General features: G+C 44.8%; 76 protein-coding genes. 36 read left to right on the forward strand and 40 right to left on the reverse strand.

The window, feature by feature from the left end:
- The 14 genes from NNC77_RS08810 to NNC77_RS08880 all read right to left on the reverse strand — a co-directional run.
- The coding region (locus NNC77_RS08810) for an IS1380 family transposase (RefSeq protein WP_254970656.1) at positions 1 to 929 on the reverse strand (929 nt) is incomplete at its 3' end.
- A gap of 218 nt (positions 930 to 1,147) precedes the next feature.
- The gene (locus NNC77_RS08815) at positions 1,148 to 1,564 is read right to left on the reverse strand and encodes a hypothetical protein (RefSeq protein WP_254970658.1); all 417 of its coding nucleotides are present in this window, start codon (positions 1,562 to 1,564) and stop codon (positions 1,148 to 1,150) included.
- A gap of 7 nt (positions 1,565 to 1,571) precedes the next feature.
- Entirely contained in the window at positions 1,572 to 2,129 is a 558-nt protein-coding gene (locus NNC77_RS08820) for a phage virion morphogenesis protein (RefSeq protein ID WP_254970660.1), read from the reverse strand.
- A 305-nt stretch (positions 2,130 to 2,434) separates the two neighbouring features.
- Positions 2,435 to 3,136 carry a DUF3164 family protein gene (locus NNC77_RS08830; protein WP_119235710.1) on the reverse strand — a complete coding sequence of 234 codons (702 nt, stop codon included), beginning with the start codon at positions 3,134 to 3,136 and terminating at the stop codon, positions 2,435 to 2,437.
- Entirely contained in the window at positions 3,075 to 3,578 is a 504-nt protein-coding gene (locus tag NNC77_RS08835) for a hypothetical protein (protein ID WP_254970662.1), read from the reverse strand. Before NNC77_RS08835 ends, NNC77_RS08830 begins: the two co-directional genes overlap by 62 nt.
- A 34-nt stretch (positions 3,579 to 3,612) precedes the next feature.
- Positions 3,613 to 3,876, reverse strand: a complete 264-nt coding sequence (locus NNC77_RS08840; protein ID WP_254970664.1) for a hypothetical protein — start codon at positions 3,874 to 3,876, stop codon at positions 3,613 to 3,615.
- A gap of 50 nt (positions 3,877 to 3,926) precedes the next feature.
- The gene (locus NNC77_RS08845; protein WP_234564137.1) at positions 3,927 to 4,103 is read right to left on the reverse strand and encodes a hypothetical protein; all 177 of its coding nucleotides are present in this window, start codon (positions 4,101 to 4,103) and stop codon (positions 3,927 to 3,929) included.
- A complete protein-coding gene (locus NNC77_RS08850) occupies positions 4,096 to 4,353 on the reverse strand; it encodes a hypothetical protein (RefSeq protein WP_254970666.1) in 258 nt (85 codons plus the stop codon). The genes NNC77_RS08845 and NNC77_RS08850 overlap by 8 nt, the downstream gene beginning before the upstream one ends.
- Before the next feature lie 11 nt (positions 4,354 to 4,364).
- A complete protein-coding gene (locus NNC77_RS08855; RefSeq protein ID WP_254970668.1) occupies positions 4,365 to 4,988 on the reverse strand; it encodes an AAA family ATPase in 624 nt (207 codons plus the stop codon).
- Positions 4,981 to 5,895 carry an AAA family ATPase gene (locus tag NNC77_RS08860; protein ID WP_153137023.1) on the reverse strand — a complete coding sequence of 305 codons (915 nt, stop codon included), beginning with the start codon at positions 5,893 to 5,895 and terminating at the stop codon, positions 4,981 to 4,983. Before NNC77_RS08860 ends, NNC77_RS08855 begins: the two co-directional genes overlap by 8 nt.
- Positions 5,896 to 5,932: 37 nt before the next feature.
- The gene (locus tag NNC77_RS08865; RefSeq protein ID WP_254970670.1) at positions 5,933 to 8,011 is read right to left on the reverse strand and encodes a hypothetical protein; all 2,079 of its coding nucleotides are present in this window, start codon (positions 8,009 to 8,011) and stop codon (positions 5,933 to 5,935) included.
- A gap of 115 nt (positions 8,012 to 8,126) precedes the next feature.
- Positions 8,127 to 8,573 (reverse strand): hypothetical protein, encoded by a 447-nt coding sequence (locus tag NNC77_RS08870; RefSeq protein WP_119235705.1) that lies wholly within the window; start codon positions 8,571 to 8,573, stop codon positions 8,127 to 8,129.
- 223 nt (positions 8,574 to 8,796) lie between these two features.
- Positions 8,797 to 9,144: a hypothetical protein gene (locus NNC77_RS08875; RefSeq protein ID WP_254970673.1), complete on the reverse strand. Its 348-nt coding sequence runs from the start codon at positions 9,142 to 9,144 to the stop codon at positions 8,797 to 8,799.
- A gap of 58 nt (positions 9,145 to 9,202) precedes the next feature.
- Positions 9,203 to 9,409: a hypothetical protein gene (locus NNC77_RS08880; RefSeq protein WP_228114861.1), complete on the reverse strand. Its 207-nt coding sequence runs from the start codon at positions 9,407 to 9,409 to the stop codon at positions 9,203 to 9,205.
- 353 nt (positions 9,410 to 9,762) lie between these two features.
- Between NNC77_RS08880 and NNC77_RS08890 the strand changes: the two genes are divergently transcribed.
- Entirely contained in the window at positions 9,763 to 10,305 is a 543-nt protein-coding gene (locus tag NNC77_RS08890; RefSeq protein WP_254986872.1) for a S24 family peptidase, read from the forward strand.
- 456 nt (positions 10,306 to 10,761) lie between these two features.
- Here NNC77_RS08890 and NNC77_RS08895 read toward each other — a convergent pair whose 3' ends face one another.
- The 7 genes from NNC77_RS08895 to NNC77_RS08925 all read right to left on the reverse strand — a co-directional run bounded on the left by NNC77_RS08895 (position 10,762) and on the right by NNC77_RS08925 (position 16,701).
- On the reverse strand, positions 10,762 to 11,007 hold the full coding sequence (locus NNC77_RS08895; RefSeq protein ID WP_254970677.1) for a hypothetical protein: 246 nt from the start codon (positions 11,005 to 11,007) through the stop codon (positions 10,762 to 10,764).
- A gap of 382 nt (positions 11,008 to 11,389) precedes the next feature.
- Positions 11,390 to 12,244, reverse strand: a complete 855-nt coding sequence (locus NNC77_RS08900; protein ID WP_254970679.1) for a CRISPR-associated endonuclease Cas3'' — start codon at positions 12,242 to 12,244, stop codon at positions 11,390 to 11,392.
- Between the two features lie 12 nt (positions 12,245 to 12,256).
- Entirely contained in the window at positions 12,257 to 12,811 is a 555-nt protein-coding gene (locus NNC77_RS08905; RefSeq protein WP_118255152.1) for a hypothetical protein, read from the reverse strand.
- An 18-nt stretch (positions 12,812 to 12,829) separates the two neighbouring features.
- Positions 12,830 to 13,492: a CRISPR-associated endoribonuclease Cas6 gene (gene cas6, locus NNC77_RS08910; RefSeq protein ID WP_118255151.1), complete on the reverse strand. Its 663-nt coding sequence runs from the start codon at positions 13,490 to 13,492 to the stop codon at positions 12,830 to 12,832.
- A 287-nt stretch (positions 13,493 to 13,779) separates the two neighbouring features.
- Entirely contained in the window at positions 13,780 to 14,763 is a 984-nt protein-coding gene (locus NNC77_RS08915; RefSeq protein ID WP_254970681.1) for a helix-turn-helix domain-containing protein, read from the reverse strand.
- Between the two features lie 211 nt (positions 14,764 to 14,974).
- Positions 14,975 to 16,243 carry an ammonium transporter gene (locus NNC77_RS08920; RefSeq protein ID WP_254970682.1) on the reverse strand — a complete coding sequence of 423 codons (1,269 nt, stop codon included), beginning with the start codon at positions 16,241 to 16,243 and terminating at the stop codon, positions 14,975 to 14,977.
- A gap of 101 nt (positions 16,244 to 16,344) precedes the next feature.
- Positions 16,345 to 16,701 carry a P-II family nitrogen regulator gene (locus NNC77_RS08925; protein WP_006849503.1) on the reverse strand — a complete coding sequence of 119 codons (357 nt, stop codon included), beginning with the start codon at positions 16,699 to 16,701 and terminating at the stop codon, positions 16,345 to 16,347.
- 454 nt (positions 16,702 to 17,155) lie between these two features.
- On the opposite strand from NNC77_RS08925, the gene dapF reads away from it, so the two are divergent.
- The 3 genes from dapF to NNC77_RS08940 all read left to right on the forward strand — a co-directional run bounded on the left by dapF (position 17,156) and on the right by NNC77_RS08940 (position 21,657).
- Complete coding sequence (gene dapF, locus NNC77_RS08930; protein ID WP_254970683.1) at positions 17,156 to 18,001, forward strand: diaminopimelate epimerase; 846 nt, start codon at positions 17,156 to 17,158, stop codon at positions 17,999 to 18,001.
- Between the two features lie 177 nt (positions 18,002 to 18,178).
- Positions 18,179 to 19,411 (forward strand): LL-diaminopimelate aminotransferase, encoded by a 1,233-nt coding sequence (locus tag NNC77_RS08935; protein WP_022120371.1) that lies wholly within the window; start codon positions 18,179 to 18,181, stop codon positions 19,409 to 19,411.
- 56 nt (positions 19,412 to 19,467) lie between these two features.
- Positions 19,468 to 21,657: a glutamine synthetase III family protein gene (locus NNC77_RS08940; RefSeq protein ID WP_006849499.1), complete on the forward strand. Its 2,190-nt coding sequence runs from the start codon at positions 19,468 to 19,470 to the stop codon at positions 21,655 to 21,657.
- 243 nt (positions 21,658 to 21,900) lie between these two features.
- Here the strand turns inward: NNC77_RS08940 and NNC77_RS08945 are convergent, their stop codons facing one another.
- The 4 genes from NNC77_RS08945 to NNC77_RS08960 all read right to left on the reverse strand — a co-directional run bounded on the left by NNC77_RS08945 (position 21,901) and on the right by NNC77_RS08960 (position 25,606).
- Positions 21,901 to 22,647, reverse strand: a complete 747-nt coding sequence (locus NNC77_RS08945) for a ZIP family metal transporter (RefSeq protein WP_254970685.1) — start codon at positions 22,645 to 22,647, stop codon at positions 21,901 to 21,903.
- A 189-nt stretch (positions 22,648 to 22,836) separates the two neighbouring features.
- Entirely contained in the window at positions 22,837 to 24,144 is a 1,308-nt protein-coding gene (gene eno, locus NNC77_RS08950) for a phosphopyruvate hydratase (protein WP_254970686.1), read from the reverse strand.
- A 165-nt stretch (positions 24,145 to 24,309) separates the two neighbouring features.
- The gene (gene trxA / locus NNC77_RS08955) at positions 24,310 to 24,792 is read right to left on the reverse strand and encodes a thioredoxin (protein WP_153114417.1); all 483 of its coding nucleotides are present in this window, start codon (positions 24,790 to 24,792) and stop codon (positions 24,310 to 24,312) included.
- Positions 24,793 to 24,898: 106 nt separating this feature from the next.
- Positions 24,899 to 25,606 (reverse strand): SIMPL domain-containing protein, encoded by a 708-nt coding sequence (locus NNC77_RS08960; protein WP_118154522.1) that lies wholly within the window; start codon positions 25,604 to 25,606, stop codon positions 24,899 to 24,901.
- A 222-nt stretch (positions 25,607 to 25,828) separates the two neighbouring features.
- Between NNC77_RS08960 and NNC77_RS08965 the strand changes: the two genes are divergently transcribed.
- Complete coding sequence (locus NNC77_RS08965; RefSeq protein ID WP_254970687.1) at positions 25,829 to 27,457, forward strand: Na+/H+ antiporter NhaC family protein; 1,629 nt, start codon at positions 25,829 to 25,831, stop codon at positions 27,455 to 27,457.
- 92 nt (positions 27,458 to 27,549) lie between these two features.
- Positions 27,550 to 28,092: a rubrerythrin gene (rbr, locus tag NNC77_RS08970; RefSeq protein WP_117728384.1), complete on the forward strand. Its 543-nt coding sequence runs from the start codon at positions 27,550 to 27,552 to the stop codon at positions 28,090 to 28,092.
- 81 nt (positions 28,093 to 28,173) lie between these two features.
- Here rbr and mutY read toward each other — a convergent pair whose 3' ends face one another.
- The 4 genes from mutY to NNC77_RS08990 are packed head-to-tail and all read right to left on the reverse strand — an operon-like array spanning position 28,174 to position 32,258.
- A complete protein-coding gene (gene mutY, locus NNC77_RS08975; RefSeq protein ID WP_254970688.1) occupies positions 28,174 to 29,214 on the reverse strand; it encodes an A/G-specific adenine glycosylase in 1,041 nt (346 codons plus the stop codon).
- Between the two features lie 35 nt (positions 29,215 to 29,249).
- Complete coding sequence (locus NNC77_RS08980) at positions 29,250 to 30,503, reverse strand: mechanosensitive ion channel family protein (protein WP_254970689.1); 1,254 nt, start codon at positions 30,501 to 30,503, stop codon at positions 29,250 to 29,252.
- A gap of 39 nt (positions 30,504 to 30,542) precedes the next feature.
- Positions 30,543 to 31,823 (reverse strand): D-alanyl-D-alanine carboxypeptidase/D-alanyl-D-alanine endopeptidase, encoded by a 1,281-nt coding sequence (dacB, locus tag NNC77_RS08985; RefSeq protein ID WP_254970690.1) that lies wholly within the window; start codon positions 31,821 to 31,823, stop codon positions 30,543 to 30,545.
- Between the two features lie 30 nt (positions 31,824 to 31,853).
- Positions 31,854 to 32,258 (reverse strand): hypothetical protein, encoded by a 405-nt coding sequence (locus NNC77_RS08990; protein WP_006849370.1) that lies wholly within the window; start codon positions 32,256 to 32,258, stop codon positions 31,854 to 31,856.
- A gap of 233 nt (positions 32,259 to 32,491) precedes the next feature.
- Here NNC77_RS08990 and nadB point away from each other — a divergent pair, with 233 nt between their 5' ends.
- Positions 32,492 to 34,081 carry an L-aspartate oxidase gene (nadB, locus tag NNC77_RS08995; protein WP_118065827.1) on the forward strand — a complete coding sequence of 530 codons (1,590 nt, stop codon included), beginning with the start codon at positions 32,492 to 32,494 and terminating at the stop codon, positions 34,079 to 34,081.
- Between the two features lie 124 nt (positions 34,082 to 34,205).
- Here nadB and sprA read toward each other — a convergent pair whose 3' ends face one another.
- Positions 34,206 to 41,744: a cell surface protein SprA gene (sprA, locus tag NNC77_RS09000; protein WP_254970691.1), complete on the reverse strand. Its 7,539-nt coding sequence runs from the start codon at positions 41,742 to 41,744 to the stop codon at positions 34,206 to 34,208.
- A gap of 18 nt (positions 41,745 to 41,762) precedes the next feature.
- Positions 41,763 to 42,377: a Holliday junction branch migration protein RuvA gene (gene ruvA / locus NNC77_RS09005; protein ID WP_022121046.1), complete on the reverse strand. Its 615-nt coding sequence runs from the start codon at positions 42,375 to 42,377 to the stop codon at positions 41,763 to 41,765.
- 534 nt (positions 42,378 to 42,911) lie between these two features.
- Here ruvA and NNC77_RS09010 point away from each other — a divergent pair.
- From NNC77_RS09010 to NNC77_RS09030, 5 genes are all read left to right on the forward strand, one after another.
- Positions 42,912 to 43,244 (forward strand): T9SS type A sorting domain-containing protein, encoded by a 333-nt coding sequence (locus NNC77_RS09010; RefSeq protein ID WP_181976445.1) that lies wholly within the window; start codon positions 42,912 to 42,914, stop codon positions 43,242 to 43,244.
- Between the two features lie 9 nt (positions 43,245 to 43,253).
- Positions 43,254 to 49,268, forward strand: a complete 6,015-nt coding sequence (locus NNC77_RS09015; protein WP_254970692.1) for a T6SS effector amidase Tae4 family protein — start codon at positions 43,254 to 43,256, stop codon at positions 49,266 to 49,268.
- A 155-nt stretch (positions 49,269 to 49,423) separates the two neighbouring features.
- On the forward strand, positions 49,424 to 49,927 hold the full coding sequence (locus tag NNC77_RS09020; RefSeq protein ID WP_147347191.1) for a hypothetical protein: 504 nt from the start codon (positions 49,424 to 49,426) through the stop codon (positions 49,925 to 49,927).
- A 2-nt stretch (positions 49,928 to 49,929) separates the two neighbouring features.
- On the forward strand, positions 49,930 to 50,271 hold the full coding sequence (locus NNC77_RS09025) for a HEAT repeat domain-containing protein (RefSeq protein WP_118139657.1): 342 nt from the start codon (positions 49,930 to 49,932) through the stop codon (positions 50,269 to 50,271).
- Positions 50,272 to 50,707: 436 nt separating this feature from the next.
- Positions 50,708 to 51,607: a diaminopimelate dehydrogenase gene (locus NNC77_RS09030; RefSeq protein ID WP_006849374.1), complete on the forward strand. Its 900-nt coding sequence runs from the start codon at positions 50,708 to 50,710 to the stop codon at positions 51,605 to 51,607.
- A gap of 114 nt (positions 51,608 to 51,721) precedes the next feature.
- Here the strand turns inward: NNC77_RS09030 and NNC77_RS09035 are convergent, their stop codons facing one another.
- The 3 genes from NNC77_RS09035 to NNC77_RS09045 form a co-directional block, all read right to left on the reverse strand.
- Entirely contained in the window at positions 51,722 to 53,074 is a 1,353-nt protein-coding gene (locus tag NNC77_RS09035; protein WP_254970694.1) for an ATP-binding protein, read from the reverse strand.
- A 435-nt stretch (positions 53,075 to 53,509) separates the two neighbouring features.
- On the reverse strand, positions 53,510 to 54,793 hold the full coding sequence (locus NNC77_RS09040; RefSeq protein ID WP_254970696.1) for an L-cysteine desulfidase family protein: 1,284 nt from the start codon (positions 54,791 to 54,793) through the stop codon (positions 53,510 to 53,512).
- A 125-nt stretch (positions 54,794 to 54,918) separates the two neighbouring features.
- Positions 54,919 to 56,325 (reverse strand): aminopeptidase C, encoded by a 1,407-nt coding sequence (locus NNC77_RS09045; protein ID WP_254970697.1) that lies wholly within the window; start codon positions 56,323 to 56,325, stop codon positions 54,919 to 54,921.
- A gap of 178 nt (positions 56,326 to 56,503) precedes the next feature.
- On the opposite strand from NNC77_RS09045, the gene dxs reads away from it, so the two are divergent.
- The 4 genes from dxs to NNC77_RS09065 all read left to right on the forward strand — a co-directional run bounded on the left by dxs (position 56,504) and on the right by NNC77_RS09065 (position 62,374).
- Positions 56,504 to 58,396, forward strand: a complete 1,893-nt coding sequence (gene dxs / locus NNC77_RS09050) for a 1-deoxy-D-xylulose-5-phosphate synthase (RefSeq protein WP_153084963.1) — start codon at positions 56,504 to 56,506, stop codon at positions 58,394 to 58,396.
- Complete coding sequence (gene trkA / locus NNC77_RS09055; protein WP_118154795.1) at positions 58,393 to 59,736, forward strand: Trk system potassium transporter TrkA; 1,344 nt, start codon at positions 58,393 to 58,395, stop codon at positions 59,734 to 59,736. The genes dxs and trkA overlap by 4 nt, the downstream gene beginning before the upstream one ends.
- Positions 59,737 to 59,766: 30 nt before the next feature.
- Positions 59,767 to 61,224 carry a TrkH family potassium uptake protein gene (locus NNC77_RS09060; protein WP_254970700.1) on the forward strand — a complete coding sequence of 486 codons (1,458 nt, stop codon included), beginning with the start codon at positions 59,767 to 59,769 and terminating at the stop codon, positions 61,222 to 61,224.
- 187 nt (positions 61,225 to 61,411) lie between these two features.
- The gene (locus NNC77_RS09065; RefSeq protein ID WP_153084966.1) at positions 61,412 to 62,374 is read left to right on the forward strand and encodes a type I phosphomannose isomerase catalytic subunit; all 963 of its coding nucleotides are present in this window, start codon (positions 61,412 to 61,414) and stop codon (positions 62,372 to 62,374) included.
- Positions 62,375 to 62,503: 129 nt separating this feature from the next.
- Here NNC77_RS09065 and NNC77_RS09070 read toward each other — a convergent pair whose 3' ends face one another.
- A complete protein-coding gene (locus NNC77_RS09070; RefSeq protein WP_118255590.1) occupies positions 62,504 to 63,502 on the reverse strand; it encodes a DUF4435 domain-containing protein in 999 nt (332 codons plus the stop codon).
- Positions 63,503 to 63,518: 16 nt separating this feature from the next.
- The gene (locus NNC77_RS09075; protein WP_254970701.1) at positions 63,519 to 64,334 is read right to left on the reverse strand and encodes an AAA family ATPase; all 816 of its coding nucleotides are present in this window, start codon (positions 64,332 to 64,334) and stop codon (positions 63,519 to 63,521) included.
- Positions 64,335 to 64,510: 176 nt separating this feature from the next.
- On the opposite strand from NNC77_RS09075, the gene NNC77_RS09080 reads away from it, so the two are divergent.
- Entirely contained in the window at positions 64,511 to 65,455 is a 945-nt protein-coding gene (locus tag NNC77_RS09080; protein WP_254970702.1) for a DMT family transporter, read from the forward strand.
- 84 nt (positions 65,456 to 65,539) lie between these two features.
- On the opposite strand, the gene NNC77_RS09085 is transcribed toward NNC77_RS09080, so the two are convergent.
- Entirely contained in the window at positions 65,540 to 67,120 is a 1,581-nt protein-coding gene (locus NNC77_RS09085; RefSeq protein WP_254970703.1) for an L-lactate permease, read from the reverse strand.
- Between the two features lie 155 nt (positions 67,121 to 67,275).
- Between NNC77_RS09085 and NNC77_RS09090 the strand changes: the two genes are divergently transcribed.
- From NNC77_RS09090 to cysK, 7 genes are all read left to right on the forward strand, one after another.
- A complete protein-coding gene (locus tag NNC77_RS09090; protein WP_254970704.1) occupies positions 67,276 to 67,404 on the forward strand; it encodes a sigma factor in 129 nt (42 codons plus the stop codon).
- Between the two features lie 3 nt (positions 67,405 to 67,407).
- Positions 67,408 to 67,791 carry an RNA polymerase sigma factor gene (locus NNC77_RS09095; RefSeq protein ID WP_254970705.1) on the forward strand — a complete coding sequence of 128 codons (384 nt, stop codon included), beginning with the start codon at positions 67,408 to 67,410 and terminating at the stop codon, positions 67,789 to 67,791.
- The gene (locus NNC77_RS09100; protein ID WP_254970706.1) at positions 67,788 to 68,306 is read left to right on the forward strand and encodes a hypothetical protein; all 519 of its coding nucleotides are present in this window, start codon (positions 67,788 to 67,790) and stop codon (positions 68,304 to 68,306) included. The genes NNC77_RS09095 and NNC77_RS09100 overlap by 4 nt, the downstream gene beginning before the upstream one ends.
- A 66-nt stretch (positions 68,307 to 68,372) precedes the next feature.
- The gene (locus NNC77_RS09105; protein ID WP_118139644.1) at positions 68,373 to 68,819 is read left to right on the forward strand and encodes a DUF6108 family protein; all 447 of its coding nucleotides are present in this window, start codon (positions 68,373 to 68,375) and stop codon (positions 68,817 to 68,819) included.
- A gap of 63 nt (positions 68,820 to 68,882) precedes the next feature.
- On the forward strand, positions 68,883 to 69,776 hold the full coding sequence (locus NNC77_RS09110) for a hypothetical protein (protein ID WP_254970707.1): 894 nt from the start codon (positions 68,883 to 68,885) through the stop codon (positions 69,774 to 69,776).
- A gap of 250 nt (positions 69,777 to 70,026) precedes the next feature.
- On the forward strand, positions 70,027 to 71,322 hold the full coding sequence (locus tag NNC77_RS09115; RefSeq protein ID WP_006849406.1) for an O-acetylhomoserine aminocarboxypropyltransferase/cysteine synthase family protein: 1,296 nt from the start codon (positions 70,027 to 70,029) through the stop codon (positions 71,320 to 71,322).
- Between the two features lie 133 nt (positions 71,323 to 71,455).
- On the forward strand, positions 71,456 to 72,403 hold the full coding sequence (cysK, locus tag NNC77_RS09120; protein ID WP_118255384.1) for a cysteine synthase A: 948 nt from the start codon (positions 71,456 to 71,458) through the stop codon (positions 72,401 to 72,403).
- A 209-nt stretch (positions 72,404 to 72,612) separates the two neighbouring features.
- On the opposite strand, the gene NNC77_RS09125 is transcribed toward cysK, so the two are convergent.
- Both NNC77_RS09125 and NNC77_RS09130 read right to left on the reverse strand, forming a co-directional pair.
- Positions 72,613 to 73,011, reverse strand: coding sequence for a type II toxin-antitoxin system VapC family toxin (locus NNC77_RS09125; protein WP_117728507.1), 399 nt, complete (start codon positions 73,009 to 73,011; stop codon positions 72,613 to 72,615).
- 1 nt (position 73,012) lies between these two features.
- The gene (locus NNC77_RS09130; RefSeq protein WP_118067395.1) at positions 73,013 to 73,285 is read right to left on the reverse strand and encodes a hypothetical protein; all 273 of its coding nucleotides are present in this window, start codon (positions 73,283 to 73,285) and stop codon (positions 73,013 to 73,015) included.
- A 1,708-nt stretch (positions 73,286 to 74,993) separates the two neighbouring features.
- Between NNC77_RS09130 and NNC77_RS09135 the strand changes: the two genes are divergently transcribed.
- Entirely contained in the window at positions 74,994 to 76,220 is a 1,227-nt protein-coding gene (locus NNC77_RS09135; protein ID WP_254970709.1) for a serine/threonine-protein kinase, read from the forward strand.
- Here NNC77_RS09135 and NNC77_RS09140 read toward each other — a convergent pair.
- Positions 76,205 to 76,759, reverse strand: coding sequence for a hypothetical protein (locus NNC77_RS09140; RefSeq protein ID WP_117728500.1), 555 nt, complete (start codon positions 76,757 to 76,759; stop codon positions 76,205 to 76,207). The genes NNC77_RS09135 and NNC77_RS09140 overlap by 16 nt on opposite strands.
- 470 nt (positions 76,760 to 77,229) lie before the next feature.
- Between NNC77_RS09140 and NNC77_RS09145 the strand changes: the two genes are divergently transcribed.
- The 11 genes from NNC77_RS09145 to NNC77_RS09195 all read left to right on the forward strand — a co-directional run bounded on the left by NNC77_RS09145 (position 77,230) and on the right by NNC77_RS09195 (position 88,269).
- On the forward strand, positions 77,230 to 78,126 hold the full coding sequence (locus NNC77_RS09145; RefSeq protein WP_118201818.1) for an AbaSI family restriction endonuclease: 897 nt from the start codon (positions 77,230 to 77,232) through the stop codon (positions 78,124 to 78,126).
- 133 nt (positions 78,127 to 78,259) lie between these two features.
- The gene (locus tag NNC77_RS09150; RefSeq protein WP_153093798.1) at positions 78,260 to 79,429 is read left to right on the forward strand and encodes an IS4 family transposase; all 1,170 of its coding nucleotides are present in this window, start codon (positions 78,260 to 78,262) and stop codon (positions 79,427 to 79,429) included.
- 56 nt (positions 79,430 to 79,485) lie between these two features.
- Positions 79,486 to 80,337, forward strand: a complete 852-nt coding sequence (locus tag NNC77_RS09155; RefSeq protein ID WP_153093799.1) for a hypothetical protein — start codon at positions 79,486 to 79,488, stop codon at positions 80,335 to 80,337.
- A gap of 7 nt (positions 80,338 to 80,344) precedes the next feature.
- Entirely contained in the window at positions 80,345 to 81,868 is a 1,524-nt protein-coding gene (locus NNC77_RS09160) for a hypothetical protein (protein ID WP_153093800.1), read from the forward strand.
- 256 nt (positions 81,869 to 82,124) lie between these two features.
- Positions 82,125 to 82,625, forward strand: a complete 501-nt coding sequence (locus NNC77_RS09165; protein WP_153093801.1) for a hypothetical protein — start codon at positions 82,125 to 82,127, stop codon at positions 82,623 to 82,625.
- 8 nt (positions 82,626 to 82,633) lie between these two features.
- Entirely contained in the window at positions 82,634 to 83,140 is a 507-nt protein-coding gene (locus NNC77_RS09170; RefSeq protein WP_153093802.1) for a hypothetical protein, read from the forward strand.
- 38 nt (positions 83,141 to 83,178) lie between these two features.
- The gene (locus tag NNC77_RS09175; protein ID WP_153093803.1) at positions 83,179 to 83,673 is read left to right on the forward strand and encodes a hypothetical protein; all 495 of its coding nucleotides are present in this window, start codon (positions 83,179 to 83,181) and stop codon (positions 83,671 to 83,673) included.
- 58 nt (positions 83,674 to 83,731) lie between these two features.
- Positions 83,732 to 84,706 carry a DUF6175 family protein gene (locus tag NNC77_RS09180; RefSeq protein WP_153093804.1) on the forward strand — a complete coding sequence of 325 codons (975 nt, stop codon included), beginning with the start codon at positions 83,732 to 83,734 and terminating at the stop codon, positions 84,704 to 84,706.
- A gap of 50 nt (positions 84,707 to 84,756) precedes the next feature.
- Positions 84,757 to 85,713, forward strand: coding sequence for a hypothetical protein (locus tag NNC77_RS09185; protein WP_153093805.1), 957 nt, complete (start codon positions 84,757 to 84,759; stop codon positions 85,711 to 85,713).
- A 57-nt stretch (positions 85,714 to 85,770) separates the two neighbouring features.
- On the forward strand, positions 85,771 to 86,739 hold the full coding sequence (locus tag NNC77_RS09190) for a hypothetical protein (RefSeq protein WP_153082867.1): 969 nt from the start codon (positions 85,771 to 85,773) through the stop codon (positions 86,737 to 86,739).
- A 30-nt stretch (positions 86,740 to 86,769) separates the two neighbouring features.
- Positions 86,770 to 88,269, forward strand: a complete 1,500-nt coding sequence (locus NNC77_RS09195) for an autotransporter outer membrane beta-barrel domain-containing protein (RefSeq protein ID WP_153093806.1) — start codon at positions 86,770 to 86,772, stop codon at positions 88,267 to 88,269.
- Positions 88,270 to 88,527 lie beyond the last annotated feature (258 nt).

Here is an 88,527-nt window from a genome sequence, read left to right on the forward strand (position 1 = left end):
TTAGTCAGTATACATCTGTAGGTATATTCGCCTTCCCAAATGTCAAGGTCTCCATCTATTCGCCTTTGTCTCTGTATGACAAGACGATACGGTTTTCCTTTCCATTTCTCAACAAGGATGGAATTCAGCTCAAATTCAATACCGTTGATTTCAACAGTTTTCCATCCAGTCAAGGCAAACATGGAATCGTAGAAGGAAGAGCATCTGTTGGCACGAATATAAAAATGCCTGCAATGAGCCTCTACCATATCTACGATTTCCTCCGAGCATGAGCCGCAATCCATGCGGGCACGGGATATATATACTTCTGATGCCTCCAGTCGCTTGAAGATTCTTTCCAAAGTCTCTCTTTGGTTGAAGCGCACGTTTGTGTTGCCGTCTCTATTTTCAATACCGACAATCATGTCGTTAATGACTGCCACACCTGGACTATAGCCCAGGAACTTCTTGTAGGTTGGTTTTGCATCATGCTTCTCTGTTTCAATGAACTGATGGTCAAAGTCAAAATCATACTCTTGACCGGATTTCAATTGACCAGTAGCAAGCAGGGCATTGACCAGTAAGCAGTTCATCTTGTCTGCAGTATTGAAATCATAGGATTTGCCAGAAGCAGACTTATAGGTGATGCTCTTAAAAGTCAGTTCTTCGATAGCACGCAATATGGTGTCTGCGCTGCAAGTGCGAAGAGTTGGATGAAGAGACAAATGTTTCATCAAGTGAGTTGTAACATCCTCAATACATGAGCCGCCACAAAGATATACGCACATCAGAGAGCGTAGAATTTCGCTATATTGATAACCAAACATAGTGCATCTCAATCCCAAGGTGGAATCTATGGTTTGAGCTAAAAGAGCATCAAATTGCTCCATAATAGAAAAAATTCCTCCAAAAGGAGTGAGTTTCTCAGATTTTATTTGTATCTTTGCCATGTCATATTAGAGTTTTGCTTGTCTTCTTTTCGCAACACTAAGGTAAGTGAAAATTCTGACATGGCAAAATCCTGGGCAACTTTTTGTTGCTCAGGCACTTATAAATAATGTTAAACTATAGTGTTGCGGAATTAAGGATAATAAAAAAATAAATTAACAACATAATTCCCTATAACTTACAGAACCTAATATAATAGTATATATGAATTGAAAGAAATTTATCTCGCCGTGCTCCAGGACTTGAGATACTTTACCCTGAAAACATCAATGTTCTCGTACAACTCTTCATGGCTCCCATTGGATAGAGTCTGCCTAGGATAATACCCATCAAACGATTTGCTTCTAATACCTTCCAGCGCCTGCCAGATTTTGTCAGTCAACTGCCAAGCCTCTATAGGCGCATTTTCGCTCCAGTCTATCACCGTATGCAGTTTGATATCCCCGTTACCTCGGAGAGCGCCCTGTATCGTTGTCCAGTCTATCACTCCCAACTCTATGAATACTGCCGGGCGCTGCCACGGCTCGTCCTGATCTGCATAAACTACGTTCTCGTTCCACAAATCCACATGTTTCACCTCGGGAATATTTTTCAGCTGCTCCACGAGTGCAGCGTATAATTCTTGTCTTGGATCCATATCTTGTTTATTTAAATTTGAAGTCGTTCTCAAAATAAGAAGTAAGGTTGTCTTCTATAATGCGCCTCACGTCTTCCTCCACCTCGGGGCTCATGCCCAGGAATTGACGTTTAGGAATCTTGATAACCTTTCCTTCCTTCATCAGAGCCATCGCTTTCCAGAACTCTGCTTCCGTTCCAAGCTGTCGGTTCTTCTTATTGTTACGAAGCTCGCCGTTTTTCTTTCTGCCAAAACCGCCTTGTGCTTCATTATATTTAGCCCAGAAGTATCTTTTCATCCTGGCAGTAACCTTTATTTCTCCTCCTTCATTATGGATGGCAGCATAAGGAAGATCGCTATAGAAAGTAATGCTGCTTTCATCGCTTCTACTGCTGATGCTTTTTCTCAGCGCTCCAGTATCAACGAGAATATGACCTCCGGGGCGAAGCGGGCTTCTTCTTCTCGCCCAGGCTTTGGTAAAGAAAGCCTGCCTCTCAAAGTTCTGGTCAAACTCATCACTGATACCGATTCTAATATCCTTCAGAATGCGGTCTATTACCGTCTTCAGTTCTTTCTCTGTTGCCATAGCCGTCGTTATCTATGAAATTCAGGAACAGCTCCTCTTGCTGAGGAATCTTATTGTGAGGGTCGGCGCTCGCATTCAGGACATTGTAGAACTGGCGCTCCGAGATAGCGTACACCGGGTACACGTAACGCCGCCAGATCTCCCTGTTAGGGACTCCCAGCTTGGCGTAGCGATCGAAGATACGGTTAATCTCCGTCACCCGCTTCTGATAACTCAATCCGCGGTTATTCCTGCATTTTCCATTCCTCATCGAGGGCTGTTCCTTTCTTTCAACTTAAAACATTATAACAATAAATAATCTAACTTTAGATGCGGCAGAAGCTTGGCTCTATGCGACGCCAGACACCCGTCTTCTTATCTCGCTTCCAGAAGTAATAGTTGGTTGCATTCTTCTGCACTACATTGCTCTCCTGGAAGAGTTTCATGATTTCCGAGTACTCCGGATCATTGAACTTATCCTCCAGCTCGTAGAGCTTGGAGATGCTCTTGTAATCGAGATCTCCTGCCTGGTTGCGCTCCAGCAGCGTCATTGCCAGCTGATACATCGGATCATCGGTTCCCTTCTCGCTCTTCTTCATGTAGTCCTTCAGAAAAGCCACCAGTCGCTCCGCTGCAAGGTCGGCACGCTCATCAAATCCCTTCACGCTGTTGCAGCTGATCTGCAAGCGAAAATCATCACTAGTGATTGTGTAGTTCTTCTGCTCATCGGTTTTCACCTGACCATACTCTCGCATCAGCTTGATAAAGGCGGAAGACTCATCTCTTAGCCATACCTTAAAACCCTTGACGTCTGCGGTAACGTTAACAAGCATACCTTCCACCTTGTGCATAAACTCGCCTCGCAAGCCCTCGTAGGCATCACGCTTGTTGATGCGCTCGTTTTTTGCTTCGGCATTCAACTGAGCAAGAAGAAATGCCTTCTGCTCTTCTGACAGCTGACTGATGTCAACTGGGGAGCTGCCCTGCTTTGCAGCCGCCTGCTCCTGTTTGTTCTTTTCTTGTTCCATTTTCAATAAATATTAATTTTATATGATTGGTATTAATACCTTCCTGCTGTTTCAGTCCTCCCTTTCGCTTGATGGCTCTCAGCTTCACGCTCAGCTGCTCCAGTTCCGAAATGGTGATCAGGGCAAAATCCTTACCCGCAATCCTCGGATGACGGCAGAGCTCGTTGATGCGGTTCCAGTCCTTGGTGTCTACCCCGAGTTCCTGCATCAGGTGCAGGCAGATGCTTCGCCAGTGCTTGCGCTGGTCACCATAACCAAGCATGTTCTCCAATGCCTTGCAGCATTCCTTATACTCCCGCGCCCTCATCTCATGAAGATGTGTTGTGCGCCCATTCGTGTATTGGCTCACGATAGCCGCCTTAGCCTCTTCGTCATCGCCGTGCTTTGGCAACTTATTAAACGAGGCGTAGAAACGATGGTAGTTTGCAATCGGTCGTGCCATAAACTTCCCTCCTTGTTAATCTGCAATCGGTAGATCATAAGCCGAGACTCAGCTTATAGTCCTGATAATGCTCTCGCGCTTCATGCAGGGCGTTAGGCAACGCTTGCGCAACCTCTATCTCCTTCAATATCGGAATATCATCCAGGCAGAGATATAGCCCGCATTCAAACTCCCTTACCTGTAATCGGTGCATCGCCTCACGTCTTACTTCCTTCTCACGCTTCAGCACCTGCTGGCGATGATACTCCTCAGTGGTCTTTTTCCACCATTTCTTAATCGAATAAATAATCTTTTTCATGTTCTAATGAATTGTTTATGGGTTTATAATTCTGTCGCAGAAGCACCTTTCTATACGCTATCGAGCAGATAATCATCACTGTCCAGATATTCATTCCTCAGTGCATCTGCATTCATATCGCAGAGCTTGGAAGCAAGCTCGTCATACATCATTGCCTGGTCAGGATAACTGAAATCCTTAGTCTTTTTCTTGATGTAGGCGATGATATCTTCTACTGTTTCATCCATGTTTCTTCGGCTTTTTGTAAGTTACATTTTGATACCCATGCCATTTTATGATTCTCGTTGCCCACATCAGACTCTTGGTCGTAACGACATAGCTACCGGGAGTCTTTATTGATCTGCGCACGCTCAAATAGCAGGTGTAGTTACATTCCATCCAGTCATCCAATACCGAGCTGCATTGTTCCTTGCTCAGCAGCAGGTAGATGATGTCACCTTTCTCGTAATCCCCGAGACAATCATTCACTTCACTCATAAGCTTTCAAATTACAGATTATTACTAGCCTGGATAAGTCCGTCCTCCCATACCTTGAAGGTAGCTCCGGCTTCTCTAATGAATCGGCCTTGGCAGACAGCCTCGTAGCCGACGACTCTTACTTTCACGCCCGCCATGTATTTCAGTCTGACGGCAGGCTTGCCCAGTGGCTGACTCTTCGCCTCCTGCGAGATGAAGATGAAACTCTTCTTCGGGAACTCTTCCACCAGGGCTTCCACCTGTGCATATTCCCAATGTGAGTACTGGAACGAATCCACGATAATAAACTTAGGGCCCTTGCGCTGCTTGAGCATCCTCTTCAGATTGTCGATGTCTGAATCGATACAGACTCTGAACTTGCCCTGTTCTTCCTCCATGTGAAAACGCTGGATGCGTTCCTTGAAACTCATGCTTACCTTCTCCTCGAAGGAGCAGTAGAGTACTATTCCGTATTCACAGAGCTTCTTGGTAAGCTGCATCACGAACGAGCTCTTGCCACCAGCCGACGGACCCGAGATAAACCAGGTGTCATACATATCCGGCTGTCCGAAGCACCGTTCCCACTCTCCACCCCAGGGTATCGGCTTATAAGTCATCTTCAGTATCTCCCTGGGGCTGTATGCCCGCTTAACCATGACTGGCCTCCCCGGAAGCTTCAGCAGCGTTCTCTGCTGCTATCTTGAGCTTCTCTATCTCGGTATATACTCGTCTCAGCCCGCCCTGCGTCTTTCTTACGATGGTAGGAATATCTGCATCGGCTGGAGCATTCACCTTGGCAACGATGGAAGCCTGCTTCATCAGGAACTTCTCCCGCTCCTTGCCGTCATCAGGAGTCACCTTGGAGAATCTGCCTCCGTAGCGGCTCAGCATCTCGGTATATCCCACTTTCTTGCAGTCGATGCTGCGGTTTATCTTCTCCTTCAGTCCGTCGGCACCCATCATATACCATCCGCAGCAATGCTCCGTAGCGTTCCACAGCGCCTTCAGCTCCAGGAAGGCTTCATACTGCAAGTCTCCTGCCTCGTCGAGGATGATAAGCGGGTTGTTCAGTGTGCGGAGATAATATACCAGGTCTTCATACACATCGCTGTAGGTTCCCTTGTTGTCAGTACCAAACTCGGTGGCTATCTTGCGGATCAGTCTGCGCTTGGTCTTCACCTGCGAGCAGTCGATATAAACGGCATTCTCATGGCAACCGATGTAGTATTTGGCAGAGTAGGTCTTGCCGATATTCGGCTCGTCACAGAGAATCATACTCAGAGAGGAGAGCTGCGCAAGCTCCAGCTGCTTCTGGATGAACAGGAAGGTGAAGGTATTGGCTGGCTTCCATTCTATCTCGTGACGGAGGTTAACGCCCAGGCGACGGGCGATGCGCACCCAGTTGGCATCAGAAAGGGCCTTGTCCAAGGCGCCCTGCTTCACCATGCTGTACACCGAAGTGGATATTCCGAGGGATGTAGCGTGCTTGGCATCCGAAGGATAATTGGCGCGGTTCTGTGCAATCGCAGCCAGAATCTTTTTCTTTTGTTCTGTTGTAATCATAATCGTTTATTGTTATAAGTTTATTCTAAGTCGATTCTTACGCCTGGTCGAACGCCATCGCTATTGCCAATGCGTTCTCGTCTTCTTCGGATATTGAAGATGTACCTTGTAGTACTTTACCAGCTGTCTGTACTCCGAAATCGCTATCGGGAACATCGGATGTATAAATATCCATCCCAGTCGGCTTCGCAGCGAGCTCTTTAATCTCTTTCTGTTGTTCTTCTTCATAATCCTTACTATTGTGTATTCCCAACCTAGGAACCAGGTTCCTGTTGGTGTAGTTCATAAATTCCTTGACCTTCTTCTGCTGATGATAGAACTTCTTCTTGTCCTCCTCGGTCTGTTCTGCCATCACTCTGTTGTAGGTTTCCACCCGCTCTACCTGGTCGATGAATCTGTCTCCCTGGAAGATGAACACATCCTGCGGCTTTCCGTCCTCATCCGGCAGGTAGTAAGCGGTAACCTTGTAATTATTGGGAGCCAGGCGCTCCAGTACGTCCGGCTTGCTCAGCCACCAGTCTTCATAGGCCACTCTTACCGTAGAATTGCGCCTTACAGAGGTCTCAACCTTCTCGCCGATATATCGGGCAAGTGTGATGGCGTCAAACGGGCGCAGGTTCGGATTGATATGCTCCATCAGAACATCCCATCTTGTCATACCAGGGTATTTCTTCTGATTAGGGTGCAGCGTATGGTTCCACTCGTAGTTGTCACGGCGGTCATCCGCCACAAGCTCATCGAATGAGTAATACTGCTTGTCTTCCCAGGTATCATTTCCTGCGTCGCTTATCTTCTTGGATTCCACTCTGTATTTCCACTTGCCGTAGAATCGGCCAATACCTACGTGGTTGCGATGGATGATACGGCGCTTCTTGGCTCCATTGATATTCTCAGCCTGCTTCTCCTGCGAGTTGAGAGGCGCACAGTAGCGTACATAGCTGAACACCGTTCCTTCCTGGAGCAGGGTGTACTTATATTCCGACATCAGGTGGTTCTCTACCTCAATACCTGCCGGAATACCCCAGCCGTGCTTGGCTATCAGCCTGAACATCTCTCTGAAGCATTCCTTCACAAGGTTCTGGTCCTTATCCCTGGAATAGCTGGCGCCCAGCACGCACTGGCTCACCGAGTCGTAAGCATAGTAGGCTTTCACCCTCAGTTTCGTATCCTTCAACTTACGGGTCAGATCCACGTCATCCATGGTTATCTGGCTCAGCGAGTATTCACCCGAATGGCGGTGCATGTGAGGCATACTCTCGTGCATGAAGGCACTCCAGCTCAACTGACTCTTATCCCAAATAAGCCTGTTCTTCGGCTTATTAAGGATGTTTCTGATGGTACTGTCGCTCAAACTCTTCGGATTTCCATCCTTATCACAGAAATCTTCCGGGTCAAACAGCTCTCCAGTCTGAACATCATACACATCAAGCTCGCCGCATACGAAGGAGTCATACAGTTCCTTTACCTGGGAGTTATAAGGCTTATTAGGAAGGCATTGTAGGCCGATGACCAGCTTCTCCGTCTTCACGTCAACCTTTCTGGTGTTCTGGTTGCCGAACTTGCCACTGATCAGTACGCCGTAGCCGCCAGCCTTATACTCATTCACCTTCTTCCTGAATCTCAGTGTCGATTCGGGTAGGGTATGATGATAGGTCTCCTTCAATACCTTGATGGTACTTGCCATCATTTCCCAGTCGTAGCGTTCGCCCATCAGCTTGCGGTAGGCAGAGGCTCGTTCGTAGAGCTTGATGCAGGTATTGAGCACCGAGGCATTCACCACATACTCCTGGATCTTCTCTGCCGACAGGTCCAAGCCCGTCTGCTGCCTGCTCTGAAAGTAGCACATGGCGTGCTGATCTACCTCATAATTGGAAGTTATCCATCCTCGCAGCCTTACTTCGGGACCTCCGGGGAACTCTACTTCCACCGCCTTGCGGTATTTGGTAGGCAAGCTATCTACGGCAATAAGAGCCGTGCAGCCGCTTGCGCCACCGCCTCGACGTACCACGTTTAATCTCTTGCGATTCACCGCAGAGTCGTAGCAACTCTTGCTCATGATGCCAGTTCCAACAAGTTCTGTCGCAGATATACAAAGTGTATTGCCGTAATATTCCATAACTATAACCTTTCTTTATTCTTTACTGGTGAAATACTTCCAGATTCTACCCACACAGATGCCTGCAAAGAGACATACGATGGATATAATCAGATACCGAGTAATGTCCATAACTCTATCCTCCAACTCTAAATCCACGTTCCAGACGTTCTCTCATACCAGGATTACCGATAATTTCGGCATCCTTCTGTCTCCACCTTGCTGCCATGATCTGAAGCGAAGGCATCTCGCGGACCAAGACATTGTCCGCAGATACCATTTCCTTACCCTTGAAGAAGATGGTAGCATTGCCAGTCTTCTTGTCGAACTCCAGTACCGCTCCGTTGGAGAAGTATTGTCTGAAGCTTCCTTCATGGTCGAAAAGCAAGGTATCACCCTTTTCAGCAACCACCGTCTCTACGCCACCGTTGATTTTGGCGTACTGGCGGATGCGCTTTGCCTTGTCGCTCATGCCCCGCTTAGGGTCGAAGGTGAGAGCAAGCCAGATAGCTTGGTCCGACACCTTGAAGGTCTTGCGTATTCCTTCGCGTACCTCCGTGCTTACGTCTATTGCTCTTTTCATATTCTAACAATATTATAATTTTATTCTAATGGTGGAGGAAGGCGGAGTCGAACCGCCATACATTCCAGCTACCTCCATATTGCCGGGAAACGTTGCCCGGCTCGTTGTTAATCCTGATTCTTTCTACCCTTTGAAAACTAAACTTATGGCAAACATTAAGTCTTTTTCGCTCAAAATGCTTATCTTTGCACCAAAATTCATGTTTCACTTATTAATTTATCACTTATGGCACTTTACGTATTAGAGTTCCAGGCAGAGTTCCAAACGGTACTCCCGGAAGAAGAGTTGAAAAGACAGCTCTATCCTGTGCACTTAATGCTCGACGGTATAACCGAAACATTTTCCCACAACACCGGCATACCAAAGTATTCCTGTTCAGGAGAAGAACTTTGTGTGCCTGGTCTATCGGCATTCCGGTATTCTGCCGTGATGCAAATGGGCAAGTCTCGCCTCGATATCTTAGATCGACTTCTTCTATCTTTCCAGCCTCTTCTAAGAGAGTTATTACCTTCATGCACTCTGAGATGGAATTTAAAAGAATTACACTTTTCGTCTTAGTTTCTTCTTTCATCTTAATCTCTTTTTATCAGGAGGAGAACTCATCATTCTCCTCCAACTTGTTAAACACTCTATTTTTTCTCAACCTTATAGCCCTTACCTCGAAGGTAAGTCGCTACATACTCATCATCACCCACATCTTTGAGTACATCGAAGAGATATCCCTTCACATAGTCTGCTACTGCGCTTGATGATGCAAGCTCGATGTTCTTGGAGATAAACTCCACTTTCTTTGTTCTGCCAAGGCCATTGAAAGCCTTCTCTACATTTTCCATCATTATGACTTTTTAAGTTTATAAATTTGCCCAGCTCGCGCTTTTTTAGTATCTTTGGCGCGGTGTTTATCTTAAACACGGTGCAAAGATAAGCAATTTGCGAATAACTACCAAATTTTTTGGGAATTATTTTCGCGTTTTGAATAAAATAATATCGCAATATGGATAAAAAAGGCATTTTAGAGGCATTAATTGCCCATTATACAGGTGGTAATAAGTCGCAATTTGCGAAAATGCTAGGTGTTAAGCCCCAAACGATTAACACCTGGGATTCTCGCAGTACCTTTGATATTGAGCTGATATACTCAAAGTGCGAACATGTTTCTGCAGATTGGCTCTTAACAGGCAAAGGACCAATGCTCAAGACGAGTACTTCCAGCGCCCATGAAGCACCATGCCCTGACGAAAAGGAGAGAAAAACGCCGAAAAATGGAGAAAAGCAGAGAAAATCAGAGAAAAATAGAGAATATTCTTCTCGAATTCATAAGCTGCCGGAGGGAAGCATTGAGGGAATTCCACTCATACCTACCAGCGCCATGGCGGGCGCATTCACTTCCGATATCTCCTTCATGGAGTACGAATGCGAGCACTATATCATACCAGACTTCAAGGGCGCCGACTTCCTTATCAGGGTAAAAGGCGACTCCATGCAGCCTACATACTACTCTGGCGACCTCGTGGCTTGCCAGAAGATACCGATGAACGATATCTTCTTTCAATGGAACAAGACCTACGTTCTCGACACCAATCAGGGAGCCATCATCAAGCGAGTACTACCGGGCAAGGATAATGATCATATCTGCATCGTCTCCGATAACGAGAAATACCCGCCATTCGAACTGGAGAAATCATATCTCCACGCCATCGCTCTCGTTAGAGGTATCATCCGTCTAGAGTAACCCCGTTCTATACCCACCTCCAGGATGTGTATCATTTTCCCGGCTCCGGGAAGATGATACACCCCCAAAAACACCCCTCAGGTGTTCCCCCTCCCCCTGAAAGGCGTAAAAATAGACCAAAAAGCCCCTATATACTATATATAAAAGGTGTAAGCGCCAAAAATCGAGGTCTGAAAAGGGTATGTTTCCTGCACATAAAGTAGCAAAAGTGGTAGTTTTCCTACCCAAGCTATCGTTATGCGTTTTACCCCACTTTTGCAAGTCCAGTTTTTGAAAAATGCAAGTCCAGTTTGCAAGTCCACTTGCAAGTCCACTACTCAAAATCGACCATTTTGGGCACAAAAAAGGGGAGCCCGAAAGCTCCCCAAATACCCATAAATCACCCCCTAAAAGCATACAGGCTTATAATGTCGTTCCAACACGCCCAAAACGCCCTAAAAATGTCGTTCTAAGCCCTTATTTCTCCTCGGACGATACATTACTCATCCGACCACCCGAAATAAGCGTAGATTGCTTAATTACAGCGCGTTTCGTCATTACCGTACCATTTCCACCAAGCCCTGCGTGCAGCAGATAGCTCCTGGTTGCGCCTACCTCTTCAGCAGTCAATACGGTGTATATCGCCGAGATGGAGCTGAAATAGAAGTCTTTTCGTCCTTCATGCTTGCCCACCATCAGGTGAACGTGTACTACTTTTGCCATATTTCTATCGTTTTAAGTCCTACATCAGGAGCCACACACCGCAAAGCGCATCGCCCTCATTATCGGCTGCAAATATACCAAATAATTGTTATATGGAATAAAATTGCATCTTAATTATTCCTAAAACCCAAATTTTTCTTCGCAACAAGGCACAAAAAAAGCGGCCGTTAAGCCGCTCTAATCCTTCACCGTCTCCATCTATCCATCGCCTTGTAGGTAAGCCCTCCTGCACGCCTCAGAAGCCTCTCTGCCTCTCTGATGTAAAGCAGATGCAATCCGATGTAAACTTTCCCCTCGTTCTATGTAAACCAACCTCTCAGATAATTCAACCTAAATTCAACCAATGTAAACGTTTCGTTTTGCACCCTCACTTTCCCTTCATCTATCTAACTATCTCTATTCTAGGTTCTTCCACCATTTTCGGGTTCTCTCTTAAATATACGCTTCGTTTTGTGCCCTCTAAAACTCTTCCACGACAACGCCTCAACAAAAAATCAGTTTTTCCAGCTCCAGTTGGAGCCGTTACCAACGTATGCATCTTCTTATTATCCGAAGAAATCAATGATAAAGGATAGAGTTCACTTTGCCTATTGTAAAAAGACAAATCAGGTTTGATGAAGAGTTTATCAAGCGGCATTTCAAATGCAGTCTCCATAGCAGAAGCCATGTGATCTGCCGCCATCAACAACCCTCTCCATTCAGAACACCCCTTTTTTCTACCATCACAATAGTCTATGACATATTCGTAATTTTCTTTTGCCTCTTCCAAAGATATCTCATGGGTTTCCATGCCAAGGCTTTCAAGAATATCAATGGCTATATAACTCCATTCCGGGAATAACTTTGAATGTTCCTTGAAGCAATCTGATGTATCATCCAAATCTAAAATACCCAATTCCCGTACATCTTTATACATTGATTTATGATGCGCTACTATCATATCTATCACTGCATCTCTATGTTCCTGACATACTAACGACAGAAAGAACAAAGAGGCTATTTCGTGACGAAAAACAGAACCGGGTTTCTTCTTATTTGGGGAAATCAGCGATTGTTGGAACACAGGACTTACTTTTCCTATGTCATGCAACAAGGCTCCTTCTACAGCAATCTGTTCATCAAATCCTAACTGTTTAGCCATAACCCGAGCTGTATCAGCAACATTCTTTAGATGCTGATATAAACAAACATGTCCATTCTGCTCGCTTTTAGCTAATATTTCTTGATGAATATTCATATAGTTACATCATTAAAGTAAAGATTGACCATTATACTCTATCCAGCCAACCATTGGTTGATTATCGTTAAAACGATTATAGCCAACCAGGAAAGACTGCTCTGAATTTCCAAAGCGCAATTCAAAACCAGGTAATTGATTGAATTGGTCTTCTTCCATCACTCTGATTTCTGATTCTGGCAAGAGTATATCTTCATTTCTACATACACATACATGTTGCTTTGAAGCTATAACAGCGTCTTCTTCGTTTTCAAAAGCAATACATAAAACCGGATGCAAAAGAACAGAACGCTTCAATACAGAACGATTTCTTATGAAAGTTCTGTTTTTATACTCCCAACCTCTAGGCTGTGTCACTTCCTGTTGAGAATCCAGGGAATCATACTTCAATTTGTGCCTCAATATTTTATGGATTCCTGGAACGTTCAATAGTTCAGGAAACAGTTTTTTCTCTATGCCTTCTATTATTGAAGGTGTAAGAAACTGCTGACTGAATGTTTCTCCATCACGAACTGCGGTCCATGGCTTGATGAAACCAAACTGCCCTTTATATGTTACGACATACATAATCAAATCCTTTAATAATTAGTAAATTGCTCCAAATCCGATACCCGTGCAGTTGCCTACACCAACATTCCATATAAATTGTTTCGTCTCAGGCTTACCTTTGATGACAACCGGGCAAAGACTTGCCTTATTGCCAATACCATGATAACGAACCAACTTCAACTTCTTTTTGGTGTAAGAAAGATCAAAACAAATATCCAACGTTTCATCTTCTTCCAATCCTGCCTCTTTCATCTTTGACAAAAGAGTATCCTTAAGATATTGGTTTGCCTCTGCATGATTGAAATTATACTGTTTAATGCTTCCATCATCCAATTTTCTCTTTATAAAAATCGGACTAGCACAATAATACAAATCCCGCTCTGAAAATTGAGGTTCAGCACCAATAGTTATGTCAGTTACAAACATACCACAAAACATCTCAGGATCTTCAAGAATTGTTCTGATGATAACCTTAATGATACTTTCATCATAAAAGCTAATAAACATCGTTGCACCCTGTGAAAACTGGAGTGCATCCTCCACTTTTCTTCCTCCATTTAACCAAGAGAAAGAATACAATGAAATCGTATCATGAATAGAATTGTTTCCAATCCATTTATGAATAGTACCAACCAGTTTCTGTTGATAATCAAAAGGAACTGGTGTAGTATTCGGTGAAGTTTTTAAAAGAATTCTCATATTTAAAAAAAATGTTCGTTTTATAAATATATTTTTTGCTTATCATAAAATTTCTCTCAGATGGTTCCTTGCCTTATCAGCAATCTCTTTCGCCTCCAAATAGCAACCATCTATTTCTTCATAGGTGTATGCATTCCGAGCCTCAGCGATGCTTTGGGTTGCAACCTCTTCGAACATATCGAAGACAATTTGCTCATTTTTTTTTCTTTATATCTAACACTATTAAGAATTAGTATTTCCTATTTTAAATATCATCAAATGCTGACATTTACACCGACATTCAACATTCACGAATCTACTATCGAATTGACTCTCTTCTCCCTTCCCAATGTCTCGGGAAACACATAGTGACCATTACCTATTTCACGGGGATTAGGCTCTATATGTTCGGCATACCATGCACGTTTATACTCGGTGGTAATAATGCCGTAATCTCTGGCGGCAATGATGGAAGCGGCGAGAGATGCGCCATATAGCTCCTTGATATCGATCATCTCCTCCAGCGTTATCTTCTCACGTTTCTTGGAACCCAACTCTTCGATAAGCGCCAATTTGGGAAGAAGGAAGAAACTGGCAAAGAGATCACAACGCTTCTCAAGTCTCAGCGGACTATCTTCCGGGAAGAGGAGAAGCAGATGAGCCAGTTCATGAACTGCCGTAAAACGAAGTTTCTCTACGCTACTCTTTTCCGGATTGAAATCGAGAATCATCAACGGATGCTTCTTATCTGCCCAGGTACTCATTCCGAATACATACTCTGGGAGAGTAGCAGCAAGTATCATGATGCCTTTTCTTTCCAAGAGTCTCAGGATGCTGGCGATGGGACCATCACCGCAATGCCACTTTTCACGAAGAAGGCTGGATGCCTGGATGGCATCTTCCTGCGTTGATACCTTGGTGCCTTTTATCGGATTCTTGAACTGGGTAGGAAAACCCGCTTTTTTCTCCTTGGCAAGATACTGCTCCGCCCAAAACGAAAGCTTTGCTTCAAGGGCTTGCAACTCGTCTTCGGACAACTTGCCATTGGAGGTGGTGCGGAGCATAGGCATATCTATCTTGAGATTGGTTCCTTCGAAATATTCCTCGCTGATATTGAGGGCTTTGGCTATGGCTTGCAGGGCATCACGCTTAGGGCGCATGATGCCTTTCTCATATCGGGAGATGCTCTGCTTGGTGATGGCTCCGTTGGTTCGCTCTACGAGTTTATCCATACTGAGCCCCATCATCAGGCGCGCTTCCCGCAATCTTATAGAAAATGAGTCATTAGTCATAATTGTCAGCTTTTTAATTTGTTGACAAATATAAGAAAAAGAATTGATTTTGTAACTAAGCGTTTATAAGATTTAACATAAAAAAGCAGGCAAATGATAAAATAACAAGAAGAATTTAGGCAAAATCAGGTTTACACATTATTATAATAGAAAACACCTTGACCATACAAAACATACAGTCAAGGTGTTATACATATATTCATTCTCTATCTTAGTTGCTATAAGCACTTTCACCATGCTCGTAGATGTCGAGACCTTCCTCTTCTACTCGCTTGCCAACACGTACACCTACACTCTTATCTACTACCTTGAAGATAATGTAGGTAACTACTACGCTGTAGATGATGCTTACCACGGTGGCTACAACCTGAACCCAAAGCTGATGCCAGTCGCCATAGAGGACTCCCTGTACACCTTCGGCTCCTGTTACATACTGAGTGGCGAAGACACCGGTGAGGATAGATCCCAGAATACCACCCATACCATGCACACCAAAGGCATCGAGGGCATCATCATACTTGAACTTCTCCTTTACTACCGCTACCATGAAGAAGCAGACGATGGTGGAAATGACACCGATGCAGAAAGCTCCGAAAATATCGGTACTGCCGGCTGCAGGAGTGATGGCTACCAGTCCGGCAACAGCACCGGTACAAGCACCTACCGTAGTTGGCTTCTTGTTCACAATCCAGTCGATAAGCATCCAGGTAGTGGCTGCCGCTGCTGTTGCGATATGAGTTACGAGGAAGGCGTTGGCAGCCAGACCATCAGCTGCCAATCCGCTACCGGCATTGAAACCGAACCATCCCAACCAGAGGAATGACATACCCATGAACACGAAGGTGATGTTGTGAGGTGTGATAGGATGCCCCGCACGGTAATCATCTCGCTTGCCTACACAGAGTGCCATGACCAGAGCGGCTACACCGGCATTGATATGAACTACGGTACCACCCGCAAAGTCGATGGCTCCCATCTCCTGCAGGAAACCGCCACCCCATACCCAGTGGGCCATTGGAAGATAAGCGATGATAACCCAAAGGATGGTGAAAAGTACATATCCGCTGAACTTCACACGCTCGGCAAAAGCACCGAGAATCAAGGCTGGAGTAATGAGGGCGAACATGCACTGGAACATTGCAAAGGTGAGTTCCGGAATGCCTGTAGGCATGATGGCATCCAAGCCGATGCCGTGGAGGAAACATTTATCGAAACCACCGATGACGCAAGCCAGAGGATTGCCCGAATCGGCATATTCTGTAGAGAATGCCCAGGAATAACCGAAGGCTACCCATATCAGACTGACTACTGCCACGATGAAAACCGTCTGCATCAGGATGCTGAGAATATTCTTCTGGCGCACCAAACCACCATAAAAAAGTGCTATACCCGGGATTGACATCAAAAGCACCAAGATGGTTGCCATGATCATCCACGCTGTGTTACCCGTATCAAGTGTAGTTAATAATAAACTGCTCATACTTATATCTTATAGTTAAATTAGAATACTAAATAATATTTATTAAAGATAAGTAAGAATGCCTAATTCAACATTCAACACTTAACATTCAACATTTTAAATTATTCCTCTTTCTCAGCGTTATACAATGCAATGTCGCCACGTTCGCCGGTTCTGATTCTTACCGTATCGAGTACAGGAATCACGAAGATTCTGCCGTCTCCTACTTCACCGGTCTGTGCAGCACCCTGGATGGCGGCGATGGTAGGCTCCACATTCTTATCACGAACCACAATATTCAGAAGCACACGTTCGATGCTGCTGGTATCATACATCACACCACGGTAAATGCGAGCCTGGCGCATTTTACCCTCACCTCTTACATTATAATAAGAGAACCACTCGATGTCTGCTGCTAAAAGTGCCTTCTTGACATCCTCGAATCTAGACTTACGGATAATTGCCTCAATCTTCTTCATAATCCTTTAATAATTAATAATGTGTTAATACTTCTATTGATTGTCTCTTTTCGAAAACGGACTCTCATTGGTTGTTACTCAAACTAAGCCTTTCTTTTACACTATGTTCGTTTTCGGCTGCAAAATTAATACATTTTGTCAGCATTTTAAAGAAAATAAAAACATTTCGCTTTTACTTTTTGTCGAACATTTTAAATTTATCGAGGCTTATCCTATTCTCCTTACAATTTGTAAGGCAGAAAGCATTTTTATGATACAAATTGTAAGATAGCGAAAAATAATCAAGATTTCTGCATTTATTTTCTTGCATATTTCAACAAATCGTCGTACCTTTGCAACCGAAATCAAACAAATAGTCATCGAAATATTCGAAAGACTAGCAAAAAGTCAAATCTCAAAAGAGATAAGACATGAGAGATAAAAGAAGAGTATTCAAACATAAAGAACAACGCAGATGAAAGAAACAGTTCATTTTACAAAGATGCAGGGAGCGGGTAACGATTACATATATGTAGATACCCAACAATACGACATCCCTGACCCAGAGAAGGCTGCCATTGCCTGGAGTGCTTATCACACGGGCATAGGAAGCGACGGACTGGTTCTCATCGGAAAGCCGCACGACGGCAGAAGAGCAGATTATTCGATGCGTATCTTCAACGCCGATGGTTCAGAAGCGATGATGTGCGGCAATGCAAGCCGATGCATCGGTAAGTATCTTTACGAAAAAGGATTGACCCGAAAGGACACTATCCGACTGGAAACGCTTTCGGGTATCAAGATATTGAAACTTCATCTTCAGGATAATAAAGAAGTTGTGGAATCGGTAACAGTAGACATGCTGGAACCCAAACTTGAAAATCCCGAGCAATTCATAGGCCCTTCGGTGCTCGAAGCTGACGGCAGAAAATTTGAAGGCACCTATGTTTGCATGGGTAATCCGCATTTCGTTACCTTCGTGGATGACATCGACACCATCGACATCGCCCACTATGGTAAAATCCTGGAAAGAGACAAGGCATTTCCCCAGAGATGCAACATAGAATTTGCACAAGTAACTGACACAGACGCCATAAGGACACGAGTTTGGGAAAGGGGAAGCGGAATAACAATGGCTTGCGGAACAGGAGCCTGTGCCACAGCCGTAGCCGCAGCCCTTACCAAGCGTACCGACAGAAAAAGCAGTATCGTGATGGATGGCGGAACGCTGGAAATTGAATATAGCGAGGCTGATGATCATGTTTACATGACAGGGCCTGCAGCCTTCTCATTCGAAGGAGAAATCCAGTTGGAGTGTTAATATAGGGAGTGTTGAATGTGGAATGTTGAATGTTGAATTTAACTGCACCCACCAAGTCAACACTCAACATTCAACACTCAACATTAAAACAATATGACACTCAACATTTTAAAAAGAGAACGCAAACTTAAATAACAAATGGTCGATAATGACCACAAATAAAAGGAGAAACAAAATATGGCATTAGTTAATGAACATTTCCTGAAGTTGGCCAACAACTACTTGTTTGCCGACATCGCAAAGAAGGTGAACGCCTACAAGATTGCACATCCAAAGCAGCGTGTAATCAGTCTGGGCATCGGTGATGTAACCCAGCCTCTCTGCCCTGCCGTCATCAAGGCGATGCACAAGGCTGTAGACGAGATGGCTGAGCAGGCTTCTTTCAGAGGCTATGGTCCGGAGCGAGGCTACGACTTCCTCCGAGAGGCTATCATCAAGAACGACTTTCTGCCCCGTGGCATTCATCTCGACGCCAACGAGGTATTCGTAAACGATGGAGCCAAGAGTGATACGGGAAATATCCAGGAGATTTTGAGATGGGATAACAACATCGGCGTTACCGACCCGATTTATCCGGTTTATATAGACTCTAACGTGATGATAGGTAGAGCGGGAATCTTCGAGAACGGCAAGTGGAGTAACGTAACCTACATGCCTTGCGATGAGAGCGATGACTTCATCCCTCAGATTCCAGACCACCGTGTGGACATGATTTATCTCTGTTATCCAAACAACCCTACGGGTACGGTCATCTCGAAAGAAGAACTCAGAAAATGGGTAAACTATGCTATCAAGAACGAGAGCATCATCCTCTATGATGCAGCCTACGAGGCATATATCACCGACCCATCAATTCCTCATTCTATCTACGAGATTCGTGGAGCCAGAAAGGTAGCGATAGAATTCCACAGTTATTCAAAGACTGCCGGATTCACCGGTGTGCGTTGTGGTTACACCATCGTTCCTAAGGAGTTGAAGGCAAAGACATTGGCAGGTGAGGAAGTGGCATTGAATCCTATCTGGGACCGCCGCCAGTGCACCAAGTTTAATGGTACAAGCTATATCAGCCAACGTGCTGCCGAAGCCATCTACACCCCAGAGGGTAAGGAACAGGTGAAGGCAACCATCAACTACTATATGGAGAATGCCCACTTCATGAGAGCAGAACTCCAGAAACTCGGCTTGAGAGTATATGGCGGTGAGAATGCACCTTATCTCTGGGTGAAGACGCCAAACAACACGCCAAGCTGGAAATTCTTCGAAGAGATGCTTTATGGTGCCAGCGTAGTCTGCACTCCAGGTGTCGGCTTCGGTCCATCGGGCGAAGGCTACATCCGACTCACCGCCTTCGGCGAGCATGAGGACTGCAAGGAAGCCATGGAGAGAATAGCCAAATGGCTGGGAAAATAAACGTTCCAACAGATTATAAAAACATTGAAAATCAGAAATTTTAAAATATATAAGGTATGAGCAACTTAAGATTTGAAGCTGTTTCAGAGGCTTCCAAGAGAAAGCCTGTTGAGGTAACCGCTCCTAGCGAGCGACCAAGTGAATTCTTCGGAAAGAAGGTATTCAACCGACAGAAGATGTACAAGTATCTCCCTGCAGATGTCTATGAGAAACTGGTAGACGTCATCGACAACGGAGCACGTCTCGACCGTAACATCGCCAACGCCGTAGCCAAAGGCATCAAGCAGTGGGCTGACGAGAATGGCGTAACCCACTACACTCACTGGTTCCAGCCACTGACAGAAGGTACTGCCGAGAAGCACGATGCCTTCATCGAGCATGATGGCAAGGGTGGTATGATCGAGGAATTTTCAGGCAAGTTGCTCGTTCAGCAGGAGCCTGATGCATCATCTTTCCCATCTGGCGGTATCCGCTCTACCTTCGAGGCTCGCGGTTATTCAGCATGGGATCCAACATCTCCTGTATTTATCATCGACGATACACTCTGTATCCCTACCGTCTTCATCTCTTATACAGGTGAGGCTCTCGACTATAAAGCTCCATTGCTCCGTTCATTGCACGCTGTAAACGTAGCAGCAACAGAGGTTTGCCACTACTTCAACCCAGATGTCAAGAAAGTTATTTCCAATCTCGGTTGGGAGCAGGAGTACTTCCTGGTAGATGAAAGCTTGTATGCTGCACGTCCTGACTTGATGCTGACAGGCCGCACCCTGATGGGTCACGATTCTGCAAAGAACCAGCAGATGGACGACCACTACTTCGGCGCCATCCCAGAGCGTGTTCAGGCATTCATGAAGGATTTGGAAATCCAGGCTCTTGAACTCGGTATTCCTTGCAAGACCCGCCACAACGAGGTTGCACCAAACCAGTTTGAGTTGGCACCTATCTTCGAGGAGACCAACCTTGCCGTTGACCACAACATGCTCCTGATGAGCTTGATGAAGAAGGTAGCTCGCCATCACGGTTTCCGCGTACTTCTCCATGAGAAGCCATTCGCAGGCATCAACGGTTCCGGTAAGCACAACAACTGGAGTCTCGCTACAGATACAGGCATTCTGCTTCATGGCCCAGGCAAGACACCAGAGGATAACCTCCGCTTCGTTGTCTTCATCACAGAGACTTTGATGGGTGTATACAAGCACAACGGTTTGCTGAAGGCATCTATCATGAGTGCAACCAATGCGCATCGTCTGGGCGCCAACGAGGCACCTCCAGCAATCATCTCTTCATTCCTCGGCAAGCAGTTGACCGACCTTCTCGAGCACATTGAGAAAGCCGACAAGAAGGATCTCTTCACCGTGGCTGGCAAGCAGGGCATGAAGTTGGATATCCCTGAGATTCCAGAGTTGATGATTGATAACACCGACCGTAACCGTACATCACCATTCGCCTTCACCGGTAACCGTTTCGAGTTCCGTGCCGTAGGTTCTGAGGCTAACTGTGCATCAGCAATGATTGTATTGAACACAGCTGTAGCTGAGGCTTTGACCGACTTCAAGAAGCGTGTGGATGAGTTGATTGCCAAGGGTGAGGACAAGACATCTGCCATCATCGATATCGTTCGTCAGGATTTGAAGACCTGCAAGCCTATCCGTTTCGACGGCAATGGTTACTCAGATGAGTGGGTAGAGGAAGCTGCTAAGCGTGGTCTGGACTGCGAGAAGAGCTGTCCAAAGATTTTCGAGCGTTATCTCGACCCTGCATCTATCAAGATGTTCGAGGATATGGGTGTCATGAAGAAGAACGAGTTGGAAGCTCGTAACGAGGTGAAATGGGAGACCTACACCAAGAAGATTCAGATTGAGGCTCGTGTAATGGGCGACTTGAGCATGAACCACATCATCCCTGTGGCTACTCACTATCAGAGCCAGTTGGCTAAGAATGTGGAGAACATGATTGATATCTTCGGCGACGAGGAAGGCAAGAAATTGACAGCCCGTAACATCAATATCATCAAGAAAATTGCCGAGCGCACTCAGATCATCGAGACCGGTGTTGAGGAGTTGGTAAATGCCCGCAAGGTTGCCAACAAGATTGAGAATGAGCACGACAAGGCTATTGCTTATCATGACACGGTAGCTCCAAAGATGGAGGAAATCCGTTATCAGATTGATAAGTTGGAGTTGACAGTAGCCGATGAGCTCTGGACCTTGCCTAAGTATCGTGAACTCCTGTTCATCCGCTAATCAGCAATGTCTTCAAAATAGATAAGACATATTTCTGACAGATAAAAAAACAAAGCTCTAACAAGAGCTACTCTTCATCAGATATAACAATTGAACGATCAATCTATTTCTTTTATTGGTTGTTTAAGTTTGCGCGGAGTGTGGTTGTGAAATCACGCTCCGCTTTTTTATTTCCCAAAAAAGCCTACACCTAAGTACACTCTGTATTTAGGATATACTACCTGCCTCGGTATCAGAATCTAATCATACACATTTCTCCATCAACACAAAGGTGATGAAACCCAGGAGAAGGGCATAGGTGGCTTGCTTCTGAAAGCCATGGGCATGAGTTTCGGGAATCATCTCATCGCTCGTTACATAAAGCATGGCACCACCGGCAAAACCCAGCATCACGGGGAGGAAGGTGGAAGAGGCTGAACCCAAACCGAAACCCAACAGAATGCCTATCACTTCGAGCAGGGCGATGAAGATGGAAATGAAAAAGGTGCGGACTGCTGTAACACCAGCCATCATCAAAGGAGCAATAATCACCATACCCTCAGGGATGTTCTGCAGGGCGATGCCGAAGGAAACGCCCCACTCCGTTGCTCCCTCTGCCGAACAGACACTCACTCCAGCAGCCATGCCTTCGGGCAGTTTGTGCAGGGCTATCGCCATCACGAAGAGCATCACATGACTGAGCCTGGCATTGTTGCGATGCTCCTCGGGGTCTAGTCCCGTGATGTGATGAAGATGGGGAGTCACCAGGTCTAGCACATTCAGGAACAGGGCTCCTGCCATCACGCCGATTACTACCAGCCACCAAAGACTGGTCTGTTCGAAGGCTGGCACTATCAGTCCCAACGTGGAAGCTGCCAGCATGATTCCGGCACAATATCCCAATACGGCATCATTCCATTTATGGGGCAACTCCTTGACGAAGAATCCCAAAATGGCACCAATAATGGTGGCACCACAAAGTCCGGCAGCACTAATCAATACGTTTGTCATAATCAATAAAATATATCGAAGTTATCCAGTTAAACACATGAAGATGCAGATACATCATAGAAGAAAAAAAAGCATGGACAACCCTCACAGTCATCCATGCCCATCTATTTCGTATCTGATCTATTCAGTTATTACTAATTATGTTTTGTTATGGTGAAATTGGTGTTTTCCAATTTCATATCATCGCTTCTATTTCAACTTCGTATAACCGTAAGCTGCGCTATTGCCCAACTGCTCTTCGATGCGGATAAGCTGGTTGTACTTGGCCATACGGTCGGTACGGCTCATAGAACCCGTCTTAATCTGACCAGAGTTTGTTGCTACGGCAATATCAGCAATTGTTGTATCCTCGGTTTCACCAGAACGATGGGAAGTAACGGTGGTGTAACCATGACGGTGAGCCATCTCGATAGCATCCAGTGTCTCGGTAAGAGAACCAATCTGGTTTACCTTGATGAGGATAGAGTTGGCAGCACCCATCTTGATGCCCTTCTCCAGGAACTTCACGTTGGTAACAAAGAGGTCGTCACCTACCAACTGGCAACGATCGCCGATGGCAGCAGTCAACTTCACCCAGTTGTCCCAATCGTTCTCATCAAGACCATCCTCGATAGAATCGATAGGATATTTGGTAATCAGTTCTTCCAGGAACTTGATCTGCTCAGCAGCAGTCAGTTTTTTACCATTAGGATCCTTCTTCTTACCATCCTTCAACTGGCGATAATCGTAGAACCACTCACCATTCTCCTGAACGGCAAACTCGCTGGCAGCACAGTCCATGGCAATCTTCACGTCCTTACCTGGCTCATAACCGGCATCCTTGATAGCCTGGCAGATACTGTCGAGCGCATCTTCTATACCATCGAGTGCAGGAGCGAAACCGCCCTCATCACCAACGGCAGTAGAAAGGCCGCGGCTCTTCAGAAGCTTAGCCAAGGCATGGAACACCTCAGCACCCATACGGATGGCCTCCTTCTCGGAAGGAGCACCCACAGGACGGATCATAAATTCCTGGAAGGCGATAGGCGCATCAGAGTGAGCACCACCATTGATGATGTTCATCATAGGAACAGGAAGGGTGTAAGTATTGCAACCGCCAATATAGCGATACAATGGGATGTGGAGATACTCAGCAGCAGCATGAGCCACAGCCAAAGAAACACCGAGGATGGCATTGGCACCCAGATTAGACTTGGTCTTGGTACCGTCCAGTTCCAACATTTTATAATCTATGGCACGCTGCTCCAAGGCAGAGAAGCCAACCAAAGCAGGCGCAATTACCTGATTCACATTTTCAACTGCCTTCAAGACACCCTTGCCGCCATAGCGGTTCTTGTCGCCATCACGAAGTTCCAAAGCCTCGTTCTCGCCAGTTGATGCACCAGAAGGAACCGATGCACGACCTACGACACCTGACTTCAATGAAACTTCAACCTCTACTGTAGGATTGCCACGAGAATCCAAGATTTCTCTTGCATGAACATTTTCGATAATCATAATACTATAATACTTTTAATTACGTTAAACATTTTTTCCGAGTGCAAATTTAGGTATTATCTGACAAATCTCCAAATTTCGGGCATCATCAAAAGTAGGTATTCGCCCGAAAATACCTACATATAGGTAAGGAGAGGCATGGAAATTTGAGATGCTACCAAATTGTCATTTTATTTTAATTTTATCAATCAGTCCTTCGAAATCCTCCTTTTGCATAGCACCCATCTGCACAGATGGTTTGCCTTTCACGGGGATGAAGAGGAAGGTAGGGATGCTGCTGATACCGAAAACAGAAGCAAGTTCGGACTCCTGGTCGATATCCACCTTATAGAAATCTATCTTGCCAGCATATTTCCCGGCGAGAGATTCCACTACGGGAGCCATCATCTTGCAAGGACCACACCAGGTGGTATAGAAATCGATGACAGCAGGACGGGAACCGGCGAATACCCATTCATCCGGATGAGCCTCGTAATCCATAATCTTTTTTCTGAAATCAGATGTGGTAAGATATTGCACCTTGGCAGTTTCAGTTTTCTCAGACTTCCCTACAGTCGTTTGAGGAGAAACAGCAGGTGCTTTCCTGTTCTGAGAACAAGAAACAAGAAATGGTAGAAATAAAACAACTGCTAATATAATTTTCTTCATAGTTTTTTCGTTGCTTTAATTTGAGAGGGTATGCCATTAGGCTATAACCCACCCTCTTATTACAATTAATCACTAATAAATAATCACTATTCACTAATCACTACTCCTAATCCTTCAAAGAATAAGTAACGGTAGTTACAACCCTTACCTTTTTAATATATGGGGTATTGGAATCGCGGTCTTCGATAGAGAACTGGCCCTGGTCGGCATTCATAATCTTGTCTATCTTACTCTTGCTGTTCTCAGCAAATTGGGTAGCAGTCTGCTCAGCATTCTCTATCGCCTCCTGCATCATTTTAGGTTTCATCTGACGGAAGGCAACATACTCATACTTCACCGGATTCTCGTAACCACCATCCACAATGGCAACACCTTTCTGAAGCAGATCACCCTGACGGGCAATGATACTGCGGACCAGTTTCACATTCTTCGATGTAACCGTGATGATGGAAGTAATGTTATAACGATACCCCTGGCGGTTTTCGCCATATCGTTCAGCATTGAGGTCGATGACCACAGGCGCATTCACATTGATTTCATTAGCCTTAACGCCATTCTCCACCAGGAAGTTTCTGATGGTTCTCGTGGTGGCATTGATTTTTTGATAGAGTTCAGGCAGGTCATTGCCTATTTCCTTGGAAACGATAGGCCACGTCACCTTATCAGCCTCCACCTCCTTTTCGGCAAGGCCTTTCACTACAACCTTTCGGTCTTTACTAATCACACTTTCAAGTCCCGACTTGATACAAAATCCAAGCATGATGATACCGATGGTTAAAATCACGGCTTGCTTAATACCAGAATTGATGTTCATAATTAGTCCTCCATTATTAAGTTGTTAAAATTGAGTTACCTTTCTATCTCAGATTGAGTTGCAATTTGAGTTTTCAAAGATACAATAAAAATATAGAAAAACGACACTTTATAATGATAAAATATGCTAAAACAGCCCATATCAACCCATAAGCACCATTTTTTCTGCCCAAAAGCTTGCATATATTACCGAAAAAAACTACCTTTGCCAAAAAACAATAAAATGGATTACAACATGATTGGGACCGCATGGTCGTTACTGCCTCCTATCGTCGCCATCGCTCTGGCGCTGAAGACGAAGGAGGTCTATTCTTCTCTTTTTATCGGTATCATACTGGGTGCCGTTCAATATTGCATTTCGATGGGAACAGGTTTCGACGGATTCCTCGTTCACCTGACAAATCACACTGTAGGTGAAGGCGATGATGCCAAGGCATACGGCATGATACATTGCCTTTCCGACCCATGGAACGTGGGCATTCTGGTATTCCTGGTGGTATTAGGCAGCATCGTTTCATTGATGAACAAAGCGGGAGGTTCGGCAGCTTTCGGCCGTTGGGCTTCCAAGCACGTACACTCGAAGATTGGCGTACAGATTGCTACCATTCTGCTCGGCATTCTGATATTCATCGACGATTACTTCAACTGCCTTACCGTGGGTTCGGTGATGCGCCCTATCGCAGTGCGCAACGGTGTTACCAAGGAGAAGCTGGCTTATCTCATCGACTCCACTGCAGCACCGGTCTGCATCATCTCCCCTATCTCAAGTTGGGCAGCTGCGGTATCGGGCTTCGTATCGGGCGGAGAGAACGGACTGGCGCTTTTCTGCAAGGCGATACCTTTTAATTTCTACGCATTCTTTACCATCCTCTTTATGTTTGGCATCGTGATACTGGGCTTCGACTTTAAGGCGATGAGCAAGTATGATGCAAGACTGAAGGAATGGTACGAGCGAACCAATGGCGGAAAACTCGATGAAGTGAGCGATACCAAACTGCAGATTGTTGAGCATGGTGTGGGAGCCAAACAGGAAGAGGATTCCAAGAACAAGGGAACCGTGAGCGACCTGGTGATACCAATCATCATGCTGATTATCTTCTGCATGGCGGGCATGGTATATTCGGGCGGATTCTTCGATGCCGATAATGCCAACTATCTCAACTTTGTGGATTCCTTTGCTGCGAGCAATGCCTCTGTGGGTCTGGTAATCGGTTCTTTGGCAGCCCTGATTCTTACCATCATGATGTTTACCATTCGCAAGACCTTGCCTTTCGATGAGGCGATGAGTAGTCTCATCAAGGGTTTTGAGGCGATGGTACCAGCCATTCTGATTCTTACTTTGGCATGGACGCTGAAGAGTATGACCGACTCGCTGGGTGCGGCAGAATATGTATCATCGGTTGTAGCGAGCAGTGCATCAGAACTTCAGATGCTTCTTCCGGGCATCATCTTCCTGGTAGCAGGCTTCCTGGCATTTGCAACGGGTACCTCCTGGGGAACCTTCGGTATTCTGATACCTATCTGCATCGCCGTATTCCCTGGTGCTGATCCTTTGCGCATCATCTCTATCTCGGCATGTATGGCTGGAGCGGTATGTGGCGATCATATCTCTCCTATCAGCGATACCACCATCATGGCGAGTGCGGGAGCGGAATGCAAGCATGTGCATCATGTATCATCACAGTTGCCATACGCCCTGACTGTAGCCTGTGTGAGTTTCCTCACCTTCGTTGTAGCGGGATTCACTCATACGCTGGGTATGGTAACAAGTGCCATCATTTCGTGGATCTTCGGTGTTGCCATGCTAGGTTTTGCTTTATTTTATTTAAATAAGCGCCAAAAAGTTAAATAGTTCTTAATTTATTTGTATATTTGAAATATTTTCAATATCTTTGCAAAAGAATTTAATAAAGAACATATTAATAACTTAATACAGAATACATTATGAAGGAATTAAAAGGAACAAAGACTGAGAAGAACCTCCAGGAGGCATTCGCTGGTGAGTCACAGGCTCGTAACAAATATACCTATTTTGCAAGCAAGGCAAAGAAGGACGGTTTTGTACAGATAGCCAACATCTTTGAGGAGACAGCTGCTAACGAGAAGGAGCATGCTAAGTTGTGGTTCAAGTATCTGGAGGGCGGTGCTATCCAGGATACAGAGAAGAACCTGGAAGCTGCTGCCAATGGTGAGCACGATGAGTGGACCGATATGTATCCACGCATGGCAAAGGAGGCTCGCGAAGAAGGTTTCGAGGAGATTGCAGCTAAGTTTGAGATGGTTGCTGAAATCGAGAAGCACCACGAGGAGCGTTATCGCAAGCTCTTGAAGAACGTACAGGACAAGCTCGTCTTTTCTCGTGACGGCGACTGCATCTGGCAGTGCTCTAACTGCGGACATATCGTAGTAGGCAAGAAGGCTCCTGAGGTTTGCCCAGTCTGCAACCACCCACAGAGCTACTTCCAGATTGAAGCACAGAATTACTAATTCTTGCTTGAGACGAAATATCTAACAGAAGATATATAAACAAGAGAGGGTGTGTCATGGCCTTATGACACACCCTCTTTTTTATGATTTAGCTTGAACCATTTCCAACAAGATTTCTATCAATCTTGGAACACCATACTGTTCTATCTCGTCCTCTTTCACCCAGATATAATCACCAGGGAGCAGGGGGCGGGTTTCTGTTTCCAGCAGATAGAAGTCGGCAAGGAGGATGCGATGGGTAAGTACATGCTTCACATCCTTAGCCAGGAGAAGAGGATTATGGACAAAGGCAGGCAGTTGCGGAGCATCTGATGCGTTATATGGTTCCCACAATCCTTGCCAGATATCACCCTCGCCGCGACGGTGGATAGCCACATCGCCTTTACACCTTATATATATATAGGAGAGATGGCGCGTTTTCACCTTCAGTGTCTTGTTCTTCACCGGCAACTCCTCTACCCTTCCTGTTCTCAACGCCTCACAGGTTTCGGCAAGCGGACAGACAAGACACTTCGGAGATTGGGGAGTGCACTGGATAGCCCCGAAATCCATCATGCCCTGGTTATAGGCAGCAACAGGCGATAATGCTGTATCAGAAAGTTGCTGAGCAGACGAAGCAGGCAAGAGTGATTGAGCCAACGCAGCAAACTCTTTTTTCCCCTGCGTTGAATTGATAGGAGTATCTATTCCGAAGTAACGTGAAAGAACCCGGTACACATTGCCATCTACTACTGCCGCCGGAATATCAAAGGCAAAAGAACCGATGGCTGCTGCAGTATAATCGCCCACCCCTTTCAGGGCTTTGATACCTTCAAGCGTATCAGGAAAATGACCGAGCACCACAATCTGTTTGGCAGCAGCATGAAGGTTGCGGGCTCGCGAGTAATACCCCAATCCCTGCCAGAGTTTCAAGACATCATCCTCGCTGGCAGCAGCCAAGTCTTCAACCTTGGGATAAGTCTTCATGAACCGCTCCCAATATTCCCATCCCTGTGCGATGCGGGTTTGCTGAAGGATGATTTCGCTCAGCCAGATGGCATAAGGATCCTTGGTTTCGCGCCAAGGCAAATCCCTACCATACTCACGAAACCAACGGATAATGACAGCCGAAAAACTATTCATAAAATTCAATGTTCAAATCTCAATGTTCAAAGTAATTACTGTTCCGGATATTGCTCGTAAATCTTCAGACCGAATTCATTCGCCAAGGCATAGGCATGCTCCATGATATCGGCGAGAATGTGCTCATAATTCACCCATACCTTATCCTTGATGAAGAAATAGAACTCGATAGGGAGACCGCATTGCGTGGCTTCCATGTGGCGCACCATCAATGTGAGATCGGTATTGACCTCCGGACGCTGGCGCAGATACTTCTCCATGAATTTACGGTAAAGCTGGAGATTGGTAGGGGCAAGGGCTGCAGGATTCTTTAAATCCTCAATATCCTTCCCTTCTTGTATATCTTTATCTATCGCCTTCTGCAACGACTCCTTCAACTTAAACGAATCTTCGGTGGCGAAATGCCTGGCAAGCAGATTACGTTTTAATGTCTCATCCACCAGACGGACACTACGGAAATCGAAGTAAACCACGCGCTTCACTCTTCGTCCACCACTCTTCTGCATACCAATCCAGTTCTGGAACGAACCATTCACCAGGGTAGTAGGCGAAATGGTAACGATGGTGTTATCAAAGTTGCGCACCTTCACGGTCGTGAGTGACATATCCTCAACGATACCATTGGCATCCACCGACTTCACCGTAATCCAGTCGCCCTTATGCAACATATCATTACTGGTAAGACGCACACCAGCCGCCAATCCCGTGATGGTATCCTTAAAGACCAGCATCAGGACAGCCGAGGTAGCACCCAAACCGGCAAAGAGGGTCATCGGGTTTTTGCCTAGCAGGATGGCAATCACCACCACAGCAGCCACGAAGAGCATCAATACCCTGAGAACACCGCAGAAAGTATGGAAATACTGCTGAGCCGACGAGCGTCGTTCCTGAGAATTCTCCAGTCCTTTGAAAGACCCGATGAAGACCAGAACCGTACGCACCGACATCACCACGATATAGATGCCCGTAGCCCGCTCCAATATCTCCTTGAATATCGGATACTCCAGATAAATCAGTGGCATGAGCGACCATATCACCACAGCCGGCACAATATGGCAAGCCGAGGTGAGCACCTTCTTGTTCAGCAGCACATCATCCCAAGTGATGTCCGTCTTATCAGTAATCTTACTGATGAGCGGAACCAGTATCTTGCGACACAGGAAATCGCTCAGCATCGCCAAGAGGATGGCAGTAATGGTGAGCAAGATATGGCGTAGCATGGGCACAAAATCGCCGGTGACTCCTGCCCATGTAATCATTTCATCTACAAACTTACGAATTTCCTCCATAAAACTATTAACTATCAACTATAAACTATCAACTAACGCTCACGGTTGGCAGAGCAAAGTACATACTTTATCTGCAAAGTGTCTGGCATTATTGCCATGCATGATACCATTGTTGATGATGGCGAAACAGAGTTCATGACCATTGGCTGCGGTACAGTAACCCGCCAATGAGATGATGCCCGTCAGCGTACCCGTCTTTGCTTTCACATTGCCATGCACAAAACTGTTCTTCATACGCTTCTTCAATGTACCGTCAACCCCACCGATAGGCAGCGAATGCTTCAGATGGTCCATGATGTTGCCGTTGAGATAAGCATAACGCAACAACTTCACCTCCAGTTCGGCACTGAGATAATTATAGAGCGAAAGTCCCGAGCCGTCAGCCAGTTTATATCTTGCCGGATCGAGTCCTATCTTACGGATAAGCTGTCTTTCCACATTCCGGGCACTCTTGGCACTCGCCCATTTATTGCCCGTAGAAGCCGCAATCTGATAATACATGCTCTCGGCATAGAGATTATCACTCTCCTTCATCATCTTGTGCAGAATCTGATCCATCGTATGGAATCGGGTACAGACCGTAAAGGCACTCGCAGGGCAAGTCTTCTCTGAAGCCCCAAAGCAGGAATATTCGATGCCCTCCTCACGGAGCTTGGCAAGAAACTTATCCATAAAGATGTCCTTGCGCTGGAACACCAGTGGCGAAAGCACCGGATTGTCATCATCCCAGCACCAGCCTTCACCCAACAAATCAGCATCCTTCAAAGAGCGGTCGGCATAGATGCTGCCACGGATGGTGTCAACACCCATATCCTTCAGACTATTGACAAATGCCGACATATCATCGCTGTTGAAACGGGGATCCATACCGCCTATACAATAGACATCACCCGTCAACACCCCATTCTCAATGGTACCGGTATATTTCAGAGTGGTTTTAAACTGGTAAGAACCGCCCAACTTATCGAGCGCCGTAATGGCAGTCAGGAGCTTCATCGTACTTGCCGGACGCATCAGTTGTCGTTCATTTCTCTGATAGATACAAGAGTCAGCAGACAGGTCCCAGACCATCAGTCCTACCTGTGATGTTTCGAACATCTTGCTTTCAAGGAGTTTATCAATACCCACCTTCACCGATTCCGGCCAAGGCAATTTCTGCGTCAGCGTATCCGCAGCCAGGGAGTCAACGACTGTAGAGTCGGAAACATCCTCCTCATCAACCGTTTCTATTCCCTCATCTTCAATCACATTCTGGGCCTGCACCGGTACGGATATCCATACCATCATCAGACCCAACATCATATATATTATCTTTTTCATCACAATCAGTTCACCTGAACTTAAAAGAAATTATTTATTTTTGATTCTCTCCATAAATGCCTCTTCATTATCCGGCTGAACGGTCACAATATTATTATGTCCGTATTCGATGACCACACAATGGTCTAATCCGAAGAAAGTCTTGGCGATGTGTACATCAATGACATCACATAGCGGCACATTTCTGTTGGAAGAGAACCTGCCCTCATTGATGATGAGATATTCCATCTCCTCATCCAGGTCTATCGGTTTTACCATCTTGAAGGTATAGGTTGTATTCAGTATGCGCTCTATCATGCCCACGATGATGATAGCCACAAAGATGCCGATGATAGCCAGTTTAACCCAGAAGAAATAGAGAGCCAGGATTGCAAACACCGCCACACCGATACGTGCCGTCAGCGTAAAGCGCTTATGAAAAGTTCTATCTGCCATAACTTTGATTTATTACCTTATATTATTGTCGTTTTTACGACCTTTTGATAGTCTAAAAGACTATATAACCTTAAATTTCGCTGCAAAATTACAAAAAATCCCTCTCTTATTACTCATTTTAAAGATTAATTATTACTTTTGCAACGAATTAAGAATTAATTCTGAGAGAATGGGGCTGTTTTATAGATAAAAACACCCGTTCTTAAAATTGAAATTAGATAAGAATAAACTCAATGGTTTATAAGTATGATTTTCTGATTATCGGCTCAGGAGTTGCCGGTATGAGTTACGCTCTGAAAGTAGCCAGAGCGCATAAAGGTAAGGTGTGTATGATTTGCAAAACCTCGCTCGACGAGGCTAACACGTCATTCGCACAAGGTGGTGTGGCGTCAGTTACCAACTTGGAAGTGGATAACTTCGACAAGCACATACAGGATACAATGATTGCTGGTGATTATATCAGCGATTATAAAGCTGTGAAGCAGGTTGTCACCATGGCACCGGAGCAGATCAAGGAGCTCGTGCAGTGGGGCGTCAACTTCGATAAGCAGCAGGACGGCAAGTTCGACCTACACCGTGAGGGCGGTCACAGCGAGTTCCGCATCCTTCATCATGCAGATGATACGGGTGCAGAAATCCAGCGCGGTCTGATGGAGGCTGTGCGCAACTGTCCGGATATCGATATCAAGGAAAATCATTTCGCCGTGGAGATTATCACTCAGCACCACTTGGGTGCCCGTGTTACCCGCCGCACTCCTTATATCAACTGTTACGGTGCATACGTATTGAATCCTGATACCCAGAAGGTGGATACCTATCTGAGTAAGGTTACCGTGATGTGTACCGGTGGATGTGGTGCCGTTTATCAGACTACCACCAACCCTGTCATCGCTACGGGTGATGGCGAGGCGATGGTTTACCGTGCCAAGGGAACTGTAGCCGACATGGAGTTTGTCCAGTTCCACCCAACCGCTCTCTATCATCCTGGAGAGACCCACCCTGCCTTCCTCATCACCGAGGCGATGCGTGGATACGGTGGCATCTTGCGTCTGCCTAACGGCGAAAGTTTCATGGAGAAATATGATAAGCGATTGAGCCTTGCTCCTCGCGACATCGTGGCTCGTGCCATCGATAAGGAGATGAAGATTCACGGATTGGATCATGTCTGTCTCGATGTAACCCATAAGAATCCAGAGGAGACCAAGCGTCACTTCCCTAATATCTACGCCAAGTGTCTGAGCATCGGCATCGACATTACCAAGGAGTATATCCCGGTTCGTCCTGCCGCTCACTATATGTGTGGTGGTATCAAGGTAGATTTGAACGGCTGTTCAAGCATCAACCGTCTCTATGCCCTGGGCGAGTGTTCATGCACCGGTCTGCATGGCGGTAACCGCCTTGCCAGCAACTCGCTCATCGAGGCTGTGGTTTATGCCGAGACTGCTGCCAAGCACAGTATTGAACATGTAGATGAATACGACTTCAACGAGAAGGTACCAGCATGGAATGATGAAGGTACTTTGACCAACGAAGAGAAGGTGCTGATTACACAGAGCGTGAAAGAAGTGGGCGAATGCATGAGCAACTATGTAGGTATCGTGCGCAGCGATCTCCGTCTGAAGCGAGCATGGGACCGTCTCGATCTTCTCTACGAAGAGACAGAAAACCTCTTCAAGCGTGTAAAGGTAAGCAAGGAACTCTGCGAGCTCCGCAACATGATTAACGTGGGTTATCTCATCACCCGCATGGCGATAGAACGCAAGGAGAGCCGTGGTCTCCACTATACCATCGACTACCCTGTTCATGCTTACGACAAGGAGTAATCAAGAATTATCAGAATATTAAAAAGCTCGGATGCATCACAAGCATCCGAGCTTTTTTTATTTTCAAGAATTTGAGAATTAGAGAATTTTTCTTTCTACCTATTGGTTCTGGTGAATTTTCTTTTTATCTCGTCAGCGAGAACTTGATGCTCAGGCCGAAATCCTGTGTGGTGGTAGGATAACTGCTGCTCGACAGGAGCGGGGTGTTGGTCTGACGGTCATAATAGAAACTCATGGTAAGGAGTTTGCTGAAGGTATAATCGGCAGCGAAACTCAGTTTCAGAGCATTGTTGCCGCTACTGGCACTGCTTACCATTGAGGCAATATCACGAACGATGGCTGCCTGCTTGCGGAAACTGAAGTCAAGACGTAGATTCAGATCATGGTTGGTACCATTCTGAACCGTCTTGGTGGTCGATGCATTCTTATTGGCTGCATTCTTGTTGCCGCCCTTCGACTTGGAACGGGATGCCTTGGCACCCCAGCCGAAAACATCGAAGTTGTTGATGCGGTAACCCATACCGATTACCCAGTCCTTACTCAATGCCTCGTTCAGCTGCACACTCGTCATACTGAGGTTCAACACACGGGTCTGGCGATATTCAGCCTTCACCGTCATATTATTGTTGAATGTGACATCCATACCCAATAATGGCGAGAACGACTCGTTGATACTTACCTGCGAAATGTTGAACATGCTGCTTGGCGACGGATTGCCCGTAGTGGCATCATTCACGAAGCCGAGACCGTTCATATACTCCTGGAAGGTGCTGTAACTGTTGTAGCTGCCAACTGCAAAGACACTTTTGTAAGAGTGGTTGATGTTGACACTCTTGAAGTGCTCGTTGAACCAAGGCAGACGTCCCAGTCCGCTGTAACGGATGGTCCAGTTTGGCAACATCCGGCTCAAAGCTGGGAATACCGAGAGCGAATTGCCACCCATCGAGGTATAAGCCTTGAGGAAGGCAGGAATCATGACATCGCTGCTATACTGGTTGACCGGTGTGCGAGAAGCATCAAACTTGCCGCCAGCCAGAGCCGAACCAGCCGGATAAACAGTTCCGGCATACTGCGCCTCTACCCTATCTCTGAAACCAGCCAGCGAGTTGACAAACTTCTCGAAGGTCTTGCTGCGATAACCCGAATTGGCATTGCCCATTCCCTCGAAAGCCGACCCCAGCGAGATAGTAGTCATCTGGAAGGCTCCACTCTGGGTAGTTGGCGTTCCTTCATACATATACTGTATGCTCTTCTGCGTGGTCTTGGTACGTGTGGCAGAGAGATCAATCTTGAAATCCTTGACAGGCTCCAGGGTGGCACGCAACGTAAGATTATCCGTTCTGCTGGTAGTGGCTGGTGTTGCGATACTGTCGTTGCAGAGCAGCCAGTCGTTGTTTCTTGCCTTCTCGATATAATCGTCGCCAACCATACCGAAGGCGAAGTCAAGACCCGGTGCCATCTGTCCCACCTTCTTCTGTCCGAAGGCATCACCCACACTAGGCAAGAAGCCCGGCAGGGTGAGCTGATAGCTGCTGCGATAGTTGATGCTCACATTGCGCACCATCATTGCCAGACGACTAGCCAACTGCAATCCCTTATACCATTTCTTATCATCAAGCGGTTCCTTAGCCAGTACAGAGAGTTTCACCTTCATGGCAGTATCTACCTTTGAGATGATTCTGATCTGGTTATTATCCACCTTTTTATATTTAAGCGGGAACACTTTGCCGTCTTCCGTCTTGGCATTCACAATCAGTCGCTTGGTATTCTTGCCGTGGCGTATCTTGAATGTGGTATCAGGCAGGAGGGTGATTTCCCGTTCGAAGGCACGCTTGTTCTTAGGCAGCGCCTTCTTCGGATCAGCCGCCTGTTCCTTTGCTTCCTGCTTCTTTTTCTTTTTTTCCTGCTTCTTGCGCTGCATCTGTGCCCTACTCTGGGTACGGTCAAACTTATCGTTTACCTTCTTCAGGAAAGGCACATGGTTGTAGAGTTTCACCAAGTTAAAGTTACCGTTCAATGTCAGTTCGCGCTGGGTATTGATGGTGTTTCCATACGAGTTGCCCTCCTCATCCTCTGTACCGCGCTCCCAAGAATAGTTGGCATTGTAAGAGGCATCGCTGTTCACCCAGTCGAAGACAGGCAGCAGATTGAGAGGCACCTTGTAGGATGCCTGGAAATTCTGACTGTAGTCGAGCGGTGCACCCCAGTGGCGGATGCTGGTCCATACGGAATCCTTCCAGGCATGATACTGGTCGGCATAAAGATCCTTGTTGACCGGTGTATATGGTTCCTCTATCTGTGCATGGGTAGCACTCTGGAAGTTCATGTGCAGGTTCTTGGTCAGATCCCAGTTGATGGAGAACTCACGGTTCCAGAGGAACTGTTCACTGAAGGTGAGCGGCAACTTGGAGTCTACTCCGGCAGCTCCACTCATCAGGGTTTCCATATCGCGCTCCTGCAACTCGTAGTAGTCGCGCGTCATCTCGGTATTGAAGGCTATGTTCTGCGGCAGCCAGTTCAGTCCGAAACGTTTCAGAATGTCGAGCCACTTACTCTTGTTCTTCAGTCCCTTGAATGGTTCCCAAGCCTTATAAACCGGGCTCCATGAATAATCCAAGGCTCCGCGCCAGTTGTCCTTGCGCTCATACATCGTCGTTTCACCCGTTGTATACTGATGCTGATGACTGTAGGTGAATGAGAAGTTGGCAGGATCGTATGGCATCGGATGGCGCTTGGTAGCGATACCCACCCGGGCATTCGAGATGGAGAAGTTGGTCTGCGTAATCTTGGTGGCAGCGATATTCTCGATAGAATCGCGCTCATGCTTGGATCCGGCAGCATCGAGGGCATCCTTCAACTCCATATCGGTATCCAGCGGATTATACTTAGGAGTGGTCTTCTCCTTGGTAACACTATAATATAAAGGTATGCTCACCTTCGCCTTGTCAGGGAAGAACTTACCCATTTCGAGCGATGTGGTCACACTGTAGGTACCATAATTATCGGTAGTGCGACTGGCCACGCCATCTTCCAGACCGCCGAATCCCTCGCTGATGTATCTGCCGGTGGCATTCACGCTACCCAAATCGGAGAGTTGTACGTTGAGGTTGGCATTGGCAGCCCAACCGCCCGAATTATTGTGTTCCTTGAGTCGGAGTTCGTTTATCCATACCTCACCGCTCTTGATGTCGGCAGAATTGTTTCTCACACCCAGCATCATGGTCTTCACTTCGCCCAAACTCGGATTACCCACGATGGTAATCTTGTTCTGCGGATGTTCTGCATCCATCATGGAATAAGGAGCGAGATAAGAAGCCACACCCTGTGCCTTCGCCTTGTTGCGGTTTTTCTTCAATGCCGTAAAGACGCTCAGTGGCACATCGAGCATATTCTCCTCAGGCCATACCGCCTTACAGTCGGCTAGCACATAGCGGTTGTAGTTGGAGCGTGGCTCGGTGAGTTTCAGCGGGATTTCATACTCGTAGTAATTGTTCTTGTAATCACTACCCAGACGGATGAAGACTGAGAGATCACCATCCTGCAGACGGGTGGTATTCTGCTCCAGGGCATTGGCATGGGCAAACATCTGGATGCGCTTGTACTGGCGCAGATCAAGGGTAGAATTCTTGTAAACCGCCTTCGCCTCGCCTGTGCTCATATTCTTGACCACCAGACTCAACGCCTGCTCGTTCGCCTCAACCAACTGAGGCTGACTAGGATCCTGTTCGCGCTTGATACCCGGAGGCAAGACATAGTTGACCGGTGTCTTCTCGCCGTTCTCTTCCAGACTCACGCTGCTTGCGTCGAGGGTTCCGCCACTGGCTGCACTAAGCGGCTGGTCATAGGTACGCCACTTGCCCATCACGAGGTCGAAGGTACCGAAACGCAGCACGATAGGTTTCTTGAAACCGGTGAGGAACATACGCATGAAGCGGATGCTGGAGAAATCGTTGATGTTACCCTGACGGCTCTCAAACTCATCGATAGGTATGCGGAACTGATACCAGGTAACGGTAGACTTGGTATTATCACGCCAGGTCTGGCTGTATTCACGCTTATCTACAATATGATTGTTACCCACCACGAGATCTTCCGGACGGATGCTGACACGGTACTGGAAGTATTTCTCATATTCGTTGAGGGTATAATCCTGGTTGATATCCTCGACATCCGGCGTTGACTTATAAGAAGTATCATAGCTCTCAGAACGGCTGTCGCTGTCAGGCGAGTTGCCCTGAGGATTGTTGATATACTTATATCGCTGCAAGATAGGAGCACGCATCTCATCCCAGTCGGAACCGCGGAAATAGTGGTAGTCATCACGTGCCGGATCGGCAAAGATGCTGTCGAATACCGCCTGGTTCACCTTGCCCTGAATCTGGTCGAGATAAGCACTCTTGTAGAATTCCTGCTCCTCGGCATCAGTCAGTCCGTTGAAACCCACATCCTGCAAGGCTCTGCTGCCACTGGTGGTAGCAAAGGCATAGGTCACGGTGCTCTGGGTAGGAATCTTACCCCACTGGGTATAGGTGTAGCTCTTGCTGCCATCCACCGGCATACCACTCTCATAGAATTTCTTGCCATCACGCAGGATATCCTCGCTCACCTCGCCCAGATTGATGTAGAAATCGCCACCATAATCGGCAGCATCAGCCTCTTCGCGGGAATAGATGAACGGATCGAGCATCCAGAACTCGATGTATTCGATGTTTGCCTGCTCGAAATCGTTGGTATCCAGCTTACGCATCATTCCGCCCCAGTTGCGCTGCGGATTCTGCAGGGTTCCGTCTGCCTGCAAATCTGTTACATTGAAGTTGTATGGTCCCGGCTCGCTTGGATAGTAAGCCAGATTGAGTACATTCAGGGTATTGGTAGCGCCCTGATAACTGCTCTGGTCGCGCAATGGGAAGAGCTCCTTGGTATAGACCTCGCGGACATAATGGTTACTCAACTGCTTGAGGTCGCCCTTGATATGTCCCGGAGTGAGCGAACTTCCACGGCGGGTGAACAGCGGATCGATGGTATACCAGGCTAGGCGCGAACGGTGGAAACCGCTGCTCAGACCGGTCTTATCGCTGTAATCGTCCTTGAAATTGAGCGAAGGCACACTGGATATAAACCAGGAGGTAGGAGTCGTTACATCGATGGTAGTCTTCGTACCCTCGAAGTCATCGATATAAGATGCATTGTCCTGTGTGCCGCCTGCCTCACCGGCAATGAGCTGGGCAAATTCTCCTGTAAAGGATATCTGCGATGGCTGGGTAAGGTGCAGGAATGGTATCTTGTCAAGCACATTGGTGAGCCACTGACTCTCCTTGCGCCAGTTGAGATTAATGCCCCAAAGGGTGTTCTTCAGCGGTTCGGAGCCCATGGATACCTTGGTGGTAAGCGCCTGTTCGGAGAGGTGCTGGATAGTACCGCTCAACTGGAAGTTCTTGGTAAAATCATACTCCCAGTTCAGTCCGAACATCGTTTTTCGGGTTTGTCCGAAATCGGTATTACTCTCCAGAGAAACGTTGACAGCCGTACCGGCATCGATAATGCTCTGGTTCAGGATGGTCACCTCACCGGCACTGTAATCTACCGAATAGTCGGTGCCCTCTTTCAGGGTGATACCGCCTGCCGTAACGACCACCGAGCCCTGTGGCACATTGTAGGCATCGAGCGAGATGACATTGGCTGCAGAGCCCTTGAACTGTCCCACAATCTGATACTTGTTCTTTTCGGCTATCTGCTTGGCTACGGTCTTCGTACTGTCATAGAGTTCGGTAAAGGCATACTTTTCAGCCTTGTCGGCAGCCACGCCCCGCTTGACCAGATAATCACGCATATAACTGCCGAAAGGCTCTACCTTCGGAATGAACACGCGTCCATTAGAGATGGTATAGCCTTCTACATAATCGAAATATCCATTGCTGTGTGCCTTGTTGTTGTTATCCAGACGGTCGGCGCCCAGCACACGGATGATAGGCTGCTCCTTCACCTGCTGCTCAGGGATATAACTGAGATATACGCCGGTGGTATCGCTCTGGTATTTCACATCCAGGCGGAACTTCTCCTTCTCTACGGTAGAAGCCAGATAATAAACGTTCTTCATCATCAGCCCCCAGTTGCCCTGTCGCGGATTGTTACTGGTATTCTTGAGCGATTTCACGAAGAGAGCCTGCTTGGTATCGCTGAGATCGGATGCAAACTCGCCCACCTGATAGGTAACGCCTCCCGATGTATACTCATAGGCTACGGCAAGCACCTGGTCGGTCTGCAGACTGGTTTTCAATGAGATATAACCCAAGGCGGTATTGACTGTATACTCAGAAGAATTGAGCAGACGGGCACTCTCCAGTTTCTCATAATCGGCTCCGCCAACCAGTCCGCCTCCATCGAGAGTGGTTGCAGCCTGGTCGATGTCACGGGCAGCAGCATATTGGCTGTTCATCGCAGCATACTCAGTATTCGCCTGGTTAGAAGGCACCTGTCCGCTCGCTGCCCACATCGGGTTGCTCAGTTTCTGGTTCTCGCCCAGGTCGGTCAGGGCTACGATGTTTCGGGTATTGGTGGTATTGCCGGTTTTGTTGGTAACCCACACCTCCACGCGGTTGATGGTGATGCCCGTGGTGAGATTAGGAAGTTTCTGCATCCAGGCATCATAATGGTTTCTGAAATACTGGGAGAGGAAGAAGTGGCGGTTCTCCTCATAATCGGCTACATTCAGTTCGAAAGGGGTGAGCTGCACACCGCCCCTGGTAGATACGCTCTTCGATGCACTCTTCTTCTGCGAAGCTACCATCTGCAGCTTGAGTTTGCCAAACTGCATATCGGTTCTAACACCAAACAGACTGCTGGCGCCTTTGATGAGCGAAGAGTTGGAAGGGAAGGAGACGTTGCCCGCCTCAACGAGTTTGATGATTTCATCTTCCTTGCCGTCGTACTTCAGTTTCATGTTCTGTGCATCGAAATCGAAGGTGGCATCGGTGTTGTAATTCAGGTTCATGTTCACCTTATCGCCCACCTTTCCGTTGACGTTGAGGTTGATCTTCTCATCAAAATCCATCATCGTCGTCTTTCGGTTGCGGATAGGCAACGAAGGATTGTCGATGTTTTTCTTGTTGATACCGAACTTGAGTTCGGCAGAACCCTGAGTCTTCACTCTGATGCCACCAGGACCGAAGATTTTCTCGGCAGGTCCCAAGTCGAAGTGCATATCTGAGAAATCGAACTTCTCCTTGCCTTTTGCCTGGAAGATTTCATCGTTCTGCTTGCGGAAGTAGCTGTTGCGCTGCTGCTGTTCGGTCCATGCAAGATACTCTTTCGGAGTGAGCATGATAGGAGCCGAAAGCCAGGTTGAGCCCATGCGGTTGCCGATGATATAGCGGTCGATGGTATCGTTGTAGACTACCTGATATTGCAGATTATCAGGACGTTTCAGGTCGAGCGGACTCTGATAGAGGTCGCTCAGGGAGTAAGGTTGGGTGCGCTGAATCTGCCAGCGGGTATGCAACAGCGAATCGGGAATGGTATCTTCATCGAGCTGCACGGGCTGGGCTGTGCTGGTACGGATTTTCTTTTTATCGTCCTGAAGTTGAGGCAAAGCTATCGCATAGCCGAAGGTTGCCACCATCAGCCAAGCCAATAGAAAAGATATGAATCTTTGCTTCTGTTTCATCGACAAAAAACTCCTAACTTATTTGATTTGCTTCAATGCCAGTTTCACAACCTGTTCTACCGGGAGATCAGGCTGTGCCTTGAGGATATCTACTACTACCTTGGCTGATGGTGCCGGCGAGAAGCCGAGCATGGTGAGGGCGCTTACCGCCTCATCCTTTACGTCATTGTTCACCATCACCACATTGCCTCCGCTGGCTGGCAGTTCGTCAGCGATGCCGAGGCTCACGATTTTATCTTTCAGGTCGATGATGATTCGCTGTGCTGTCTTCAGTCCGATACCCTTCACGGTTTTCAGCACCTTGTCGTTACCAGTAGAGATGATTTCACAGAGTTCGCGTGGCGAGAGTGAAGAGAGAATCATACGGGCTGTATTTCCGCCTACTCCTGAAACGGTAATGAGGAGGCGGTAGAGTTCACGTTCCTGTTTGGTAGCAAAGCCGAAAAGGGTGAAAGAGTCATCTCTTCCACCAGCCACCAGCACTTCGTGAACATAGAGTTTCACTTCCTGTTTGCCCTGAATGGCAGTATATGTATTGAGCGATATATTGAGTCCGTAGCCCACCCCCGCAGTCTCAACAACAGCCAGCGCAGGTGTCAACTCTGTCAGATCGCCATGAATATATTCTATCATTTTCTTTTTCTCCTAATTAAATTAATATATTAATAACGTGCGAAGGGCGGGATTATTGTAATAGAGTTCCATAAAATTACGTCCCGACGTAACATTTCATACGTCCCGACGCAGAGCCAGAGACGTCGGGACGCAGCAAAAGCTACGTCAGGACGTAATTCAAAGCACATCGGGAGGTAACGGAAAGAGGATGTATGATGTTTCGCAACAAAATAACGAAACTGTAAGGCTCTTGCAGCAGATACCTTACAAATCTCCGCTTATTCATATCTAAAAAACTATGATTTTACTACTTTAATAAAAAGTGAAGAATTCACTGTAACTCTAACATCGACAAATGCTCGCAAATTCAAGTCTACGATTTTTTCTTTTAAAAAGTTTGTCGATTACAAAAAAAATCCTTATATTTGCAGCCAAATTGCAATTTAACTTCTAATATTAAAGCGTATGATACGACTATTACTGTGCTGTAGTTTCTTACTATCAAATATTGTATACACCCACGCTCAACATACGGTGTACAAATATGACAATATGGGGAATTGTATCTCTAGAACATATGAGAATCTTTCTGTTGAAAGCAAAAAGCTTCAAAAGAAAGACTCCATTTCTACTTTTAATTTAACGAAGATAACAATATTCCCAGTACCTTATGTATCTGATGCTATAAATGTAAACTTTTTACCTAACAAAGCAACGAATCCATTAACATATGCTATCACTAATATGTCAGGACAAGTCGAATTAAAAGGACAAATTCTTGGGTCAACATACTCCATCACAGTATCAGACCTCGCACCAGGCATATATATATTAACTGTTTCAGATTTGAATAAAAGAGTTTCATATAAGATAATCAAAAAATAATTCACAAATATGAAAAAGCATCTACTTACATTACTTTTTCTTATCCTACCCATTATAACTATAGCCCAAGAGCGACTCTTTACAGACAAAGAGACAGGCGGTTCACTAGGTGGCATAGTCGGAAAAATTGATGACGACCTTGCGGTTACACCATTAGGACAACTTGGTTATGAGATTCCCATACCTGTACCCGTGGGAACAGGCGGGATGAAACCAGCTTTATCCATTTGCTATAGCAGTGGAACTAAAGATGGTCTTTTAGGTTATGGTTTTGACTTAAAAGGCCTCTCTGTTATTACTCGTATTCCATCAGACCGCTATCATGACCATCAGCCTTCAGCCGTTGATTTTTCATGGCATGATGCTTTTGCCCTTGACGGCATGCGTTTAATGAAATGTGGTGACGATGTCGATTATTACGAATATCGAACTGAGAATGACATATTCTCTAAGATAATAGCCTATGGTACATTAACAAATCCATCCTCGTTCAAAGTCTACACGAAGTCTGGATTAATCTATGAATACCAATCAAATCTCGCATTACTTAACGTTCCATCAAACAAAACTTTATTTTGGACGGTAACCAAAGTCACGGATACTGTCGGAAATTATTTTACTATAAAATATACAGGAAACGCTGACACAAACGAATTGTGGGCTACCAGAATTGACTATACAGGCAATGAGAAGACTGGACTATCCCCATACGCTTCCATTAGATTATCCTACACATCCAACAGCCTGCCTCCCACTACTTACATTTATGGACAAAAAGTAAGGAGAAGCAAGATAATCACAGATATAGATGTATACTTCGGTGAAAACAAGGTAAGAAATTTCAAAGCGACCTATTCTTCGAAAAATGGAAAGAACTTACTAACTAGTATCACGGAGTCTACAGCCAACGGCATGCATAAAAATCCGACTATTTTCAATTGGGAAACAGTGGAGCAATTCAAAATATCTAATCAGAATTACGATAAGACTGCTTCCATCCACAAGGCAAAACTAATAACAGGAGATTTCAATGGTGACGGGAAAACTGATTTTCTAGCCATCCCAGAGAATAAAGATGCAGGTTGGACTGGACGTAAGTTCTTCGTCAGCCACGGAACATATTTTACCAAAGCATTTGAAGGGCAATGGAAAAACGATGGAGAAGTTAAACAAGTTGTCTGTGGAGATTTCAATGGTGATGGAACTACAGATATTGCCATCAAAAGGTATTGCAACAACATTGCTTACAATTGTGACTTATACCTCTCATTTAGAAAAAGCGATGGTAGTTTTTACTTACAACTAAAAGATATAATTTCACTTCCCAAAGATTACGAATTACAACCTATAGACGTAAATGGTGACGGGGCAATGGATTTATTTCTATGGAATAAAGGAAAGAAAGACTATAGAGTTTTAGCATCTTATCCCAACTCTAATGGAACAATAAAACCACTTGGCGGAACTTCAACAGGACAGTGTGAAGAACAATTCTATCGCGTGGAGTTTGCCGACATAAATGGCGACGGTTTAATTGATGTGCTAAATCTAACAGACACAGGAACCCTAGTGCTCCAAAGCAATGGATTTGGTTCTTTCATCAAAAAAGATAAGATATTATGGCCTACCCAAAAACACGGCATTACCTTTGGCGATTTCAATGGTGATGGCAAGAGCGACATGCTTCTTACTTCTTGGCAAGATGATCCAAACGAAAATGGATGGTCACAATGGTGCATACTATTTTCAAAGGGAGACGGAACCTTTGAAAAAACTTATGTACCTAAGATGGAAGATGCCCGTAAAAAGCAGAAATTTGTTGCTGATTTTAATGGTGATGGGTACGATGACATTCAACTTATTGATTTGGAATCTTCCGGTTCAAACATGACCAAGCCTATGGTCTTTCTTGGTAACGGACGAGGAGGGTTTAACAGACAAGATGCTGGTGCAAATGTCTACGCTCTGGACAAGTGGCACTTCTATACGGGAGATTTCAACGGTGACGGAAAAGAAGATTTCATCTGCACTTCAGATTGGAATAAAAGCAATTGGGATGGATATCAATTATTTTTAATGCCTAATGGACACAACAACTTGTTAAATAAGATTGTCGATGGATTAGGCAACGAGACAAACATAGAATACAAATACCTATCTGACAACGATGTCTTCGAACGTGGGAATTCTTCCAAGTATCCCGTAGCATCGGTAGGTTTGTCTTACCCTGTAGTTAGCACTATCAAGACCCCAAATGGCATCGGTGGAATAAAAAAAAATAGTTATAAATATTCCAATGCCCTTTTTCATATGGATGGCAGGGGATTTTTGGGCTTTGAGACTTTTACCGCTAATGACGAGTCAACCAGTACAAGTTCTATTACAAAATACGAATTTGATTCTTTAACATATGCAGGCGGAATCAAGGAACAGAAGACCTATGTCAATAACCATATTGTGGCAGAGGCTACATATATCAACACTATTAAATATGGTAAAAAAGCAGTCAACCATTATACTTACTTACCAACTAAAATAGTAAAGAAAAATTACGAGTACAATTCATCAAGCGTACTTAAGGACATAACGACAACTATAACATATGATGACTATGGCAACCCTACGAGTATAAACACTAGGGATGGAAATGTAACAACGCAAACATTCAACCAATATGAAAACGACGAGGAACTTTGGCGACTAGGACGTCTCACTATGGCGCATACGTATCACAGCAACCATAATAGCGGAAGTAGCGAAACCGCCTACTTCAAATATGACCAAAACACAAGTTTTCTACAAGAAGAGCATGCCCTTGCCTCCAATAAGGCATTAGGCTATACAAAGACTTACGAACGAGACTCTTTTGGCAACATCATAAAAAGTACGATTAGTCCAGATGATGGTACTGTACCACGTACTACCCAGACGCAATATGACTCGAAGGGTAGACTGATGACAGCCTCCACATCTAGTCTTGACTTTGTAACGAGATATACCCAAGACGAGATATTTGGCAACATACTGTCTTCCACTGATGAAAACGGCATCGTCACCAATAATAGCTATGACGCATTTGGCAGATTACTTCAAAGCAATAATCCTATAGAAAAGGAAGTATATACCATAGGATGGAGCGAAGGAATGACAGATGCGCCATCTCATGCCCTATATTTCACTTACGAGAAAGCAACAGGCAAACCATACAAACTTAATTTTTATGATTGTTTGGGTAGAGTAATCCGAACTATAACGGAATCTTTGGATGCACAGCGTATTTTTCAGGATACAGAATATGATAATAAAGGGCAAGTGACAAGAACCTCTGAACCCTATTTTTATGGCAGCACTATCTATTGGAACAAAAACGAGTATGATTTCGTAGGAAGAACTACCACTCAAACTGCACCAAACGGGGCTTCATATATCTACCAGTATAGTGGATTATACACATTTACGTTCAACCCTAATCATACTCGTACATCTCGTAAGTTAGATACTAACGGCAATTTAGCAGAAAGCCAAGACGCACAAGGTGGCAGCATAAAATATGAATATGACTATCGGGGTAACTGTGTTTACACTACAGGCTTAGCAAAATTGCAAGCTTCTTATGACGCAGCAGGCAACCGCACAAGACTATCAGACCCAGTTCTTGGTGTATCAACCTATAAATACAATGCCTATGGTGAGTTGATATCCCATACAGATGGGCATGGCACGACAAGCTATCAATACGATGATGGAGGACGTTTAATAAAGGAGACTCGCCCAGACATGACCATCATATATGAGTATGATAGAGGTTGGAAAGGAGCCTTAGACAAAAAGCAAGTACAAGGGGGACCTTCTATAAATTACAAATACGACAGTTATGGCAGAGTCGTATCTGAACAAACTGTTGTCAACGGAAACAGCTTTACTATTCAAACGAGTTACAATGCACTCAGTTTACCTGATGTGATTACATATCCAAATGGTCTAAAAATCCAAAACATATATTCATCCTGTGGTATACAAACAGCTGTACAAAACTACAGAACAGGAAAAGTATATTGGAAATTAAAAAAACTTAACGCACGTGGGCAAATAGAAAGTGAAGAACTGGGGAATGGTCTAACCACGACTACTACCTATGACGAAAAAGTAGGAACATTGTCAAGCATCAGTACTCCAGGCATTCAAAACTGGAGTTATACATTTAATGCTATCGGCAATCTCACCTCACGGCATAACTTGTCCAAAAATCTGCACGAAACATTTGAATACGACTATTGCCATCGCTTAACACGGGTTTACAAGAATGGTAGCGAAGCGCAAAGAATCACATATAATGCTGATGGTAGAATTGCTTCTAAGTCAGACGTTGGCAGCTATGTATATGATGACGCAGGTAGACTTTCGGAAATCAAAGACCGCAAATATGAGTTGAGAGATTGGAATAAAATCACATACAATTCTCTCAGCAAAATAAGCTATGCACAAAATGGAAACGCAGAAATGACCATCACCTATGGTCCTGATGGTAATCGTATCATGTCAACGCTTGCAGGAGAAAGCAAGTATTATATTGGCAACCTATTTGAACATTATCAAAAGAATGGAAATAGGCAAGATATCAACTATATTTTTGTACAGGATAAGGCAATCGCAATGGTGAAACAAACATCTACGGATGAAACTACCACAAATTACCTGCATCACGACCACTTAGGCTCAATTCAAGCTTACTCCGATGAAAAAGGAAAACTTTCTCAAGAGCTAAGCTATGACGCTTGGGGATGCCGACGTAATCCAAGCACTTGGCTTCCTTATGCCACTATCCAAAACGCCGATGCCCTATACGATAGAGGCTTTGGAGGGCATGAGCACATTGACCAATTTGAGATGATCAACATGAACGGAAGAATGTATGACCCTGTCGCCGGTATGTTCCTCTCACCTGACCCATTCGTTCAAGCACCCGACAATCCACAAGGATTCTACCGATACAGCTATTGCATGAACAACCCTCTGTCATTGACAGACCCTTCGGGCTATAGTTGGTTCAGTAAGAACTGGAAATCATTAACCGCAGCTGTAGTAGGTATAGGTGTAACGGTATTAACAGCTGGCACAGGGGCATCTTTTGGAGTCGCTGTCGCAGCTGGTGCTGCAGGTGGTGCAGCCAGTGCGTTAACTGTGTCCTTATTGAATGGTTCAAATTTTGGACAAATAGCTAAAAACACTATGGTGGGAGGCTTTTGGGGGGCTGTCTCAGGATGCCTAAACAACATATCTGCAGACGAAGACTTAGTAGCGTCCCTTTTTAAACATACATTTACCGAAGGTGGGTTAGATGCCCTACAAGGTGGTAATGCCGTGCATGGTTTTATGATGGGATTAACATCTTCCGCTGGTGGCTATTTTATAGATAACAATCTTGGATCATTAGGAAAAGCAGGAGAAATCACAGCAAACTCCATGTTGAGCGGTCTTGTAGATGAAATTGGCGGTGGTAAGTTCGCAAATGGAGCCATCACAGGAGCCTTTTCGTTGATTTTAAACGATTGGGCTCACCATCATTTTTCCGACAAAGTTTTAAAAAAAATATACGATGAATATATACAAATTTCCTATGAAAACGAACGTTGGGTAGGAATAGGTAAACTTTGCTCTGAAATTGGAGGTGAGATTGGTGCCATAGCAAGTGAGATTCAAAACGGATGCGCCATAAGATTAAGCTATGCACTTAATAAAAGTGGAATGTACATTCCACATTTAAGAGGGACGTTGAAAGGCTCAGATGGGTATAACTATTTTCTTAATGCTTCAGAAATGGCAAAATATCTATCCAAATACCGATTAGGAACGATAAGCAAAGGTAAATACGCCAGGAATTGTTTAATCTTCCAATACCCTAATAAACAATGGAGCGACCAAGGTGTATCTGGTCATGTTGATATAGTTTATCGTTCAAAATGGGGATCAGGAAGCGGGAACATAACTCCCTACAAAGATTTGAGAACAGAAATATTTCATTAAAATAAAAAAAAATACTCGATATGTATAACAAAATTATCTTCATTATGATGTTATTACTTATGATTTCGTGCAATTCGAAGCAGAAACGAAATCATAAAAACTCAATAGAGATTAAAGAACAATTAGGACAATCATCTTATCCTTTTATAAAAAGTATGGAGTATCATGCCTATATACAAGATAATGAGGCTATCCCTGTTATAGAAATCCAAATCACTGAAAAAGGAAACTTCTCTATCTTTGTAAAATATCAAACTAATAAAAAATATTCGAAACTTAGTTATAAAGAGACTTTGGATTTTTTGTCCACCGTCATAGAAAAACAAAATAAAGAAAATATTCCCCTCTCTAGGCTTCAACAAATATTTATAAGAACAGAAATGTGGAATGAAAATTCCATCTATACTTCTATGGAGGAATACAGGAACATAAACATTCCACATGGCGAATATTTTAACAAAAAAGCGAAGGAAAGCCGTATAGTTTCAGACATCACAAAAATACTATCCAGATATAACTTAAAGATTGGAAGTCTCTCATACGAAGGTCTGCTACCGCTAGACGGAAAAGTCATTAAAGAAATAAATAAAAATATAGAATTAAATACGTCAGAAGCTTACCTTACAGGGAATTTAGTTTTAGATATTGCAAACCAATAGTTATGAAAATCAAGAATTTAGAAGAAGCATTAATCTGTTTTAAAGAAAATGCAATCATTCATGGGGAATGTACGCAAAATGGAGACTACAAACGTGGTAACAAAAGCCACAAAAATATAATAAATGCCATCAAGTACATTTCTGCAGAACATAAATATGAAATTTTAGAACCTCTTTTGGAAGATAACAATCTTTCTGTAAGAATATGGGCAGCTTATGCACTATTGCACGTTAATACTCCAAAAGCAGTAAAAGCATTGAAAGAAATTGTTAAGACTGACAGTGGAATTATGGGGTTCAATGCAGAAATGACATTAGATGAATTCAAGAAAGGCAACATTTAACCTGCATATTTCATTCTCACCTAATTATACAAGTGCAAAGATTTGCCAGAAATTACGTCCCGACGTAGCATGTAATACGTCACGACGCAGAGCCAGAGATGTCGGGACGCAGCAAAAGCTACGTCAGGACGTAATTCAAAGCACATCGGGAGGTATCGGAAAGGGGATGTATGATGTTTCGCAACAAAATAACGAAACTGTAAGGCTCTTGCAGCAGATACCTTACAAATCTCCGCTTATTCATACCTAAAAACTATGATTTTACTACTTTTTGCAACTTTTATGAGTTAAAATTCTATTAAAACGTCACGTATTTCAAGAAAAAGCTATACTTTTGCAACCGGAAATAGAATGAAAAGCGGAAAACATATCCGTTGGAGGACTAAACCGCAACAAATAAAAGAAATTAAAACAACAAAATAAAAGAAATAAGACAATGAAGAAATTTAGAGCAGCCGTAGTAGGATACGGCAACATCGGTAAGTTTACTGTTGAGGCACTCGAAGCAGCTCCTGACTTTGAGATTGCAGGTATTGTACGTCGCCAGGGTGCCAAGGACAAACCAGCTGAGTTGGCAAACTATGAAGTAGTAGATGACATCACCAAGTTGAAGGATGTAGATGTTGCTATCCTCGCAACCCCTACCCGCTCTTGCCCTGAGTATGCAGAGAAGATCGTTGCCCTCGGTATCAACACCGTAGACAGTTTCGATATCCACACCAGCATCCTCGACTACCGTACCAAGCAGATGGAGAACTGCAAGAAGGCTGGCAAGGTAAGCGTTATCTCTGCTGGTTGGGACCCAGGTTCTGATTCTATCGTACGTGTTCTGATGGAGAGTCTTGCTCCTAAGGGCTTGACATACACCAACTTCGGTCCTGGTATGAGTATGGGTCACTCAGTTTGTGTTCGTGGCAAGAAGGGCGTAAAGGAAGCGCTCTCTGTAACCATCCCATTGGGTGAGGGTATCCACCGCCGTATGGTATACGTAGAGTTGGAAGAAGGTGCCAAGCTTGAGGATGTAACAGCCGAAATCAAGGCAGATCCATACTTCGCTCACGATGAGACCCACGTATTCGCCGTAGCATCAGTAGATGATGTAAAGGATATGGGTCATGGTGTAAACCTCGTTCGCAAGGGTGTATCTGGCAAGACCCAGAACCAGCGTTTCGAGTTCAACATGAGCATCAACAACCCAGCCCTCACCGCTCAGGTATTGGTTAACGTGGCTCGTGCTTCATTCCGTCTGCAGCCAGGTTGCTACACCATGCCAGAGATTCCAGTTATCGATATGTTACCAGGAACCCGTGAGGAAATCGTTGCAACACTCGTGTAATTGGGAGTGAAGAAAGAAGAGTGAAGAGTGAAGAATTCACTTGCATCACTATAATAAAACGGCTCGCAAGAAGTTTCGAATTCTTGCGAGCCTTTTCCATTCAACTAAAAACACTTATAATAACCCCGTCATATACAATGGCAAATAAGTAATCCCCTCCTCAACTTTCAAATCAGCAGTATGCAAAACATACGGGGTTGCCAGATAGCTACCATATTTAGCGATGCACTTTTTGAGAGAAGTGAGCGTATATCTATTAGTAGACTTCACTTCTATCGGTGAAATATTATGCTTTGACGTTATTGTATCTTTGGCTATCAGGAAATCCAGTTCCATCCTTTCCTGGGCATTCTCCTTACTATATTTGGAAAAGAAATACAGCTTATGCCCTGCCGAACGTAACATCTGAGCAACTATATTCTCAACAATCATTCCGCCATTGAACTCCAGCTTATCTACCAGAAGCTTGTTATATAAGTTTTCAGATACTATCGTATTTTCATTGAAAGCATGACTGATGAGCAAGCCCGTATCAGCCATATAGCATTTCAATGTCGTATCACCAGTATTCATGCCAAGACCGATACTTGGCTCTGTCGTATTATAGGCCATATTGACTATCATGGCATCTGACAGCCAAAAGAAAGCCGTTTCATAATCTCGCATTCTCGCCCCTTCTGTGAGTGCCTTCAACAGAAATTTCTTTTCATGCTTTTGAAGTTGAGAAGGAATTGTATCAAAAATCTGAGTAACTTTAAATACATAGGTTGAAGCATACTTTTGAATATCGTTACGATATAAGGTAAGAATTTGGCGCTTCACTCGATCCACCTTATTGAAATCTCTGGTTTCTACAAATTTAGCTACAGCTTGTGGCATTCCTCCAACTATGAGATACTGTCTGAAATAGTCCATTGCCATGCGATGCATCATTTGTCCCATCTCATGCTTTTTCTTTAAGTTCATTCGTATAAGCGGCATCAGGGTTTCATTGTTCAATGCCCACAAGAACTCCTCAAAATCCATAGGATACATCAATATTTCTTCCTCCTCAGAAGGAATCATGATATCCTCTACGTTTTTTTTGATAGAAACAAGCGAACCAGTCTCTATATAATCGTAACGCCCATCTTCAACCAGATACTTGATAGCTGTACGAGCCCGAGGATACAATTGCACCTCATCAAAGATTATAACTGATTTTCTTGGATATAGAGGTGTATTAGTGAAACTGCTTAAATACATAAAGAATGTATCCAAGTCATCCAGATAGGTTTCGAACAAGGATTTTATGTTCTTTCCTATCTTATTGAAATCAAGTAAAATATAACTTTTATATTCTTTTCGAGCGAATTCCTTTACGATATAGCTCTTTCCTACTCGACGAGCCCCATTGATGAGAACAGCACTTTCTCCGTTCTGTTCTTCTTTCCATTTCTTGAGTTGATCATATACTTTTCTTCTCATAATTTACACCTATCCTAGATTAATAATATCGGATAAATACACCTATCCGCGATTAATATTTCCAATTTTTTACACCTATCCGCGATTATCAGATGGTGCAAATATACACATATCCGCGATTATCTCCAAGAAAAAGCTATTTTTTTAATATCTTTTAATTTTAGGAATAAGATGATAACGATACGCAAGATACATAATATTGGTATGGTATAAACATCATGCTTTAAGTCCATTGTAGCTTTGTTTTATAATCCATTGCAAGCATGTGAATTAGCTACAGAAGCCGTATCTATCGGCATGAAGAAGTAGATCTATCCAATAGTCGGCAGCCGCCAGCAAGGTTGCCGGCAGCTGCCGGCAACCATACGAAACTATATTTAAAAGGTAAATAATACAGGTTTCTAAGACTATTTAAATAACTTATCAAAAGCTATATTATTTATGCGTCATGATATCAAGCACCATATCATCGGTAGCTCGCATCGCATCGGCACCAATGCTCGTAAGGTTGTGAATGCACTTATCCACATCATCATCTACGATACCCTCGGCAGAGGTGACACACTTGCCTTCCATAGAAAGGAGGGCGGAAAGAAGAGCGGTGCTGACACCTGATGAAATCTTCAGGGCACAACTTGGTTTCGCTCCGTCACAAATCATACCGGTGAGATTGGCTATCATATTCTTGACAGAATTGCAGATGCGGGTATAATCGCCACCCATCAGATAGGTAATGCCGCAACTGCTGCCCGTACTGGCTACCACACAACCGCAAAGAGCTGAAAGTTTGCCTAAACTCTGTTTGATATAGATGGCAGTCAGATGACTGAGCATCAGGGCACGGATCATTTCCTCCTCGGTATTCTCGTTCTCCAGCGCATAAACCACCACAGGGTTCGTTGCACAGATGCCCTGATTGCCGCTGCCGCTGTTACTCATTACCGGAATCATGGCACCACCCATACGGGCATCGCAGGCTGAAGCGGTGCGGGAGATGATATGCGAGAAAATATTATCGCCGAAGATACCATGACTCAACGGACGGTCCATCGTCTTGCCCAGACAGTGGCCATAGTTGCCTTTGATACTCAACTCGGCAGCCTTCATATTATAGTCTCTGGTCTTGAGAATGAAAGAAATCTCATCGAGCGGAGCTGTTGTTGCAAACTCGTAAACCATCGGGAAATTGAGTTGGATATCATCATCAGCCTCATCACCCACAGTACCGCCACGCTTATCGAGCACCACCTCGCCATTACGCTCAACATACACGAAATGGGTATGAGAACCGGAGATAATTGCCGTAGCCTGGTCTTCACCGCCATGACAGATGATTTCGATATAGAGTTTATCCACATCACCCTGCTTCAGTTTGATGTTGATATCCGCATCCTTGATATATTGTTTGCCCTGCTCCAGACTGTCGGGAGTGAGGTCTTTCAACACTTCCAGCTGATATTCAGGCTTTCCGATGAGCGCACCCAGCGATACGGCGATAGGCAAACCAATCATACCCGTGCCCGGAATGCCGACACCCATCGCATTCTTGAGCATATTAGGACTCAAAAGAACTTCAATACGTTCAGGGCGCTTGCCCAATGTAGTAGCAGCCTTGGCTGTACATAGTGCCACAGCCATCGGTTCGGTACAGCCGATGGCAGGAACCACCTCTTTATTAACGAGCGCAATGATGCGCTCACGCTTACTTTTCTCTAACATAATCTATATAGCTTTTATATAAATAACGTTCTTACCATTATTTCGGGTACAAAAATACAAAAAATAAACCGTATTCTTCTCTTTTCTCGAGAAAAATACGGTTAAAATCTATATTTCTTGATGAATTAGTCTTCCAACTGGAACAGAGGATCATCTGGAGTCAGCATGGTTGGCTTCTGGTCGAATTCCTTCAAGAGCTGCTCAGAAGCATACTTCTTGTTTACTACCAGGCGGAACATGTACTCGTTGAACCAATCGTTGGTCATGATGAAGCAACCGGCAAAACCATTGTCTGCACCCCAACTGTTCTCCACCTTCCATTTTACAGGCTTGCCATTGGCATCGAGATCTACAGCTGTCAGCGTCATGGCATGAGTAGAACCACTATCGAAAGTAGCGATGCGGTCAGCCTTGTTCATTGGGAATGAGGTATTGAAGAGGCTAGCATAATCGAAGTTGTCGAGTGCCAGATAGCCGCGCTTTCTATCAAGCTGCTTGCCCACATCATAACTTGAATACATCTTATGACCATCCTTTAGAGAGGCGATGGCGAGCTGGGCAATCTCCTCCATAGGCAGGTTCAGATACTTCCAGTTATGACCATCATAAGTATGGCGGTCGTATTCTACCTCGTATGTCTTGTGGTATGGGCGGCGTGGATCGTTCATCACCATCAGGAAGGTACCGTTGAGATCCTTGCCTACGGTTTCCTCATAGAAACTCTTAGGAGTATACTTCTTAGCCTCGCCTACCTGCTTGCCATCCTTGTCGCGGAATGCATAGGTAAACTCCTTCACCGGCTCACCCAGAGTAAGGCTGAGCATGTGATAAACCTGACCGAGCATCTCGTTCTTGCGAGCCTGGATAGCTGCCGACTTCTTACCCTGAGCCACCATCTTGCGGAGTTCCAGACCATACTCGCGGAGCTTGCTGCTTACGAGACGGCTCATCTTGGAAGTATTGTTGCTTGAGAAGGTCTCAGGCTGGGCACTCATAGGTACAAGACCATACTTGCTCGCCAAATCGGCAACACCACAGAAAGTACCGCCATCATTGAGCGGATTCTTGAAGAAGAACTGCACCTGAGGATCCTCGATGCTCTTCTTGCCAAGGTCGATAACCCCCTGAAGCATCAGGTTAGCCTTCTCTAGCTGATCATAGAAGAAGAGGTAATCCTGAGAATACTCCACCACTCTACCCTGCTTGTCGTTGACAGCAAAGTTAGAACGGAGCACGTTAAAACCGCTGAACATCCAGCAACGGCCCGAACTCTTCTGGTTGTGAATGCTCTGCGAAGGAGTCTCGATGCTGAAATGAGTATCAACCGGGGCCTCGTTGGCATGATTCTTCACAAGGTCATCAATGTTGTTGTTGGCAATCGCATTGAAGAGTGCCTTGTTGGCTACACCTGCCTGCTGGCTTTTCTCCATCTGCTGGAGAGCAGACTGACTGATGCCGCCACCCTTGGTCTGCGCCATCAGAGACATGGAAGCCATCATCATGGCTCCCAAAAGTAATACATTTTTTCTCATCACGATAAAGGTATTTATTTGCTTATTGTTATATAACTAATTCCGGATTTCATTCCTTTTTCAGAAATTTCCTTTGCAAAAATACAAAGAATAATCGGAAAAAGCGAAAATATTGCCTCAAAAGTGCTTTATATAGGAAAAAAGCATTATCTTTGCACAAGATTTTCACGAAGAAAACATGGACAAGAACAAGTTTAGTCTATTAAATAGTATAAAATACCCGGAAGATTTGAGACGGCTGAGCATTGACCAGCTGCCACAAGTCTGCAAAGAGTTAAGAGAAGACATTATCGACGAGGTTGCCGTCAACCCCGGTCATTTTGCCTCCTCTCTTGGCGTGGTTGAAATAACCGTAGCCCTACATTATATCTACAACACCCCATACGACCGTATTGTATGGGATGTGGGACACCAGGCCTACGGACATAAGATATTAACAGGACGCCGCGACAACTTCTGTACCAACCGCAAGTTGCACGGCATCCGTCCATTCCCTACACCTTTAGAAAGCGAATATGATACCTTCGCCTGCGGACATGCGAGCAATTCCATCTCCGCAGCACTCGGTATGGCCGTTGCCGCACGCGAAAACGGAGATACCAACAGGCACGTGGTAGCCGTCATTGGCGATGGAGCCATGAGCGGCGGACTGGCTTTCGAGGGACTGAACAACGTATCAAGTACACCTAACGACATGCTCATCATCCTGAACGACAACGATATGAGCATCGACCGGGCAGTGGGAGGTATGGAGAAATATCTCCTGAACCTCGATACCAACGAGACCTACAACCGCCTCCGTTTCAAGGCATCGCAGTGGCTGCACTCCAAAGGTTATCTCAACGAAGACCGCAAGAAGGGTATCCTGCGCCTGAACAATGCACTGAAGTCGGCACTGAGTCATCAGCAGAACATCTTCGAGGGTATGAATATCCGCTACTTCGGACCTTTCGACGGTCATGACGTAAAGGAAGTGGCGAGAGTGCTCAAACAGCTTAAGAACATGAAGGGTCCTAAGCTGCTGCACCTGCATACCACCAAGGGAAAGGGTTACGAACCAGCCGAGAAGAGTGCTACCATCTGGCACGCGCCAGGCAAATTCGATCCGGAAACGGGTGAGAGAATCATTGCCGATACCAGCAACCAGCCTCCTAAATATCAGGATGTTTTCGGTGAGACGCTGCTGGAACTGGCTCAGAAGAACCCGAAGATTGTAGGTGTGACGCCAGCCATGCCTACAGGATGCTCCATGAACATCATGATGAAGGCGATGCCAAACCGTACCTTCGATGTAGGTATTGCCGAGGGGCATGCCGTCACCTTCTCTGGAGGTATGGCGAAAGACGGTCTCATCCCTTTCTGCAACATCTACAGTTCGTTTGCACAGCGTGCCTACGATAACATCATCCACGACATGGCACTGCTCAACCTGCCGGTTATCATGTGTCTTGACCGTGCCGGACTGGTAGGTGAAGACGGACCAACCCATCATGGTGCCTTCGATATGGCGGCTCTCCGTCCGATTCCGCATCTCACCATCGCATCTCCGATGAACGAACATGAGTTGCGCAACCTGATGTATTCAGCCCAGTTGCCAGGTCATGGCAGCTATGTAATCCGTTATCCGAGAGGCAAGGGTGTGCTCGTAGACTGGCGCAACCCGATGGAGGAAATCAAGACCGGTACCGGCAGAAAGCTGAAAGACGGCACCGATGTAGCCGTTCTTACCATCGGTCCTATCGGAAACGATGCCGCTCAGGCTATCGCTGAGGTAGAAGCCGAAACCGGAATGAGCATCGCCCACTACGATATGCGATTCCTCAAGCCACTCGATGAAGACATTCTGAAAGAGGTGGGCGAAAAGTTCAGCCGCATCATCACCATCGAAGACGGCGTTCGTATGGGCGGTATGGGCTCTGCCGTACTGGAATGGATGAACGACCATGACTATCAGCCAAAGATGACCCGAATGGGATTGCCAGATGAGTTTGTGGAACACGGAACCGTGGCACAGCTCAGGGAAATCGTGCATCTCGATAAAGAATCAATCAAAGAAGCAATTAAGAAATGAAAATAATCATAGCTGGCGCATATGCCATAGGTACTCATCTGGCGAGACTCCTGTCACGCAGCAATGAAGAGATTACGCTCATCGATGAAAGCGAAGAGCGCCTGGCAAGCATTGGCTCCGACTGCGACCTGCTCACCATGCTGGGCAAGCCTACCAGTCTTCACATCTTACGCGATGCGGGGGTAGCAGATGCCGACCTCTTCATCGCCGTTACTCCGGTAGAAAGTACCAACATTACAGCTAGCATCCTTGCCAAGAACCTGGGTGCCAAAAGAACGGTGGCCCGTGTGGATAACCCGGAGTATATGGATCAGCAGGCTCAGGAATTCTTCAAAGAATTAGGTATCAGCAAACTGATTTATCCGGAGATGCTCGCAGCCGTAGATATCAATAACGGACTGAAAATGAGTTGGGTACGTCAGCGCTGGGATGTGCACGACGGCGCACTCGTCATGCTCGGCATCAAACTGCGCGAAGGATGCGAGATACTGAACGAACCGCTCAAGAACATCAGCGGTCCTAACGACCCATACCACGTGGTAGCCATCAAGCGAGGCAGCGATACCATCATCCCTGGCGGTAACGACGAGCTGAAACTCTACGACCTCGCCTACTTCATGACCACCCGCAACTATATCCCATATATCCGCAAGATTGTAGGCAAGGAGCACTATGTAGATGTGAAGAACGTGATGATTATGGGTGGCGGACGCACAGCCGTAAGAGCCGTGAAGAAGATGCCGGAATATATGGAATGCAAGATTATCGAGATGAGCGAGGAGCGCTGCGAATATCTCAACGATATTCTCGATGAGAACAAGACGCTCATCATTCATGGTGACGGACGCGACATTCCGCTACTCGTAGAAGAAGGTATCCGCAGTACCCAGGCCTTCGTGGCACTGACCGGTAACGCCGAAACCAATATTCTGGCCTGTCTTACCGCCAAGAGAATGGGTGTGCGCAAGACGGTGGCTGCCGTAGAAAACGTAGACTACGTGAGCATGGCAGAGAGTCTGGATATCGGTACCATCATCAACAAGAAGATGATTGCCGCCAGCTACATCTACCAGATGATGCTCGATGCCGACGTAATGAACGTGAGATTCCTGATGAGCGCTAACGCCGATGTGGCAGAATTCATAGCCAAAGAAGGTTCGAAGGTAACCCAGAAACCGGTGAAGGAACTCGGCATGCCTATCGGTGTAACCATCGGTGGACTGGTTCGCGGTGAAGAAGGAATGCTCGTTTCGGGTAACACCCAGATAGAACCGGGCGACTCGGTGATGGTTTTCTGCCACAACATCAACATGAAGAAAATTGAGAAATACTTCATATAAGCGTGAAGGAGATAGAGAAATACTTCATATATGATAAACAGCAAATTAATATATAAGATTTTAGGGCAACTGCTTTTCATAGAAGCATTCCTGCTCTTCGTCAGTCTGCTGGTAGCTTTCTATTACCAGCAAGACGACATCTTTGCCTTCATTGTGGCAACACTTACCACCATCGGAGGCGGACTGGTGCTGAAATGGCGAGGACACGGAGCCGATAACTCAATGTCGCGCCGTGATGCCTATCTCGTGGTAACGCTCTCATGGATTGTATTCAGTTTCTTCGGAACCCTCCCCTTCATGGTGAGTGGATACATCAACAACTTTACCGATGCCTACTTTGAAACCATGTCGGGATTTACGACAACGGGAGCCACGATATTAGACGATGTAGAATGCTTCCCCCACGGACTGCTTTTCTGGCGTTCGCTCACCCAATGGATAGGCGGTCTGGGAATCGTGTTCTTCACCATCGCCCTGCTGCCATCGCTTGTAGGAGGACAGACCAAGGTGTTTGCTGCCGAGGCAACAGGACCTATCAAAACGAAATTGCATCCCCGGCTTTCCACTTCGGCTAAATGGATATGGAGTATCTATCTGATGCTCACCATTGCCTGCATCATATCCTACTATGTGGCGGGAATGAATCTCTTCGACAGTTTCAACTATGCGATGAGCACGACGGCAACGGGTGGTTTCGCTACCCACAACAGCAGTACCGAGTTCTTCCATTCACCAGCGCTGGAATACATCTGTACGTTCTTCTGTTTCCTGTCGGGTGTGAACTTCACCCTGCTCTATGCAGCCGTCATCAAGTTTAAAATCAAGGATCTGTTCAAGAACTCAGAGTTTAAGTTCTATGCATTCATGGTTGCTGCATTCAGCGCCTTCATCATGGTAGAGCTGATGGTGATGCGCAACTACGATGTGGAGCATGCCTTCAGAAGTGCTATCTTCCAGGTGGTTTCTTTCATCACTACCACCGGTCTGTTTAACGACGATGCTGCTGTGTGGCCTCATGTTACCTGGGTGGTATTGGCAGCCTGCATGTTCTTCGGAGCCTGCTCAGGCAGTACGAGTGGAGGTTTGAAATGTATCCGTGGCGTGATGCTGGTAAGAATGGTGAAGAATGAATTCCGCCAGATTCTGCATCCTAACGCCGTGCTACCATTGAAGATTGATGGTGTGAACGTACCGATGCAGAAGCGTGTTACGCTGCTTGCCTTCCTCACCACTTATCTCATCATCTGTCTGGTGATATCGTTCACGATGATAGCCATGGGCATCGACAATACCAATGCCATCACCATCACCCTGAGTTGTGTGGGTAATGTGGGACCTACGCTGGGTACGGAAATCGGACCAACCATGTCGTGGAGCGAACTGCCGGATGTGGCAAAATGGTTCTGCTCGCTGATGATGCTCATCGGTCGTCTGGAAATATTCAGTGTGCTGGTTATCTTAACGCCAGCATTCTGGAGAGAGAACTAACATACCCAGAGGGGGAGTTAGAAAATAAAAGAGAAGTTGATATTTGAAGTAAGAAATACGCTTACTAGACTAAGTATATTTCGCACAAAAAGCGTTATATATAATAAGGTATAGGTTCAGCAAGAGCCTTACCGGAGAGTAAGAAACCGTACTGAAGAGTACATTTATAAACTAAATATAGGTAAAAATGAAACCATTAAAATTTCAACCGCTATTAAAATCCACCATCTGGGGTGGCAGTAAGATTATCACTTTCAAGCATCTCGACGTAAAGCAAGAGAATGTGGGAGAAAGCTGGGAAATCTCTGGAGTACCAGGAAATGAAAGCATCGTAGCCGATGGCGAGATGCAGGGCAAGAGCCTCAACGAGGTTGTTGCAGAACGGAAGGGAAGCTTCCTCGGAGAAGAGAACTACAAGCGTTTCGGCAATGAGTTTCCACTGCTCATCAAGTTTATCGATGCCAACCGCGACCTCTCTATCCAGGTGCATCCTAATGATGAAATTGCCAAGAAGCAAGGTAAGGAACGCGGCAAGACCGAGATGTGGTATGCGCTGCCATGCGAGCCGGATGCCAAGCTCTACAACGGCTTGAAGATGCAGATTACTCCTGAGCAGTACAAGGAGATGGTAGAGAACGATACCATCACCGATGCCCTGGCTCAGTATAACGTGAAGGAAGGTGACTGTTTCTTTATCCCAGCCGGCAGAATCCACACCATCGGAACAGGCTGTTTCGTTGTCGAGATTCAGCAGACCAGCGATGTTACCTATCGCATCTACGACTTCAAACGCAAGGACAAGGATGGCAACTATCGTCAGCTCCACACCAAGGAGGCTGCCGAGTGCATCGACTACACCGTATTGCCAGACTATCGCCAACACTACACTCCTGCCAAGAATCAGGGTGTAAGCATGGTGCAGTGCCCTTACTTCACCACAGCCGTTTATGATCTCGATGAGCCAATGACGCTGGATTATTCAGAGTTGGACAGCTTCGTGATTCTGATTGGCTTGAAGGGCGAAGCTAAGATTACCGACAACGAGGGTAACGAAATTACGCTCCAGGGCGGCGAAAGCATCGTAGTTCCTGCCAGCACCAAGACATTGAAGATAGAAGGAACCCTGAAGTTCCTGGAGACATACGTATAATTTTAAAGGTAAAAAGGTAAAAAAGTAAAAAGGTAAAAAGAGCCTGGCGGGATGTCATCTGCCTGCTTTCTTTTTACCTTTTTACCCTTTTACCTTTTTACCCTTTTACCTTTTTACTTTTTTACCTTTTTACCTTTCCAAATACTTTTCCACATCCGCCTGAATCTTCTGGAATTCGGGAGAGAACTGGTAGAAGGTGTTCTTCTTCATCATCATCTTCACCTTGCCCAGACTATTCTCATAACATGCCATTTCGGTGCGGGCCTGCTCGGAATGGAGGGCACGGTCGCGGATTTCATTCTCCCTATCGTTGCGCAAAGCATCGCAGACGCTCTGGACGATAGGACTAACTACCAGGTCGAAGAGATGATGACCCTGTATATATAAATAGGTATTGCTCTCGTTTACACCCAGATTGTTGAGGTAAAGAGCCATTTCATCCAACTCATCCTTAAACTTCTTGAAGCGGCGCTCCAGCTGGAACAGCTTTGCCCGCACCTTCTTTCCCAAATAATCTATCGCCCATTTAGGATCCTGGATTCGGACAGAAGGCAGCATGATGACCTTATCAAACTCCGCCATATCAAAATGCATCGACATCTTGCGATGACGCACATAGAACAGCATGTGCCATAAGAAGAGGGGCCAGATGGTACGGGAATAGGACTCAAGAAAACGCTCGAAATCGAAGATACGACGGTCGTTGAGCGTCACCATCACACAGGTTTCGTGCAATCCTCTGGCATAACATTGGAAGTTTTCAATGGCATAGGCATAGGTATGGAAGATGTAAGGATTCTCCAACATCTGCTGGGAAGACTCGGTTGAGCCCTGACGCAGATAATCGTAATCGGCATCTACACAGGCTATCATATCCCTACCTACTCCCTTCAGCATACTGGAGATAGCAGCCTTCTTGCCTCGGTCTAAATGCTGGTTACGGGTAGGCAGCATGATATCAAAATAGCGTTTTTCATTCTCAAACTTTCCCAGTACAGAACGCCAGAAGAAGACATCATCATAGCTCTCAACGTAAGCCACAATCTTGCGCCGAGCCTTCTTCGAGGTCATCCTGTTGGCTGCCTCGAAGAACTGGGAATTGATATTATCAGTTAAACGTTTAGCCATAATATTCGTTTTTCACTTATATCGTGATGTCGCTCACATCCGTCACCCTATCGGTCCATCCATCCATGACCACAGCAGGACTGTGGGTGGTCATGATGATCTGGATATTCGGATTAAGCTGCAGCACCAGACCGATGAGCTGCTTCTGCCATTCGAAATGAAGGCTGATTTCCGGCTCATCCATAAAGAGGACATAAGATTGGTTGTCCTCCACCAGCACGGTAAGGAGGATGGCGAGAATCTGCTTCTCACCAGCCGAGAGCTGATAAGGCGAGAGCTGCTCACCTATCTGGTTGAAGCGGATTTCATTGGCTGTACGGATGATGGTCTTGCCGGTATCCTTGAAAAGATTATCTACCATATCCTGGAACATCTTCTTCGGTTCACTCAGCTGCTGAGCCTTGAAAGCTGCATCCGGTTCGCCGCTCTGAAGCACAGCGATGATGCGGTTGCCGATGTTCACCTGATAATCCAGATACTTGCGCTGCAGCTGGAAGAGCTGCCAGTCGAGTTCGGTAACCAGAGTGAGGTCTATCTTGTTGATCATCTCGGCATTCATCAATGGTCTATCTACCGAGCGGATTACATCATATCTAATCCACTTTGCCTCCTCCGGCTCCACCTTCAGATGCACACCTTTGATCATGTGACTAGGAAATTCACCGCCAGCCGCCAGCCCCTTTACCACCTTATTTAATATAGTACTCTTGCCCACGCCGTTTACACCACTCAGGATATTGACACGGCGGTCGAGGTTCCAAAGAATATGTTTGGTACCGCTCCAGAGAGATTCAATCTCTATCTGTTTGATATAATCAGCATATTTCTGCATAAGAATAATCTCCTATCTTTAATAGTCAAGAACAGAAAAAGACTATTGTCTTAACTTCTTAACTCCTTTAAGTTTCAAAAAATATACCGCAAATATAGCAAAATTCCTCGAATTTTTGTACCTTTGCACTCGATTTTATTCAAAAATAGGAAGATTTAAATAGAAATAAGGAAAAAATGGATAACAAACGACCTCTTATCGCCCATCTGTGCCTCTTCTGTTCCGGCGCATTCTGGGGACTGATGGCTCCCGTAGGCAAGGATGCCATGCTTCACGGCATCGACGGCATCGACCTGGTGAGCTTCCGTGTATTGGGTGGTGCCCTCCTCTTCTGGCTCACCTCGCTCTTCACCAAGAAAGAGCATGTTCCAGTAAAAGACATCTTCAAGTTTGCTGCTGCCGGGCTCTTCGCCCTCGTGTTCAACCAGTGTTCTTACACCATCGGTCTGAACATGACCTCGCCTAGCAATTCCAGCATTATGACCACCTCGATGCCTATCTTCGCCATGATTCTCTCCTTCCTGATATTGAAGGAGCCTATCACCTGGAAGAAGGCGCTCGGCGTGCTGATGGGATGTGCTGGTGCTGTCATCATCATCACGACAAGTGCCACGGCTGGCAATGCCAAGGTGGGAAACATCTGGGGCGACCTGCTCTGTATGTCGGCTCAGCTTTCCTTCGCCCTCTACCTGTCGCTCTTCAAGAACCTGCTGTCCAAGTATTCACTCTTCACCATCAACAAGTGGATGTTCCTCTGGGCAACGGTCTTGATATGGCCTTTCACCATCAGTCATGTGATGAGCATCGACTTTGCCCATGTTCCGATGAGCACCTGGTGGGAAACGGGCTACGTGGTTCTCTTCGGCACGTATCTGGGCTACATCTGCATGATGATTGGTCAGAAGACGTTGCGCCCTACCGTGGTGAGTGTATATAATTATGTGCAGCCGCTGGTATCCGTCACCGTGAGTGTCATCGTGGGTCTCGCCGTGTTCAAGGGTATGCAGGCAATAGCCGCCATCCTCGTGTTCTCAGGTGTATGGCTCGTGGTAAAGAGCAAGTCAAAAAATGATATCGACAAGCACGACCACAGTCTGGCTTACGAGAAAAGACATGCTTAAAAGATATAATGTCGATTTATAAAACTGAAACTGTCCCCATCTGAGATAACAGATGAGGACAGTTTTTTATATAAAAAAAGAAGATCAGCAACCGAAGTAAACCATCAGTCCGCCCAATACGATATAAAGCAGGGCGTATGGGATGGCCGAACGGAGAATCTCTCCATCCTTCCCCTCCATATCGCAGGCTGCAGTAGCAATGGCGATACTCTGCGGACTGATCATCTTGCCACCCGTGGCTCCCGTGGTGTTGGCAGCAACCAGCCAGTTCTCCTGACCACCCTCCATACCAAAGAAAGTGCTCTGTCCCGTCATGCCCAACTGGTTGGCAACATGAGCCTGGAGCTTGGCAAAGAGGATATTCGAAGAGGTATCAGAACCCGTTACGAAGGTTCCGATGGCACCAATCATCGGCGCTACCAAAGGATAGAAATCACCCGTTACAGCCACCAGACCTGAGGCGATGGAAGTAATCATTCCCGAATAGTTCATCACACTTGCCAGGGCTATCAGCGAACAGATGGTCACCACCGTCTTGCGCAGATTCACCGTGGTACGGGCAAGAATCACCATCAATCTCTTGAGGCTCAACCCCTGAACCAATCCACCAATCGTTGCACCCAGGAAGAGCATCAAACCCGCATTGGAAATCCAGCCAAACTTAAAGGTGCTGTCGAGTACAGGCAGATGAACCGCACTCACCAGATGACTCTTGAGGAAAGCATTGACCGGAGGACAGAGTGCTCCGGAAACCAGGATGAATATCAATATAAAAAGGTAAACGCTCCATGCCTTCAGGCTCTCGGCGAAAGTAAAAGTTTTCTTTTCCTGCACCTTGCTCTTTCTGGCAAACACCTTGGCGTATGCGATGATGGCGATAATGGCTGCCAGCGAACCGATGATGGCTGGAGTCTCGGAACCGAGATAATAGCCGCAGACAAACTGCACTACCACGGAAATCACTCCCACCCAGAGGGCGATGATGAGATTCTTGATAAGATTGTGCTTATCGGTAAGCGTCAGGATGATGAAAGGCAGGATGATAAAGAGAGGTGACAGCTGGATGATGGCGAATGCCGAAGTCTCGCAAATCTGTGCCGCCGAAGCCGATCCACTTTCAGCCACCTCGTTACAGAGCGTAGTAACCGGCACGCCTACGGCACCAAATCCCGTAGCCACGGTATTACCTATCAAGGACACCAGAGCCGAGAACATCGGTTTGAATCCGAGTCCGATGAGGATGGCAGCAGGTATCGCCACCGCCGTTCCGAAGCCCGCCATACCTTCGAGCAGTCCACCGAATCCCCATACGAGGAGCAGCACGAGCAGTCCCTTATCATCGGTAATCGATGTAAACTGCCTCTTGATTACGTCTATCTGCTTGCTTTCCACGAGGATATTATAGCTGTAGATAGCCATCAGGATGATGATGAGAATCGGGAATACCGCCTTCAGGATGCCTTCCACCACCGCCCATCCCGTCAGGGCGATCACGCTATCCTCCGCATGTTCCGGGGCTATCATGCCCAGCGGCGAAGCAGCGAAGAGAGCAAGCAACACGGTAACTACGAGCGTCAGCAAGGCGCTTTTATGACCTGCCATCTTGAAGCCGAGCATCAGGATGAACAGCAACACGATGGGAATAATAGAAACTATTGATGCCATAAGCCATTCAGTTTTTTAATGTTTTCGATTGCTAAATTTTATGTTTATGACTGCAAAAATAACATTTTTCTTTGAAAAAAGAAAGCATTTTTTGAAAAAATCTCTTCTTAGATGTCCGATTTTTCAATTTCATACGTCTATAGAGTGTTAAGGTTATGAGAACAGAAGAATTCAACCATATCATCCTACCGATGCGCAGCAACTTGAAAGCGTATGCGCTAAGGTTGACTGAGAGTGACGACAATGCCGAAGACCTCGTGCAGGAAGTCATGCTCAGGCTGTGAGACATGCGCCAGAATATCAAGGCAGAAGATAACCTCAAGGCGCTCGCCATCACCATCATGCGCAACAAGTTTTATGACCAGTGCCGACATGAGGAGCGGAACTTCACCACCGACAAGGTAATGGAAGTACCCATAGAAGACCGGCGGGCAGAGCAACGGGACGAGGTAAATCTCATCAAGCAGATAGTGGCACAGCTCCCGCCCTTGCAGCAGCAGATATTCCGCATGAAGGAGATAGAAGGCTATACTGCCGATGAAATCATGCAGATAACGGGATGTACTGCCGATAATCTCCGAAAAAATCTCTCCCGAGCCCGACTCAAAATCAGAGAGACTTATATGAACATCGTGAAACAGAACAAAATAAAGAAGGAGGAAAAGTTATGAATGATGAAATAAAAAGAATACAGAACTTGCTCGACAAGTATATGGATGGAGCCACTTCCAATGAGGAAGAGGCAACGCTCAGAAAATATTTCGAAGAGCATGGCAATGATATTCCGGAAGAATGGGAATCCTATCGCGCCCTCTTCAGCTATATAGGATTCGAACAGATGAATCTTTCTCAAATTCTAAAAGAAGAAGAGAAGGAGATAGAAAAGGAGGATATTCTAGAAGATGAAGAAAAGAATATCCCAAAGAAAGAAGGAAAGAAAGAGGAAGCTTCTCGCAGCAGATGGCTCAAATATTTCGGCACTTCTGTGGCAGCCGCCGCTATCATCGCATTCCTGATTGTGGGCATCCAGAAGATTGCCCAGCCTCAGCCTGAATGTTATGCGGTTATCGATGGAAAGGTTTATACCGACCAGGAGTTCGTTCATAACGAAGCCCTGGATGCCCTGGAAGATGTTTCGGCAGATTCCGAAGATCCATTCAGTGCCCTGGATATGATGAAACAATAAATTCATCTTTTAGATGAAACAATCAATCAAACTATAAAGTATAATATATATAATAAGGTATAGAATATGAAACGATGCAACTTGATAAAACGCTTCTTCATCGGACTGCTTCTTATCGTGGTAGCCTCGATTTCGGCTAATGCCCAGGAGGGACTATACGTAAAAAGTATATTCCAACGCTTCGGACACGCCAAGGGATGCAAGATGGTTACGATGCAGAATGCGCAACTCAAAGGTTACAGGCTCAAGATATACAAGAGCCTGGTATATAAGAACCATGCCACGGAAATAGCCCACTATCTGAAGTCCGACCGCAAAGCTGCGAAAAAGATCAGAGAGGTGGTGGAAAATGGCAAGATGGTGAGCGGCTATTACATGATGACACCCTTGAGCAATGGCGACAACCGCTTCATCCTCTTCAGTAACCCGAGTAAAAGCAAGGGAACCGTGATTTATATAGAAGGCGACCTGTCGCCCGAAGATATCATGAAACTCTGCTATTCCAGAAGATAGAAACAGCATTTTCCTTCTGGAATCTTCTCAATAAGAATAAGAAACAACATAAAATATAGTATTATGAATATCAAAAACGTAATGATGATGGCTGCCATGATGCCAGCCTTCGCCCTTGCTGAAACCAACAGCAACAGTGCACCAGTCTCTGTAGAGGCTAACGACACCACAATCAGAGTGAACGACCAGAACATCGTCATCAAGCAGGATGGTGAACAGACTTCTGTGAAGATATATAAGATGAACGGCAACGAGATGACCAAGATTTCCGAAACCCAATTCGTAGATGGTCAGGAAGTAGAAAAGGTATTTGTCACCTCGCCTTTCATCCCTCAGACCTTGAGCAAACGCAAGCGCAGTCTGGAGAGTCATTATCCAACCTTCTTCTTCGGCTGCAGCCAGTTGCCAGGCAGCAGGGGAAGCATGGGAGGCAACAACGAGATGCACAGTCGCGACTCCAAGTCGTGGGAATGGGGCATTACCCTCACCAGTCTCTGCTTCCGCCTTTCCAACGAAATGGCGCTCACCTCCTCTCTCTCCATCGGACAGGTACACCACCATTTCAAGGACAATTATGTATTAAGTACCGAAAACGGGGTATCAGCAATGACTCCGATAGAAGGCGAGACGCTGAAGAAAAGCTATATCAGCTACAATGTGCTCCGCCTGCCTATCATGCTGGAGTGGCAGAAGCGCATTGGATGCCATGATGCATTCCTGGCGTTAGGTCCATCGGTAGAATACCGCTGGCACGAACATTCCCGCTACTTCATCGGAAAGCACAAGCATACCGAAACGGGCGATATCAACCTCAACCCTATCGGCTTGAACCTCGAGGCCCGTGCCGGCTACTCAGGAGTGATGCTCTACGCCCGTGCCGGAATAACCCCACTGCTCAACAAGACCAAGGCTCCCGAGTGCTACCCGATGACCATCGGCTTAGGATTTAGACTGTAATTTCTCTCAAAAAATCGAAAAAAATGCCCGAATACCACAAACGTGGTAGCAGGAATACTACTCATATGCTATTTCAGAATCCAGAAAATCGCCGTACCTTTGCAGCGTCAATCAGAACAAACAGTCTGATGACTTTCAGAAGGACATCAGAATGTCTTTCAGAGAGAACATCAATCTGATTTCTGGGCGGCAATTTATATAAATGAATAAGATTGAATATTAACGTAAAATTAAAGAAAGGACATAGATTATGAGTACAGAAAAGAAACTTCGCTTTGAGACACTTCAGTTGCATGTAGGTCAGGAAAATCCAGATCCAGCTACCGACGCTCGTGCGGTGCCTATCTACCAGACCACAAGTTACGTGTTCCGCAACTCTCAGCACGCTGCCGATAGATTCGGACTCCGTGACGCAGGTAACATCTATGGTCGCTTGACCAACTCTACTCAGGGTGTATTCGAAGACCGTGTGGCTGCCCTCGAGGGTGGTGTAGCCGGTTTGGCTGTCGCTTCTGGTGCTGCAGCAGTTACCTACGCTCTGCAGAACATCCTTCAGAATGGCGACCACATCGTAGCTGCCGACAACATCTACGGTGGTACTTATAACCTCATCACTCATACATTATCCACACAGGGTGTCAGCTACACCATCGTGGATCCTCGCAACTTCGAGCAGGTAGAGGCTGCCATCCAGGACAATACCAAGGCTCTCTATGCAGAGACCTTCGGAAATCCTAACTCAGATGTAACCGATATCGATAAGCTGGCTGAGATTGCTCATCGCCACAACATCCCATTGATTATCGATAACACCTTCGGCACTCCATACCTCATCCGTCCTATCGAGCACGGAGCAGATATCGTGGTTCACTCAGCAACTAAGTTCATCGGCGGTCATGGTTCATCTCTCGGTGGTGTCATCGTAGATGGCGGTAAGTTCGACTGGAAGGCAAATGCCGACAAGTTCCCTACTCTCGCTAAGCCAGACCCATCTTATCATGGTGCCGTATTCGCAGATGTAGCCGGAGCAGCAGCCTTCGTAACAAGAATTCGTGCGGTCATCCTTCGTGATACCGGTGCAACCATCTCTCCATTCAACGCCTGGATTCTTCTTCAGGGCTTGGAGACATTGAGCCTCCGTGTAGAGCGTCACGTTCAGAATGCATTGAAGGTGGTAGAGTATCTGGAGAACAACCCTAAGGTGGCTAAGGTTAATCACCCAGCCGTTCCTTCTCATCCAGACCATGAACTTTACAAGAAGCTCTTCCCTAACGGCGGTGGTTCTATCTTCACCTTCGATATCAAGGGCGGTGAGAAAGAGGCATGGGAGTTCATCGACCACCTGCGCATCTTCTCTTTGCTGGCTAACGTAGCCGACGTGAAGTCACTGGTTATCCACCCAGCAACAACCACCCACTCTCAGTTGAGCCCAGAGGAGTTGGAGGAGCAGCACATCTATCCTTCTACCGTTCGATTGAGCATCGGTATCGAGAACATCGACGACCTGATTGAGGCACTCGATGAGGCATTTACGTATGTGAAGTAATTTCAGTGTTGAATGTTGAATGTTAAATGTTGAATTGCCTGACGGACAATAACGGCATTCAACATTCAACACTCAACATTAAAATTCAACATTCAACACTCAACACTTAACACTTAACATTAAAAAAATCATTATGGCAAAGATATATAAACAGATTACTGATTTAATCGGTAAGACCCCATTGGTAGAATTGGGTAAGTATTCAGCATCCAAGGGTTTGGAGACTCCAGTGATTGCTAAGGTAGAATTCTTCAATCCTGGCGGAAGCGTAAAAGATCGTATCGCCCTTGCGATGATCGAAGACGCTGAGCAGAAGGGCATCCTGAAACCAGGTGCCACCATCATTGAACCAACCAGCGGTAACACGGGTGTAGGCCTGGCTCTGGTATCAGCCGTAAAGGGCTACCACCTCATCCTCACCATGCCAGAAACCATGAGTGTGGAGCGCAGAAACCTGGTGAAGGCTTACGGCGCAGAAGTGAGATTGACCAGTGGTAAGGACGGAATGCCTGGCGCCATCAAGGCTGCCGAGGAGCTCCGCGATTCCATCCCAGGCTCTGTAATTCTGGGACAGTTTACCAACCCAGCCAATCCTACCAAGCACTATGCCACAACCGGACCAGAAATCTGGGCAGATACCGATGGCGAGATTGATATCTTCGTAGCCGGTGTAGGAACAGGTGGAACCATTTCGGGTATCGCCAAGTACCTGAAAGAGCAGAATCCTAACGTGAAGGTGATTGCCGTAGAGCCTGCCACATCGCCTGTATTGAACGGCGGACAGAGCGGTCCTCACAAGATTCAGGGCATCGGTGCCGGTTTCATTCCAGAGACTTACTCTTCAGAATATATCGATGAGGTATTGGATATTCAGAACGATGATGCCATCAAGGCGGGTCGTGACCTGGCTCAGACCGAGGGTCTCCTGGTAGGTATCTCATCAGGTGCCGCCGCCTTTGCAGCCACCGAGATTGCGAAGCGTCCTGAGAACAAGGGCAAGAAGATTGTAGCCCTCTTGCCAGATACCGGCGAGCGTTATTTAAGCACTGTACTCTACGCTTTCGAGGAGTATCCTTTGTAATTCACAATCGGATATTTTCTGATGGAAGCAAAATCTATCATAATTTCCCCAACCAGCTTTCCCATAGCAGGTTGGGGATTTGCATATCAAGCCTTTCTGTTCCTGTCAAACAGGTCTTGATAGGAGTCTGCTATGGCGTGGTGCGCCTCATCCGATCCGTATGGAATTTTAATCATGCCGTTACCATGGGCGGTTACTCCTACAGCTAATTATTTTTCCATCCAATTTACAACAACAATACCATTAAGCCTCCCTATGTGCTTAACGTTTTCTGTAACCATAACCATGTTATTTATGATAGCTGTAGTACCGATAATTATGTCAGCATCTTCAATAAGTTGACCTTTTTTACGAAGAAAAGCCTTTTGTACAGCAAATTCATTCCAAATATTTGCCGTTGGCAATATTGTTACATACTGGCAAAACACATGAACAGCTCTAATGTTCTCAGAAGGTCTATCGCTACACTGAGCCCCATAAAGTAATTCTCCCAAAGTCATCTCAGAGATAAAGAAATGTTCTTGACCAATTTCTGAAATTTTAGCAGCAACATTACGTTTACCCCTCATAAAATATACACAAATATTGGTATCCAACAAGTAATTCATATCATCCAAAATTGACAGGTTCTGACTTTGACATTTTACTCTCGTTGATATTAGCTATAATATCTTCTGCCGACTGTTCGCCAACCCATGAACCACAGCAACGTTCTACCATTTCTTTAGTCCTATCTGCTGGCGTTTTAATTTCCTCTGCATCAGCTATCGACATGGAAAGTAAAGCAATAACCTCTATCTTATCTTCCTTACTTAACTTTTCGAGTTCATGCCAATGAGGAACCTTACTTGCAAGCCTATTACTTAAAGCAACTATATTCATAATTATCTCCTTTAAAACGTTCAACTTTTCCGCAAAAATACGCTTTTTCTACGAAACCGCCAAGAAAATCAGAATAAATCTGCAAATTATCAGCCAATTACCCAAAATCATCAGAAAACAGCAACCTATAAACTATTAATTGTAAACTGTTAACTATAAACTATTAACTGTAAACTCTCTTCCCCCGGCGGTCCCATCCCGCACAATTTGGCGAGGGCTTTGATGCCCCGCCATCCTTAGAGCGTAGCGGTTCCGAGCACCGAGTAGGGCGGTTTCCCTCTTCTTCCCTGAGGGGAGAAGACCGAGATGAGAGGTGGAGCCCTCTTTAAGGGGAAAAAGCGATGCCAATGAGTGCAATGAAAGCTTGCTTTCAAATTGCCGAGTGCAGCTCGCTTTATCAACAAAGAGGGACGGGGTGATTTTCGAAAAGAGATACCACTTCACTATTTTCTCAATACCCTTCTCAAACAAGAGAGATGCCCCCAAAATCCTTCTACAACTTGCGAGAATCGAGTATAAATTCTAGCCTTTATCATTTAAAAGATTCTAAAAATTAATAAATATTATTACGAGTTCCCATAGTGGGAACTCTCATTTATTTTATTTTTTCTATCTTTGCAAAAGATTACCACTTTAGAGGCGCCACGACAAAAACAGTAATTTGTGAATCTCTACTTCCGAAAGCTAACGGAGGCGGAGACAGGGGAATTTGTGTCCGAAGCCAAAGAGCGATACCAAACATTTTCTGCTCTGTTCACGGTGACACGGTGACACGATGACACTAGTTTTTCAACTTTTCGCCTCGCACGCGGGCAGGCAGGAACTTTCGGCTTGATTTTTCCTGCCTGCCCGCGCGAGAGTAAATCTTCAGAAATCACTGTCATAAGTGTCACCCTGTCATCCAGAAGCAGGTTACTTCCGAATCAAAAGTCAAAGACTTACGGTGCAAAAGTCAGTCACTTACGACGCAAAAGTCGGGGACTTACGCCCCGTAACCCCCTGGCTTACGAACCGCAATCCAATCACAAAGCCCTTAAAAATCAAACAAGCCAGGCATTTAGAAGTGATACCAAGCAAGGCATGTAAAAGGGCTTACAAACACCAGAGCAAAGAGAATCTATGAAAAAGTATGAGCAACTGTGAGCAAGTATGAGCAACTGTGAGTTGCCTCCTCACCGATTTCGTATCTTTGCATTGTGATTCAGAGATACTCAGCGGTTCCAATCAGCAAGCTATAGTAAGGCGTCCCCATAGCAAGCTATCCCCAGGCGGTCCCATCCCGCACAACCATGGCAAAGACCGCTTTAATGTGATTTGATAGCCAACCAGCCAGGCATTAAAAAGAGAGTGGATTTGCGGCAACCAGTTCCCGATATATAATAAGGCGTAAATTTGCAGGATATGAGTTTGAACTAAAATACAAACAAAAAGCATCGTAAAAGTTTAAAGAATGCTAAAAGATTCGTTTCCGCTTGAAAATTTCTTTTAAAATGCCTATATTTGCAATGCCGTTAGTAATGGCGGCAGACATAAAGAGGTAGCAACTACGCTTAGTTCGGACTGAGAATCTGGACAGTTCGCAGTACACAAGAATGACAGTTCCAGTTGTTTGCCCCAATATGTATACTCATATCCATCCCGCTTCTGTGGGATGGGTATCTCTATTTTGTTAATTTTGCAACCGAATTATCAACCCAGTCTGAGTAACATGGATTCATATTCTGGAATCATCATAGAAGAAAGCAGAAGGTCTGAGCAATTTTCAGACTTTACGCCCATACCTTGCAAAGGTTTCAACATTCTTTGCAAGGCAAAGCGCTATGGCAGATGGTGGGTGCTCAAAGGATTGAAGGAGCCATATCGCCAAGACGGAAACTACAAGAACCTGCTGCACAAAGAGTTCGATATCCTCATATCCCTGCAGCATCCCAACATCGTATCAGCCTACAGTATGGAAGATGTACCCGAAATGGGTACCTGTATCGTAATGGAATGGATAGATGGTTTCACGCTGGAACACTGGAGCGGTAGGAAGACTGAGGGAGAAGACATCTTCCTCCAGTTGCTTGATGCTGTGCATTACATCCACGCCAAGCAGATAGTACACAGAGACCTTAAGCCTTCCAATATCATGATTACCCATAACGGCAATCATGTAAAGCTCATCGATTTCGGACTTTCAGATACCGATGACTTTACCATCCTCAAACAGCCTGCCGGCACACCGGGCTACATCTCACCTGAACAGATTGTATCCCAACAGGCAGACATCCGCAACGACATCTTCAGTATCGGTAGTATCCTGGAAAAGATACTTCCAAGCAAACCGTATACTGCCATCATCAAACGATGTAAGGCTCCCATAGCCCAGCGATATGCCAATGTTGACGAACTCAAAGCCGATTTCATGGCTCGCAGAAACAGCCATCCATCCGGTATCAAGCGTATCGCAATCGCAGCTTTGGTCTGTATCATCTTATTAGGTTTCATCAGTTACCCATTACTGCATCAGCCGGAGAGGAGCATAAACACTACCCCTGAACATACCGAAGCCAAGAAGGATACATCCATCCGCCAGCAAACCAAGAAGCCAGCCCCACTTTCCAATGGCCAGAAATCCCTGCAGTCAACAGCTACCGAGCCATCTTCTGCATCACAGGCACAAGCCGCCGAACTCATATCCAAGGGAAAGAAGACTATCGACAAGATGTGGAAGGATTCCGGCATCGACACCATCCGTTCTGTAGAGAAAAAGAGCGAGGCATTCTATCGGTTTATAGATAAGAGCAATGATTTCATCACGACCACTTATCCGCAGACATTCTCTAAAGACATCGCTGGCAGCAAGAAGACCGATATCATCTACGAGCTGTCCTCTTATACCTCTGAGAGATATGTGAAATCCACCTTGTCGAGATTTCAATCTTCTAAGTAATGCTCTACGATGATGCCGTTCTTCTTACCTATTGCGTAAGTAACCGGCTCATCATCTCCATGTTTCCAAGCATGGAGATAAGCAGGCTCATGATTGATAAAATGATGGCACTCAAAAGTATCATCTTTCGCCAATCTGGTATTTTCTGATGATACCACCTTGAAACTACCATTTCCCTGATACCTGATGATGCAGGTTCTGTCGGGCAGCCAGGAAAGTTTAAGCATCTGTCCCTCATAAAGATCATCGCAAGATATTTCCTTGCCTATAACCATCTGGCTCTGCCGTTCTCCCGTCCCTAGCGACAATCCGAACTCCTCAAAGTCTGCATAACCGAGAAAATTAGCCAGCACATTCTTGGTAAACTTACTGGCAGAAACCCCTTCGCTCACGTATCCCCAGAATCGTCGCAGCGTAGAAGCACTCACCCTTTGCTGGGTACGCTCCTCCACCTTTTCGCTCAACCAAGCGAAGTCGCGAGGCACAACCATCTTGCGCCCCACCATCTTTTCTATCATTTCACGTAATATCTGTTCCATGCTGCAAAGATACAGAAACAAATCCAGCCAACACACAAAAAGCCAATATTTCGACTAAAAACACCTCATATTTTGAACTTGGAACGGAATGGAACGCTGAAAAAGCAGAAAAAACACCTATTTTTGCAAAAAAATCAGCTCACAATGAACAACTTTAGAAAAAAAATGGTATATTTGCAGTGCTGTTCTAAACAAGCAGCAGACATGTTAAGGAAACAACCATGCTTGGTTCGTACTGAGAATCTGGACAATTCATTGTACACAAGAACGAAGACAGAAGTTGTTCACCCAATCGTGTATTATTGTATCCATTCCGCTTCGGCGGGATGGGTATCAACATATACCCATTGGTGTGAGCTGATTTTCATTCTTTGTGTACAGGTAGTCCAGAACCTTCAGAACAGAATGAAATTGGTTCGCACCTTTTTTGTGCCTAAGAATGAAATAACAAACAAGTAAATGATTAGCTTATGAGACAAAAGAAAGCACCTATTGATTACCAATTGGAGTACATGGAGCACCTCTTCTTCTGCATCAAACATAAGAAGACCGAAAGCTATGTTATCCATCGAATCTGGGATAAACTAGATGATATGAGAATTCGATTTGTCGTACAACAGAAAGTAGAACTTCCAAATGGAAGATATGCTTTGGCAGACTTATATCTTCCACAAATTGGAATCTTTGTCGAAATCAACGAGCCATTCCATGCCTTTCAGAAGAAAGAAGACGATTATCGAAATGAGAATATCATAAAACTAACTCAAAACGATCAATTCATCATCTCCTGTGGCAATCCAAACAAAGACGGCGAATGGTTAAGTCTAAATGAGATTCATCAGCAAATAGACCAATGTGTAGCATTCATCAAGGAGCGCATTAATCAAATTCAAGACTTAAAGCCGTGGGATATGAGCAAATGGCTTTCTGTGGAATATCACAAACAGAAAGGTGTGTTTAAAGCCGAGGACAATGACCAGCTCCGAACTATAGATGACATTTGCGCCGTTTTCAACACTAAGCCGAAGTATCATGGCTATTTGAGAGTTGGAACAGCCTCTGTACCCAACAAAGAGAAACTGGAAATTTGGTATCCTAATATTCATAACCGCAGCGGGTGGAGCAACCATCTTTCGGAAGACCAAGACACATTCGAAGAATTCAATGAAAAGGATGAGATAAAGCGTAAGAAGCATGTTGACACTTGCATTGAAGACAATAAACTACGCATCACATTCTTTCGTCATAAAGACGAACTTGGAATGGAATTCTATAAGTTCATTGGAATCTTCGCTCTCGATATAGAAGAGAGCAAGAAACAGAACAAATGTATTTGGCGCAGAAAGAGTAGAGAATATAAACTATAACACTATTGTCCGGATAAAATCCGGAACATGTAGCCTAAGTTGTTGAAAATTAATTAAATATATCGTTCTTTGAATTTTTGGATTAAATTTTGTACTTTTGCAGATGGGCCTCAAATGGCTCTGATTTACTGTGATGCGTACAAAAAAGACCATATTTTCTCAGATTATGTCTTTGGTTTCTCGTTATGAGTTCCAAAAATGTGTTGACCGTTACAAGGGTGATTGGCACGCCAAAACACTTACTTGTCTAGATCAGTTCAAGATTATGAGTTTTGCTCAATTCACAGACCGTTCAAGTCTCAGAGATATTGAAATGACTCTTGAATTCTGCGGAAAAGGTCTTTACCATGCAGGTCTTCGTACAGTTCCTAAATCTACATTGGCAGAAGCCAATGAGAAAAGGAATTGGATGATTTACAGAGACTTTGCCAAGGTTCTCATCAAGTGGGCTAAGGAGTTATATCGTGATGACTACTTTCGCCTTGGCTTGAATGAGATGGTCTATGCTCTTGACAGTACTTCAATAAGAATATGTCTTGAGTTATCTCCTTGGGCAGAGTTTCATCATGGCGAAGGATGCGTGAAGATGCACACTCTTATCGACCTCAGAGGTAGTATACCTTCTTATATTGTCATGACCAATGGTCTTGTACATGATTCGAAGGTAATGCCTATGATACCTGTTGAAGAACATGCCTTTTACCTTATGGATAAAGGCTATATCTTTTTCAAGCAACTTTACGAGTGCTTTCATCTTAAGCATGCATACTTTGTAACCAGAGCAAAAGACAACATGTTGTACAATATCATAGAGGAATATGAAGTTGACAAATCAACTGGGTTGATAAGTGACCAGCTTATACGTCTGACAGGTTTAAAACCTTCTGTACAATATCCTGAACCACTCCGTATGGTAGTATACGAGGATTATGTAACAAACAACGTATATAGGTTTCTTACAAACAACTTAACCATTGATTCTCTGACAGTTGCAGAACTTTACAGAGAAAGATGGAGTGTCGAATTTTACTTTCGCTGGATTAAACAACATCTACATATTAAGAAGTTCTATGGCACTACGGAGAATGCCGTTTATCTTCAGTTGTGGATTGCTGTTTGTGATTATCTGCTACTTATCATAGCGAAGAAACACTTCAATATTCCACAGACACTTCATACAATATCAAAGTCTATTGGTCCGCTTCTGTTTAAGCAAGATGACATCCGTTCCATATTCAAAGTAACTAAAGAATTAAGTATTAATAGTCCGGAGTCTCAATATATAGAGGGTTACCTCTTCTGAGATTTTATCCGGACACTAGTGATATCGAATATAATAAAATTAAAAACTGAAAGATTATGAAAATCAAGAGTTTATTTATCATTGCCTGTGCAATGATGTTTACATTGTCCTTGTCAGCACAGACAAGAAAAGGTACTACAACCAAGAGACCAACTACTGCGTCAAAAAGACCTGCACAACAAACAGCTTCTAAGCCGATATTGGTGGACTTAGGTTTGCCAAGCGGTACAAAATGGGCTGATAGAAATATTGGTGCAACAAGCGTTACTTCTGTTGGTGGCTATTATTCGTATGGTGAAACTGCAACCAAACAGATTTATACGTCAGATACATACACATTCAAGTCTGACATTACAAATATTGCAGGAACAGAGTATGATGTTGCAACAAAAAAGTATGGCAAGGGATGGAGCATTCCTACCGCCGAACAGTGGAAAGAACTGTTTGAGAGCTGTACCCTTGACTATATGGTAATCAACAAACTATATGTTGCGAAATTTACAGGACCAAATGGCAAATCCATTTACCTTTACTTCCCGCCTAATGATATATACGTAAGAATAAGTAACATGGAAATGTCTAAACAAATATCGGCTAAACTTATGTCATTTATAACGGAAAATGAGACTTTCGTTAATTTATCACAACTAGCACAATACAACGGAATGACCGTAAAAGCGACGGAGGCTATATATAGAACTGCCAACAAGGAATCCCTTGCTCAGATATTAGCAACGATATCCGTTGAAAAAAACGGGAAGGTTAATCCGTCCCTAAAAAAAGCAGACGTTCAGAATGCTGATGAAACGTTTTTGTATTGTGGTCTTTTAGTGCGTCCAGTTTTCAATAGTCCGAAAACTGAAAGTACTGAAGATACAGAACAAGGTGAAATAGAACTACCAGAATAAAAACAATATGAAAAGAATATATTATAATATCCTAATAATCTGTTTTGCGCTTTTTAGTTGTATGACTACAAAAGCGCAGAACGCTTCTTCTGTCAAGTCTGCCAAAACTGTAGAACTCAATGCTTTGCTGAAAACAAAGAAATGGTCTATCTCTGATATTGCGAGATTTATTCCATATAACATCTCAATGGTTGACGCATCTTTCAACACATGGCTTAAGAGCAGAGAAATAGTTTTCTACAAGGAAGTCAATGGGCAGAAGAAATTGGTTCTTCCTGAAGAAGTTGACAAAGAACTGAAGGCAGACTATAAAGACAAACTTGGAGTAGAAACTCCTGCCAATTACTTTTCAGAATGGAAGAACTTTTTTGCAAAACGCTGTTATGCACATGGTACTGCAGAATATGTTTTGGCTAAATATCAAAACAAGGAGATAACTCTTAAGGAATGTATTGATAAGCTAAAAAATGCAGAAGACCAAAAGAGTTATGTGTCTTATATGAAGAGTTTTGTCTTCTATGCTATGCAGCAAGAGCCTACAGCATGGGATGATTTTAATGGAGCATTGAAGGATGTTATTGCTAAAAATAAGAAGACCGGTACTTGTCTTGCTTTCATGCTTTGCAGAACCAATAGTGACCCTAAGCAATGGGTATCAATTATCAAACAAGTTCCCAGACCTTCAAAATTCTATAATGGTAGTAGCGATGATTCGTTTAGAGAAGATGCCAAGATAATGACCACTGCATTGGATAAAATTGAGCCTATTAATTACAAGGATGAATATGGAGGTTGCCTTTCTGGCATAAATCTTTATTTAGACGGAAGAGTTATTATGCGCCGTACTAATGCAAATATACCTATAGCCACTCTTTATTCTGTACAAGAAGAGACTGATTGTCTGTCTGCATATAAAGGTCAAGAGTATACGTTCCTATATAATCCAAATGGAGAAAATCTTTATGGATTTTTACAGGAAAAAGGAGGATGCTATCTGAAGTTAAAACCAGTAAAACCTACGCTATGGAGTGCAAATACAAAACGTTTGTCCAGTGAGCAGTTCGAATTAGTGGCTGGATATAAACTAAATAGTACAGGAGATGTTATTGGAGAGTCGTATATAGGAATGTCAAAGCAGCAATTGGCTGAAGAACTCAAAAAGCCTCTCATGGGTTATGAAGATTTTGTCAGTCTTGGTGCTCAAGCTTCTGAGTACAAGAGACAAGAAGAGATAAACAAGGCTGATAATGAGTATATGTATAAGGAGGTAACTCAGCTCAGAAAAAAATATGGAGACAAACCTGTAGATGCGATGATAAAAATAGAGCCTTATGTTGGAATGCCAGAAGGAATTTTGAATGATTATATTGGTACAATAAAAGGTATCAAAGTGAAATTGTTTGAAAGAGTGTATCATCCTGTATGGAATAAATACCAGATATGTGGATTGTTACGCAGTTTGGGTAGCAATATCACAGTTTGGTGTCTTAACGGAGTGGTTGAGCATGTTTATCACGACGGAAGATTATAAGTTCAGAGACCTGTTGCAAAATAAAATGGCAAAGGATATGACTTGTAACAGATTATAGCTATATAGGAAATACACATCATTCAATAATCAAGAGGGTGCGTCATGGACTTATGACACACCCTCATGACATCGAATAACAGATAATGCAGCAAGTAACATCTGCTATCAGCGGTATTTTCTTCAAAGAACATACATATAATTTATTGAAATCTTTTGCTTAAATAGCTAAAAAGAATAACTTAATATTTTTATAAAAATGAAAAAATACTTTTTTATGGCTATGCTTACATGTATCATGTCAAGCATCACAAGTTGCTCAAACAACAAGAGTAACAAGGATGAGAATGGAATTGATTCTGCCGCCATTGTTCAAGCTAAGGCAGACAGTATTGCAAGAATTGACAGCATTGCTCGTGCTGACAGCATTGCTCATGCTGATAGCATTGCAAGAGCTGATAGCATTGCCAAGGCTAACAATCTCGTTGTCGGAATGAAGGTAAGTGATGCCTTACAAAAAACTGGCGTAAAGAAAGCCTGTATTGACGATTTTGACGGTATGCATGAAGGTGAAAAATTAATTTTGATACAAAACGGCAAGAAGTTTCTCACAAATGTAGGATATACTATAAGAACGGGAATGCCGGTTTGCAACAATCTTAAATTCGATGTCATGCCAGACAAGTACGAGCAAGACCTTACATTAGTCAGAGCTAATGACTGTGCTGCATCAGCAAAAATTACAAAAGAAATTAAATAATAAAAATTATGAGACTATCAACTGTTAAAACTTTAGCAATTTGTTTGGTTGCTACATTCTCTGCTTGCGACAACAAACAGCCAAAAGCGAACGAAAATACAGACAGTGCTGCGACCAAAGATACCATCATTGCAGAATCTGTAAAGCCACAAGTAGATTCTACTAAAATCTTTAGCGACATAATTGCACAAAGAGGGAAAATGGTGTATAAGGTAACACGCCAAGTGGAAGATGATATCGTGTATGATGATGAAAGTGACTCGAATAAGAGCACATTTACAGAGTCATTGCACATTACCTTTAACAGTAATGGTAAAGTCAACATCAAGGAAGTCGCACAAGATGATTGTGTCTGGAGTGGTGAATGGGAAACAAATGGTTACGATGTTACCATTTACACCAAAGACTTAGTACTACAAGGTAAAGTTACTGAAGATTACAAATTTTTCAGTCTATCCTCCGAGTCTATTAATAAACTTGGATGGATGGGGGCAAGAAAACTAAAGCTTCAGTAGTTTTCGTAACAAGAATAATAAAATAGGAAATCAAAAATATGAAGAGAATTACATTATTAATTGCAATGATGGCTATATGTATGCTATCTATCCATGCCAAAAGTTATCCTTTCGACATGACACATAGTTACGAAGTACAAATTGTTAGAGTTGCCCAACAGGGTTCCAAGTTTTTGAAAGCATGGGGGATAGCCGGTTCTCCCGACAAGGCGATTGATAGGGCTATGCAAGACGCTGTAGCCGCTTGCATCTTCACTGGAGTGGAAGGAAATGAAATTGCCGGAAAGATACCTGCACTTGTTCCTAGCAAAGAAGCATACGAGCAACACAAACAGTTCTTTGACACCTTCTTCAAGAAAGGTGAATTCTTGCAGTATGTAAAAAATGCCAACACAGGCTACCCTACAGGCGAGAACAACATTAAAACAGATAAGGGAAGGAAAGTGGGAATCTATGTTGTTGTCATGTATGACAACTTGCGTAAGCGTCTAGAAGACGAAGGTATTGTTAAAAAACTCAACAGCTATTTTTAATCGTTTTCCCAACATAGTTCTATAGTTATTAGTAAATATCATTAAATTAACAAACAGAATGAAAAAGTTATTTATCTCTTTCATGGCATTGCTATGCACATTAGGTGCCTTTGCACAGTCGACTGCGGAAAATATCAACCAACCTAAGGCAATGAAGCCTATCATCATGGTGGTTCCAGAAAAAGCTTGGTGCATCAACCAAGGGTTTGTCAAAGATGGCGACCCGAAATCGCCAGATTACGAGAAGGCCTTGCTCAACAACGATGTTCTCAATGTTATCACCAAGATGGGTGGCATCATGCAAGAACGTGGTTATCCTCTGAAAAACCTACAGAGTGCCCTCGATGAATTAAAAAATGAGAGTGCCATGGACTTGGCATTGGTATCTAAGGCTGACGGTGAAATCGTGGAGGACGAGTTCGACCAACTGACTCGTGTCGCACAGACCGACATTTTGGTTAACATCGCCTTTACACGTACAACATACGGTCCACGCAATATGGTAGAGTTTCGTGTCACATCCATAGACGCGGCTACCAGCAAGCAAATTGGTGGTGAGACAGGAAGAAGCTCAGCCTCGGGAGCTCCGATATCTGCACTCTTAGAAGAATCAGTCTTGGGATTCATCGACAATTTCACAGGTAGCATACAGCGACACTTTGAAGATTTGGTAGCAAATGGTCGTGAAGGTTCTGTTATCTTCAAGATTGCTAATGACTGTCCTCTCACCTTCGAGTCGGAAGTAAACTTGAATGGAGATACAGGCGAGCTGAATGAAGTAATTGACTATTGGATGAACGAGCATACCGTGAACGGCTCCTTTACCCAAAATGGCAAGACACGCAATCGTCTCTCTTATGAGCAGGTACGTTTTCCTCTCTTCGGTAAGGGTAAGTTTGGCGGTAAGCCAAAAGCCATCAACATGGATGGTTTCATCAAGCCTATCACCCAGTTTCTATCCCAGTTTGGACTTTCCGTATCTACCACACCTGTCGGTATCGGCAAAGCATACGTAGTGTTAGGAGGAAAATAATGCCAATCGGCGAATCGATACAAAACAAGTTTTAATAAAAGTTTCATCACATGAAAATCAAACATATACTGATCAACCTTGCCGTAGCCATTACTTTTCCAGCTATGGCAATGGCTCAGTCGTCCAAGGACATCGGGTTGATTTGCTTGAACCCTTACATTTCTGAGACTGAAGGTCTTGGCAAAAAAGCCACTTCAATGCTCACTACCAAGTTGCAACAAATAGCGACCGCCAATGGTATGTCAGGTGCAGGTTTCGACAATCGCTTTATCATTACAGCGCATGTACAAAAACTGAATAGCAGCCAAACACAAACCTTTCCACAGAAAAATGCTGTGCAAGTGAATATCGGCATCTACGTGGGGGACGGGCTAGACGGAACGCTTTACTCCAGTTATAGTTATGAAGCCAAGGGCATTGGTGACTCAGAAGATCAAGCCATAGCCAATGCAGTCAGAAAGGTGAATCCTAACCAGGAAGACTTGCAGAGAGCCATATTAAAAGGCAAAAAACAGATATTGAAATACTACGAAAAGATGTCGGGCAGCATCATCCAAACAGCCAAAGCTACGGCAGCAGCAGGTAAGTATGACGATGCAATCAACATGCTCTTTGCTATACCGATGAACAATAAGGACTTCCAAACCGCCCAAGCGCTCATCGCACAGTATGGTAGTACTTCACTTGACAACAAGAACTTAGAAATTGTCAGACAAGCACGTGCGGCATGGAGTGCCAATCCTACAGAAGAAGGAGCCACAGCAGCCAATGAAATTCTAGAAAAACTTGACGCTCCATCCACCAAAGTACAAACTGAAGCCAAGAGCTTGCAAAATGAGATGGGAGCTAGAATCAAAGCCATAAGCGACAGAGAATTTAAGTTAGAAGCCCAAAAAGAGCAAAACGAGAAAGATGTCAAGTTGGCTGGCATCCGTGCAGCCGAATCGGTAGCCAAAGCATACGTCGCAAGCCGCCCTAAGGTTGTGTATCATTACTATTGGTGGTAAGACTCTTTATAGGTTATATCGTAATTAAAGACAATTCAATAATAAAAAAAACATTTTATGAACAAGAGATTTACATTCGCTCTCCTTATGTTAGGAGGCATCTTAACTTTGTCTTCCTGTAGTGAAGATAAAGACATGGAGGTGTTTGTCGGAGACAATTTTTCAACTGACAGGCAAAAAATTATTGACGAATTAAATGCACTAAACTTTCCAACAAGTTTTACAGAATCAGATGACAAACATCCAGAATACAAAAAAATGGATCCAGAGACCTACTCTAGCAAACAAAGGACAGAAGGAAAAGGTTTAGAAGGATACTATGGCTACGTAGATTTAGGATTATCTGTAAAATGGGCAGCATCTAATATCGGATCCGTTAGTCCCGTGAACAAACAGACTTCACTTGACGAAATGCTACAGGAATTAGAACAAGAGATGAACCTGCAGCCTATGGAAAAGCCTTCATTCACAAACAAAGAGAATAGTACTTATCCTGCAATTATGACGTATGATGAATATCTAAAGAGCATGGATATCAAAGAACTCTATTCAGCATACAATAAATATAGCAAATATTGCTCTGACAAGACAAGCGCCCACAACAACGCCATAACAAGATACAATAACACCCAATATGAGAATCACCAGTATCTTTTTGCTAATGGAGACGGATATCCATGGGGAGGACTGGGCATGTGGGACTACCTCGGAACAAAAGAAGCACCTATGAATATTGCAGGTAATGCTGAGTTTGATGTGGCAACACATATCTTGGGTGAAGGATGGAGCATTCCAACAAAGGCACAATGGCAAGAACTCATGGATAAATGTAAATGGGAAAAGCATGACAACTATTATATTGTGACTGGTCCTTCGGGAAAACAAATTGTTCTGCCTACAGCTTGGTATCATACATCAGAACAGACAGGAAGAGAAGTTTATAATTTCTCCCTCTATGATACCAAGGAATTTAAAGTCGGTGGGTTTAGGGACTTATTCTACATCCGTGCCGTCCATACAAAATAACATACTCGAATATCAAAAAATAAAAATAACATGAATATCAAAAGTTTTATATTCGCTACCACTGTCTCTTGTCTTTTGGCGGCACCACTATCTGCAAAAGAGAAAACTTTTTATGATTCTAAGAGCAACATCGTATGTATTGCAGGAAATTACGAGTTGCTGGAATATGGTAACAAATTTAGAAAGGTTGAAGTCTCAATACCACAGTCGTATAGCACATATACGGCTAAGCAAATAGAGGAGACTTTGAATAGCGAGAATTATGGTAAGAAAATACTTGATTATTTGTTTAGCTACAATGGTTCATCATTGTCAGAAGACCGTCTAAAAGACTTAGCACTGCAAAATGTTCTGAAGTCTGATGACGAGCGTGCCTCCATCGGAGTTATATCAAAAGACGACATTCTCAAAGAGGACTATCTGCCAATCTTAGAGAACAACTACATATTTATCGTTAATACCAAGAAAGGAAAAAAACGTTGGAATGTGTATAAGGTCATGATAAACAAAGATGTCCTTGATCAAGTATTCAATAGTTGGAATGACATGGACAAATATAACCAAATAAAAGTTCCTATATCCTTCGTCTCATCTGACAAAGCAAAGCTAATTAAAGATATAGACACCAAGCAAGAAATTCTGAAGAACAAAACCAAAAGAAAAATGGCCATTAAAGTTCCAGCTTTCGCTATCCGTGGACAAGTGACAGGAAGAAATCCATTCGCTACAAACATTGGAACAATCTACGGACTAAAAAACTGTGATAAGGTGGCTATCTATCGCACAAAAGAGAAAAATGGTAAAATGTATTCTTCAAAGGTTAGTACCACAAGAGCTTGCAATGTGGCAGATAGCACTGCAAATCTTTACACCTTTGCCGGTGGTCAAGCCTCATATAAGAAAGGTGACGTAGCTGTATATCAGCCTAGCTCAAACACGAGCATTTACATAACAGGTGAATATATGGATCACTCTTATGGCATTGGCCTTACTTATGACAAACGTATAGGCTTAAGCCGTAGTGGAATTTCACAATACATAATGCTGAAAGCTGGTACTGGTATTTATGAAATTCATAATAAACGCCTTTATGCCACAAACACTGGCGATGTCGTAAAGAGTCCAATCTACATGAACGCAGGATTAGGATATGGATTGGGATTCGAGTTTGCTCATTGCTTGGAATTCGTACCTTATTTTATGGCACAATGGGAAGGTCTCTACTTTGCCAACAAGTATGAGTCACCAAATGCAACATACAATGATGGGACAAAGGATTATCACTCTTCAAACTATGGAAAGGATGTATGGAATCATGCCGTACGAGTTCCTATAGGTGCAAAATTTAATGTCAATATTGTCTATCCTTTACAGTTGACCCTTGGTGCAGAATACATCCTTAATTTCAATCTTAACAAGATTAAGGATGATGACAACACGAAGAGCAATGCAGAGCGTTTCTTCTTTGATCCTACAGGCTACAAACGAAATGGATTAAACATCTATGCGGGTCTGAGATTCAACTTCTAAGCCAACGAATAAGAACGCAAGATAATCGATTCTAATTACCCTTCACTGTACTTCCCTGAAAAAGGTTGTCACTTAGGAACAAACAGAAGTGACAATGAAACGTAAGACAAGAATTGAACGTGTGTATAATGAGGACACAGGTTGGTTTGAGACCCGTGAGGTAGAGTTGAATAGCTACTCTTTTACAGATGATGATCGTATCATGATAGTTCGAGAGTATATGGAGAGTGGGCTCCCAGCAGAAGAAATCATCAAGAA

Source organism: Segatella copri, assembly GCF_024330485.1.
GTDB classification, from domain to species: Bacteria; Bacteroidota; Bacteroidia; order Bacteroidales; family Bacteroidaceae; genus Prevotella; species Prevotella copri_L.

Coding starts and splice junctions, on each gene's coding strand:
- NNC77_RS08815 (WP_254970658.1), bottom strand. CDS start 1,564: ATGGATCCAAGACAAGAATTATACGCTGCACTCGTGGAGCAGCTGAAA.
- NNC77_RS08820 (WP_254970660.1), bottom strand. CDS start 2,129: ATGGCAACAGAGAAAGAACTGAAGACGGTAATAGACCGCATTCTGAAG.
- NNC77_RS08830 (WP_119235710.1), bottom strand. CDS start 3,136: ATGGAACAAGAAAAGAACAAACAGGAGCAGGCGGCTGCAAAGCAGGGC.
- NNC77_RS08835 (WP_254970662.1), bottom strand. CDS start 3,578: ATGGCACGACCGATTGCAAACTACCATCGTTTCTACGCCTCGTTTAAT.
- NNC77_RS08840 (WP_254970664.1), bottom strand. CDS start 3,876: ATGAAAAAGATTATTTATTCGATTAAGAAATGGTGGAAAAAGACCACT.
- NNC77_RS08845 (WP_234564137.1), bottom strand. CDS start 4,103: ATGGATGAAACAGTAGAAGATATCATCGCCTACATCAAGAAAAAGACT.
- NNC77_RS08850 (WP_254970666.1), bottom strand. CDS start 4,353: ATGAGTGAAGTGAATGATTGTCTCGGGGATTACGAGAAAGGTGACATC.
- NNC77_RS08855 (WP_254970668.1), bottom strand. CDS start 4,988: ATGGTTAAGCGGGCATACAGCCCCAGGGAGATACTGAAGATGACTTAT.
- NNC77_RS08860 (WP_153137023.1), bottom strand. CDS start 5,895: ATGATTACAACAGAACAAAAGAAAAAGATTCTGGCTGCGATTGCACAG.
- NNC77_RS08865 (WP_254970670.1), bottom strand. CDS start 8,011: ATGGAATATTACGGCAATACACTTTGTATATCTGCGACAGAACTTGTT.
- NNC77_RS08870 (WP_119235705.1), bottom strand. CDS start 8,573: ATGAAAAGAGCAATAGACGTAAGCACGGAGGTACGCGAAGGAATACGC.
- NNC77_RS08875 (WP_254970673.1), bottom strand. CDS start 9,144: ATGAAAGAAGAAACTAAGACGAAAAGTGTAATTCTTTTAAATTCCATC.
- NNC77_RS08880 (WP_228114861.1), bottom strand. CDS start 9,409: ATGATGGAAAATGTAGAGAAGGCTTTCAATGGCCTTGGCAGAACAAAG.
- NNC77_RS08890 (WP_254986872.1), top strand. CDS start 9,763: ATGCTCAAGACGAGTACTTCCAGCGCCCATGAAGCACCATGCCCTGAC.
- NNC77_RS08895 (WP_254970677.1), bottom strand. CDS start 11,007: ATGGCAAAAGTAGTACACGTTCACCTGATGGTGGGCAAGCATGAAGGA.
- NNC77_RS08900 (WP_254970679.1), bottom strand. CDS start 12,244: ATGAATATTCATCAAGAAATATTAGCTAAAAGCGAGCAGAATGGACAT.
- NNC77_RS08905 (WP_118255152.1), bottom strand. CDS start 12,811: ATGTATGTCGTAACATATAAAGGGCAGTTTGGTTTCATCAAGCCATGG.
- cas6 (WP_118255151.1), bottom strand. CDS start 13,492: ATGAGAATTCTTTTAAAAACTTCACCGAATACTACACCAGTTCCTTTT.
- NNC77_RS08915 (WP_254970681.1), bottom strand. CDS start 14,763: ATGACTAATGACTCATTTTCTATAAGATTGCGGGAAGCGCGCCTGATG.
- NNC77_RS08920 (WP_254970682.1), bottom strand. CDS start 16,243: ATGAGCAGTTTATTATTAACTACACTTGATACGGGTAACACAGCGTGG.
- NNC77_RS08925 (WP_006849503.1), bottom strand. CDS start 16,701: ATGAAGAAGATTGAGGCAATTATCCGTAAGTCTAGATTCGAGGATGTC.
- dapF (WP_254970683.1), top strand. CDS start 17,156: ATGAAAGAAACAGTTCATTTTACAAAGATGCAGGGAGCGGGTAACGAT.
- NNC77_RS08935 (WP_022120371.1), top strand. CDS start 18,179: ATGGCATTAGTTAATGAACATTTCCTGAAGTTGGCCAACAACTACTTG.
- NNC77_RS08940 (WP_006849499.1), top strand. CDS start 19,468: ATGAGCAACTTAAGATTTGAAGCTGTTTCAGAGGCTTCCAAGAGAAAG.
- NNC77_RS08945 (WP_254970685.1), bottom strand. CDS start 22,647: ATGACAAACGTATTGATTAGTGCTGCCGGACTTTGTGGTGCCACCATT.
- eno (WP_254970686.1), bottom strand. CDS start 24,144: ATGATTATCGAAAATGTTCATGCAAGAGAAATCTTGGATTCTCGTGGC.
- trxA (WP_153114417.1), bottom strand. CDS start 24,792: ATGAAGAAAATTATATTAGCAGTTGTTTTATTTCTACCATTTCTTGTT.
- NNC77_RS08960 (WP_118154522.1), bottom strand. CDS start 25,606: ATGAACATCAATTCTGGTATTAAGCAAGCCGTGATTTTAACCATCGGT.
- NNC77_RS08965 (WP_254970687.1), top strand. CDS start 25,829: ATGGATTACAACATGATTGGGACCGCATGGTCGTTACTGCCTCCTATC.
- rbr (WP_117728384.1), top strand. CDS start 27,550: ATGAAGGAATTAAAAGGAACAAAGACTGAGAAGAACCTCCAGGAGGCA.
- mutY (WP_254970688.1), bottom strand. CDS start 29,214: ATGAATAGTTTTTCGGCTGTCATTATCCGTTGGTTTCGTGAGTATGGT.
- NNC77_RS08980 (WP_254970689.1), bottom strand. CDS start 30,503: ATGGAGGAAATTCGTAAGTTTGTAGATGAAATGATTACATGGGCAGGA.
- dacB (WP_254970690.1), bottom strand. CDS start 31,823: ATGAAAAAGATAATATATATGATGTTGGGTCTGATGATGGTATGGATA.
- NNC77_RS08990 (WP_006849370.1), bottom strand. CDS start 32,258: ATGGCAGATAGAACTTTTCATAAGCGCTTTACGCTGACGGCACGTATC.
- nadB (WP_118065827.1), top strand. CDS start 32,492: ATGGTTTATAAGTATGATTTTCTGATTATCGGCTCAGGAGTTGCCGGT.
- sprA (WP_254970691.1), bottom strand. CDS start 41,744: ATGAAACAGAAGCAAAGATTCATATCTTTTCTATTGGCTTGGCTGATG.
- ruvA (WP_022121046.1), bottom strand. CDS start 42,377: ATGATAGAATATATTCATGGCGATCTGACAGAGTTGACACCTGCGCTG.
- NNC77_RS09010 (WP_181976445.1), top strand. CDS start 42,912: ATGGGGAATTGTATCTCTAGAACATATGAGAATCTTTCTGTTGAAAGC.
- NNC77_RS09015 (WP_254970692.1), top strand. CDS start 43,254: ATGAAAAAGCATCTACTTACATTACTTTTTCTTATCCTACCCATTATA.
- NNC77_RS09020 (WP_147347191.1), top strand. CDS start 49,424: ATGGAGTATCATGCCTATATACAAGATAATGAGGCTATCCCTGTTATA.
- NNC77_RS09025 (WP_118139657.1), top strand. CDS start 49,930: ATGAAAATCAAGAATTTAGAAGAAGCATTAATCTGTTTTAAAGAAAAT.
- NNC77_RS09030 (WP_006849374.1), top strand. CDS start 50,708: ATGAAGAAATTTAGAGCAGCCGTAGTAGGATACGGCAACATCGGTAAG.
- NNC77_RS09035 (WP_254970694.1), bottom strand. CDS start 53,074: ATGAGAAGAAAAGTATATGATCAACTCAAGAAATGGAAAGAAGAACAG.
- NNC77_RS09040 (WP_254970696.1), bottom strand. CDS start 54,793: ATGTTAGAGAAAAGTAAGCGTGAGCGCATCATTGCGCTCGTTAATAAA.
- NNC77_RS09045 (WP_254970697.1), bottom strand. CDS start 56,325: ATGAGAAAAAATGTATTACTTTTGGGAGCCATGATGATGGCTTCCATG.
- dxs (WP_153084963.1), top strand. CDS start 56,504: ATGGACAAGAACAAGTTTAGTCTATTAAATAGTATAAAATACCCGGAA.
- trkA (WP_118154795.1), top strand. CDS start 58,393: ATGAAAATAATCATAGCTGGCGCATATGCCATAGGTACTCATCTGGCG.
- NNC77_RS09060 (WP_254970700.1), top strand. CDS start 59,767: ATGATAAACAGCAAATTAATATATAAGATTTTAGGGCAACTGCTTTTC.
- NNC77_RS09065 (WP_153084966.1), top strand. CDS start 61,412: ATGAAACCATTAAAATTTCAACCGCTATTAAAATCCACCATCTGGGGT.
- NNC77_RS09070 (WP_118255590.1), bottom strand. CDS start 63,502: ATGGCTAAACGTTTAACTGATAATATCAATTCCCAGTTCTTCGAGGCA.
- NNC77_RS09075 (WP_254970701.1), bottom strand. CDS start 64,334: ATGCAGAAATATGCTGATTATATCAAACAGATAGAGATTGAATCTCTC.
- NNC77_RS09080 (WP_254970702.1), top strand. CDS start 64,511: ATGGATAACAAACGACCTCTTATCGCCCATCTGTGCCTCTTCTGTTCC.
- NNC77_RS09085 (WP_254970703.1), bottom strand. CDS start 67,120: ATGGCATCAATAGTTTCTATTATTCCCATCGTGTTGCTGTTCATCCTG.
- NNC77_RS09090 (WP_254970704.1), top strand. CDS start 67,276: ATGAGAACAGAAGAATTCAACCATATCATCCTACCGATGCGCAGCAAC.
- NNC77_RS09095 (WP_254970705.1), top strand. CDS start 67,408: ATGCGCCAGAATATCAAGGCAGAAGATAACCTCAAGGCGCTCGCCATC.
- NNC77_RS09100 (WP_254970706.1), top strand. CDS start 67,788: ATGAATGATGAAATAAAAAGAATACAGAACTTGCTCGACAAGTATATG.
- NNC77_RS09105 (WP_118139644.1), top strand. CDS start 68,373: ATGAAACGATGCAACTTGATAAAACGCTTCTTCATCGGACTGCTTCTT.
- NNC77_RS09110 (WP_254970707.1), top strand. CDS start 68,883: ATGAATATCAAAAACGTAATGATGATGGCTGCCATGATGCCAGCCTTC.
- NNC77_RS09115 (WP_006849406.1), top strand. CDS start 70,027: ATGAGTACAGAAAAGAAACTTCGCTTTGAGACACTTCAGTTGCATGTA.
- cysK (WP_118255384.1), top strand. CDS start 71,456: ATGGCAAAGATATATAAACAGATTACTGATTTAATCGGTAAGACCCCA.
- NNC77_RS09125 (WP_117728507.1), bottom strand. CDS start 73,011: ATGAATTACTTGTTGGATACCAATATTTGTGTATATTTTATGAGGGGT.
- NNC77_RS09130 (WP_118067395.1), bottom strand. CDS start 73,285: ATGAATATAGTTGCTTTAAGTAATAGGCTTGCAAGTAAGGTTCCTCAT.
- NNC77_RS09135 (WP_254970709.1), top strand. CDS start 74,994: ATGGATTCATATTCTGGAATCATCATAGAAGAAAGCAGAAGGTCTGAG.
- NNC77_RS09140 (WP_117728500.1), bottom strand. CDS start 76,759: ATGGAACAGATATTACGTGAAATGATAGAAAAGATGGTGGGGCGCAAG.
- NNC77_RS09145 (WP_118201818.1), top strand. CDS start 77,230: ATGAGACAAAAGAAAGCACCTATTGATTACCAATTGGAGTACATGGAG.
- NNC77_RS09150 (WP_153093798.1), top strand. CDS start 78,260: ATGCGTACAAAAAAGACCATATTTTCTCAGATTATGTCTTTGGTTTCT.
- NNC77_RS09155 (WP_153093799.1), top strand. CDS start 79,486: ATGAAAATCAAGAGTTTATTTATCATTGCCTGTGCAATGATGTTTACA.
- NNC77_RS09160 (WP_153093800.1), top strand. CDS start 80,345: ATGAAAAGAATATATTATAATATCCTAATAATCTGTTTTGCGCTTTTT.
- NNC77_RS09165 (WP_153093801.1), top strand. CDS start 82,125: ATGAAAAAATACTTTTTTATGGCTATGCTTACATGTATCATGTCAAGC.
- NNC77_RS09170 (WP_153093802.1), top strand. CDS start 82,634: ATGAGACTATCAACTGTTAAAACTTTAGCAATTTGTTTGGTTGCTACA.
- NNC77_RS09175 (WP_153093803.1), top strand. CDS start 83,179: ATGAAGAGAATTACATTATTAATTGCAATGATGGCTATATGTATGCTA.
- NNC77_RS09180 (WP_153093804.1), top strand. CDS start 83,732: ATGAAAAAGTTATTTATCTCTTTCATGGCATTGCTATGCACATTAGGT.
- NNC77_RS09185 (WP_153093805.1), top strand. CDS start 84,757: ATGAAAATCAAACATATACTGATCAACCTTGCCGTAGCCATTACTTTT.
- NNC77_RS09190 (WP_153082867.1), top strand. CDS start 85,771: ATGAACAAGAGATTTACATTCGCTCTCCTTATGTTAGGAGGCATCTTA.
- NNC77_RS09195 (WP_153093806.1), top strand. CDS start 86,770: ATGAATATCAAAAGTTTTATATTCGCTACCACTGTCTCTTGTCTTTTG.